This is a genomic window from Aerococcus viridans (assembly GCF_001543285.1).
In the GTDB taxonomy this organism is placed as follows: Bacteria; Bacillota; Bacilli; order Lactobacillales; family Aerococcaceae; genus Aerococcus; species Aerococcus viridans.
On the sequence record NZ_CP014164.1, the window covers coordinates 865,072 to 980,414 of the forward strand.

Here is a 115,343-nt window from a genome sequence, read left to right on the forward strand (position 1 = left end):
TTGTGCCTAAAGATTTGATGATCAACCAACGAGATCGGTCATTCTTCAAGGTGCAAGCGAATCAAATTGCAGACTTAGTAGCTATTGTGGCTAAGCGGGCTGTTGACAAGGGCTACCAAAAACGAGACGTTCAAGTCTTGGCGCCGCTCTATAAAGGACAGGCCGGGATCAATCATATCAATGAGCGTTTGCAGGCTGTTTTAAACCCCAACGACGACGGTAAAAGACGGGAGTTAGTCTATTTTGAACAAACCTTTAGGGTTGGGGATAAGGTCTTGCAGCTGAAAAACCAAGCCGAGAAAAACGTTTTCAATGGCGACTTAGGGGAAATCGTGGCTATCTTTTTTGCTAAGGAAACAACTAATAAAGTAGACCAAATTGTGGTGCAATTTGATGAGGTTGAGGTGACTTATGAACGTAATGACTTCAATGAAATTACCTTAGCTTACTGTACGTCAATTCATAAGTCGCAGGGGTCGGAATTTCCAATTGTGATAGTGCCTTTAGTGCCGCAACACCACCGGATGCTGAAGCGAAATTTATTATATACGGGGATTACGCGGGCCAAGCAGTCCTTGATTATGTGCGGTGAACCCCAGGCCTTTCAAACGGCCATTCAAAATGTGGATGCTAGCCGGCAAACCCAGCTGAAAGACTTTTTAATGGAAGCTGTGGATATTGATGAACGGATGGCCACGGCGGTTGCAGCGGAAATAGAGGACAAAGAGGAAAATGATGTTGACAGCAAAGAATCTAAGAGTGAAAATTCGACGGTAACTAGCAGTCAAATCGAATCCAATAAAGACGGTGAAGAAAACCAAGCAGAAAATGAGTCAACTACTATCGGTAGCGATACAGAAGCGAGTGATGAAGCTGGCTCAGCAGTGGCAGATTTCAAACTCACTGCCGAATTGGTTTTGACGAATGCCATTGACCCTATGATAGGAATGGATGGATTGAAGCCGGAAGATTTTTAATTGATTTACCGGCTTGAAAACTTGACAAATTAGGCATTATGTCAGTATAATCTGGAATGTGAAAAGACTGTAAAGTCTACAAGTGGAAAGAACCATATTTTATGAACCTTAGCGAGGATGATTAGGTGCAAGCATCCAACCATAAAATGCTCTCTTTCTAAACATTTAGTCGAAAGGCTACGCGCTAGCGTTATCCAGCAACTAGAGAGGTAATGTAAACATAGCATTGCAAATGAGGTGGTACCGCGCAAAGTCGTCCTCAATTTGCAAAGCTATGTTTTTTTATTTTGAGGAGGACAACTATGAAACAATTAACATCAGCAGAAATTCGCCAAAAGTGGCTAGATTTTTGGCAATCTAAAGGCCATAGTGTGGAGCCAAGTGCTTCATTAGTGCCAGTTCAAGATCCGTCATTATTATGGATTAACTCAGGGGTTGCAACCTTGAAGAAATACTTTGATGGCTCTGTTGTACCTGAAAACCCACGTATCACCAACTCACAAAAATCAATTCGTACCAACGATATTGAAAATGTTGGTGTGACAGCGCGTCACCATACCTTATTTGAAATGTTAGGGAACTTCTCTATCGGAGACTACTTCAAAGCTGAAGTGATTCCTTGGGCTTGGGAATTCTTAACTGACGAGAAATGGTTGGGATTAGATCCTGAGAAACTATATATGACTTACTACCCAGAGGATACTGAAACAGTTGAATTATGGCGTAAGGCGACTGGTTTATCTGATAACCATTATGTGCCAGTGGAAGATAACTTCTGGGATTTAGGTGCTGGTCCATGTGGTCCGGACACAGAAATTTTCTATGACCGCGGGGTTAAATACCAAGATTTAGAAGATTCTGACCCAGAAATGTACCCAGGCGGGGAAAATGAGCGTTACTTGGAAATCTGGAATATCGTTTTTTCTCAGTTTAACCATATGCCAAACGGCGAATATGTGCCTTTAAAACATAAGAATATTGATACGGGTATGGGGCTAGAGCGTATGACTTCTGTCATCCAAGATGCGCCAACCAACTTTGAAACAGACCTATTCTTACCGATTATTAAAGAAATTGAAACATTGGGGACAGCTGTAAAATATGGTGATAAACCTGAGACCGATGTTTCTTATAAGGTAATTGCTGACCACGTTCGTGCAGTAACTTTTGCCATTAGTGACCGTGCTTTACCTTCAAATGAAGGCCGTGGCTATATCTTACGTCGTTTAATCCGTCGTGCAATCATGCATGCACGACGTTTAGGTATTAAAGATAACTTCTTAACGAAATTGGTACCTGTTGTTGCGGACATTATGGCTGACTTCTATCCAGAAGTGAAAGCAGACCAAAACTTTATCCAGGATGTAATTAAAACAGAAGAAGATCGTTTTAACGAAACCATCAATGAAGGGGAAGCGATTATTCAAGAAGTGATTTCAACGCTTGAAGCAGAACATAATAAAGTGATGTCTGGTGCGCAAGCCTTTAAATTATATGATACTTACGGCTTCCCATTAGAATTAACGCAAGAATACTTAGAAGAAGTGGGTATTGATGTTGATTTATCTGGCTTTGAAGAAGCGATGAAAGCACAAAGAGAACGTGCGCGTGCTGCGCGTAAGGATTCAACAGGTATGGCTGTGCAGTCTGAAGTGTTGAGTGAAATTGATGTGACATCATCTTATGTTGGTTACGACCAATTAGTCGTAGAAACACGTATAAATACCATTGTGTTAGGAGACGCATTAGTGTCGGCAGCAGAAGCTGGGGACGAGGTATACTTAGTTGCTGAGCAGACACCATTTTACGCTGAAATGGGTGGTCAAATTGCGGATACAGGTGACGTCCTAGATGAAGATGGCCAATTAATTGGACATGTCGTAAATGTTGTTCGTGCGCCAAATGGTCAACACTTACATGAAGTAAAATTAGCAGCAGCAATCGTATTGGACCAAACTGTGCAATTAGTGGTTGACCGCCGTCGTCACCACTCAATCGAGAAAAACCATACGGCAACCCATTTGTTACATCAAGCATTGAAAGATGTTTTAGGGGACCATGCTAACCAAGCGGGGTCATTGGTAACTGCTGACCACTTACGTTTCGACTTCTCGCACTTTGGGCAAGTAACAGACGAAGAATTGGCTGAAATGGAAGCGAAAGTAAATGAAGCAATCGCTGAAGCTTTCCCAGTTGTGACAACAGTGACTTCTATTGATGAAGCTAGAGCTGCTGGTGCACAAGCCTTGTTTGGTGAAAAATATGGTAGTGAAGTGCGTATGGTAGATATTAACCACTGGTCAATTGAACTTTGTGGGGGTACACACGTTGGTAATACTGCTGAAATCGGTCTATTCAAGATCACTTCAGAATCTGGTATCGGTGCTGGTGTTCGTCGTATTGAAGCTGTAACCTCATTAGCTGCTATCCAAGAATACAAGATTCAAGAAAATATCTTGAAACAAATCGCTGCAAATCTTAAAGCTGGTAAATTCTTAAATATTGTTTCACGTTTACAACAATTTAGAGAAGAACATAAGGAAACTTTACAGCAATTAAATGCTTTACGTGATAAAATGAATGCGCAAGCTGCAGGACAAATTTTTGACCATGTTGAAACGGTTGGTGCTTACACTGTAATCGCTGAACACGTACCAAATCGTTCGATGGATGATCTACGTAAGATTGCGGATGAGTGGAAACAAAAAGGCTCTTCTGATATTCTTGTGCTAGCAACTTCAGTGGATGATAAAGCAAATCTATTAATCGCTGTTGGTCAAGATGCTGTTAAAGCGGGTGTTAAAGCAGGCGACCTAATCAAACAAGTCGCACCAAAAATTGGTGGTGGCGGTGGTGGTCGTCCAGATATGGCCCAAGCCGGCGGTAAAAAACCAGCTGGAATTGAAGAAGCACTTGCATTTGCGAAAGAAATTATTGGCAAATAATGACGATTTCTTGTTAAAATACGGATAATTAGGTAAACTATAGATAATATTTGGAGGTGTTCTGATGAGTAATAAAGATGAAACAGTCCTATTCAATTTCGGGGAAAACAACGAAAAGGATGTCAAAGAGACATTAGAAATCGTATATGATTCTCTTAAAGAAAAAGGTTACAACCCAGTAAATCAAATCGTTGGTTATTTATTATCTGGTGATCCAGCTTATATTCCACGTCATAACGAAGCGCGTAATATTATCCGTTATCATGACCGCGATGAAATTCTTGAAGAATTAATCGTGAATTACATGAAACAATCTGGTCGCGAGTAATGCGATACATGGGATTAGATGTGGGGTCTAAAACAGTCGGCGTGGCTGTTTCTGATCCATTCGGTTGGACGGCCCAAGGGGTGGAGATTATTCCAATCGATGAAGAATTAGAAGAATTCGGTTTGGACCGACTTGGCGAGTTGATTGCTGAGTATAAGGTAGAAGCGTTAGTTCTTGGTTTACCCAAGAATATGAACAATTCTATCGGCCCACGCGCTGAAGCATCACAAAAATACGGACAACTTGTGATAGACCGGTTTGATTTACCAGTCTTTTATCAGGATGAGCGTTTAACAACTGTTCAAGCAGAACGGATGTTAATTGCCAACGATGTAAGTCGTAAGAAACGCAAAAAGGTCATCGATAAGTTAGCTGCAGTACTCATTTTACAAAATTATTTAGATGCCCACCCATCGTAATGGTGTATAATAGATTTTTACTTAGATTTTAAATTTAAAGGAGATTAACACATGACTGAACATCACGACCACGAGCATGATCATTTACATGACCACGATCACGAACATGACCACGCAGACCATGAACATATTACAATCGTAGACGAAGAAGGTAACGAGCAATTATTCGAAATTCTATTTACATTCGATTCAGAAGATTTCGGTAAATCATATGTTCTCGTCTACCCAGCAGGCGTATCTGACGAAGAGGGCGTAGAATTACAAGCTTTCTCTTACGTTGAAAGTGAAGACGGCTTTGAAGGTCAATTAAATCCTATTGAAACTGAAGAAGAATGGGATATGGTAGAAGAAGTATTAGCGACTTTTATCGAAGACGAAGATATGCAGTAAGCATTGAGCTGCGAAAAGGTTGTACAGACTCGGTGTATTTTAGTAAGAGGCGGAAGAGTTTGACTTTTTGGAACAGACGTCTAAACGCATAGACATACGGGTGTCTGTGCTTAAGAAAAGCCCGATATGATGACTATTGTTAGTTATAGACAGAGGGAGTGTGATATTTATGTCACACTCTCTTTTCTTATTTATAAAGGTCAAATATTAATTATTACAGTTTTTTTACGTTTGTTTGTATTTATCTAACATTTATATAGAAAAATTACCCTTTCATGTATAATGAGAGTAATGATTTTACTAGAAGAGGAGTCGCTATATGTCTAAGAAAGCACGCGAAGATTTTTACAAAAAGCAAAAAGATCTTGATCGTAAAGCAGAATCTATTGCTTCGAAAATAGCTAAATGGTTTTTAGTGGTTGCAGCAGCACTTATTGTGGTTGTTGGTTTATCCCTGTCGTTTATGATTTTTACAGGAGGTATCGGCAGTTCGAACGAAACAGTCGAGGTTACCATACCAGAAGGGTCGACAACAGCTGATATTGCAAGCATTTTGGATGATGAAGGCATTATCTTTAACGATTTCCTTTTTACAACTTATTTACGATTCTTTGGAGATGACGCGATTGAAGCGGGTACTTACACCTTACACAAGAATCTAGGCTATACAGATGCTAATAACGAGCTACAACAAGGGGCTACAGCTCAAGTTGACTCAGTGGCAATTCCAGAAGGTTCATCGCTAGAGGCCATTTCGCAAATTATTGCAGACGCACTTGGCATTGAACAAGAAGACGCTTTAGCACAAATGACGGATGACGCTTTATTCGATGAATTATTGGCCACATACCCAGAATTATTGACTGATGTATCGGAAAATGACGACGTGCGCTACAAGTTGGAAGGGTACTTATACCCAGCAACTTATGAATTGTCATCCACTGCAACGGTTGCAGACATCGTGACTATGATGGTTGGGGAAATGGAAAATGTTCGTCAAACCCACACCGCTGAAATTGAAGCGTCTGGTTTCACTTTCCACGAATTCTTAACATTAGCTTCATTGGTTGAAGCAGAAGCATCTTCACTAGAAGACCGTGAATTGATTGCTGGTGTATTCATCAACCGTTTAGAAATCGATATGCCAATCCAATCAGATGTTTCAGTTTTATATGCGAACAATACGCACTTAGCTTATGTAACCAACGAGGATGCAGCAGTGGATTCACCGTATAACTTGTACATCAATACTGGTTTTGGACCGGGACCATTTAATAACCCTGGTATCGAAGCTATCGAAGCTTCTATGAATCCAACAGAATCTGACTACCTATACTTTGTGGCTGATTTAACAACCGGTGAAGTATATTATTCAGAAACATATGAAGAGCATGATGCTTTAGTTGAACAATATGTATCTGAAGAGAATGCTGACTTATAATCAGAAGGGTCTAATGCGATTAAAAAAATAAAATAGCTTGAATTTACTTGCAATTGAGAACATTTTTCTCTATATTTAATAGCAGTGAATTCGAGCTTATTTTTAATATCAGGAAGGTGTGTTTTGAATGCGTAAGCCAATCATCATTGGTGTAACAGGGGGTACTGGTTCTGGTAAGACTACTGTAACCCGTAAAATTATTGAAGAATTTGGAGATGTAAGTTTAGCTTATATTCCACAAGATGCTTATTATAAAGATCAAAGTCACTTAACAATGGATGAACGTGTGTTAACTAACTACGACCACCCATTTGCATTTGACAATGACTTACTTAGCGAGCATATTAGACAATTATTGGATGGACAAGCTGTCCAAATGCCGGTTTATGATTTTACTCAACACAATCGTGCAGAAGAAACGATTCGTGTAGAACCAAAAGAAGTTATTATTATTGAAGGTATCTTAATCTTCTCTGATAAAGAGCTTCGTGATTTGATGGATATTAAAGTCTTTGTAGATACAGATGACGACATTCGTATCATCCGTCGTATTAAACGTGATATGGCTGAACGTGGTCGTTCATTAGATTCAATTATCGACATGTACACATCAATTGTTAAACCGATGCATGAGCAATTTATTGAACCTACGAAAAAATTCGCGGATATTATCATCCCTGAAGGTGGGTCAAATAATGTTGCAATCGATTTGATGACGACAAAAATCCGTTCAATCATTCCAAATGATTTAAAAATTGATTAATTAGAATTTTATTAGACGATATCAGATAAAGTGTATTGCAAAATTTCTAGTTCCATGATATTGTGGGTCTATTCACTTTTGATAAGTTGAAATTACTATTGTTGTTAGGAGTAAAAGTATGGCAGAAGAAGTATATCCAATGACCCAAGAAGGTCTTGAGAAAATTCAACAAGATTTAGACGAGTTAAAAATTGTAAAACGTAAAGAAATCGTAGAACGAATCAAAATCGCACGTTCATACGGAGATTTATCAGAAAACTCTGAATATGAGGCGGCTAAGGATGAACAAGCTTTCGTTGAAGGGCAAATTCAAAAATTAGAAAAAATGGTTCGTTACGCTAAAATTATCGATCCAAATGAAATCGATGAAGGTATCGTTTCTTTAGGTCGTAAAGTAACTTTTATTGAGTTACCAGATGGCGACGAAGAAGTTTACTCAATTGTTGGTCGTGCAGAAGCAGATCCATTAGATGGTAAAATTTCTAATGAATCACCGATTGCACAAGCATTAATTGGTAAAGGTGTGAATGATGAAGTAACGATCGAAACACCTGGCGGCGACATGGTTGTTAAAATCACAAGCGTTGACGCAATCTAATTCAAGCAAATTTCAAGACATATTTCTACCATTCGCGTGGTGGGGGTATGTCTTTTTTGCTGTAATGGCAATCTTTAAGGCTTAGGTCCAATGTAAAAGTCATTCAGTTCTCATAAAATGGACATATATAGTAAGATGTGGAAGTGGTATGATTAGAGTATATAATTAGGATGGAGGGCATTATGAGAAATCTTTGGATGATTTTAGCTTGTTTTGCCGGGTTGATTGTTTTTACCGGCTTATTAATTAAGCCAGAAAATTTGATTGCCATTGTTGTGGGTTACGGGTTATTAGCTGTGAGTAACCGGGTAAAATTAAAAATGACAGCAGATAAGAAAAACCAAAGTTGGTTAAACTTGATTCTTGTTGCCATAGGGTGTTTTCTGATTTTTATTGGGGTTGTAACTTTGCCATATATCTCAAGTATTTTATTGGCTATGATGATTGTTGGCTTGATCTACTATGCGATTGTGAGAGACAAGTCGGAAGATGACCATCATGACTTAACCTTACGACAAACAAAAATTGTAGATGCTGAAGATGGTGCATTTAAGGATCAAGAAAAGGAAGCCTTCTTAGAATTTGACCATTTATTTAATAATGGTCCTTACAAGGAAGAAGTATATGCCTGGGAAGATGTGGAGATGTACCATCTCTATGCCAATACCTTTATTGATTTCGGGTCAACGATTGTGCCAATAGGGACCAATGTGGTCGTGATTAATCAATTGGTTGGGCAAACCAAACTTGTGGTGCCTGAAGGGGTGGGTCTTGAACTACACGCCAATGGTTTTCGGACCGAAGTAAATTGGAATGGGGAAAAAGTGGCCCTAAACAATGAGCGTAAAACCTTTGAAAGTGCGTCTTATCAGCAAAGTAACCGGAAAATTTACCTACAAATTTCTCAAGGTTGGGGAACAGTTGAGGTGGTCTTCTTATGAGAGGACGGCGGTTTTTAACAATATTTATCGTTTTATGGTTGTCCCTTTTGACATTAGCGATTGGGGCTTATTTATTCCTTATAGTTGTACCAAATACCTTAAATATCGATCGGTCTTATCTTGAATTAGCACGGTTGGCTCTGCCCTTTGTTTATCTATTAGTCTTTAATATAGTGATTTCATTGGTTGCAAGCTTTGTCTTGTATTTCTTTCTATACAAGGATGAGCATAAATTAACGGCTAAGCTGACTGCCTTGGCTGCTAGAAAATATGATTCACCCATCTTTCAAGAAGAAGGTGCGGGCATCTATACGGATGAACAAGTGAATGCACAAATCGAGCGGTTGAGGGTCATGTTTCAGAATATGGAAATGGCTTTACAAGCCAAAACGGTGGCGGATGAAGCGAACTCAGAGATGAACAGAAACCAACTAGTCAAAGAGGAACGGCAACGGATTGCGCGTGAATTGCATGATTCAGTCAGCCAGCAATTGTTTGCCATGACCATGATTTTGTCAGCTATCCAAGAGCAGGCGGACAATATGGACCCTGTAAACCGGCAATTGATCGGTAAGGTGGCGGATATGGTGGACCAGGCTCAAGCTGAAATGCGTTCCTTACTACTCCATCTACGGCCAATTTCCTTGACCAATCAAAGCCTTGCTGAGGGAATTCAACAACTCTTTAGGGAGCTTGAAACCAAGGTTAAAATCAACTTTGAAGCCACTGTGACGGACGTTCAATTGCTGCCCGAAGTGGAGAACCACCTATTCCGAATCGTCCAGGAATTATTATCCAATTCCCTGCGACATGCTAAGGCACAAATTATCGAATGCCATCTGTATGAGAAAGACCGAAATATTTATCTGCGATTTTCAGATGATGGCGTGGGTTTTGATACCGACAAGGAATTACTGCAGAACAGTGGGTACGGATTGAAAAATATCCAAGAGCGCGTGGCCCAGCTAGGTGGTTCGACCAACATTATTTCCTTTGAAAACCAGGGTACATTGATCCAAATCGTAATACCAAGAAAAATGGAGGGCATGTATGATTAAAGTATTGTTAGTAGATGACCATGAAATGGTCAGATTAGGCGTTTCTACCTACCTATCTACCCAATCAGACCTAGAGATAGTAGGGGAAGCTAAGGACGGATTAGAGGGCAAGAAAATGGCTTTATCACTGCAACCAGATATTATCTTAATGGATTTAGTCATGGATAATATGGACGGGATCCAAGCTACGCAAGAAATCTTAGCTGACTGGCCAAAAGCCAATATTTTAATTGTCACTTCTTTTATCGATGATGAAAAGGTATATCCCGCCATGCAAGCTGGGGCTAAGGGCTACATTTTAAAAACATCTTCAGCTAACGAAATTGCGTCAGCAATTCGCCGGACCTATGCAGGGGAGTCAGTCATTGCACCAACAGTCAATGAAAAGCTGATTGCCCATGAAGTAGAAGCTAACCGCCATCACCTACATGATGATTTAACTACTCGTGAACGAGAAGTCTTGCAGTTGATTGCTGCTGGTAAATCCAACCAGGAAATTGCCGATGAATTATTTATCACCTTAAAAACGGTAAAAACTCATGTATCGAATATATTATCTAAATTAGGGGTTGAAGACCGGACACAAGCAACGATTTATGCCTTCCAAAATCAATTAGTTAAATAGTCGTTTTATTGCGGGTCTCCGACTTTTGGTGTGGATGAGAAATCATTCAAACCTTTTTTGTATAAAAACACAAAAAGACATATGAATATTTCCTATGCTAAAATTTAAGCGTGTAAACCAAAATTAGAAAGGAAATTCATATGTCTCACAACGATAATATCAGACTTTTACTAAACATTAAAGATACTAACATCACATTTAACGAAGAAAATTGGATTCAAGAGCGTAATATTAAAGGAATAGATGTAAAAGTTTTTACTGGCACGTTAACCTACAAGCCCAAGGCTTGCCCTAAATGTGGTTGTGTAAATGACCATTCTATCGTTAAAGATGGGTTTATGACGTCCAGGATCACGTGGTTACGCCAATCCAATACACCAACCTATCTAGAGCTTAAGAAGCAACGCTTCTGGTGTCATGAATGCGATGAGCGCTTCATTGCTCATACCAGTGAAGTTGCACGTAATTGTCATATCGCTAAACAAGTGAAGCAATCTGTTTTAGTTGAGGCTGCAGATACGATTTCAAACAAGGATCTCGCTCGTAGGCACTGTATCTCAGATAATACTAGTAGACGAATTATTAATCGCTTTATGGATGACTATTTTCGTCGCAATCGCACAAAACTAGCGAAACACATGTGCTTCGATGAGGTCAAATCTACAAAACAAGCTGACAATCAAATGAGTTTTATTTTTAGTAATGAGGATACCCATGAAGTTCTTGGTATACTGCCTACTCGACAACTATACAAATTAAGAGAATACTTCCGCCAATTTAGTTTAAAAGAGCGCTCTGCAGTTGAAACCATTGTTGTTGATATGAATGCGCCTTATATGACTTTGGTTAGAGAAATGTTTCCAAATGCCAAAGTAATTATTGATCGTTTTCATATCATTCAATTGATTTCACGTTCTTTAAACAAAACGAGAGTTCAAGTAATGAATACTTTCAATACAAATAGAAATCATGGTGAAGATAAAAAAGAGTATCGCAAGCTGAAAAGTTTTTGGAAGCTTATCCTAAAGGATTTCAACGAAGTGGATTTTATAAATTATAGAAAACAACGTTTATTTAAAGGGAAAATGGTTTGTGATATGGATATTCTTGATCATCTACTTTCTTTAGATGAGGATTTAACGGAAAATTACTGGGTATATCAAGCTTTACTAGAGGCTTCTAAAGAAAATAATATCGAAATGTTTCATGGGACTATTACTGCAGAACGTCACCAAAATATCAGTAAATATATGAAAACCTCACTGAACACATTATTGAAGAATATAGCGTTTATCGCAAACACCTTCCATTACAAGACTAGATCAAACGCTAGTCTAGAAGGAAAAAATAATCGTATCAAGGTCATAAAACGTGTATCCTATGGATATCGTAATTTTTTCAATTTCAGAAATAGAGTGATGATTAGTTTCATTTTAAAACCGGGCAAGCCCGCTTCCCTTAATTAAATAAACATGATACATCCCGCTCGCTATGTTCAAAGAAAAAAACTGCAAGTGTACGTCCTTAGCCGTGAAAAAGCATGATATCGAGACCTTGGCTCGATATCAAGGCAGAGAGACCTTGGCTCTCGCCGGTGCCACGGCTCTTAAGGAACGTACACAGCAGTTCAAAGGACAAAAAAGATAGTTCTTCTTTTATCAAATCTCATTTAAAATAAAATAAAAAAGAAACTCAAATCCATATAAAATGAATTTAAGTTTCTTGCTTAAATTAAGCTATCCACATTAAATGTCGAAGAGCCTTTATTGCAAAAGGAAAAACCTGCGATGCAAGCTAGTTCAGCTTTACATCGCAGGTTTATTTTGTTTATTAGTAATCGGTATGATTAGACGGGCATGACGACTGCCATAATCATTGGATTACGTTTTGTACGTTTATACAAGAATGGTTGTAGGGCATTTTGCATAGCGTCACGTAAGATTTTTTCGTTTACTTTCTTACCTGAATTTAGATGACCGATAACAGTGGTACGGATTACTTTTTGTGCATCTTGGATTAAACCAACAGATTCACGCATGTAAATGAAACCACGAGAAACGATATCAGGACCAGCGAGTAATTCATTCTTAGTAAAGTCAACAGATACAACTGCTAGGACTAAACCATCTTCAGAAAGGTTATGACGGTCTCGTAAAACAATGTTACCAATATCCCCAATACCTTTACCATCTACGTAGACCGCTTCACCAGGGAAGCTACCTGCGCGACGAGCAGAGTCTTGTGTTAAGGCCAAGACTTCACCGTTTTGCATGATGAAGATATTTTCGTGTGGAATACCAACTAATTCAGCTTGTTCAGCCTGAATAGATAGCATACGGTATTCACCGTGGACTGGCATAAAGTACTTCGGTTTCATTAATGACAGCATTAGTTTTTGCTCTTGCTGACCACCGTGCCCTGAAGTATGGACATTGTTGACCTTACCGTGGATAACTTCCGCACCTGCAGCAAGTAATTGGTTAATTACATGGTTTACAGATAGGGTGTTACCTGGAATTGGGCTAGATGAGAAGATCACAGTATCATCAGGTTGGATTGAGATTTGACGGTGGGTACCGTTTGCAATCCGAGATAGGGCAGCCATTGGCTCGCCTTGAGAACCTGTACACATGATTAAGATTTCGTTTGCTGGGTATTGGTTGATTTCGTTACTTTGGATGAAGGCATCTTCACCCACGTTGAAATAGCCGAGTTCGATAGCGTTTCGAATGGCTGCTTCCATAGATCGACCAAAGACAGCTATTTTTCTACCTTGGGCTACAGCCACATCGATGGCTTGTGATAAACGGGAAATATTTGAAGCGAAAGATGCGAAGATAATTCGACCTTCAATATTTGACATGATATCCGCTAATGATTCACCAACGACACGTTCTGATTGGGTAAAACCTGGAATCTCGGCGTTTGTTGAGTCACCAAGTAACAATAGAACGCCTTCTTCACCGATTTTTGCCATTTTATGGATATCAGCAGGTTTACCTACTGGGGTAAAGTCGAACTTGTAGTCACCGGTAAATACCACATTTCCTGGTGGGGTCTTTACAACAATCCCCATTGCGTCAGGTATAGAGTGGGTAGTACGGTAGAAAGAAACGGATGTCTTTCTAAACTTGATGACTGAATCTTCATCAATAATATGTAATTCTGCATCACGTAATAATCCGTGTTCTTCTAATTTATTCTTGATTAGAGCCATGGCCAATTTGCCAGCATAAATCGGAATGTTAATTTGTTTCAGTAAGAAAGGAATCCCCCCAATATGGTCTTCGTGACCGTGGGTGATGAATAAACCTTTCACTTTTTGTTCGTTTTGAATTAGGTATTGGTAGTTAGCGATAACGTAATCAATACCTAACAAATCGTCTTCTGGGAATTTAACCCCAGCGTCTAATAATAAAATTTCGTCTTGAAATTGGACTCCATAAGAGTTTTTACCGATTTCGTCTAATCCCCCGAAAGCGAAAACGCCAACTTCATTATTTTTTATATCAACTTTCATTAATTAGAAAGCTCCACAACTTTAAAGTCTGGATTTTGTTGTTCGTATTCTAAATGCGCACCTTCAAGTGGTTGGATAAACTCGACTAGATAGGGGGTTTCATTCTCTAGGTGGGCACGAACCTCACGTTTAGTTTCAGCTTGGACATACATAGTGTGTGTTGATTCACGACGTGGTACTTCAGTCAATGAATCTTGATAAGTTACTTTAAAAATCATTTTTTGCTCCTTTTATAAATTTATTAAAAATGTGATCTTACTCGCTAACACTATTCTACCATATTTCATTATCTTTGCGCACATTTTTGGAAATTTGTTGATTTGATATGCTTTCATAAATTGATTTTCAGATTATATGCTAAAATATCTTTGAATGAAGTTAAAGGAGCGATCAAATGCAAGTAGCGATTAAGAGTGCAAAATATGCAGTGGCCACTTTTATTGCCATATTTTTAGCCCAGTGGTTAGGCCTAGATTATGCGGTATCAGCAGGTGTTATTGCCATCCTATCCCTAGCAGAAACCAGTAAGAAAACTATCCAATACATCGGCAACTTGACCTTAACAATGATCTTGAGTTTATTGATTGCCACCGTATTATTTAATCTTTTCGGATATGAAATTTGGGTATTTTCACTTTACCTACTGATTACTTACCCCATTTCTGTCTACCTGAAGAGCGATAATGCTATTGCCCCGTGTGCGGTATTTATTTCCCATTTGTTGCTTGAACAAGCGTCAGATTTTAATTGGTGGGTCAACGAAATGCTTCTACTTGTGATTGGTGTTGGGATTGCAGTAATTGTCAATTTGTATCAGACATCGGCCAGTGGCGAGATGGACAAGTTGAAAGGTCAAATTGAAAGGGAAATGCAGACCATTTTAAACCATTTAGCTGACAAAATGGATACCCTTGACCACCCGGGTCACCTCTTATATGAACATATCGATCAGGCTTACGAGTTGGCGAAACATGGAGAATTTCTGGCATTGAAGGAGGCTGAAAATAATATCACGGGCGACGTGCAAAATTACTATCTAAATTATTTTTCAATGCGGTCTTCCCAATTGATTATTCTCTATGATATCAACAATTCTTTGGATAATATTTATGAATCAACCGATCAGACTTATGACTTGAGTGGCTTTTTCCGTCACGTTAGTCAACAATTATCGGAATCAAATACAGCAGCTAAACTTCGTAATGAATTAAATCAATTAAAAACACGGTTTAGACAGCAACCCTTACCGCAAACTCGAAATGAATTTGAAACCCGGTCTATGCTCTTTGATATCTTATTAGACTGCGAGAAATTCTTGAATCTGAAATATGAGTTTTATAAATCTGGGCAGCGTTTAAAATATCTCCAAAGCAAATAAAAGATACCAAGCAAAGGCGAGTAGCAGGACTACTAAACTATGCTTGGTATCTTATTTTTTATATTAAAAGCATTTCATTCCTATACATATAATAAGACGGCGAAGTACATCGCGATTGAACCACCGAGTACAAATAAGTGCCAAATGACATGCCAGAATTTCAAGTTATCATGGGCGTAGAAGATAGTGCCGACTGTATAAGTTACCCCGCCGGCGATTAGCCAAGCGATGCCACCAGAACCGATAGCTGTGGCCATTTGCGGGATAGCGATAACACCAAACCAGCCCATTAAAATGTATAAAAGGGTGGAGAATTTCTTCATCTTATCTAGGAAGAGGATTTTACCGACAATCCCAAATAGGGCGATGGCCCATTGTGCAATAAAGATAAACCAGCCAAAGGCACCACCAATAGCGACTAAGGCGAAGGGGGTGTAAGATCCAGCAATTAAAATAAAAATCGATGAATGGTCGATAATTTTTAGGATACCCGCAGCTTTGGTAAATGAAAAGCTGTGGTATAAGGTTGAAGCCAAGTATAGGGCACACATAGAGATGCCGTACACCACGTATGAAAAAATTTCGATACTATTTTGGTTTTCAACACCTTTATGGATTAGGAAAACGGTGGCAACAATTGAAAGGACAAACCCAATGCCATGTGTCACTGAATTCAGGACCTCATTCGTGATATAATAAGCTTTCGTATAAGGTAATTTGATTTTTTCTTGACCACGTGAATTAGCAGACATTATTTTCCTCCTTTAGTAAAATGCGTTTTTTACACATGTAGTATAGCATATTCTATTAGGTGATTATGGAAATTCGATGCAATGAATACTAATTTAAAATTTATCTGATAAAATATATATAAGCAGAAAAACAGTTGAGGTGAGCGGAAATGGCGAGAAAAATGGATTGGTCTCTTGCTGAAGAATTAACCAAGAAGACGCAAGAAGAAATTGAAAAAATCGAAAAAGTACATATTCTAGTAGTAGGTAAAACGGGTGTTGGGAAATCGACTTTAATCAACAATATTTTCCGGGAGAGATTAGCGGAAACGGGGATTGGGCAACCCATCACCAAACATTTGCATAAAATCGAAAAAGAAGGCGTGCCAATGGTCCTTTATGATACAAGAGGGTTGGAGCTGGATGCAGAAACCCAAAACCAAGTGACGAGTGAAATCGACCAAACGCTAGAAGGCATGGCCAAAATGAAACAACATATGCACGTGGCATATTATTGTATCAATGCATCTTCATCGCGGATTGAAGATATGGAGATTCGTTTGATTGAATATTTAGCTAATAAGATGCCGGTTATCTTAGTACTGACTCAATCTATCGGGGATCAAGCCTTGAAATTTGAACAATACCTAGTCAATCAAAATCTATCCGTCCAAGCAATTATTCGGTTAATGGCCCAGGATTATAAGATTACTGACGAATTTACCATTCCTGCCTTCGGTCTAAAAGAGCTTGTTGAAAGAACAATTGGCTTATTGCCACATCAGGTCCACACAGCTTTTAACAATGCCCAACAGATTGATATTGAACGGAAGAGCCGAGCAGCGCGGCGTTGGGCGCGTAGATATACTGTCACTACCTTTGGTGTTGGATTCACCCCCATTCCTTTTTCCGATGCAACCGTCCTAGTGCCCATGCAAATAGGTATGATGGCTCATATTACAGCTATATTTGGCATTTCCATGGACCGAGCGACTGCCTTAGGCATCTTAGGGGCTATTGGTGGAACAGGATCAGCAACCTATTTAGGACGACTAATCGTTTCGAACGTGGTGAAATTTATCCCAGGTATCGGGTCTGTGGCAGGTGGGATGATTTCAGGAACAACTGCCTCAATCATTACCACAGCACTAGCCATGTCCTACATCGAAGTTCTGGCTTTCATCGCCACAGCAGAAGCTAAAGGTGAAGAGGTCAGTCCACGAACAGTCCGTAAATTGATGAAAGATTTATACGGACAAAGGCTGCAACGCGGGCAAAATGACCCCGATTTCCAAGCTGCCATGGCGGAGATCGAAGCGAAAAAGGGTCAAGATGCTGAGGGGACCAAAGGAGAGGGCACTAGCCAAGGCGTTTTTCTAGATGATGAAGTAGAAGAAGGTGGTCAAAAGACGCGTATTAACTGGCCAAAAGGGTCATTTAGAAACCGAAAGCGCTAGTGGTTTTCCTTTATTTTTCGAATACGAAATAAAACTCCTCGTTTTAAAAACTATTGTTCATAGTGGTGATAACTTTGTGGTATAATATAATCATAATGAAATAGTGGGTGAGTATAAGTGGAAAAACAATTAGAATTTGAAAACTGGGTCAAAAGTTTAGACGACGTCAGCATGCCAAGATGGGAAGAAATTACAGATATTCCTTTATACATGGACCAACTCATTGCAGTTGTAACCCAGTATTTAGAACCATTCCAAATTTTTTCTTCGGATAAGAAACCTGTGACACCTTCAATGGTCAATAACTATGTTAAACTAGGATTAATTCCAAAGCCAATCAAGAGACATTACAGTAAACGTCATATCGCGTATTTAATCGTCATTACCTTATTTAAAGAAGTCATTTCAATTCAAGACATCCGTCGTGTATTGATCTTTCTGGCGCAGTCACAAGGCAATTCAAACGCCTACAATCAATTCTGTGCCTTATTAGAAATTACCATCAAACGAAGAGGGCATGTATATTTAAATGTAGCCGTGGATGACGAAATTGAAACAGACTATTCAGATCCAGAGGATTTTGATAAGTATATTATCTATTTGGCTTGCGAAACAATCACTAATTTATTGTTTGCGAAAAAATTTATTTCCTTTGTAGATCAAGATACCACAGAGATAGAAACAGAAGGATAACCCTTATAGTCGGAGGTAGTCAATTGGAAAAAATAGGTTTTATTGTGGACTCTGGTTCAGATGTTCCAAAAGAGTTTGTCGATAAATTTGAAATCGAAGTATTACCTTTAAATGTAGCCTTTAAAGATGGCGATTACTTGGATGGTGTAACCATTCAACCACAAGAAGTATTTGAGCGTATGGCATCGGAAATCCCGAAAACATCCCTACCAAGTGGTGAATTGATTTCTCAAGCCTTTGAAAACTTAATAGAAAAAGGCTGTACGCATATTATCGCCATTACCATTTCATCAAATCTTTCTGGTACGAACAACTCAGTTCGTTTAATTGCGGAAGATTTTCCTCAAGTGGAGTTTTTCCTTTTAGATACGAAAAACATTGGTATCGGTTCAGGTCTATTCATGATCGCTGCAACAAAATACTTCGAAATGAAGAATGATTTTAAAATGATTACCAAGAAATTACAGGATTCAGTTGAAAAAGGTCATGTATTTTTCCATATCCCTAACTTAAAATATCTAATTGCTGGTGGTCGAATTGGCCGGGTGACTGGTGCAGTAGGTACCTTGTTAAATATTCAACAAATTATCACTTGTGATGAAGAGGGAATTTATACAAAAATCGCTAAAATCCGTGCTTCAAAAACCAATAATGAAGCCAAAACAATAAAGAAGATGGTTGATTTAGTGAAGGGAGTTCTTCCTGAAAGCCAAGAATTTTTATTGGCTTCTTGTGGCGGTAATCCGGCTGCTAGAGTGACATCAGCCAAGCTTTTGGAAGGACTTAAAGACGCTTTACCGGAATTTGAAGAAGCCTACGATGTCCAACTGGGATCAGCTTTAGCGGTACATACGGGACCTGAATTAACAGGTTGTGCGATCTTACCTTTGTATAAATAAAATATGAGGGGTCCTATTTTATAGAATAGGATAAGCTAAATAAAAATAACAGGCGGTATGCCAGATGAAATCTTATCTGGCATACCGCCTGTTATTGTGGCTATTTCAATCGTGGCAAATTCAGGGACGCTATTTCCTTCGTGCCCGCAACATGGATATCAGAAGGATCAATCCAATAAGCGCTGTAACGACGAAAAAGAAAATACCCAGCAATTCTGCATAATAGGTTTGTGCTGAGGTAATGATCAATGTGGATGCCAAGATAAGGGCGGATAGAATCACCCCAAAAATAATTCGGTTAATCATTGAGTTAATGTCCCGTATCCGGTCATCCATATTTTCAAAGGTTAGTCTTACATTTAAACGACCGTTATTGATGTTGTCCACTAAATTTTCTATCTTGGTTGGCATTCTTCTAGTGGTATTCAGGGTCCTAAAGGCTTCTCTTGCAACAGCATTCGGGTCCAAGAATTTCTCCCAGGGAATGGTGCCGCTAGACAAGAAGAAAGATTGGAAGATAGCCATAAAATCTAGGTGTGGGTCTAAACTTTGAGCAACACCTTGAACCATGGCTATGGTTTTCTCCAGTAAAATATATTCAGAGGGGAAAGTCAGCCCATGTTTATGACCAAATTTAAGTAGGTCCTGGAAAATATCGTCAATTTCCAAGGCTTCCATCCCTGTAGTTAGGTAGCGGTTGAATAAACTTTCAATGTCCCGGTATAGAACGACCTTGTCGACAGTTTTATTCTGCTTACAGATTTGCAGCAAGACATTGACTAAACCATCGATATCTTTACTGACTAAAGAAGTCAAGATTTCAACCAGTAGCTGTTTTTGGCCGGGGGAAATTTTCCCCATCGCCCCGAAATCGATAAAAACAATCTTCCCGTCTTTAATTATGATATTGCCGGCATGGGGGTCAGCGTGATAAAAGCCATCGTCAAATACCTGATATAAATAGGACAGGACGAACTTGCTAGCTAGATCATTGAGGTCATAGCCTTCTTCTTTTAAGGCAAAATGTCGTCCGATTGAAATACCATCAATATATTCCTGAATCAACACTTGTCTGGTCGACAGACTTAAATAAGGAATCGGGTTCAAAATGGTTGTCCGCTGTCTGTGATTTTCTGCAAACAGCAACATATTATGGGCTTCATTGAGGAAATCAATTTCTTCTAAAATCTGGATCTTAATATCTTTTAAAATTTCTACCGGGTTGATAATGACATCAATAAAAATTGATGGGATGGCTTCAACAACCCGAATAAAAATATTTAAATCGCGAATCAATTGGTCTTCAATTTCAGGTCGCTGAACCTTTACGACGACCTGCTCACCAGATTTCATCTGGGCCAGGTGGACTTGGGCAATTGAGGCTGAAGCCATAGGTTTCTTGTTGACAGTGGCAAAATCATCCTCAATATGCCTGCCCACAGACTCAAAATACTCTTGTTGAATAATGTCATAGGGGATGGGCAGGGTATCTTCTTGTAACTTTTCTAATTCCACTAAATATTCTGTCGACAAGAGGTCACTTCTAGTCGACAGGATTTGCCCAATCTTAATAAAACTAGGGCCTAATTCTTCAAAAGCTTGTCTTAGCGCTCTAGGTCGATCATCTTCTTCATTCTTCTTTATTCGATATCGTATCTCACCGAATCCGTACCTACCTAGTATAGAGACGATTTCACGGAAACGACTACTCTCTCTTTGCATGCTATCACCGTCAATTCAAAGCAATTACTATCAAAAAACTGTATATGGCAGATGAGGCTGGGGCATTTTTGCCCCAGCCTCATCTTATCGCTATAAGATCTAAAAATTATTGAATGTCGTCTTCTGTGGCATCTTCATCCGCAGATTCAGTGTTTGTCCCTTTTAACGTTTGGACTTCTTGGGTTAAGTTTTCGACTTGTGTTTGTAGGGCTAATATGCGTTCAGACAAGGTTTGGTCTAAAGGATCTGACGTGTTTGAACCTTCCGCATGGCCCTTCGCGACCCTTTGAATATCTTCACTTAATGACTTACCTTCAGCTACGGAAATTTGACCTTTTTCAATGAGGCTTTTTAGCACTTCATCGGCTTTCTCATAAGTTAATCGTGTGCCACCAACTGCTGCTAGAAATAAATTTTTAATCGGATTCATGTAGAAACACTCCTTTTTTCTGCTTTAGGTTCATGTGCTTAGATAGGCTAGATATGTGAAATTTTGTCATTTACTACTACTTATATAGTATAAGAAAGTCACTTATTGTTCAATAAAACGATAAATAAAATTTTCTTCTTCGGGAGAAAAGTCGACTTCAAAATCGTAACCATTGAAGAACCAGTCATCATTTTTCGTAATGTAGTATTGGACACCGTCAATTGTTTCGTCAATTAAGAGGGCACCATCTGGCGATTCTACGGATAAGCCAACTGAAAATCCTTCATGGACAGCTGTTTTACCGTAAACGCGGCTATGAAATCCGACTTGGCTTCCCGAGGACAATCCCATCTCATTTTTGAAGTATGCTTGTGCTGCTGGTGTAATCGTTAGTTTCATCTATAGCCGCCTCCATTAAACTTGAAACTTGTTATTTTTATTATAACGTATTGTTTCTTGAAAGCAATTTTTTGGTGTTTTTAAGGGGATATCAGGAATTTCTTCAAATGATTTAAAGATTAACTGAGGAATCGTTGGATACCACTTGCGAATATGATAAAATGTTCATGCAAGCCAAAGGGAGGATTATCAACATGCAAGCTATCGTAAAATTTGATCAAGTGACCTTTCAACCAGGCGACACAGCCCTCTTAAAAGACATTTCTTTTTCTATATATGCAAATGAAATGATCCGTGTCGAAGGACCGTCTGGAAGCGGAAAAAGTACCTTGCTGCGTTTAATTGCAGCCCTTATTCCGAGAAATTCAGGTGAAATTAACTACTTAGACCAACCACTAGAAGAAGTAGCTTATCAAACATACCGGCAAAATATTTCATATGTGGCCCAAAATCCACTATTATTCGGCGAAACCATCCGTGATAATTTTGAATTGGTTTATGAAGTCCACGATAAAGACTTTGATGAAAATCTTATATTGTCTTATATGAAGGCCTTCGGTTTAAGCCATATTGCACTCGACAAATCGATTCATAAAATTTCTGGCGGGGAAAAACAGCGGATTGGTTTAATCAGACACCTGCTTTTTCCACCTAAAGTCCTCTTATTAGATGAAATTACTTCATCATTAGATGAGGACAATCGCGAATTGGTATGGCAGATTTTACTGGACTATAAAGAAAAACATGGGGTCACCATCCTATGGATTAGCCATATTCAAGATGGGTCTCTCCAACCAAACCGGGTCTTCCATATTGCCAACCAAGAAATGATAATTGAGGAGCGTGATCTAAATGACTAATGCATTAACAACAGCCCCAACAACTTTAGCTTTTTCATTTATTCTAGTGATTATCGCGGTCTTGATCTCTTATAAAGAAAAATTGGGGCTTGAAAAGGATATTTTATGGGCAATGCTTCGAATGGTCGTTCAATTGGTCATCATCGGTTACGTGCTAACATACATTTTCAAGATCGATTCAATTATCGTAACGGCCATCATTATGATTTTTATGATTGTAAACGCGGCTTATAATGCAGCAAAACGAGCCAATAAGATTCCCAATACCTTCAAAATTTCTTTAATTTCTATTATTGGTGGGGTAGTGACGTCAATCCTCGTTTTAGTGGCTTCAGGCTCTATTCAATTCGTGCCAGCGCAAATCATCCCAATCACAGGGATGTTAGTGGGAAATGCCATGTCAGTTATCGGATTAGCTTTCAGAAATTTGAATAACGAATTCGCCAAATCACAACAAGAAGTCAATGAACAGTTGGCCCTAGGTGCGTCTATTAAATTAGCTTCTACAGGTATTGTCAGAGAAGCGATTAGAGGGGCAATGCAACCTACTATTGATACAGCGAGAACTGTCGGTTTGGTCTTGTTGCCAGGTATGATGACTGGGATGATGCTAGCAGGTGCGGTACCCTTGAGTGCAATTATGTATCAGATTTTGATTTATTTTATGATGATTGCGACTTCTGCAATCACATCCATGATCGCCGTATACTTAGCTTATAAGCATTTCTACACTAGTTATGGGCAATTACAAATCCCTTCATAAGCGTGTGGGTCAAGGAAGCCTGGTGAAGGCTTTTTTGCTATCTAAAAGTATCAAATATCCGTATAATGAGTAATATGTTATTAAGACGATAGTCCATAGAATGATCAACATTCGACACTATCAAGGAGGTAAAAGAATGGGTTTATTATATCAAGAATCAGTCAAAGTGCGTCACTACCATTGTAATGCATTAGGGGAGATGACACTTCCTGCTATCTTGGATATCATGTTGATTGCATCCAATAATCAAGAAGCGACGATTCCCGAAGCGAAAGAAGGTTTCCGCCAAGAGGGTTGGGCTTGGATCATCACACAAAATCAAATAGACATCAATCGTTTACCACGTTACGACGAGGATATCATTGCAGAAACCGAAGCAACAACTTACAACAAGTTTTTCAGCAAGCGTCATTACGCCTTGAAAACACGTGACGGTCTAGTTTTGGCCCAAGCTGAGACAACATTTGCTTTAATCGATTTAAATCAACGGTCAATAGTCCGCATTCCAGAAATTGTCGCTGAATGGTACCAAGTTGAGAAAGAAGAACGACCAAGTCGCCGTAAACGTTTAAATAAGGAAATCGCGGTTGAATCTAAATTAGACCGGTTTGAAGTGAAATTCTTAGACATTGATTTGAATAATCACGTGAACAATACCATCTATTTACGTTGGATTACCAATTCACTAGGAATGGAATGGTTTGAAAAATATACACCAACAAGCTTTACTGTTGCCTACGAGAAAGAGATGTATTTACACCAAGAAGGGGCCGTTCACTCAGACATTTCAACTGTATCTGAAGATTTAAAATCAGGGGATACATTCAATTCGCAACATGTTATTGATAGTGAGGATAAGGCCCACTGTTTAACAGAAATCACTTGGCAGGTTAAATAACCGGCTAGTTTGGAGTAAGTATGCTAGTAAATAGAGACTATTATATTATTGAACGAATGGAATGGAATGAATACTTAAAAGACTTAAACGAAGAGTTTGAAATCAAGCTGACCAATGAACAATTGGACCGGCTAACATCTTTAAACGATTCCCTATCTTTGAAAGATGCAAACGAAGTATACAAACCTTTAACCCAATTGATTGCCATTTACCGTGAGAATTATAAAAACCTGGAAAGAAAGCGGGCCAATTTCTTCGGCATCACTGGAGAAATCCCGCCCTTTATTATTGGCATTGCCGGTGGGGTAGCCGTTGGTAAAAGTACAACAGCTCGTTTGTTGAAACTATTTTTAGCGCAAGCCTATCCTGATTTAAACGTTGAATTAGTGACTACAGACGGTTTTTTATACCCAAATGCAGTGCTTGAAGAAAAAGAGTTAATGGACCGGAAAGGGTTTCCAGAGTCTTATAACATGGAGGCCTTGGAGACATTCTTAACAGATGTGAAAAGCAATAAAAGTGAAATCTACTATCCAAAATATTCCCACTCCGTTTATGATATTGTAGAGGACGAGGAGAATGTATTGCGTAACCCTCAAATTCTAATAGTTGAAGGGATTAATGTCCTACAAACATCAGAGAATAATACGGTTTATATGAGTGACTTCTGGGATCTGTCCGTCTACGTTGATGCAGATGAAAAGCAAATCGAAGAATGGTTCTACCAACGATTCAACCTTTTAGTTGACCAGGCCGTTAACCACCCGGATGACTTCTACTATCAATTTACCCAAGTGCCCCATGAAAAGGCCATGGAGAGAGCAGAGCATACTTGGAATAATATCAACCTGATTAACTTGCAGGAGTATATCTTACCAACACGCAATAGAGCCAATATTGTCATACATAAAGAAAAAGACCACTATATCAATGAGTTGTGGATCAAGAAATATTAGAAAGAAGGCGGATAGTGAAGAAGAAGTTTAATTGGCGAAGAATCGTCAGTTTGTTATTTGTAGTGATTGTCGGTTATTGAACAATCAATAATTTTGGGACTATCAAAGGAATATTTGATTCAATTATTGCTGTCACCTTGCCCTTCTTGTTAGGTGCAGCGTTGGCCTTTATCCTTAACTTGCCATTGAAGTTTTTCGAAAAACATATGACAAAGTTAGTTGGGAAATACCACACTTGGTTTAGAATTGTTGGTATCTTATTCGGCTACCTGATTATCGCTGGGGTGATTGCCTTTATTATTTTCTTAGTGGTACCTGATTTACAGGAAACTTTAGGCTCATTTATTAGCCAAGTGCCAGCGGAAATCAATTTACTTTATAACAAAATTAATCAATATATTTCAGATAATCCGCAAATACTAGAAACAGTTAACCAATTGGATGTGGACACTAATCAATTAAGAGACCAATTATTCTCAATCGTCCAATCCTTTACATCAGGTATTTTGGATACCACATTTAGTCTTGCTGGGAACCTTGTGAACGGCATCTTTAATGCATTTATAGCCATTATCTTTGGTACGTCAATCCTATTTAAAAAGGAAACCTTAACCAGACAATTTAAAAAGATTATTTACGGTACTATGCCTAAGCACTGGGCCAACTTTACCGTCAACTTAGGCACCGAAGCCAATCAAACCTTTGGCCAATATGTGTCTGGACAGGTAACTGAAGCCGTTATTTTATTGGTACTCGTCTTTATCGGAATGACCATTTTCAACTTCCCGTTCACCTTATCGATCTCGGTCCTAACTGGTGCAATGGCCTTGGTCCCTATCTACGGGGCCATCATGGGTGGGGTTGTCGGCTTCTTCCTAATCGCTGTTGTTGATGTTGTCCAAGCTATTTGGTTTATCATTTTCATTATTGTAGTCCAGCAAGTGGAAGGGAATATCATATACCCACGAGTTGTCGGTGGGTCAGTCGGTCTACCAGTCATTTGGGTTTTATTCTCAGTAACCGTTTCAGGTGCCATCTTCGGCCTAGCCGGAATGTTACTATCAGTGCCGATTTTTGCCCTATGCTACAAACTGGCATCCGCAACCATCAATTACAGTTTAGACCAAGACAATATCAAAGTAACCACAGAAACCAATAATCTTAAATAGGATCAAGTGAATAGTGATTCTTGTAAAAGGGCGGTAACAGCACTGTTATCACCCTTTTTTACTACCTGTAGGCAATTCTTTTCCCAAATCTGTCTTAGAAAAGGTCATATCAAAATGATTTTCTTGTACACAAAAATAGTGCTGATGGAAATGATTGTGTATTTTCCACCAACACTATTTTATTTTGCACGATGATATGCATATCGTTTATTAAGAATACCCCAGTGAAACATCCATTGGTGTTTCTTCTGAGAATTGACTGTTGTATAAATCAGCGTAGAAGCCGCCTGAAGCCATTAATTCATCATGGGTACCATGTTCAGTGATATTCCCTTGTTGCATAACGAGAATCAAGTCAGCGTCACGAATCGTTGATAAACGGTGGGCAATTACGAAGCTGGTTCTGCCCTCCATAATCTTATTCATAGCCTCTTGAATCAGTTTTTCAAGACGGGTATCTACTGATGATGTCGCTTCGTCCAAAATTAAGATATCTGGGTCCGCAATCACTGCACGAGCGATGGTCATCAATTGCTTTTGCCCTAATGAAATATTGTTAGCTTCTTCATTGATTTCCATTTCATAACCGCCAGGTAGGGTGTTGATGAAATGGTCAACGTTGGCAACTTCTGCCGCTTCTTGAACTTCATAATCATTGGCGTCCAATTTACCAAAGCGAATATTTTCTAGGACTGTATCTGTGTATAACCAAGCATCTTGTAATACCATACCAAAGTGCTTGCGTAAGTCTCCGCGTGTCATTGATTTAGTAGGTACACCATCAATTTTAATCGCACCAGCATCTACATCATAGAAACGCATCAATAAGTTGATTAAAGTCGTTTTACCCGCACCGGTAGGGCCAACAATGGCCACTGTTTGACCAGGCTCAACTTTGAATGAGATATCTTGCATCAACGGTTTCTCTGGGTCGTAACCGAAGCGTACGTGGTCGAATTCAACAGCACCAGTCACTTTCGCTGGTAGGTGGCCGGTAACTTCTTCTTGGATCTCGTTTTCCTCGTCTAAGAAGTCGAAGACACGGTGGGCTGCAGCTAGGGCTGATTGTAAGACACCAGATAATTGAGTCAACATTTGAATCGGTTGGGTAATTTGCATCACGTATTGGACTAAGGCCTGTAGATTACCAACTGTCAACTTGCCAGCAAGGGTATATAAACCACCGGCAATCGCAGTGGCCACGTAACCCAAGTTACTTACCGTATTCAGTAGTGGCATCATTAGAGACGATAGGAAGCTAGCTTTAAAGCCGTAATCCCGCAATTGTTGGTTTCGGCGTTCGAATTCTGCCACCGATTCCTCTTGACGACTGTAGACCTTAATTTCGGTGAAACCTGACAATTGTTCTTGGGTATAACCAAATAAGTTCCCCAAGGCATTCGCTTGATTTTGGAAGGCTGATTGTGATTGGTTAATAATCAGCTTAGCAAAAAGGAATGACAATGGAATTGTGGTCACAATAATTAAGGCTAGGTGCCATTGGATAATGAACATGGAAATAACCGCAAAGGAAATCCCAAGAATCGCATTCACGAACTGAATAAAGGACTGTTGCAAAGCGTTGGTAATTGAATCAATATCATTGGTCATCCGTGATAAGACATCGCCCGTTGGATGGCTGTCAAAATAAGAAACAGGCATGTTGTTGGCTTTCTTAGCCACATCGTTACGAAGGTCGTAAATAGCATTTTGTACCACGTTTGTTAGCCAATACTGACCTAAGTATTGACCTGACCAGAAGAAGCAGCCACGGATAAAGTAAAGTAGGGCAATGTAACCAACGTATTCATAGTTGATACCTGCACCAGGTACTTGGTTCATCAAATCTACTACATTACTGGTTAACTCAGTGATAGCTAAACCAAGTACGATAGGTTCTAAAACACCGGCAATATTCATCCACACAGTGGCAAACATGGCCAAGAAGAATTGACCTTTATAGGGTTTAATGTATTGCCATAGGTTGCCTAAGATTTCCTTAGTTGGAATTTCTCGTTTTTCAATTTCTGTATTAGCCACGATTTAATTCCTCCTCACTTAATTGAGATGATGCAATTTCATAGTAAAGTTCAGATGTTTTAAGTAGTTCTTTATGGGTACCGCGCGCTGCCACTTCACCTTCATCTAGAACGATAATCTGGTCAGCATGGATAATAGAACTTACACGTTGGGCAACGATGATAGTTGTTGCATTTTTTGTTTCGTCTTTTAAGGCTTGGCGAACAGCAGCATCGGTCTTGTAGTCTAGTGCTGAAAACGAGTCATCGAAGATGTAAATTTCTCGGTCCGCAATAATTGAACGAGCAATAGACAACCTTTGTTTTTGTCCACCGGATAGGTTGGCCCCACCTTCATCTAAATGGGTCGCGTATTTGGTTTCTAAACGGTTGATAAATTCAGAAGCCTGAGCAACGTTAGTCGCTCGGTCAAAATCCATATCATCCGCATTGAATTTACCGTAACGTAAGTTTTCCGCGATATCCCCAGTAAATAGTAGGGCTTTTTGTGGTGTATACCCAATTTTTGACCGTAAAGCATTTAATTCATAGTTTCGAACGTCAATCCCGTCAATTAAAATCTGACCCTTACTCACGTCGTAGAAACGAGGAATTAGCTTAACAATAGTTGATTTACCAGATCCAGTTGACCCAATAAAAGCCACTGTTTCACCGGGATTTGTTTTAAAGGAAATGTTCCGAAGAACGGGCTTAGAGGCATCTGGGTACGCGAAGTCAACGTCACGGAATTCTAGGGTACCAAATTCATCAGATTCAGTAATAGCCACTTGTGGATCAGGTGAAGCAACTGTAATTGGCATATCCATCACTTCTTGTAATCGACCAGCTGAAACCGCCGCACGTGGGTACATCATAAAAATGTTGGCAAACATTAATAATGAGAATAATGCGTGGAAAACGTATTCGATGAAGGCAACCATGATACCGACTTGCATAGAACCAGTCTCAATCAAGCCAGCCCCAAACCAAAGGATCGCAATAATCACGGTATTCAATAATAGAGAGAATAAGGCCGGTGTAACTGCGATAGTTTTGAATAATTTACCAGAAAGTTTCTTGTAAGATTGGTTAACGTCTTTAAACCGGCCTTCTTGGAAGTGCTCATTATTGAAGGCACGGATTACACGTAAACCAGTAATATTTTCCCGTAGAATCCGGTTGATATTATCTAAACTTGCCTGTTGTTTTTCAGAAATCGGCAAAGTGTATTTGGCAATAAAAATCACAGATAAGATGATAATAATAGAAACAGGAATCACATATATGCCTAATGCCGGTGAAATGGAGAAAATCATGATGATCGAGAAAACTAACATCATAGGGGATACTAGACCTTGTTTTAAAGTCATCTCCATAAATTGTAAAATCACAAATGCATCGGTTGAAATACGGGTCGTTAAAGATGCCACACCCAACTCTTGAAACTCATGGTGAGATAGGTTTTGCATTTTTTTGTAGGCGTCGTTTCGGATGTTCATGACCATGTCATTGACGATATTAGAAACGGTATAAGCGGTGATCGTCCGTGAAATGAGGGATAGTACCACTAATCCCATCATTATCCATGTATAGCGCCATAATAAAGGGATATTCTGGGTAATAATGGCATTATCAATCATTTGCGCTAATAGGGTAGGTAAGCCGATCATTACTGCTGCCGTTCCAATGGTAGCAATGAATGTGATCAGCAATTTACCAGGGTATTTTTTAACGTATTTCCAGATAAAATTCAAATGTTCTCCTTCTTAAACTTATTTTGCCTAGTAGTCATTGAAAAATATAAAGAATAAATTATCGCCAAAGTGAATAAAAGGCAGACCGAAATCGGTCTGCTTTTATCAGTTTGTGTTTTAACAACACTATTTATTCAGCGTATAATTTTTGGATGCGGTCTTGCACATCTTTATTGTCTAAAAATTCTTCGTAAGTAGTATCCATACGGTCAACCACACCATTTGGTGTTACATGGATGATACGGTTAGCGATTGTTTGGATAAACTCACGGTCATGAGAAGTAAATAAGACGACTTCTTTAAATTTGATTAAGCCCTCATTCAGACTAGAAATAGATTCCAAGTCCAAGTGATTTGTTGGGTCATCCATTACCAATACATTGGCTTTGGATAACATCATCTTAGATAACATACAACGAACACGTTCCCCACCCGATAATACATCTAGGTTTTTGTTTACTTCGTCACCAGAGAATAACATACGACCTAAGAATGAACGTAAGAATGTGTTATCTTCTTCCTCTGGACCATTGGCGAATTGACGTAACCAATCAAGGATACTTTGTTGGCTGTTTTCAAATTCATCTGAGTTATCTCGTGCCAGGTAAGTTTGACTTGTAGTGACACCCCATTTGTATGAACCTGAGTCTGGTTCCATATTCCCTGTGATGATTTCCATTAAAGCAGTAGTTGAGATATCGTTACGAGATACAAAAGCGACTTTATCTTTTGGACGGATAATGAATGATACATTATCTAATACTTTCACGCCATCAATTGTTTTAGAAAGGTTTTCTACTGTTAGTACATCATTACCAATTTCACGTTCTGGCTCGAATCCAACAAATGGATATTTACGGCTTGAAGGACGGATGTCATCCAATTCGATTTTCTCCAATGTTTTCTTACGAGAAGTCGCTTGTTTTGATTTAGATGCGTTGGCAGAGAAGCGGGCGATAAAGTCTTGTAACTCTTTCACTTTCTCTTCTTTTTTCGCATTTGCATCAGCTTGTAATTTAGCAGCTAATTCTGAAGATTGTTTCCAGAAGTCGTAGTTACCAACGTAAAGTTGAATTTTACCGTAGTCTACGTCACAGATGTGGGTACATACCTTGTTTAGGAAGTAACGGTCATGGGAAACAACTAATACAGTGTTCGGGAAGTTGATGATATATTCAGCTAACCATTCGATGGTGTCTGAATCCAAACCGTTTGTCGGCTCATCTAGTAGTAAGACGTCAGGTTCACCGAATAGTGCTTGTGCAAGTAAGACTTTTACTTTTTCTTGCTCAGCTAATTCGCTCATTGTTTGGTAGTGCATGCCTTCGCCAATACCTAAACCACGTAATAATTGTGATGCTTCATTTTCAGCATCCCAACCGTTCATTTCAGCAAATTCAGCTTCTAATTCACCAGCGCGAATCCCGTCTTCTTCAGAGAAGTCAGCTTTAGCGTATAGGGCATCTTTTTCTTCACGAACTGTGTAAAGACGTTTGTTACCCATGATAACAGTGTCTAAAACTGTGTATTGTTCAAAACCAAAGTGATTTTGACTTAAAACTGATAGGCGTTCGTCATCACCCATGGATACGTTACCAGTTGTTGGGCTTAATTCGCCAGATAATACTTTTAAGAAGGTAGATTTACCCGCTCCGTTGGCTCCGATAATGCCGTAGCAGTTCTCAGGTGTGAATTTTAAGTTTACTTCATCATACAATTTACGACTTGCAAATTGTACACTTACATTATTTACAGTTAACATCTTGATCCTCTTTCTTCCATAAGATTCGAGGCGTAAAACGCCTGACCATACTCATGGTACATGATTAGCACCCTTGAATCAAATACATTTAATCCAAAGGTGCTATTTTTATTGCGACCGATTATTAAAATCCGTCACTATTTTTTATTTAGTCTATTTTGCAAACGTTCAAACCAAGTCATTTTACTGCGCGGGGCAGATGTTCTGGCTTGTTCGCCTTCGTTTAAAGCCTTTTGCATGAAGATTTTTTGTGAGTCTACTGGCGCTAAATCATTTTGTACATATTGGTAGGTACAGTCAGGTAATTTGTAACGCGCTTTGGTATTATCTTCTAAGTATACTTTCAAGATTTCCATGATTTCTTCATGAATATGTTCATCTAAAATAGGGAACTCGATTTCTACACGGCGGATCATGTTACGGGTCATCATATCAGCAGATGATAAGAATAATTTCTCATCACCATTATTGTTGAACCAGTAGATACGGCTATGTTCTAAGAAACGGCCAATAATTGAAATGACATTGATATTTTCTGATACGCCAGGAATACCCGGTACCAGACAGCAAATACCACGGATAATCAGATCTACTTTTACCCCAGCTTGGCTAGCTTCGTATAGTTTTCTGATAACATCTTTTGAGGTTAATGAGTTCATTTTGGCAATAATATGACCATTACCATTCGCTCTGTGGGCTTGAATTTCATCCTCGATATCTTCAATGTAGTTATCACGAATCGCAAAAGGTGATACGTGTAGGTAGTGGTAGTCGGGTTGGTTAGAGTAACCACTTAGGTAGTTGAAGAAGTCTGTTGCATCTTCCGCGATCCCTTCGTTAGTTGTGATAATTCCCATATCAGTATAGAAACGGGCAGTCTTATCATTGTAGTTACCCGTTCCAAGATGGACGTAACGGTGAACGCGACCATTCTTTTGTTTCACAACCATGGCAATTTTAGAGTGGGTTTTAAGGTGGGTTTTACCATAGATTACATGGCAGCCAGCTTCTTCTAATATTTTTGCCCATTGGACATTGTTTTCTTCATCGAAACGTGCTTTCAATTCCACTAAAACGGTTACTTGTTTACCACGTTCAGCAGCTGTTTTTAGGGCTGAAATAATTGGTGAATTCGCCGATACCCGGTATAAAGTTTGCTTAATCGCAAGGGTCTGAGGGTCATTGGCTGCATCTTGGATAAATTCGACTACTGGTTTGAAAGAATCATAAGGGTGGTGTAGGAAGATATCACGTTTTTCAGCTAATTTGAATAAATTCGTGGTTTGTAATTCGCTCGGGTAAACCGGTTTAAATGGTTCATAGCGTAAGTTAGGGAAGTAATTTTCCAAGACATCGATGGCATCCCCAAGGCCAGTTAGGTCTAGTGGACCGTTTACAAAGTAAAGGTCACGTTCTAATAGACCCAATTCTTCTAGCAGGTATTCAAGGTCTGCATGGATATATTCTTGATCATAATTTTCTTCTTGTTGAATTTCGATACGAACGGCCATACCGTTACGTCGTTGTACTAAGTAGTCTTCAATGACTGTTAATAAATCTTCTGCGCCATCTTCTTGAATGTCTAGATCGGCATTACGGGTCACACGGAACAAGAAGCTAGATTCGATAGTATAACCAGTAAATAAGGTTTCAATAAAGTTTGTCACAATATCCTCTAGATTAATGAAGTAATAGTGACCATTTTCTTCGTAATGGAAGTAACGGTTCGCCAACTGTGGAATTGGGACAATAGCTACCTGCTGTTCGCCTTCACGGCTTAAGTTCACAAAAATATGAATTAATTTGTTGTTTAAACTTGGAAAAGGACGATAAGCATCAATACCAAGTGGTGTAAGCGTTGGGTAAATCTCATTGAAGAAGAATGTTTTCATTTTCTCTTGGCGACGCGTAGGCGCTTCGTTGAAACGGATAAAGTGGATATTGTGTTTTGCCACTTCTTTCTTCAATTCTTGGTATAGGGCATATTGATATTCGTTATTTTCATGGTTTTTATCTGCAATGGCGATGAGTTGCTGTTCAGCAGTCCATTGTTTCTTAGAATCTAATTCATTGACATTTAGATGGTATTGATCTTGTAGGCCAGCTACACGAACCATCATAAATTCATCTAAATTTGACGTCCCAATACTTAGAAAGTTTAATCGCTCTAATAAAGGGTTTCTGTCATCGGCAGCTTCTTGTAATACACGGTAGTTAAAATTTAACCAAGAGACTTCTCGGTTTTCATAGTAATCAGGATTATCAAGATCGTATTTGATTTGTTCAGTCATTTTTGTATTCTCCTTTTCATTAAGCTACGGAGAGACTAGTAACTGTTATAAAATGGCCCGATATGAATTTGCATGTATAAACTCTAGGGTAATGTCTTTGCCGATTGCACGTTCTACATGTTTCTTTTGGTCCTCAGAACGGTAAACTTCGGATAATAATTCTCCTTGGTAGAAGACACGTAGAATCAGGCTATTACCTTTCATCACAGTATCCATACTTTTCACAATATTGTTATGAGAATCATTTAGACATTCAGCAAACTTGATCAGTCCTCCAATGTGTTGAAGGGTTTCCACTGGTTTATCGTCTAGCATTTCTCCATAGGTTGTTAAATATTGGCCAAATAAAGTTTTATTTTTATATGAAGCTAAAATAGAAAGGGCTAATCTTTCAGGGTGCGAGAATCCATTTAAGTTAGAGTTAGAAAGTAAATAGAAGGTATGTTGCGATGCATTTCCTGGTTCAATCATTTCCCCAAGATTGTACAAATATGCCCCATAATTCAATAACTCTAATTCATGGTCATTCAATTTCAAATAGCCATCCTCACTTAAGGCCGTGTATAACTGGCGAGCAATCACCATTCGTTGCGCTGAATCAGGCATTGAAAATTGGTAAATACTAGATAATCGTTCAACTGTTTGTTGGGCCACTCGATGGATGTCGAAGGCAGAACGGTATTTTTCCTCTAAATATTCATACACAATCCCCTCACGCAATCCTTCTTGTGAGAACTTAAATACTGGTGAATCAACGGTTTGAATTAGTTCTTGGAAAACGATTGTCGCTGGCACGATAATATCTGCTCGGTTAGATGACAAACCTTCTAGCTTGAGCATCTCTTTCATTGACAAGCCGACAAAAGTATCAAAGACTTGGTCAATTTGCTTAGGTTTCATTGTATATCCATGTAAACCAGCCATACCGTAATTTGACTGCATTTGGTGGACACGGGCAACGTTACGCGCAGAACCACCAATGGCAAAAATCGGTAAGTTTAAGTTTTCAAAGAAGGGTTGTTCAGAAAAGGCTTGGCGGACAAATTTACGTGTTTCCTTGATGCTTTTAGCATCATTGAAGTCTTTCCCGTTAAAGAATTTCTCTTGTAATGATACGGCCCCAAATGGGAAAGAGAAGGCTTCAACCAATTCTTTGTTTTTGAAAACAGTAATCTCTGTTGAGCCACCACCGATATCGATGGATACACCGTCAGAATCACTCATAGAGTGAACGACTGCAGAGAATCCGTAGTAAGCTTCCATTTCTTCTGGTACTATTTCAATGGTGACACCAGTTTTTTTCTTCACTTGATTGACGATGTCATCTTTATTTTTTGATTGTCGGATGGCTGCAGTTGCTTTTGGCAAGATGCGGTCAGCTTTTAATATAGCCGCTTCTTTGGCAAAGGCGCCAATAATCCGGGCTAGGATATCAATACCATCCTGTGACATTTCGTGATCATCATTAATATATTGGAAAATCCGTGCAGGAATTTTGATGTTTTGAATTTCTCGCATGGCTAAATTATCTTCGACTTGAAAGACAACAAGGCGAATAGAGTTTGAACCTATATCAATTAAACCAATTCGTTCTTTCATAATTATTGTGTCCTTTCGTTTCTCATGTGCTTCAGTAACAACTAATATGAAATTTATCTTAAGCTTAGTATAACGCAATTTAGGAAAATCCGAAATAATATTTCCCGATAAGTAAAAGACTATTTTTGCCTGAAAATTTATGGGGATTTCTAGAAAAAAGAGGCCCGTGACCTAAAAGCCACAAGCCCCATACTTGCTATTTAACGATAGCCATAATATCGGGCTACGAACGTCAAACTCTTCCGACATTTGCCACAATCATCCAATTCCCTGACAGTATTGGTCGGTTTTTGGTTCCTCGCGTTGAGTATAAACGACTGTTGTAGCACCTCTTTTGAACGATAAATGAACTGGTTTACCACCGGTTGCTTCATATACTTGTGAGATTACTTAGTAAGTGGCATCTGATGCCATTTACTAAGTATAAAATAGCCTTTTCGACTGGGTGACCAGGCCGATCAAGCAGGGGGTTTTGATCAAAGTCACTTTCATAAGCTACTTCCTATAAAGTCTAGCGGTTGGGTGAGTAGTGACTATATAGTGATTTTATAGCCGCTATATTTTAGTTGTGCTCAGCCATTTTCAGTGACTGGTAAATGGCATTCGCCACGCCACCGTCGTAATTGCTAGTTGTTTCATATTTAGCGTATGTTTTTACTTCCGGTTCCGCATTGGCCATTGCGAACGAATAGCCAGCAGCTTTTAACATAGACACGTCATTGAAATTATCCCCAACTGCCACGACATTATCAATGTTGTAACCATGGTCTTGACAGTATTTTTCAACAGCCTTACCCTTAGTCCCATCAGCATGGTTGATTTCAATATTGTACTTAAATGATGAGGTGATATGGGTATCAGGGTATTGTTCCCCGATTTCTGTAGCCATTGGTTTAATGGTGTTTTCTGGATCAGCATCCACGAAAGTAATCTTTATAATGGCTTGACCTTCATCAGTGATCAAAGTTCTTAAATCATCACGATAATCGATAGTTGTTACCTCGTTCGATTGGGTTGCACGCGTTCTCGCTTCTTCTAATGACATTTCCGGATTCATCTCGTGAATCAGTTCCGTAATTGCAAGAATACGTTGCTCTAACGAAGATGAGTAGACATTTTTACTGGTCATGGCCTCCATATAAAAGCCCGCCTCATAGCCTTTATTCAGGATATCAAGGGCAGTTTGGTCATCGATATCCACTTCGTATTCTACTTTTCCATTTCTGTCAAAAAGGATTGAGCCGTTCAAGCCGATAATCGGACAACGGATACCCGCTTCATCCAATTTAACTTTAGCTTCGGTAAAATTACGGCCAGTACATACAACAAATGGAATCCCTTTATTATACGTATGCATAATCGCATCAATATTTGCTTGTGGAATATCCATATGCTCGTCCAATAAGGTGCCATCCATATCTGAAACAATCAATTCAATCATTTGTAAGCTCCTATCTAAATTAAGTTAAATTCAGTTTACCACGGTCAATTTAAATTCACTAGTCAAATGATGAATGTAAAAACAGATATCAGTCCAATCTAATCAGGGGTTTGACTAGGCAGTGAATTACAAAAGACCTCATCCATGTTATAATAAAAGATGGACTATAAAGTAGAGAGGAGCGAAAAGCATGACACGATTAGGGAAGATGCCAAGTGACTGGGCCAAAGAATTAGCGCCAGTATTAGAGTCTGAGAATTTTAAACAATTCGAAGATTTTATCATACAAGCATATAAAAAAGGCCCGGTTTACCCAGACCAAAATCATATCTATGCAGCTTTTGAGCATACGCCATTTGACCAAGTGAAAGTAGTCATCTTAGGACAAGATCCCTACCATCAACCAGGTCAAGCGCACGGATTGAGTTTTTCAGTCAACAAAGGTGTGAAGATTCCACCTTCATTACGAAATATCTATAAAGAACTGCGGTCAGATCTAGATATCCAACCTGCTAGTCATGGTGATTTAAGACAGTGGGCTGATCAAGGTGTCCTATTATTGAACGCGGTCTTAACAGTGCCAGATTCAAGTGCTAATGCCCATAAAGGTAAAGGTTGGGAAGTTTTAACCGATGCGGCTATCAGTGCCTTAAATCAAGCGCGTGAACCCATTGTCTTTATTTTATGGGGCAATTCAGCAAAGGCCAAAGCTACCTTAATAGATGAAAATAAACATTACATTCTAAGTTCAGCGCACCCGAGTCCCTTATCCGCCACACGTGGCTTTTTCGGGACTAAGCCATTTTCCAAGGCAAATGAATTGCTTGAAAAATCAGGACGGACACCAATTGATTGGCAAGTGTCAGAATAGATGGTTAATGGGTTTCTGGATGGTGGATACATTGACCGGGCGCACAATTACAAGTAACATGGTCAACGTAAGTGGCTTGGTCTAGGGCATTGAGGATATTATTCTTCATCTTATCGTCTAATACAGAGGCTTGAATAAGTGCAGAAATTACCTTGTCAGCATCGGTATTGCACCAACCATTTAATAGGGTCTGTGCTTGGTTTTCTAAGGCAGTGTCTTCATCGATTGCCGGACGGTAAATAAATGATTTACCGTTTTTAGTCGTTTCTAGCCAGTTCTTTTTAGTTAGGCGACCAATTAAGGTCTTAATCGTTGCGGCTTTCCAATCTTTTTTGTCCTCTAACGAAGCGATAATGGTGCGGGAATTCGTTTCTTTTTGCGCCCATACGACCCGCATGACTTCCCACTCAGCAGCGGAAACATCTTGGAAATCTTGTCTTTTTTCTTGGATAATATTGCTTGTCATCGCTGACTCCTTTCAGTAGTAGATATCAGATGGTTGAATCAATTTAAGTTTACATTTGTAGATGGTTAAACGCAAGTGAAATGGATTTTCTGTAGTTAATTTATAATAATAGATTTGCAAAAAATAGACTTAAAACATTTTTTGTATAAATCATCTCATAATTTAAAATAAAATTTTCAAGCAAAAGATTTATTTGTGGGCAAAAAAGGCCCGAATAATTATTTATGCTTCAGATGAATTGCCTTAATTGTTGGCTTAGACTGATGATTGTATTTTATAATAACGTCTGGCTATCTGGATTGATATATTTTTTCCTGAAACAATACCGGTCTTAAATAGTTGAAATTACAGAATGAACAATATATAGTTATGTGTAACATAAATACACCACTACATGTAGTGGTGTCGTTTTTTTGAACAGGAGGAATGTGATGTGAAAATTGTGTACATGTCTCTTACCGGACAGACACACAAGTTTGTAAATAAACTTGAAATGGATAGCCTGAGAATTACAATGGATAATGCTTTTCAAGAAATTAACGAACCCTATATCGTGATTGCTCCAACTTATGATATTGAAGTAACCGAAATACTAAATGATTTTATTGAAACTGGCCAAAATCTAACGTATTTAAAAGGCGTTTGTGGTTCAGGGAATCTAAATTTCAATGAACTTTATTGTTTTACTGCAAAAGATCTAGCAGAAGCGTATAATGTACCTTTGCTGTTAACTTTTGAATTCCAGGGAAATGTAAACGACGTTACAATTATGAAAGAAAAGGTGAATGAAATTGGACCAACCTAAAGCAGTAGTACAAGAAAAAGAAATTACATATTTCAAGCTGAATAACGAAGTTAACCGTCCACTAGACGGAAAAATTCAAATTGAGAAGGATAAAGAAGCGGTACGGGCCTACTTTTTAGAGCACGTTAACCCAAATACCGTATTCTTCTATACTTTAGATGAAAAAATCGACTACTTAGTTGAACATGACTACTTAGAAGAAGGCTTCTTGAATTTATACGACCGTGAATTTGTGAAACGTTTAATGCAGGAAACGTATGACTTCAAATTCCGTTTCAAATCATTCATGAGCGCCTACAAATTCTATACACAATACGCACTAAAAACAAACGATGGTAAACGTTATTTAGAGCGTTACGAAGACCGTATCGTGTTTACTGCTCTGTATTTAGCAAATGGTGACGAGCAAGTAGCGAGCGATTTACGTGATGAAATGATCAACCAACGATACCAACCAGCGACACCTACCTTCCTAAATGCGGGTCGTAAACGTCGTGGAGAATTGGTTTCTTGTTTCTTAATCCAAGCAACAGATGACATGAACTCAATTGGTCGTACAATCAACTCAGCACTTCAACTATCTCGTTTAGGTGGTGGGGTTGGGGTTAACCTAACAAACATTCGTGCAGCCGGCGACCCAATTAAGAAAATTGAGAATGCTTCTTCAGGTATCATTCCAGTCATGAAATTACTAGAAGATTCATTCTCTTACTCTAACCAATTGGGGCAACGTAACGGTGCAGGTGCAGTTTACCTTAGCGTCTTCCATCCAGATGTTGTATCATTCTTATCTGCGAAAAAAGAAAACGCTGATGAAAAAATCCGTGTGAAGACTTTATCACTAGGTCTAGTTGTACCCGATAAATTCTATGAATTAGCAGAAAAAGACGAAATGATGTACTTATTCAGTCCTTATGATGTTGAACGTATTTATGGTAAACCTTATGCCTATGTCAACATTACAGAAGAGTATGATAACTTGGTAAACAACCCAGAAATCAAGAAATCAAAGATCCGTGCGCGTGATTTAGAAGACGATATCTCTAAATTACAACAAGAATCTGGTTATCCTTACATCATCAATATCGATACTGTAAATGACCAAAACCCAATTGATGGGACAATTGTCATGAGTAACTTGTGTTCAGAAATTTTACAAGTACAACGTCCTTCAATTATCAACAACGACCAGACATTTGAAGAATTAGGTACAGATATTTCATGTAACTTGGGTTCAACAAATATCAATAACTTAATGCATTCACCAGACTTTGGTAAATCAGTTGATACAATGGTTCGCGGTTTAACATATGTAACAGATGCATCAGCTATTGACGTAGTACCTTCAATTAAAAAAGGTAATGATTTAGCGCATACTATCGGTTTAGGAGCAATGGGACTACATACTTATTTTGCCTTAAATGAAATGCACTATGGTTCACCAGAATCGATTGAATTTACAGACAAATACTTCTTACTATTAAACTACTATACTTTAGTAGCATCTAATAGAATCGCTAAAGAACGTGGTGTCACTTTCGAAAACTTCGAAAACTCAACTTATGCGACAGGTGAATATTTTGACAAATACATCAATGAAGAAACAACGTTTGAATTTGAAAGAGTTGCAGCGCAATTTGAAGGTATTCACATCCCAACTCAAGAAGACTGGAAAGCCTTACGCGCTGCCGTTCAAGAGCATGGTTTATACCACCAAAACCGTTTAGCAGTTGCGCCTACTGGTTCAATTTCTTACGTAAATGAAACAAGCTCAAGTTTACATCCAATCATCCAATTGATTGAAGAACGTCAAGAAAAGAAAACTGGTAAGACTTACTATCCAGCACCATTCTTAAGCAATAAGACGCTACCTTATTACCAATCTGCCTACGATATCGACAACCGTCGTATTATCGATATTTATGCAGCTGCTCAACAGCATATTGATCAAGGTATGAGTTTAACCTTATTCATGCGTTCAGATATTCCTGCAGGTTTATACCCTTGGAAAGAAGGGCGTACAAGCAAAATGACGACACGTGATTTAAACATCTTGCGTCGTTACGCATGGAAACGTGGCATCAAATCCATTTACTACGTACGTACATTCACAGACAATAACGAAGAAGTTGGCGCAAATTACTGTGAAAGCTGTACTGTTTAATCGATTGCACTTGGAATAAGGAAGGAACACACATGACGAATTTTAATGAAAATCCTTATATTGCTATTAACTGGAATGATATTGAGGATATGATTGACAAGTTGACTTGGGAAAAGTTAACAGAACAATTTTGGTTAGATACACGTATCCCATTATCAAATGATTTAGATACATGGCGTACATTATCAGCTAGAGAACAAGACATGATTGGAAAAGTATTTGGTGGTTTAACACTACTAGATACTTTGCAATCTGAAGATGGTATGGAATCACTTAAAGCATCTATCCGTACCCAACATGAAGAAGCGGTTTACAATAACATCCAATTCATGGAAAGTGTACATGCTAAATCGTATTCATCTATTTTCTCAACTTTAAACACACCTAAAGAAATTGATAAAATTTTTGCCTGGACACGGGAAAATGAATTTATCCAATACAAAGCGAACCGTATTAACGGTATTTACCAAAACGGTACTGATTTACAAAGAAAAGTGGCTTCGGTATTCCTAGAATCATTTTTATTCTACTCAGGATTCTATGCACCACTATGGTACTTAGGAAACGGTAAATTGCCAAACGTCGCTGAAATTATTAAATTGATTTTACGTGACGAAAGTGTCCACGGTACTTACATTGGTTATAAATTCCAAATTGCTTTCAATCAATTATCGAAAGAAGAGCAAGAAGACATGCAAAACTGGGCCTTCAGCTTATTGTTTGAATTATATGAAAACGAAGCGAAATACAGCGAGTACATCTATGATGACTTAGGCTGGACTGAAGATGTGAAAATCTTTCTACGTTACAATGCCAATAAAGCATTACAAAACTTAGGATTTGATCCATTGTTCCCGGATACAGCGGATGATGTAGACCCTATCGTTATGAACGGTATTTCTACCGGTACTTCAAACCATGACTTCTTCTCACAAGTAGGTAATGGTTACTTACTAGGGCAAGTTGAAGCCATGTCAGACGAAGACTACGAAAAATGGACCTAAAATAAAATATTGGCTACATGAAAATCGCGCCTGTCGAAAATGACAGGCGCGATTTTTGCATGTTTTTTTGTATATACTTAATCATGAATGGTTTTTAGTTGTTTCTTAAACCAATTATTGATTATTTGGTAAACGGGTCTAGTATTGCCGTACATTAAACATTCATGACCGCGATTTTCAAACATCATAATTGTGACATCATCAAAACCAGAACGGGTGAATTCTTTAGCCAGTTTGTGGGTTTCTTTACCACCATTAATTAGTGGATCGTTACGACCAGCAATAATGGCAATTGGTAAGTCCTTCCGGATGTTTCGGGTCCAGCTGGGTAAAGTTGCCTTATGGGCAATTTTTACCAACTCTGCAAAACCGTTATTGGTGAAAACAAAGCCAACTAGCGGCCAATCCCTATCTTCACCATTTTTAGGCGGATACCAATATTCTGGAAAAGCATTGGCAACAGCAGGGTCATCAGTTAGGCCCGTACCGAATAGTTTTTGATGGATATAGTAATTGTAGGCATCTGGATGCAAGGTATTTAAAATAGGTGCTAAGGCTGCACCTGTCGCGAAAATAGGGCTATGGGTGTTCGTCCCACTCAATAATACGCCGTCTACTTCCTCACTATATTGACCAAGATATAAACGGGTTATATATGCCCCCATTGAATGACCTAACACGTAATAGGGTAAGTCGGGATAATGTTTCTTGGTTGCTTGAACAACTCGATGTAAATCTTCAACCATGACTTTAGCAGCATCCGTTGTGCCAAAATAGCCTAAACGGTTGTGTTCTTTAGCTTGTCCTCCATGGCCAATATGGTCATGGGCGATGACTAAAAAGTTTTGGTCCACAAATGACTCAGCTACTTTTTTATAGCGACCACCAAATTCTGACATCCCATGGACAATATGGATAATGGCTTTTGGATGATCGGCGTTTTGCCAAGCGTAAACAGGGATATAAGGGCGGTCAGGTGAAGCGGATGGAATAGTTACAGTGTTATAGTAGTCTAATGCAAACATAATTTCCCCTCTTTTTTTTCGATTAAGTCTATTATAGTGTCTTCTATGTTAAAGCACAATTAATAGGGATATATAATTTATGGAATAGAAAAGGCCTGCGACAAAACGTCACAGGCCTTTTAAAATATTGTTATATCATAGACTCAGTTGGTAATTCCGGTCCTAAGCAGCTTCGTCTGCTTCCTCGTCCTCAACATCCCCGTCGTCGCCAGTGTCTGCTGGTCTAGAAGATGATGAAGCACTTGGTTCAGTAGTAGGTGATGAAACACTTGAAGATTCCACTTCACTCGAAGGTATTTCAGCTTCAGAACTTTCACTCACACTAGACTCAGAAGACTCACTTTCAGAGGAGATTGATTCTTCGCTCGATTCTGCAGCTGATGAAGAACTTGAGCTTGACGATGAAGAAATTGAACTAGAAATAGAACTTGAGCTGCTTGATGATGCACGGCTAGAAGATGATGAAGATGATTGTACAATCGCATTTCCAGATGCTAACCATGCTTGGTAATCTGAATACAAGTCATCGTTAGCCAAACCAGTTAAGATTTGTGATGATGGTGTCGCGTTTGTAGGGAATTCATCTGGTATTGCATCTTTGACTAATTTCACTTCATGTACTGAATCAGGCTGTACCCAATCCGCATTTTCTGAAGTAGTGGATAAGTATCCCATAATTGCTTGGTATAGGTAACTTACAATGTGTCTATCTGACCCATCAATATAGCCAACTTCATCGGTAGAGAATGGGTTATCATAACCAGTCCAAATGGATAGGGCGTAATCAGTCGTATAACCTGACATCCAAGTATCGGGTACCGCACTTGAATCAACGCCGAGTTTAGCAGCCTCTTCTTTGGTATAGTTTGTCGTACCTGACTTACCAGCTTCCGCTAATCCAGGAGCATGGTAATTAGTAGATAAACCATATGAAGTATCCGTAAAGTTATCTTTCAACATGTCCGTTACCATATAAGCAGTTGAATCTTCCATGGCTTGGGTGCTTGTTGAATCAATCGTGACTTCTTCACCATCGAAAGTTGTAAAGTAATCAACCGCACGTGGTTGGTTGTATTCACCGTAATTCCCCAGTGTCGCAAAAGCTGCACTTAGTTGTAACGGGGTGATTTCACCACCAATAGCGTTTGATTCAAGAACACCATCCCCATCGTTTAACACAATCCCCATACCTTGTAGGAATTCATCTACTTGTTCAGTACCTACTTCTTGCAACAGTTTTAAGGCTGGAATATTACGAGAACCGATTAAAGCTTGCCGAAGTGTAATAGTTCCTTGATACAAGTTATCCCAGTTATTAATCTCTGTCCCATCTGAATAAGTATACTCTTCATCTTTAATAGAAGATTCGGTAGAGTAGTTTAGATATTCTATAGCAGTTGCATAGTCCGCAAATGGTTTAATAGAAGAACCAACACTTCGTTCTAACTGCGTTGCCCGGTTATAAGACAATTGTCCTTCTTGGTTGCGTCCGCCGTATAGGGCTAGGATATTACCCGTTTTTGTATCCACTAATGACGCTGCAGCTTGCATGTTGTCATTTGTGAAGTAATAACCATCTTCATCCTCGATTGTATTGTAGATTTCGGTCATGGCATCCATATCTAAATGCGTATAGATTTGTAATCCATCTGAATACATATCATACCCTGCTTCTTCCACTTCATCAGCAACCACTTGAATATAAGAGTCTAACATAATCGCAGTCTCAGATTGTTCAGTAGACTCAGTGTCAATATCTTGTAAACCATCTTCAATTGGTGTGGCTACTGCCTCGTCGTATTCCTCTTGCGTGATTTTTTCATTTTCCAACATCTCTGCAAGTACTAAGTTTCTTCTTTCTTCAGCAGCGTCAGGATCTGAATATGGATCGTAAGCGTTAGGTGCTTGCGGCATACCAGCTAATAGGGCAGTTTGGGCTATTGACAGCTCACTTAAGGATTTACCATAGTAAACTTCAGCAGCAGTCCCCATACCGTAAACACCGTTGGCCATGTAGACCTTATTAATATAAAACTCAAAGATTTCTTGTTTTGTGTAGTCTTGTTCTAATTGAATCGCTAGCCAAATCTCTTGGACTTTACGTTTATAAGTTTGGTCTTCCTCCTTAGTTGAAAAAGAGGTAAGCTTCACTAATTGTTGGGTTAGCGTTGAACCACCTTGAGTAATGCCACCAGCTTTTAGGTTGGCTAAGAAAGACCCAGCAATACGAATCGGGTCAAACCCGTTATGCTCCATAAAGCGTCGGTCCTCAATCGAGGTGACGGCGTCAAAGGTTGTTTGTGAAATATCACTTTCGTCAACGATTATTCGATCGTTTTGACTAGTTTCATAGACAATGTTACCTTCATTGTCATATATACTAGATGCGATGGTACCGTACAAATCTTCTTCGGTGAGTGTAGGACTATCAGAAATCCAGGAATAGGCAACGATTGAAAGGGCTACCCCAACTACTACACCGACGCCAACAATACCAAGTAAGATCTTTTTCCAAAGGGCCATGCCAGAGCGGTTAGACTTACCTCGCTTACCTTGAATTTTTTTAGACGACTTGCGATTATTTTGGCTTCGTCGTCTTGAGTTTTGATCTTGACTCATGCATATCACTCCTAGTATGTTTATTTAATTTTGATAATTGGCTGCAATCATTTCATCCACAGCTGCTAAATAGTCAATTCGGGGCTGATACCCCATGTTTGCTTGGACACCTTTAGATTGAATTCTCTTTAAAGGGATCGCAGTAATGTCATTGGCTAAAAAGGCAGTCCAGTCTTCCAGTAGCGCCCTTATAGGGTATACATAGGCTTCATCACGTTCCTTAAATAGAAAAAGGATAAAACAAATCCCACCATGATTAGCACAATTTGTCATATGATCTATTTGATGTTGATGAATATTATGAAGCGGGAACTTAGTTTTAAGGTTGGTTTGTTTAGCCTCAAAATCTAGATAGTGTCCATTATAGATACCATTATAATCTGTTGTGGAAGCTGTACGATAGTAGGCTTCAGTTATCACAGCGCGACTTCTTTTTGGATAGTCGACTGAAACAACTTGGATTGGTGTCGGCTTTTTGTGAATAATAGCTTTGTCACGCAATAAATACCACTGGTTGGTTTGATTAATCATTTCCTCCAGTTTCATACCGCGCTTGGCAAAGTTTGATTTCCCTCTAGAAGAAGCGGATAGTGAACGATTCGTCTTAGATTGGTAGACTTTACCGTTTGGATACCTCATGATGACCTCCTTCAGAATATGGCTCAAAAAATTGACACCATATTGAGTCTATTTTATCCTATTTTGAACTTATACCATAGTTTTAACACGGATTTTAATATAAAAACAAGAATTATCCTCTCTTATAGTATAACATTAATGGCATTTTGGCTCATTAACTAGACAATTCGCCAGTTTTAGTGTAGTATTTTATGATGTTAAGATTATGCATAAAAGCGTAATCGATTAGTAAATATAACTAGAGTTAGGGGAATTTAAATGTCAGTAAATTATGAACAAACATCAACAAACGAAGGTATTTTACATTTTACCGTAGCAAAAGAAGATGCAGCGAAAGCTAAGAAACAAGCTTTTAACCGTATTAAAAAGGATGTATCTATCCCAGGTTTCCGTAAAGGGAAAGTAAACTATCAAATGTTTGTAAAAATGTTTGGTGAGCAATCTTTAATTGAAGATGCTGTAAATATCGTTTTACCAGAAGCTTATACAAAAGCTGTTGAAGAATCAGGTTTAGAAGTTGTTACACAACCTCGCTTCGATATTAAATCTGCTGAGCCAAATGCTGACTGGGAATTAATTGCATATGTTGCGACTAAACCAGAAGTTAAATTGGGTCAATACAAAAACCTAACTGTTGCTAAACAAGAAGTTGAAGTAACTGAAGAAGAAATCAACGACCGTTTATCTGCAGCACAAGCTAACTTAAGCGAATTAGCTTTAAAAGAAGGCGCTGCTGAAACTGGTGACACTGTTGTTATTGACTACGAAGGCTTCCAAGATGGTGAAGCATTCGCAGGTGGTAAAGGTGAAAACCATTCATTAGAATTAGGTTCTGATTCATTCATCCCTGGTTTTGAAGACCAATTAGTTGGTGTTAAAGAAGGCGACGAAGTAGAAGTTAACCTTACTTTCCCTGAAGATTACCATGCAGATGAATTAGCTGGTAAAGATGCTACATTCAAAGTTAAAGTACACGAAGTGAAAACTAAAGAAGTACCAGAATTAGATGACGAATTTGCTAAAGACGTTGACGAAGAAGTTGAAACTTTAGACGAATTAAAAGAAAAATACCGTAAAGAATTAACGGATCAAAAAGAAGCTGCAGCTAAAGAAGCTCGCGAAGAAGAAGCTTTACGTTTAGCAGTAGAAAATGCTGAAATTACTGACTTACCACACGAAATGGTACATGAAGAAGTTCACCGTCAAATGGACCACTACTTAAACGAAATGCAACGTTCAGGTATCTCTAAAGAAATGTACTTCCAATTAACAGGTACAACTGAGGCAGACTTACACACTCAATTCGAACAAGATGCTGACACTCGCGTGAAAACTAACTTGATTCTTGAGCAAATCGTTGAAGATGAAAACATCACTGCTGAAGTTGAAGATGTAGAAAAAGAAATCGCTACATTAGCTGAAACTTACGGCATGACTGTTGAAGAAGTTAAAAACGTTGTAACAGAAGATATGTTGAAAAATGATATTGCATTGAAAAAAGCAATGGCATTAATCACTGATACTATTGAAGAAGCGTAAGCTTTATAATAGTTTTCAAAATGTAAGGCTCTTCGACATTTAATGTGGATAGCTTAATTTAAGGGCTCTTCGACATTTAATGTGGATAGCTTAATTTAAGCAAGAAACTTAAATTCATTTTATATGGATTTGAGTTTCTTTTTTATTTTATTTTAAATGAGATTTGATAAAAGAAGAACTATCTTTTTTGTCCTTTGAACTGCTGTGTACGTTCCTTAAGAGCCGTGGCACCGGCGAGAGCCAAGGTCTCTCTGCCTTGATATCGAGCCAAGGTCTCGATATCATGCTTTTTCACGGCTAAGGACGTACACTTGCAGTTTTTTTTCTTTGAACATAGCGAGCGGGATGTATCATGTTTATTTAATTAAGGGAAGCGGGCTTGCCCGGTTTTAAAATGAAACTAATCATCACCCTATTTCTGAAATTGAAAAAATTACGATATCCATAGGATACACGTTTTATGACTTTGATACGATTATTTTTTCCTTCTAGACTAGCGTTTGATCTAGTCTTGTAATGGAAGGTGTTTGCGATAAACGCTATATTCTTCAATAATGTGTTCAGTGAGGTTTGCATATATTTACTGATATTTTGGTGACGTTCTGCAGTAATAGTCTCATGAAACATTTCGATATTATTTTCTTTAGAAGCCTCTAGTAAAGCTTGACATACCCAGTAATTTTCCGTTAAATCTTCATCTAAAGAAAGTAGATGATCAAGAATATCCATATCACAAACCATTTTCCCTTTAAATAAACGTTGTTTTCTATAATTTATAAAATCAACTTCGTTGAAATCCTTTAGGATAAGCTTCCAAAAACTTTTCAGCTTGCGATACTCTTTTTTATCTTCACCATTATTTCTATTTGTATTGAAAGTATTCATTACTTGAACTCTCGTTTTGTTTAAAGAACGTGAAATCAATTGAATGATATGAAAACGATCAATAATTACTTTGGCGTTTGGAAACATTTCTCTAACCAAAGTCATATAAGGCGCATTCATACCAACAACAATGGTTTCAACAGCAGAGCGCACTTTTAAACTAAATTGGCGGAAGTATTCTCTTAATTTGTATAGTTGTCGAGTGGGCAGTATACCAAGAACTTCATGAGTATCCTCATTACTAAAAATAAAACTCATTTGATTGTCAGCTTGTTTTGTAGATTTGATCTCATCGAAGCACATGTTTTTCGCTAGTTTTGTGCGATTGCGACGAAAATAGTCATCCATAAAGCGATTAATAATTCGTCTACTAGTATTATCTGAGATACAGTGCCTACGAGCGAGATCCTTGTTTGAAATCGTATCTACAGCCTCAACTAAAACAGATTGCTTCACTTGTTTAGCGATATGACAATTACGTGCAACCTCACTGGTATGAGCAATGAAGCGCTCATCGCATTCATGACACCAGAAGCGTTGCTTCTTAAGCTCTAGATAGGTTGGTGTATTGGATTGGCGTAACCACGTGATCCTGGACGTCATAAACCCATCTTTAACGATAGAATGGTCATTTACACACCCACATTTAGGGCAAGCCTTGGGCTTGTAGGTTAACGTGCCAGTAAAAAATTTTACATTTATTCCTTTAATATTACGCTCTTGAATCCAATTTTCTTCGTTAAATGTGATGTTAGTATCTTTAATGTTTTAGTAAAAGTCTGATATTATCGTTCTGAGACATATGAATTTCCTTTCTAATTTTGGTTTAGACGCTTAAATTTTAGCATAGGAAATATTCATATGTCTTTTTGTGTTTTTATACAAAATAGGTTTGAATGATTTCTCATCCACACCAAAAGTCGGAGACCCAAATGTAAAGCCAAGGGGGTGACTCCTTGGCTTTTTCTTAAGCAAAAGAATTATATAATGACCACAAAAAAACCGAGCCTAGCTCGGTTTTTAGTATTGAAATAACTATTAAAATGCTTTTACGATTGTGTCTAGGAAATGTTTGTTATAGCCTTCAGCGTCAACGCCTAAAGCAACAAATACATTCGGTTCTTCCTTGCGGTTTAAGGCAACTTGATCTTGGACTAGACGACCTTCTTGTTCGCCATATAAACTCTTGATGCGGAATGTTTCACCCGTTACCCAGTCACTCTTAAGGGCAACAGAAACTGCTAGTGGATCGTGTAGGGCACAACCTGTTAGGTCTTCGTATGAATTTGCGTAAGCCTTAAAGTAATAAGTCACAATCTCGTGGAATACTTTGGCCGCTTCAGACATTTCTAACCAAGGGGCGATATCAGTATCTGTGATTAGGGTACGTAAAGTCACATCTAAACCAATGACTTTAATTGGTAAACCAGAATCAAAGACGATATTATTCGCTTCTGAGTCCTTCCAGAAGTTAGCTTCAGCAAATGGGCTTACGTTACCAGGAACTGTTAAAGCACCACCCATAGAAACAATCCCTTTGATTTTTTGCATAGCAGGTAGGTCTTTTTGAATGGCTAAGGCTGCATTCGTTAAAGGACCTGTTGTCACTAAGACTAATTCTTCACCGTATTTGTTGGCAGACTCAATAATGAAGTCAATAGCGTCTTGGTCAGAAATATTGTTACCAGCAGGTAATTCGACATTTCCTAGACCATTTAAGCCATGGAAGATACCAGATGCTTTTTCTTGGATATAATCTTCATTTGCCCCAATTTTGTGGGAAGCCCCACGGAAAACGGGGATGTCTTCGCGGTCTAATAATTTTAATACTGCTGAGGCATTGTGCACACATTTTTCTACCTCAGCATTTCCAAATACAGATGTAATACCGATTACTTCTGCGTCTTCTTCACCCAGGGCAAGTGCAATAGCCATTGCATCATCAATACCAGTATCAAAATCTAAGATTAGTTTCATATTTAAACCCCCTATAAAGTTAGATATTTCAATATCATATCCTATTTAAAGTATAAGACATTGTCTTTCAAATTGATAGAAGAAAGACAATGCCTTAGACAAGTTTATTTAAATTTACTATTGAGTTGGGTTTCTAAATTAGAAGAAGAAGCCAACAATTGTTGATGAAATCATAGATACCAATACCGAAGCAATGATTAAACGCCACGTATTGTTTGCGACAACTTTTGCTTGTTTAGCTGACATAATTTTTATAGAAGCAATAATCATGCCGACAGTTGCGATATTTGAAAATGAGATAACATAAGTTGACATCATTGCCATTGTTTTATCACTAACTTGTCCTGCAACCGCTTGAACCTCTCCTAAGGCCACAAATTCATTGGTTAATAATTTAGAAGCCATGATTGAGCCAGCACTTACGATGTCCGCGCTTGGAACCCCCATAATGTATGCAAGTGGAGAAAAAACATAGCCTAAAATAGTAAAGAAATCAATACCAAATACCAAGGTAGCTAATGAGTTAAGGAATGTAATTAAAGCTGTAAAACCAATCAGAGAACCAGCAATTGCTAGGGCAATTTGGAAACCACTAGAAATATAGTCACTTAACACAGAGAAGAAGTTCTCATCATCAATACCTTCGTTTTCTTTAGCCTCTTCAATAGGGTTGAAATCTACTTGATATGTTTGTGGATTATAGGGTGTCATCAGGGAAACAATAATAAACGCAGCGAAAACATTCAATAGAATAGCAACCACTACAAACTTACCGTCAACCATTTGCATATAAGAAGCAATCGTTGTAGCAGATACACAAGATAGCCCCATTAACACAAATGTAAAAATTTGTTCAGGTGAAAATTTATCAATATAACGTTTAAGTGTAATTAAACCATTCGATTGACCAAGCATAGCCATGATGATAGCAATGTATGATTCATTTTCTCCCATACCAGTAATTTTATTAAGGATTTTACCGATATATTTAGCGATAAAAGGTAAAACGTTAATGTATTGAAGGATACCAATTAATCCAGAAATAAAAACAATTGGCATTAAAACATTTAGGAAGAAAATCCCGTAGCTTGTAGCGCCTTCCCCAAAGACAAATTCAGTACCACCATTTGCTTGTAAGATTAACCAGTTGAATAATCCTGATACACCCTCCAAAATGGCAATCCCAAAGCTTGTTCTTAAACCGATGAAGGCTAAGACAAACATAATTACTAATAAAATCCCTACTTGCTTAATACGGGCGTTCTTACGGTCTTTACTAATTAATAAAGCAATAAGTCCGATGACAATTAGACCGATGATTCCGCGAATAATACTCATAGTTATCTCCTTTTCTTATTCATATTCAAATTTTTGCACCGCTGATCATTATAAAATATTGCCAAGTAAAATACTAGTTAATTTTAATAGTATTTCCGAACAATAAATCGGTTACAATTTTAATCAATACATCCATTATACGATAAAAGTATAGAAAGCTGTAGAATGAAGACTTTTAAATTGACTTGAAGTCAACAATTTGGCACAATAAGGTGATGTAAAAGAGAAAGGAGAACGGATAGCATGTATAATGATGATGAACAAACAACGATTCACTGTTCTTTTTGTGGAAAATCACAAGATGAGGTAGACAAAATCATCGCTGGACCTGGCGTGTATATTTGTAATGAATGTGTAGCACTATGTCAAGAAATCATTGATGAAGAAGTCGACCAAGAACGACAAGAATCTTATACAATGGTTGAACCACCAAAACCAACTGAAATTCGTTCCATCTTAGATGATTATGTTATTGGTCAAGATCAAGCTAAAAAAACTTTATCAGTAGCAGTATATAACCACTACAAACGTATTTCCTCTAATAACGAAACAAATGATGATGGAGTATCTCTACAAAAGAGTAATATCCTACTAATGGGCCCAACAGGTTCAGGTAAAACATACTTAGCTCAAACTTTAGCACGTATTCTTGATGTGCCATTTGCGATTGCAGATGCAACGACACTAACGGAAGCGGGTTATGTGGGGGAAGATGTTGAAAACATTCTAGTTAAATTGATGCAATCAGCAGATTTTGACGTAGAACGTGCCCAAAAAGGGATTATCTATGTGGATGAAATTGATAAGATTGCCCGTAAATCAGAAAACGTATCAATTACCCGTGATGTTTCTGGTGAAGGTGTGCAACAAGCCTTACTGAAAATTTTAGAGGGAACTGAAGCGAATATCCCACCACAAGGTGGTCGTAAACATCCACATCAAGAATTAATTCAAGTGGATACAACAAATATTCTCTTTATCGTAGGTGGTGCCTTCGATGGTATCGAACCAATTATTAAAGAACGTCTTGGTGAAAAAGTCATTGGTTTTGGTAATTCTTCAAACAACCATATCTTGAATGACAACGATGCTATTATGCAACAAGCCATTCCACAAGACTTACAAACTTTCGGGTTGATTCCTGAATTTATTGGACGTTTACCGATTATGGCGAACTTGAACAAGCTAACAAAAGATGATTTAGTTCATATTCTAACGCAACCTAAAAATGCCTTAGTGAAACAGTATCAACAATTATTGAAGATGGATAATGTGGAATTAATCTTTACAGATGAAGCTTTAGAAGCCATCGCACAAAAAGCTTTAGACCGTAAGACAGGGGCTCGTGGGTTACGCTCGATTATTGAAGAAGCTATGTTAGAAATCATGTTTGAAATTCCATCACGAGAAGACGTTTCAAAAGTTATGATTACTGAATCAGTAATTAATGGCGACATCGAACCAGATTTATTTGACTTAGATGGCAAAAAGATCGCTTAATTATTGCCACTAGTAGCAGTGTATTAAATACAATGGGAAAGACTAGAATGAGTCTTTCCTTTTTGCGTCAGAAAGGGGATTTTTCATGGACGTACATAACGTTGAGTTTCTGATATCTGCCGTAAGGCCAGAACAGTATCCAGCACCCATTATTCCGGAAATCGCGCTAGCAGGCCGGTCAAATGTTGGGAAAAGTTCTTTCATCAACACAATGATCAACCGTAAAAAACTGGCTAGAACTTCTAGTAAACCAGGTAAAACACAACAATTAAACTATTATCAAATTGAAGATTTATTTTACTTTGTGGATGTGCCAGGTTACGGTTATGCCAGAGTTAGCAAGACGGAAAAAGCTAAATGGGGCGAGATGTTAGAAACCTATTTTGCGACCCGTGAAAATCTAGCATTGGCCCTATTGATTGTTGACTTCCGTCATAAACCAACAAAAGATGATATTCAAATGAAAGAGTTTATGGATTATCATGGCGTACCTTATTTTGTCATAGCAACAAAAACGGACAAAATTAAGAAGAGTCAATGGAATAAACACTTAAGTGATATTTATAAAACATTAGAATTAGAATCGATCGATCAGATCTTACCTTTCTCTGCCGAAACAAAGGATGGCCGTGATGAAGCTTGGGAAGTTATTCAAGCTGTTTTGGATGGTGAATTTGCAGCTGAAGAATAGGATGCAGAAATTCGTAAAGAATATAGGCATATCCATTGCATTTTGATTTGGTTTCCGCTATATTTATTGTGAGTTTTTGCCGGCAAAAGTAGGTGATCAATTGGCGAATTTTATCCCAGAGGAAATCATTAATGAAGTAAAGAACAATGTAAATATCCTTGATGTAACCAGTCAATTTGTTGACTTACAAAAGAGGGGACGTAACTATTTTGGTTATTGTCCATTTCATGAAGAACGTACGCCTTCGTTCACAGTAAATGAAGAAAAACAGATTTTTCACTGTTTCTCATGTGGTCGGGGGGGTAATGTTTTTCGTTTTATGGAAGAAATTGAAGGTTATTCCTTCCCCCAAGCTGTCCAAAAGGTAGCGGAAGCTGGGAATGTTTCGATATCATTCGATTGGTCAGCTTTAGATGATGGCCAACAAACGACCAATTATTCAAGTGTGCAAAATCGGCTTATCCATATCCATGAAGAATTAAGAAAATTTTACCATTATTTATTGATGAACACGGGAAATGGGCATCAAGGACTAATCTATCTATATGATCGTGGTTTAAGCAAAGAAACACTTGATGCCTACCAAATTGGAATCGCCCCTGAAGATGGGCGCTTAGCTGCACAACATCTGTTAAACAAAGAATTTACCACTGAAGAATTGCAAAATTCTGGTATATTTGTAGGCGACCAAGACCGGTTAAAAGATAGATTTGCTGGTCGTGTGATGTTTCCACTGCGAAACCCGCAAGGGAAGACTGTTGGTTTTTCAGGGCGAATCTTGCCTGGGTCTAACCATTATGAAAACCATCCTGATGCAGCCAAGTACTTGAATAGTCCTGAGACAGAAATATTCGAGAAAAATACTTTCTTGTTTAACTTGGATTTAGCTCAAAATGAAGCCCGAAGAGCCAAAGAGCTCGTTTTATTTGAAGGTTTTATGGACGTCATAGCCTCACACAATGAAGGTGTAGGCAATGGAGTGGCCTCTATGGGCACTAGTTTAACGAGCAACCAAATTAAGGCTATTGAACGAACAAGTAAACAGGTCTTAATTGCCTATGACGGAGATAAACCTGGTCAAAAGGCGACCCTTCGAGCAATTAACTTGATACAGGATCAAAGTAGTCGTTTGAAGCTTAATGTGCTAGCCTTTGAGCAAAACTTAGATCCTGATGAATTTATTCAAAAGTATGGTGGCGAGCGGTATGTCAATTTTGTCTTGAACAAAAGGTTGAGTCCGATTCATTTCATGAGAAATTATTACCGGCAGGAATTTTCTCTTGAGACTGATAACGGCAAAATCCAATTCATTAATGTAATGCTGGAAGCTATTGCTAAAATTCAACGAGCCATCGATCGGGATATCTATGTAGGAGAAATTGCTGAAGATACAGGTGTTTCTAAAGATACCTTATTACAACAGTTAGAGAGCTATAGTCCTAAAAATCAGTCACACCAATCCTACCAAGCTGATGATCACGGCAACCAGCAGTCTTTTCCAGCAAATAACACTCTTCAACTAGGTATTCCTGCTGCAACAAGCAAGAAAAAGTCTCAACTTGAAAAAAGTGAATTGCTATTACTATACCGTTTACTCTATAATAGTGAAACATGGTTACTCATAGCGAATAGGGATTTTCATTTTCAGTCTAGTGAAGTTGAAACGGTCTTTATGTTATTGTCTGACTATCGAGAAAATAATCAAAACATGGACGGTGAGCTTGACCCTGGAGATTTCTTACAAGCCTTGTCAGGTGCAGAAGAACAGCGTCTTGTCGCTGAAGTGATGAATATGGAAGTAGCACCAGATATAGGTGAGGGCGAAGTTGAAGATCTAATTTATAACATCCAGATTAAAGGTAACATCGAACAAAAAATGCAATCTTTAGACGACGAAATTGCTTATGCAAAATCGGTAGACGACTTTGCACAGATTGGCATTTTGATAAAACAAAAAATAGATTTGTTAAAGCAAATAAAAAGTCGTGGTAATTAAACTACTTCAATTTTAATTTATGTAAGGAGCGAATTGAATGGCAAAGAAAAAAGTGGACGGCGTAACACTTAACCAAGCTACAAAACAATTAATTGCTGAGAAAAAAATTCTTGGTACAATTCAATATACTGATTTAAGCGATAAAATCGCACAACCTTTTGCCTTAGATGATAAAGGTATGGATAGCTTGATTGAAAAATTCGAAGATCAAGGTATTGCCGTTGTTGACGAGAATGGCGAACCAACAATGCGTCAAATGGATAAAGAGGCCGACAAAGAAGCTGAAAAAGTGAAGAAAGAGGAAATAGATCCTACTTCTGTAGCTTCTGACGTTAAAATTAACGACCCCGTTAGAATGTACTTGAAAGAGATCGGACGCGTAGAATTATTAACAGCAGACGAAGAGGTTTCTTTAGCACAACGTATTGAGCAAGGTGACCCAGTAGCTAAGCAGGAATTAGCTGAAGCCAACTTACGTTTGGTTGTATCGATTGCTAAACGTTATGTAGGACGCGGAATGTCATTCTTAGATTTAATTCAAGAAGGTAACATGGGTCTAATGAAAGCTGTTGAGAAATTTGACTACCATAAAGGGTTTAAATTCTCTACTTACGCTACTTGGTGGATTCGTCAAGCCATTACGCGTGCAATTGCTGACCAAGCGCGTACTATCCGTATTCCAGTACATATGGTTGAAACGATTAATAAATTAGTACGTATCCAACGTCAATTATTGCAAGATTTAGGACGCGAACCAACTCCAGAAGAAATTGGGGCTGAAATGGATTTACCAACTGAAAAAGTACGTGATATTCTAAAAATTGCGCAAGAGCCAGTATCATTGGAAACACCTATTGGTGAGGAAGATGACTCTCACTTAGGTGATTTTATTGAAGACCACGATGCAACTAGTCCTGATGACTACACTTCTGCAGAATTGTTAAAAGAACAATTAAACGAGGTATTAGATACTTTAACAGACCGTGAAGAAAATGTTTTACGTTTACGTTTCGGTCTAGAAGATGGTCAATCGAAAACATTGGAACAAGTTGGTCAACAATTTGGCGTTACCCGGGAGCGTATTCGTCAAATCGAGGCGAAAGCATTGAGAAAATTACGCCATCCATCTCGTTCAAAACAATTAAAAGACTTTTTAGAATAAGCATGGTTCTATAATAAATAGTGTTGGTGAGATTTCATGTTGAATCTCATTGACACTATTTTTGTGTACGCAAAAAGGACATGATATCCTTAATGCATGTAAACTACGACGAATACAGAAAGAAGGAAAGATCATGTCCCATACATCTATTATAAAACAACTCTGCGGTATTTTCGACAATAATATCGATATTACAATACCAAAATCTATGCATCTGTTGCCACTTGAAAAGTATCATGAAATAAATCATTTCGTTTTACATGGGGTTCTTACGTACAAGCCTAAGGCTTGTATGCACTGTGGTGTAAAGAATACTGGTAATCAAGATATCATCAAACATGGCTTTAAACCAGCTATCATTAGATTACCGAACACAGCTACTAATCCTGTTTTACTTAAATTACAGAAGCAACGCTTTTATTGTAAACACTGTGCACAAACTTTTATCGCTGAAACACCATTAGTTGAAAAATTTTGCTGTATTTCTAAAACCATTAAAAGTCAAATTAGCTCCGAATTGATTGAAACGCAATCTATGCGGTTAATCGCTAAACGTTATCATGTCTCTTCTCCAACAGTGGCCAGAACTTTAATGAAAGCAAGTATGGGACTATCACCTAAGGGAAATTATCTCCCGAATCACCTCGGTGTAGATGAGTTTAAATCGACTAATCGTGTAGCCAATGCAATGAGTGCTGTCCTTGTGGACACGCATAATAGAAGGCTAATTGATATTGTCGTTGATAGAAAACAAGCGTCGCTCATCGATTACTTTTCTTCTTTTACCTGGACTGCCCGAAACAGCGTGAAGACAGTTTCGATTGATTTATATACACCTTATCTAGAGGTCATTCGCACATGTTTCCCTAATGCGAAGATTGTCATTGATCGATTCCATATAGTAAAGCTGTTGAATGAAACAATCAATTCTATTCGTATTAAAGTGATGAATGCTATCAAAACAAGCCGTCCATCGGACTACAAAAAACTCAAAAAACAATGGAAATTGTTGTTAAAGAATGCTGAAGATTTAAATTTCACGGATACACATTATGTTCGTCAATTTGGTGAAGCAATATCAGAACAACGTATTGTTGATTATCTTTTGAGTATCTCACACGAACTTTTAGTTACTTATACCCTGATGAATGAATTAAAATATGCCATTTCAACTCATGATATCAATATTTTTAATGAAATCTTACATGGGACTAAGAACCACACTTTGCCAAGTCGTACGAGAAGAACCATCAAAACATTAGTCAAATTCTTGCCTTATATACACAACGCCTTAAAATATACTGTATCAAATGGTCCTACCGAAGGTATTAACAATAAAATTAAATTAATTAAACGAACAGGTTTTGGATATTCGAACTTCCATCATTTACGTGCAAGAATTTTAGTCCAATTCAAATTAAATTACAAACCATCCAATCCTAAACCATATACATTTGAGGGGATAGCAAGTTAACCCAGGGATAGTGGTATATTTTTGAATAAAGAGAATAAAGAGGACTGAAAGTATACGTCCTTAGCCGTGAACAAGCATGAAATCGAGACTAAGGCTCGATTTCAAAGTAGAGAGACCTTGGCTCTCATTGGTGCCACGGCTTTTAAGGAACGTACACTGAAGGATAAAACACCATTTGTTAGAAATGTTATCTCATTGGTCACTTCCCTTGCCTAAAGGCAAGTAAAAAGCCAAACACATCACAGCGTGCATGGCTTTAACTTTATTGATTTCTTAATTATTATTAAAAACTAAAAAACGTATTCGTGTGCTTTGAAATTATTTACCAACACTATTTGTAAAAGAACCATAAGCATTAACTATTCAAAAAAGCAGCCAATTGGCTGCCTTTTTTTATGGCCGAAATTTCTCAACAATGAATCTTCGTAATTCAACTGCCATTTAACGATGTACTTATCTCTTAACATTCCATATCCTGGAGACCAATCTGTTGCTTTAAAGGGAACGATAACTTTGATCGCGACTTTTCTAAATTAGCGAAGTAAGTTTGGAACTGGTCAAAATCATCTGACATAATAGTGACTGATACATCGTTAAAGTCGGGCTGGTCTTCGCTTGGAAATTCATCTGAGCATAACAATCGTTGGCCATATGTTTCTAGGGTTCCATGCATCAGATAATAGGGAAAGGATTGCGGTAATTGACCGGGATTTTTAGATCTACCATTGAACCATATTCAACTGAGGCTAATATCTTCCCGTCAAACTTTTCTCGATAATAGGTCATTGCGTCTTTTGCTTGTCCACAGAAAAAGAGGTAAGGGATAATGTCTATGATTTCACACCTTTAATTGTGCCTGTGTGCTCTAATTTTAACAAATTCTGCCAATGAGAAGAAAATTTGAACCCTAAATCTTACCGCTTACCAAAAAAGTAAATGACGAAATGAACTAGAATAAGTACAATAAAGACAAATATTGTACCTTTACGTATCTTTAAAATGTTTTTGAAAATGATTTGTTTTTGACTGCTTATATAGAAACAAATGGGTTTTCGCTAAAATCTATTGAGTAAAAATGAGAAAAAAATGATTTAATTTTTATTTTTTGTTTGACCTAGCATTGAACATACCGTAAAGTACGTCAAAGGAAAAAATACTTTACAAACGAAATCACTAGGACTAAAGCCAAGCTTGATATTAAGTGTTAGGCTGTTGGTAACGGTGAGAAAGTGAAAGGGTAAGTATTTTAATTTTAATAAAGCCAATCGGAACCGATGTTTTTAATAAAATCCCGCAGATCTCAGGCATTTTGCTTGAATTTGGGGTGTTTAAAGAAATTGGTGGATTTGGTGTGCAATCGATAGGTCATTAGAAAAGGGGAAAAATTATGCCAAAGAGAACAGATATTAACAAAATTCTAGTTATCGGATCTGGTCCCATTGTTATCGGACAAGCAGCCGAATTTGACTATGCTGGTACTCAAGCTTGTTTTGCATTAAAAGAGGAAGGATACGAAGTTGTCCTAATTAATTCGAATCCAGCGACAATAATGACTGATCGCAAGATGGCTGATAAGATTTATATCGAACCAATTACAGAAGAAATGGTTTCTAAAATTTTATACGAAGAAAAACCAGATGCAATTTTACCATCGCTTGGTGGTCAAACAGGCTTAAACATGGCTTTGACTTTAGATGCTTCAGGTATTTTAGAAGAACTAGATATTGAGTTAATTGGTACCAACCTTAAAGCCATTGACCAAGCAGAAGACCGTGAGTTATTTAAAAACTTGATGACTTCAATCGGCCAACCTGTTCCAGATTCGACAATTGTTCACACTGTTGATGAAGCGGTTGATTTTGCCAATGAAATTGGTTACCCGATTATTGTAAGACCAGCCTTTACCATGGGTGGTTCTGGTGGTGGTATCTGTGAAGACCAAGCATCACTTGAAAAAATCGTTAAAAACGGTTTGATTTTATCGCCAGTAACCCAATGTTTAATTGAGAAATCAATTGCTGGTTACCAAGAAATCGAATACGAAGTCATGAGAGATGGCGCGGGTGTTGCAAAAGTCATCACTTCGATGGAAAACTTCGACCCAGTTGGTGTACATACAGGTGATTCAATTGTGTTTGCCCCTAATCAATCGCTTGATCAAGCACAAAATGACATGCTAGCAGATGTAGCCATTAAAATTATTCAAGCCTTAGAAATTGAAGGTGGCTGTAATGTGCAACTTGCCTTAAAACCGGATACACAAGAATACTACATCATTGAGGTAAACCCTCGTGTGTCTCGTTCATCAGCCCTAGCTTCAAAAGCGACAGGTTTCCCCATTGCCAGAGTGGCAGCTAAAATCGCAGTAGGGTATCGCTTTGACGAATTATACAACCCCTACACTGAAACAACTTTTTCCGAATATGATCCAAAAAATATTACTTATACTGTTGCAAAAGTGCCACGTTGGTCAAGCGACAAGTTCAAAAATGCGGATAGAAGCTTAACGACGCAAATGAAGGCAACTGGTGAGGTGATGTCACTAGGTCAATCGATTGAAGAAGCCTTGTTGAAATCAATCCAATCGCTTGATAACGGCCACCCACACTTATTCGATGTGGATGCAGCTAAAGCGTCAGACGAGAAAATTTTAAAAGAAATTGTCGAAGTGAAAGATGACCGTATCTTCTACTTGGCAGAAGCGATTCGTCGCGGAATGACTGTAGAAGAAGCTGAAGACCATACAAAAATCCGCCCATTATTCCTACAAGCCATTAAACATATCGTGGACATTGAAGCAGCGCTTAAAGATCAGCCACTAGATAAAGATGTGGTGGCAGAAGCGAAATTAAATGGTTTTGATGATGAAACAATTGCACAACTTGCCAAAGTAACCGTGAATGAAGTGAAATCCTTTAGAGATGAACATGCGCTTGTACCTAATTTTCTCCCTGTGACCATCTGGGGTATGGGTGACTATGGTGAAGCAGGCTACTACTTCACTTCTTATGCTGGTGAAAACAAAGTTCATACAGCTACTGATAAAGAATCTGTCTTAGTATTAGGTTCTGGCCCAATCAGAATCGGTCAAGGGATTGAATTTGACTACGCTACCGTTCACTGTGTGAAAGCCTTGCAAAAAGCTGGTTACGAAGCCTTGATTATCAACTCAAACCCTGAAACAGTATCAACTGACTTCTCAATCTCTGACAAGTTATTCTTTGAACCAGTTACTTTTGAAAATGTGATGGCTATTATTGAACGGGAGCAACCAATCGGTGTCATGATTCAATTCGGTGGACAAACTGCCATCAACTTGGCCAATGACTTGAAAGAAGCTGGTATCCAAATTCTTGGGACATCGGTTGAAGACATGAACCGAGCTGAAGATAGAAAATTATTCGAACAAGCGTTAACCCAATTAAATATTGCCCAACCAGAAGGGGATACTGCGCTATCTTTAGAAGAAGCCCTAGCTATCCCAGAAAAAATTGGTGGCTACCCAGTACTTGTTAGACCATCATTTGTCCTAGGTGGTAGAGGGATGGAAGTGGTTTATGACGAAGAAAACTTAACCACTTACATGAATGACGCCTTGGCTGAAAGTCATAAATTAAAACAAGAAGCGCCAATCTTGATTGACCACTACGTTCAAGGGATTGAAGTTGAAGTGGACGCCATTTGCGACGGCACGGATGTCTTTATCCCAGGTATCATGGAACATATCGAAGCAGCGGGTGTCCATTCAGGTGACTCGATGGCTGTTTTCCCGACACAAAGATTATCACAAGCTGTCATCGACCAAATTATCGATGAAACCATCAAAATTGGAAATGGCTTAGGTACAATCGGGATGGTGAATATCCAGTTCATCGTGGAAAATGACAAAGTCTTTATTATCGAAGTGAACCCTAGAGCCAGCCGTACAGTGCCATTCTTATCAAAAGTAACGGATATCGAAATCGCACAAATTGCTACAAACGTGATTATGGGGACTAGCCTACAAGCACAAGGCTTTACTAGCGGAGTATTCGACTATACTGACGACCAAGTCCACGTGAAAGCACCAGTCTTCTCATTCACTAAATTAAATGGTGTTGATCCAGCGGTTAGTCCAGAAATGAAATCAACTGGTGAGGTGATGGGTTCAGGTAAAACATACGCTATTGCCCTACAAAGAGCCTTTGAAGGAGCCAACATTCAAGCAACTGACGAGGGTGCGATTGTCTTCAATTTGTTAAAAACAGATTTAGGGGAAATCGAAGCGGACTTAACCAAGTTGCATCAGGCAGGTTACCCATTAGCAATCTACATCAATGACGCAGATGAAAAGCTTGAATCAGATAACTTTACAGTCTTCTCGAATACAGATGAGTTAAACCAATACATCACTGAAAACGATGTGCAATTAGTGGTGGATACAACAGGTAATGTGCCAGGGTATGAAAACGGGTTGGCGACTAGATTGACTGCCATCAGCCAATTAGCGTCATTGTTTACCCACCTAGATACCTTTAAAGCCTATACGAAAGTTTTAGACGAAAAAGCGGTTGGTGCTAAGGTTTAATGAATTCTATGCAAGACAGTGATCCAAAAAACATATCACTAACTTAAAAAAATCTTATAAAACATTTGACTTTATCATTATTTCCTAATAAAATAACAGTAATATTAAAGATCAAGTATGAAGAGAGTAAGTGGTGATTGGATTCACAGCGAGTTAGGATAGAGTGGAAGCCTAATATGACGACATCACTGAAACGCACTTCATAGATAAATTGGTGAGAGCAAGTAGCCAGTTTCGCTGATGCAGCGTTAACAAAATCGAGTGAATTCAATTGTTTGTCAATTTGAGTTAACTAGAGTGGTACCACGGATAAGCCTCGTCTCTATGTTCTATTTGAACATGGAACGGGGCTTTTTTATATATAAATGAATCGTAGATAAAGAAAGTAAATTGGGGCATATGTCAAGCGAAGTAGTGGTGGTGTGAGACTACTGATATCAACCAATTGAACCGCGCTTTATAGATTTCTTGTTAGGTAAAAAAACTGAACAAGGACGTGGTGTCCACGTTAGGATGAGAGATAGTCATTTTCCAAGGACTTGTATGCAAGAAATTGTGTTCAACGAATTAGGAAAATAACTAAGTAGAGTGGTACCGCGGTTTAACGCCTCTATGTTTGCAAAATGCAGATGTAGGGGTGTTTTTCGATGAATGGAGGAGAAAAGTGATAGAAATTAGTAAGCAAGATATTGAGAAGGCAAATATTTTAATAGACTCATTGGCTTATATTAAGGATTTTCACCAAAAAATTGTGGTGATTAAATATGGCGGTCATGCCATGATTTCTGAGCAAATGCGTCAGCGGGTGATTTCAGATATCGCCTGGCTGTCGTACGTTGGAATGAAGCCGATTATCGTACATGGTGGTGGGCCAGAAATTAACCGGATGCTTGAGCTGCAAGGGGTTGAGCCACAGTTTATTAATGGTTTGCGGGTGACTTCTAGTGACGTCATGCGGACAGTGGAGATGGTATTAACTGGATCGATCTCACCTAATTTAACAACTATGTTGAATGAAGAGGGTGTTTCCTCAGTTTCTGTTTCTGGTAAAGACAATAAAATTATGGAAGCCGTGAAGAAGGATGAGTCGCTAGGTTTAGTTGGCCAGGTAACCAATGTCAACACTGACTACCTACGCCAAATGTTAGATGATAATTTGCTTCCAGTGATTTCACCCATCGCTCATGGCCCCAAAGGAGAAAGCTTGAACATCAATTCGGATGAAGCGGCCGCTGCCATTGCCTCAGCTTTAAATGCTGAAAAAATGATTTATCTAACCGATATTAACGGCATTTATGAAGATCCGGCTGACCCAACAACTTTATGTTCGGTTATGTCCGCTGACCAAATCCAAAAAGCCATTGAAAATGAAATGATTACAGGCGGTATGATCCCTAAAGTGGAAAATTGCCTAGACGCCATCCAATCGGGCGTCCGTTCGTGCCAGATTATCGACGGCACCATTCCCCATGCTATTATCTTAGAGTTATTTACCAAAAATGGCATCGGCACCATGATTACAGCTTAAAAAGGTGGTTTATACATGAACTTACAAAATAAAAACTTTTTAAAATTACTGGATTATACCAGTGAAGAAATTGAATTCCTAATCGACTTCGCCTTGCATTTGAAAAAATTAAAAAAAGCCAATATTCCACACGAATATTTAAAAGGACAAAATATTGCCCTATTATTTGAAAAATCTTCCACTCGGACCCGTGCAGCCTTTACCGTAGCAGTCAACGATCTAGGCGGTCACCCTGAATACCTTGGGGCCAACGACATCCAACTCGGTAAGAAAGAATCTGTTATCGATACTGCAAAAGTCCTTGGCGCCATGTTTGACGGCATCGAATATCGTGGTTTTGACCAGGAAGCAGTCGAATTGTTAGGGGCCCATGCAGGTGTACCAGTTTGGAACGGATTGACCGATACCTGGCATCCAACCCAAATGATCGCGGACTTTATGACTATTAAAGAGATTTTTGGTTGTTTAAAAGGGCACCACTTAGTCTATCTAGGAGATGGTCGTAACAATATGGCCAACTCTTTAATGATTGCAGGTGCCAAGTTGGGCGTTGACATTACCATTGCGACTAGCTCACAATTACAACCTGAACAAGATATTCTTGAAACCGCTCAAGACATCGCCAAAGCAACAAATGCCAAAATCACCGTAACAAATAACCCAGTTCAAGCCGTGAAAACGGCCAACATTATATACACAGATGTCTGGGTCTCAATGGGTGAGGAAGCGTCCTTTGAAGACCGGATCAAGCAATTAATGCCATTTCAAGTCAACAAATCGTTGATAGACCAAGTTGAGACAGCGAATTTCATTTTCCTACATTGCCTACCTGCCTTCCATGACGCAAAAACCACTTACGGCCAGCAAGTCTTAGACCAATACGGCTACCAAGAAATGGAAGTGACAGATGAAGTCTTCCAGGCCGATTACGCCAAACAATTCTTACAAGCAGAAAATCGCTTGCACTCAATTAAAGCCATCATGGCAGCTACAAACGGCAACTTATTCTGGCCAAACAATAATGACAAAGGAGGCGATTAGGTGATTAAAGTAGGGATTATCGGGGCAACTGGCTATACAGGTGAAGAATTAATCCGCTTGTTGGTGACCCGACCAGATATTGAATTAACCACTTTAACTTCGAGAAATGAAGTGGGAACTAAGGTTCAGGACTATTATCCTCATTTCAAGGGCTTAATCGACCAATCCTTCGTGGCTTATGATCCAAACCAAATTTTCGACCAAGTGGATGTCTTATTCTTGTGCTTGCCGCACGGGGTATCCATGGAAATCGCTAAAGCAGCGCAAGCACATGACGTCAAGGTGATTGATTTGGGTGCGGACTTTAGACTTAAGGATAGCCAAGTCTACCAAGAATATTATGGCATTCCACAAACAGAACCTGATTTACTTGAACAAGCGGTTTATGGTTTACCTGAACTTTACGCAGATGACATTCACAAGGCAGATTTAATCGCTAATCCTGGCTGTTTTGTGACCTGCAGTTTGCTCGGCTTATTGCCAGTAATCGACCAAGAGTTCATTCGAACAGATTCAGTAATTATTGATGCCAAAACAGGTGTCTCTGGGGCAGGCCGTTCTGCCAAAGTAGCCAACTTACTGACTGAGTTAGGTAATAACTTTTATGCTTACAATCCTATGGCACACCGCCATATTCCTGAAATTGAGCAGACTTTAAATAATGTCGCCAAAAAACAAGTCACTGTTCAATTCACTCCGCATATGTTGCCAATAGAACGGGGCATTCATGCCACTTTTTACCTGGACTTAACAGCTGACATTACTGAAGACCAAGTTCGTCAAATCTACCAAGATTACTACCAAGATAAATACTTTATTCACATCCTAGGTCAAGACCAATTGCCACAAATTAAGGCGGTACGGGCTAGCAATTTTGCCCATATCCAAGTCAAAGTTGACCAAAGAACCAACCGGTTAGTGATTTTTGCCGTTATAGACAACCTAGTAAAAGGGGCAGCTGGTCAAGCCATCCAAAATATGAACCTAATGTTTGGACTAGACCAAACGACAGGGCTTACCCAAGTCCCAATCTTTCCATAAGCATTAATGAAAGGAGTTCGATTACATGTCACAAAGTCAATTAGCGACCACAATAAGTAATGAAAATGCTGAACCACATCCCTTAGCTAGTCAGGCCATTTCTGGAGGCCTTTGCGCTATTGAAAATGTCTGGGTGTCTGGTGTACATTCTGGTTTCAAACACTGTAATAAAGATTTAGCCCTGATTTATTTTCCAAAAGGGGCCACTGTGGTAGGGGTATTTACAAAAAATGCCATCCAATCGCATCATATCAAATATGATAAAAAACGCTTGAATGAACAGGCCACCTTTAAAGCCATTATGATTAACTCAGGAAATGCCAACACCTTTAACGGACCAAAAGGAGATACCGATGTTCAAATCATGGCTAACACACTAGCTAGCAAGCTAAAGATTCAACCAGATGAAGTCCTGATTTGTTCTACGGGTGTTATTGGTGTACCAATGGACCTGAGTAATTTCGACAACCAAGTGGACACATTAGCCCATAACCTGACGGCCGGTGATTCGATTCAAGCGGCTGAAGCCATTATGACTACGGATACCAAAATTAAACAAGCTGCTATTGCCTTTGAAATCGAAGGGCAGCTCGTTCACCTAGCAGCCATTGCCAAGGGGTCAGGTATGATCCACCCGAATATGGGCACCATGTTGTCGTATTTGGTAACTGATTTGGATCTTGGCCAAGAGACCTTACAGCAATTGCTGAAAGCGTCTGTCAACCAATCTTTCAACAAGATTTCAGTTGATGGGGATACTAGTCCCAACGATACCGTCCTTCTGGCGTCTACCAACAAGGTCTCTGTCAAGCCAACTAAACAGCACATACTCATTTTTCAGGAGAAATTAACGGAAATCTGTCAAATGATGGCTCAGGAAATCGTGGCCGATGGAGAAGGAGCAACAAAATTTGTCACCGTTGCTGTGAAAGGGGCGGCAGATCAAGCAGACGCTGAAGGCATTGCCAAACAGGTAGCGACATCGTCCCTTGTGAAAACAGCTGTTTACGGGCAAGACGCTAACTGGGGCCGGGTACTTTCAGCCATTGGTCAAGCCCAACCTGATTACCTAGATCCAACGAAAATTCAGATCAGTTTTATTTCTGAAAAGGGAGAGATTTTAACCTGCAAGAATGGTCAAGGGCTAGTATTTGATGAAGATTTAGCCTATGAAATCCTATCTGAAACAGACATCACAATTGCTATTGATTTAGGCATCGGTAAGAGCCAGATAGCCGTTTGGACCTGCGATATGACTGAAGATTACATCAAAATTAATGCCGACTACCGGAGTTAGGAGGAGCATATGACGACACAAAATCTCAATACACAAGAATTGATTGCATTAGGACAAGAAGTCACCATGCACACCTTTAACCGTCAAGAAACAGTTTTGGTCAAAGGTCAAGGTCCCTATGTTGAAGATCTTGATGGGAAGATGTACATCGATTTCATTTCTGGTATCGCCTGTAACGTATTAGGGCACGCCGACCAAGGATTCGTCGAATACATTTCTAAGCAGGCAGGCAATTTGATCCATGTGTCTAACCTTTTCTGGAATGAAAATGGGGTAAAACTAGCCGAAAAATTAAGCCAAGCTTCAAATCTGGACAAGACTTTCTTCGCCAATTCTGGGACTGAAGCCAATGAAGCAGCTATTAAACTGGCCCGTAAATGGGGGACTGAAAGCAAGGGACCGGATGCCTTTGAAATTATTTCCATGAACCAATCTTTCCACGGCCGGACCTTAGCAAGCTTAACGGCGACCGGCCAAGAAGACATGCACACCGCCTTTAAACCTTTGCCAGTCGGCTTTAAATATGTGGATTTTAATGACGTTAACGCTTTAAAAAAGGTTGTTAACAAGAATACTTGCGCCATTTTGCTTGAGGTCATCCAAGGAGAGGGTGGGGTCAATGCCATTACGCCTGAATTCATGTCTGCTATCAACACACTGCAAAAACAAGAAAATGTCCTCGTGATTGTAGATGAGATACAAACAGGAATTGGCCGTACTGGAACTATGTTCGCCTTTCAACAAACCGCCTTAAGTCCAGATATCATCACCCTAGCTAAAGGGTTAGGTGGGGGCATACCAATCGGTGCTGTAGTAGCAAAGGACCGGGTGGCCGACCACTTTCAACCAGGAGACCACGGCACTACCTTTGGTGGTAATCCATTAGCTACAGCAGCGGGCAATTATATCTTGTCAGCCATTGACAACCAAGAACTATTGAAAAATGTGAAGGTGATATCTGCTTATATTAAGGATCAAGTGCAATCCTGGCAGTCACCTATAATTGAAGAAGTTCGTGGTCAAGGGTTTTTGATTGGGTTGAAAGTCACTAAGCCAGTAGCCCAAGTGATTGCGGCAGCAGCAGACCAAGGTTTACTAGTGACTTCAGCTAAGGACAACGTCATCCGTTTACTACCCCCATTAAATGTCACAAAAGATGTGGTAGATCAAGCTTTAGCTAAGTTGAAAACGGCTCTTGAGCGTGAATAAGGCTAGTAGATACCTATAAGAATGTCCTTCTAAATGATATCTTATAGGTTGACATACCCTCAATATCCTGGTAAATTGCTTTTATACCATAACAATTTCAAAGAAAGGTCAGGTATCCAGTCCAATGAAGTTATAATCCTACTTTATTTAAAATAGTGAGCGAGAAAAAACACCGATAATAGTGTTGGTTTAACCTCGCCTATTTTGGTAGGATAAAAAACTTTGGACGGATACTATCGACCTTTCTTTTTGTGTGCATTTTTATCATTGAAGAAAGTTTCACGAAACATGTAAGTGGGCCTATATCTAGGGTATACAATAGACCTAGATTGGGTTGGCATCGTCATTTTTCAAGTATCCATGTTCAACATTTGTCCTACTACAGAACAAATTAGTAGGGCAATTTTTGTGCCCAAAATAATAAAGGAGGCACATATATGTTACAAATTAAACACTTAACTATGACGCAAGCTAGCACTGTATTCACCATAATTGACGACTTATCATTTGTGGTAAACCCTGGTGATAAGGTCGCAATTATTGGCGAAGAGGGCAACGGGAAATCGTCGATTCTAAAATATATTGTCGGGGATGAAAGTATTCAATCGTATCTTGAAATTACCGGGCAAATGATCAATCATTTTACCCAGTTGGCTTATTTACCCCAAGCTATGGCAAATGAGGACCTAGCAAAGTCATTGGAAAATTATTTTTTCAGGGGTCGGGATTACGCAGATGTGGATTATCAATTGCTCTATCAACTGGGTAACCGGCTAAACTTTGATGTGGAACGGATTTATGACCAACAGTTAGTGGGAGACCTGTCTGGAGGTGAGCGGATCAAGTTTCAGTTGATTGACTTGCTGATGGATGAGCCAGATCTGTTGGTGATGGATGAACCATCTAATGATCTAGATGTCGAAACCAGTCTCTGGCTTGAAAAGTTTATTCAGCAAAGTGACTTGGCTATGATTTATATCTCCCATGACGAGTTGTTGCTTAAACGAACCGCCACCCATATCCTCCATGTAGAAAGATTGACCAACAAGTCGACTGCCCGGTCAACATTTGTAAAGGCCAGCTACGAAGATTACCTAACCCACCGTGACCAAGAGATGTCCAATCAGGAGAATTTAGCCAACAAGCAGCGGGTAGAAGACCAAAAACGGATGGCGAAGTTTAACCGCGTGCACGATTCAGTAGACCACCAATTGAACAATACCAAGGATTCTACTGCAGGACGACTTCTTGCTAAAAAGATGAAAGCTGTCCAATCTATGGACAAGAGATTTGAACGCGAACGGGCCAAATTTGTGGACCATCCGATTAAAGAAGCGCCCATTCATATTGAATTTTCTAACGTGAACCCTTTATCCAAGAGCCAAGTGGTCGTGCACTTAGACGACGGTCAAGTGACCGTTGATGACCGCACATTAGCCGACAATCTGCAACTAACTGTCAAAGGTCAAGATAAAATCGGCATTATTGGCCCTAATGGTATTGGCAAAACGACTTTCCTTCGTCAACTTTGGTGTGATTTAAAAGATGCTAAAGGCCTCCAAGTGGGCTACATGCCCCAACAATACAGTGAGGAAATTCCTGATGACCAAACCCCTATCGAATTTATGACTACCAGTGGGGACAAGGAAGAAAGAACGCAAATCATGACTTATTTGGGTAGTCTCCGCTTTTTACCTGAAGAAATGGACCAACCAATAGCTTACTTATCCGGTGGGCAAAAGGGAAAACTTATCCTAGCCAGTTTGGACCTTAAAGGATACAATGTCTTACTCTTAGATGAACCGACTAGGAATTTCTCAGCTTCTTCTCAACAAGAAATCCGTACGGTTTTCAATGATTATCCCGGCGCTATCATCACCGTTTCCCACGACCGACAGTTTTTAAAATCAGTGTGTGACACAGTGTATGAATTAAGTTCTGAGGGGTTTCAAATCGTTGACCATGTCAATCAATGGTAAAAAATGAAAATGTAGTGAAAACTTTCATGGCATAATGGAAGGGCAACCGGATGCTGGCTGATATAAAAAAGGCAGGTCCGGTATTTTTTGGAGGGGCCTACATGCGTTTATTTATTTAAAGTCGCCCCTTGAGAAAACCGTGTAATTCATTACATGGATGAATCAAGTTCTAGGGCGACCGTCATTGTATTCCGTTAATTGATTTTCTATATACTTTTTAACAGCTTCTTTAGACATACTGCCTACTGTTGCCATGAAATAACTAGGTGTCCATAAATGGCCACCCCATAACATTGTCTTTGTTTCTGGATAAGCTTTAAACCATAGACGTGCAGATTTCTCTTTAAGTGTCTTGACGATACTACTTGCGGCATGTTTAGGGTTGAACGAAATCAACATATGAATATGGTCAGGCATAACTTGCAGCGATTGGATGACAATATCATGTTCATCACAAATGTGCGTCAACATATCTTGCATGGCGTTTTGCTTTTCAATGGTTGTAAATATTTCCTTACGATACTTTGTTACCCAAACCAAATAGAAATTAAAATTATAGACATTTGTCCTTGTTTTCACAATCATATGTAAACACTTCTTCAACTAAATTATAGTAATTGTTATCGCTATAAACAAGTGTCATACGTATGGTATAATATATCTATAAACGCAAGGGGGTGAAAACATGTATCAAGGAATTGAGTGTAAAATCTATCCTAACGAAAAACAGCGTCAGTTAATTCATATGACCTTTGGTCATACCCGATTCATCTGGAACGAAATGTTGGCCATGTTGAATGCGCGGTACGAAAACAATCCTGACCTTCAAATGCTATCTTATAATGCGTTATCCTCTCTTATTCCACAAATGAAGAAGGAATATCCCTGGTTGCGTGAAGTTGATAGCGTAGCTGTTCAATGTAGTGTTAAACGCTTATCCGAAACTTTTGTTCGTTTTTTAAAGGTTATTCAAAATACCCAAAATTCAAATCAAAGAAGAACACCAGACAGTCGTATTTAAGTACCATACGTGGCAACAACATTCGTTTTAATGATAATCAGCGGTATATCAAATTACCCAAATTAGGTTGGATAAAATGTAAGTCAAGTGTGCTTCATATTGAGAATGAACGCATAAAATCTGTCACCGTTAAATATACACCTAGTGGCGACTACTATATCTCCCTTTTGGTCACAAGCGATAATCAAGCAATGCCCAAAACAGGAAATGTAGTCGGTGTCGATTTAGGTGTAAGTGATTTAGCTATTACGTCTGATGGTCAAAAATATCAAAGTCAGCGACTACATTTGTCTTATAAGAAGCAATTACATTATTGGGAAAAGCGAATGGCCCGTAGACGTTTACAAGCCAAAAAGAACGGTGTAGCTTTAGCGGATGCGAAAAACTACCAGCAAGCCAAACGCCAAGTGGCCCGTATTCATCAACGTATCAAAAACATCCGCAAGGATTACATTCATAAAATCACAACCGATATGGTTAAAAGTTATGACGTTATCGTTCTAGAGGATTTAAAGACGACTAATATGATGAAAAATCATCAATTAGCCCGTTCAATCGCTGGCCAATCCTGGCGGATGTTTAGAACAATCCTAGAGGCAAGGTGCGAAATGTACGATAAGACATTTGTGGCTATTAATCCGTACAAGACATCCCAGAAATGTTCTAATTGCGGGTATGATAGCGGTAAAAAAGCGTTAAATATACGTCATTGGACTTGTATGAAGTGTAATCTGCATCACGATAGAGATATCAACGCAGCTAAAAATATATTAAATATTGGCCTGGAACAGGCCTTAGTTAAATAGCTTAGACCGCTGTTTTGCTTTGAAATAAGTGGAACAAGTCATGAGTGTTCCTAGAAACACGCCATTTTAATGGCGTTGTAGTTCATCAATATAATTATGCCGAATGCAAGAATCGAACTTGTGACCCCCTCATTACGAATGAGATGCTCTACCAACTGAGCTAATTCGGCGAAAAGTATTAAATTTCCTTTTCTAAAACATAAAATATTGTACGCCTAAAATTTTTCCTTGTAAAGTAAAAATTATCTTGTTATTTTACGAGGCAAATCCCTAAAAATACCTGAATCTTTGTTATAATTGTTCTGTATTGAAAACGAGTGGAGAAGATAAATTATGAATGTAAATCACTTATCAGACCGACTAGCATCGGTCGCAACTTTTGTGAAAGATGGCGCGCGGCTGGCAGATATTGGGTCAGACCACGCTTACTTACCAACCAATTTGGCTAGCCAAGATAAAATCACTAGTGCGATTGCTGGTGAAGTTGTGGCGGGTCCTTTCCAGTCTGCTCAACAAGAAATTGCTCGTCAGGAATTAGGACATATGGTTGTGGCGCGACTTGGAGACGGCTTAGCTGTTATTGAACCAGCAGACCAAATTGACACCATTACCATTTGCGGTATGGGCGGCGCTTTGATCGTGGATATTCTAGCCCAAGGGTTAATTGACGGTAAATTAGCGACTAAACCGCGTCTTATTCTGCAACCAAATGTGGCAGAAGATAAGGTGCGCCAATGGTTAAATACTCATTCTTATGAGATCGTTGATGAAGCGATGATTGCTGAAAATGGTAAGTTCTATGAAGTGATTGTGGCGGATTACCGAGACAATCTACAACAAGAATTGACCAGTGACGATATTTTATTTGGCTTATTCAACAAAGAAAAACATGCAGCCATTTTCCAGGAAAAATGGCAATTAGAATTGAAACGGACCAACTATGTATTAGACCAACTTGAACAAGCCAGTAACCGCGATGAAAATAAGATTGCCCGTTACCAAGAATTGAAGGCAGCGATACAAGCACAATTAACTTAAGGAGGCATTGATTTGTCACTCACAATTAGAGATTTTATCCAGCAATTCCAAACTTTTGCACCAGAGTACTATGCCGTTGAAAGGGACCCAACAGGCTTACATTTTGGCCGTCTCGACCAAGAGGTTCAAAAGATTTTGGTGACTTTAGATATTCGCCCTGAAGTGGTTGAAGAGGCTAAGAAAATTGGCGCGGATTTTATTTTTGCCCACCACCCACCCATTTTTAAACCGGTGAAACGCCTAACGGAAGATGATCCGCAACAAGCGATGTATGCAGAAATTATTCGCTCAGGTATTGGGGTATACGCGGCCCATACCAATTTGGATGCTGCGCCAGCTGGGATGAATGACTGGCTTTCTGATTTATACGAGGTTGAAAACGTAGAAGTTTTGCGAGCCCATACGATAGATGAAGTGACAGGACAAGCGATTGGCATTGGACGCATCGGAGATTTAGCTGAACCGATGACTCTTGAAGATTTCGCTGAATTTGTGAAAGTAAAAACGGGCGTCAATGCCTTAAGAATGGTCGTTGCTGATAAAGATAGACCTGTTAAACGGGTGGCTATTCTAGGAGGTGACGGGGGTTCTTACTTCATGGATGCACTGGCTAAGGGTGCGGACACCTTTATCACAGGTGACGTTTACTACCATACCGGCCACGATATGATTGCGGCGGGCTTAAACGTGATCGACCCAGGTCACCATTTTGAAGCAATCGTAAAATCTAAAATGACAGACAAGTTTAAGCAATGGAACGATGAAAATAACTGGCAGGTTGATGTAGTTGCTAGCCAGTTAAATACGGATCCATTTACATTTATATAGGAGGAAATACTAAATGACTTACCAAATTAAAGACCAAGAATTATTAAACCGTTTTGTGACTTATGCAAAAGAGAATACGCGCTCAAACGAGGCGAATGCGGACCAAGTCCCTTCATCACCAAACCAAGTAGCATTTGCTAAGAAATTAGCCAAAGAATTAACGACGTTAGGTTTTTCAGATGTTTTTTACAATGAAAAAGACTCATTCGTTACAGCGACAATTCCTGCAACAGATGACAGCAAAGAATACCCGACAATCGGTTTCTTTGCCCACGTAGATACGGCAGATTTTAACGCTGAAAATGTTCGTCCACAAATCATTGAAAACTATGATTGTGGTGTGATTCCTTTAGGTGATTCTGGTTATGAATTAAATCCTGCTGAGTTTGATTCTTTAAACAAATATGTCGGCCAAACTTTGATTACTACCGATGGAACAACTCTACTCGGTGCAGATGACAAGGCGGGTATTGCTGAAATCGTTACTGCTGGTAAATACTTAATTGACAATCCCTCTATTAAACATGGAGAAGTGAAAGTGGCTTTTGGTCCGGATGAAGAAATAGGTGTTGGCGCTGACCGCTTTGACGTTGAACGTTTTGCGGCTGACTTTGCCTACACTATGGACGGTGGGCCACTAGGTGAATTAGAATTTGAAACTTTCAATGCGGCTTCAGCAGTGGTTGAAGTAGCAGGTAAAAACATTCACCCGGGTTCAGCGAAGGATTTAATGATCAATGCCTTACAAGTGGCTATCGATATCCATAACCAATTACCAGAAAACGAACGTCCTGAAAATACAGAAGGACGCGAAGGTTTCTTCCACTTAATGGGTATGGAAGGGAATGTAGAAGCTGCTAAAGCGACTTACATTATTCGTGACCATGACCGTCAACAATTTGAAAACCGCAAGGCATTAATCCAGGATGCTGCAGGTAAATTAAATGCATTTTATGGTAGTGAAATTGCCACAGTGACCTTAAATGATCAATATTACAACATGGGTGCAATTATTGAAAAAGATATGCGTCCTGTGACCCTTGCTGAAAATGCCTTTGCTGCTGTAGATATCAAACCAGATATTATTGCAGTTCGTGGTGGAACCGATGGGTCTAAATTGACATACATGGGACTACCAACACCAAACTTATTTGCAGGTGGGGAAAACATGCATGGTCGTTTTGAATATGTCAGCCTAGAAACGATGGTTAAGGCAACGGAAGTTATTCTGGCCATCATCGAGGGCGCTGGCAACTATGACAATCTATAAAATACTGTTTTTTTAAATATATGAAGGTAAAAATATTTACCGCAAATAAAGAAGTTGACGTCTATTAGACGTCAACTTCTCCTTTTATATATTTAGCAATTAAAAACATTTGCTTTTACAAAAGGAGTGCTTATGAATTTACAGTTTATTTTAAAGACCCCGACACAAAATAACCTAAAATCTGTATATGAAGACATTGATGCTTATCTAAGAGCAGATGTCGAAAATCAAGTCTTTATTATCACTGACGACAATATGAAATTTGATTTAGAGATGTCTGTTTTACGTCAAATGAAGGCAGTTCAATTGAATGCTGGCCACACAAATGACAATAAATATGCTGGAATGATGCGATTACAAGTGCAGTCCTTCAAACGGTTGGCTTGGTATTTATTGCAGAAACAAGATAGTCAATCAGTTGGGGATGTTTCAGATATTGGGAATATCATGGTTATCGGTCGCGTTTTAGCAGATATGAAGGATGACTTATTGGTATACCGGGGTGAATACGACCAGATTGGATTTGTGGAAGCCTTGGCTGACTTGTTTAAAGAGTTAGTGAACGGTCAAATTACTAGTGACGTCTTTTTAAATTCATTATCTAGCTATGAATCTAGTGACCAGCCCTTGGTTCAAAATCAAGTCAAGAAAATGAAAGAATTGGCTGCAATTTACGGAGAGTATGAAAAGTATTTAGCAGGCTTAACAATGGCTGACCAAAATGTTTTTGCCCAATTGAGACAGGTAATTTCAGACCAAGATTTATCTAAAACAAGAATTATCATTACGGGCTTTGATTATTTTAATGCCCAAGAGTTGGAGACGATTGTTGCCTTCCTTGAAAATTGTCCACAAGTGCAAATTGTGCTGAATTTAGATCAACCTTATGACTTTAGGACGCCGGACTGGTATGAGTTATTTACGGTAACAGGGAAAACTTACAATCAATTGATGCAATTCGTTAGAAAGCAAGAGATTCCATTTGCTAATCCTATAGTAGCTGAATCGAATAATAGTTATGCAGATGGTTTTAAAGTTTTAGATCATTATCTAAGAACGGACAACCGTATTGAAAGTGGCCAAGTTGCGCAAACTGATCCTGCTAAAACGGCAGTCAATCAGGTCATGGAAATTTGGGAAGTACCATCTACTCATATGGAGGCTGACCAAGTAGCCAATGAAATTTATCGATTAGTGTCAGATCCAAATACCGATTACCGCTACAAGGATATCCAAATCCTATCTAGAGATGAGGATACCTATCAACACGCCTTACAGGCAGCTCTTGACGCCAATGAAATTCCTTATTTCGCTAATTTCCAAGAAGACATGGCCCTCCATCCGCTTTACCGGCTGATGATGAGCTTATACCGGGTTTACCAAGGTAATTGGCGGTATCAAGATGTCTTTGATTTACTGCGTAGTGAATTATTAACCCCCGTTGATTTGGATGTCTTGGCCGATTGGAATGGCCCAACTTTTGATTCAGTAGGGGCGGTATCGGATGAATTGTCAGCTTCCAAAAAGGGGCAAATTCAATTCCGGGATGCCATCGATTTGACAGAGAATGTTGTTTTACGAAATGGTTACGAAGGACAATTTTGGTGGTCTAAAGACCGGATTTGGTCCTATATTTTAGTAGGGGAAGACGGCGAAAAAATAGGGACAAAGCGTGATATTGCGATTGAAGCAACAGCTAACCAGGTAAAAGCTTTTGTTGTTGGGGCCTTGTCGCCATTATTTGACAATTGGAAAAAGGATCAAACGACAGAAGCGGCTATTACATATTTCTACCAATTCCTAACCAATAATGGGATTCCAACCAATTTGATGAATTGGCGAGACAGCTATTTAGAGGCTGGGCAATTACAAGAAGCGAGACAGCACGAACAGGCTTGGCAAACCTTTATCCATATGTTGGATGACTATGTCCTCTTATTTGGTGAGGAAGCATTTGACCTAGAATACTTCTTTAAGATTTTAGATTTGGCTTTTCAAAATGCAAGCTATGCCACGGTGCCACCAACAATGGACGCTGTTACAATTGGCTCTTTTGATGAAAATAAGGTTGATGCAAAGAAAATCACTTTCCTTTTAGGTATGTCCAAATATGCCTTGCCAGTGGTCTATGAAGAGAAATCTCTTTTAACCAACGAGGACCGGCAACTAGTGGTCAGTCAATTAGATGACTTACAAGCCTTAAAACAATCGGCAGATAGTAAGAATAACAATGAAGCCTATAAAGCTTATTTGGCATTCCTATCTGCCACAGATCATTTATATATTTCCTATCCCTTGAATAACGGCGATGCGGATACTGAAGGCTTGTCGCCAATGATCGGCCGTATTGCAGAGGCTTTTGATATTCAAACCAAATATCTACGGCAACCATCTGACCATGCAGCTGAAAAAACCTTGTTAAAACTGGGTAATGGTCACACACAAGTCCGTTATTTACTGAAAGCCATGGCCCAAGATGCCCACGGCCAACAACGTTTAAGCCAGATATGGCGCCCTGTATATGACCAGGTAGTATCCAATCAATCTGTTGCTGGTTTCTTTAAATGGTTGCAGTCTAGTTTGACCTACCATAATACGGTACTGCCACTTACACCAGAATTGTCCCGGTCCCTATACGGGGATATTTTGGCCGTATCTGTGTCCCAGCTTGAACTCTATAATCGAGATCCCTTCTCTTATTATTTGAAATATGGGTTGAAATTAAAAGAGCGACCTAGCTTCCAATTAGATTCCTTGCAAACAGGGAATTATTTCCATGAAATGCTGGACCATTTTTTCAAGGAAGTAAATCAAAAAGATTTTGATTTGGCGAATCTTTCTGATGGCGAGGTCAAGGGAATTTTAGGGGAAGTGACGGATAAGTTAAATGATCCAGATGTCTATCCTGAGTACACGATTTTTAAGGTTAACCACCGCAATAGTTACTTGCAGGAATCGATGAAAGAGACCATTCAGTTGCTGATTGAGAATATAATCAAGCAACGGCAAGCGGTTAATGTAGAAACTATCGAAACGGAACAACGATTTGGCTACACCCAAAATGAGGACGAGGAAGAAGAGACCATCACGCATTTCACTTTAGCAAACGGGCAAGAAGTTCGTTTGCGCGGTAAAATCGACCGGATTGATGCGGTATCACAGGTTGAAAGTGGCCTGAAACAAAACTTCATCCAAGTGGTGGATTATAAGTCATCGGCGCATGATGTGAAATTTGACCAGATTTATGTGGGGTCCCAATTGCAACTTTACACTTATTTGAAGGTGGCTTTAGACCAGTTAAATCAAGATGGTCAAACTGCCTTGCCACTAGGTGCTTTCTACCAACGGATTTTCCAACCTCAAGTGAAAATTAAAAAACAAACAGATTTAACTGACAAAAATATTGCGGATCAAATTTTGGCCGACTTGAAACTGTCGGGTTATGTACGGGCTGACTATGATCTATTAGAAGATATTCATAGCGAAGGACTTGAACCAGGTGGGAAGTCGAGCGTTTATGCGGTGAGCCGGAACAAAGGTGGCGATTTCGCTAAATATGCTAAGGTCTTAACCCAGGATGAGTTGAATAAGTTGTTAGCCTTTGTTGAAGAGAAGATTGTGGCTACAGCAGAACAAATTGTGTCTGGCCATATTGCTTTAAATCCGCTTGATGATGATCCCTATGTTCCGTCCATGACTGAGCCTTACCGGTCTGTATCTATGTTTGATGCAACGGACTATACCAATAAATATCGACCAAATCCGTCTATGAATCAGGATGAATTTTTCAAAGCCTTAATGACAGATGCCCATGTAGATGAAAGTGTAGCAGAGGAGGACCAGACAGACGATGAAGAATAGACAAAAGCAAACCACTATTCCATTGCAAACAGAAGCTAATGCCCGTTATACAGCCGACCAATGGGCAGCGATACATTTAGAAGGGGATAACCTGCTCGTTTCAGCCTCTGCTGGTTCTGGTAAAACGAGTGTCCTTGTCCAACGCATTTTGCAGAAGGTACGACGCGGCTATGGGGTGGATGAGTTATTGGTTGTAACGTTTACCGAAAAAGCGGCTAGTGAAATGAAAGAGCGGTTGGAAGTAGCCTTACAAGAAATGATCAATGAAGAATCTGACGCTGACAGCCGTCAGCACTACCTGCAACAAATCGCCAAATTGCCACAAGCCAATATTTCAACCATTGATGCCTTTTGTAAGCAAGTCATCCAACGTTATTATTTCCTAATTGATTTAGACCCAGTTTACCGATTGTTAACCGATGAAACTGAAAATATGATGCATTTTGAAAATGTTTGGGAGTCCTTGAAAGAGGACTTATTAGCAGAAGGCAATCCAGAATATTTACGTATGGCAAATTACTTTGCTTCCGACCGTAAAGATGACAAGATTGACCGGTTGATTTTTGACCTATACAACAAGTCTCGGGTCCATACCCATCCAAACGACTGGTTAGATGGGTTAGTAGCTAAATATCCGGATGCGGATACCCCCTACGGTGAGTCTGCTTTTTATCAAGAATATGTGGTCCCTACTTTAATAGATGAAATTGAATCTCTTGAAAATACTATTCGTTTGTATATCGAAGACCTGCCGGTTGCTGAAGCGGTTGGTTTTGAAAAAATGGCCACTTCTATGAAAGAAAAGTTAGCTTACTTAGACCAATTGAAGACGAATGTGAGGGCCTCTTATAAGGATGCTTACCAACAAATTATTGCAACATCTTTCCCAGCTTTAGTTTCAATGAGTAAGAAGGACTTTGAAGATGGTAACGACGCGCAAATTGATTTACGAACTCAGTTAGGAAAACGACACAATAAAACAATTAAGGACGTATTCGACAAGGATATCATGCCTTACTTTACTTTTGACGAGCAATATCAAGGCCTCTTTATTCAAGAGGCTAAAAAACTTGGGCAAGCTATTATAAATGTGGAGAAGGTCTTTACTGAACGAATGACAGCCCATAAATTTGACCAAAGAATCTTAGATTTCTCAGATATTGAACTTTTCACCTATCAAATTTTAAGTAAGCAGTTAGCGGACACAGAAGCTGGCGACGGCGAAAGTATGAGTGGAAACGTCAATACTATGAATGAGGCTAAGGCTTACTATCGGGATAAGTTCACTGAAGTCATGGTGGATGAGTATCAGGATGTCAACGCCTTACAGGAAGCCATTCTACAAGCTGTATCAGGGAATCCGGAACATCCAAATATGTTCATGGTGGGGGATGTGAAGCAGTCGATTTACCGTTTCCGCTTTGCTGAACCAGGTTTATTTATCCATAAATTCAACCAATTCGCGGATGGTAATGGAGGGCAAAGGATTGTCTTAGCGGAAAACTTCCGGTCAAGAGCAGATGTCCTTGATTTTACCAACTTTATCTTCCGCCAAGTCATGGATCCACAAGTGGGGCAGATTGCTTATGATGAGGATGCAGCCCTTAAATTGGGCTTTACCGCCTATCCAGAAACCGACCGAATGCAGACTGAAATCCTCCTTTACGAAGAGGAAGATGGCGGTAAATCTAGCGATTACGACCAGGAAGGTTTAGATGGTCTAGAAGGCGACGTCTCAAATGGGACGAAAATGCAAGCAGAATTGATTGCCCAATCCATTTTGGACAAGGTTAACAACCAGCACATGATTTATGATAAAAGGCTACAGGTGAATAGACCCATCACCTTTAATGACATAGTAATTCTTGTAGCAACTAGACGTCACCATTCGGAATTAGAGGATGTTTTTGCTCAATATAAAATTCCTTTGATGTTGGATGATTCGGCGAACTATTTCCAGCGTACAGAAATCCGTGTCATGTTGAATGTCTTAAAATTTATCAATAATCCTTACCAAGATATCCCACTGGCGGCTATTTTGCGGTCACCAATTATTGGCTTAAATGAACAAGACCTAGCGAAAATCCGGATTGCCAACAAACAGGCCACCTACTATGACGCCATGAAAACTTATATGGCAATGGATGAAGGGCAAGATGAAAGAGTAGCTGAAAAATTGCGGACTTTGAATGATTGGCACTTAGCGTGGCGAGACATCGCCCGCGACAAACCGTTGGCGACTTTAATCTGGCAAATTTATACAGATACGGGCTTCCTCGATTATGTTGGTGGGATGCCAAATGGGGAGATCCGGCAAAATAACTTACATGGGTTTTATAAATTGGCGTCTGACTATGAAGCGTCAGCCTTTAAGGGGATTTTCCAATTTATCCGCTTTGTTGAGAAAATTCAAGAGAAAGACAACGACCTGCAAGCACCCAAACACGGGGACGAAGCGCGATCTGCGGTCCATGTCTATACTATTCATCATTCAAAAGGTTTAGAGTTTCCGCTCGTTTACGTGTATAACATTTCTAAGCGTTTTAACACTCAAGATCTAAGGAATCCGGTGATTTATAATGACGCTATCGGTATCGGGGTGAAATTGTCTGATAGAACACGCCACATCACTTATCCAAATATGTTTGAAATGATGGCTAAACGCTTTGAAAAGAAAGACATGTTGGCTGAAGAAATGCGGAAATTATACGTGGCCTTAACTCGAGCGGAACAGCAATTGGTATTAGTGGGTATGGTAAAAAACTTCGATACCACGATTGGCAAGTGGAAAGGGCTTTTGATGAAAGACGAGCAACTATCGCCCTCAGGCCGGATTAAAGCCAACAATCTACTTGATTGGATTGGCCCAGCGCTGATGCGCCACCACGATTTTGACAAGGTCAACCATTCAGTCCATATTCCAGACTATCTAGCCAACACCAAGACTAATTTCCGGGTTGCAGTCGTTTCTAGCGAAGATGCACTTGCGGGTCGCAATAAGTGGGTACAGAAAGTCGATGAATCCAACCAAGTTGACCAAGCAGAACTTTTAGCGGCCATTTTTTCAGATGACAAAATGGCTACCGATGATCAAGATAATAAACAAGTCATTCAGCTACCAGATGCCGACTTCGATTATGCTTATCAATCGGCGACCAAGACAACATCCTTCCAATCAGTATCAGAATTGAAACGGATGCTTCAAGATCCAAGTGACCAGGACTTGCAACCTTGGTCAGTTAACAATCAAAATAAATTGACTAAGACCTTCCGTTATATAGAAGAAGACTATGACCAACCGAGTTTCTTGGCCAGAGAACAAGCTGTCACACCAACAGCTATTGGGTCAGCGGCCCATTTGTTAATGCAGAAGGTGAACTTAAGGGCTAAACCAAGTGAAGCGACCTTTAAAGCCCTCTTTGATGACCTATGCCAAGTAGGCATTTTAAGCCAACAACTTTGGCCCCATATTCAAGTGGATAAACTAGTAGCCTTCTTCGATACGGCAGTGGGGCAATTGATTTTGAAACAAGTTGACCACGTATATAGAGAAGAAACATTCTCTCTGATGGTTGCTGGATCAGAAATCTTTACGGATATGGCAACAGATGATGACTTATTGGTCCACGGGACAATTGACGGTTTTATTTTATTTCAGGACGAAATCTTCCTGTATGACTTTAAAACTGACCGGATTGCTTATCTAAATGAAAGCCAGCAAGAACAAACCTTGATTGACCGTTACCAAGGTCAAATGGCTCTATATGCCCAGGCACTTGAAACCATTTGGGGACGGCCGGTTACACAGAAAATGATTATATCTTTAGACGTATCAAAAACTTTTTTTATCTAAAAACACTTGCAAAAGTAATACAGAAGGTGGTATACTATCTCTTGTATTAGTTTTGCATGCGGGTGTAGTTTAGTGGTAAAACCATAGCCTTCCAAGCTATCGTCGCGAGTTCGATTCTCGTCACCCGCTTATAATAAAACAATGAACGCTGGTGGGATCTCAAAAGCCAGTGAAGGGAAGTGGGGCTTAGGTCTCACTTTTTTTTGCTAAAATTTCAGTAGAGAAATTGAGGAAATAAGTCTAAAAATCAGTATAATCAATTCAGATAGATATCAAAATATCACCATTTTACAAGAATAGAAAGCGAGCGGTTGACTAACTATGGCAAAATTTTATGCAGTGAAAAAAGGAAAAACACCAGGAATCTACAAGACCTGGCCTGACTGTCAGAAACAAGTTAAAGGCTTTTCGGGTGCAGTCTATAAGTCATTTACTAGCCTAGAAGAGGCAGAAGCCTTTATGGGTAATGGGGCACAACCGGTGTCTAAAACGAGTCAAGGGGAAGAAATCCGCTGGTTAACAAAAGACGGTAAAAACGGCCAGGTTGATGCTGATACCATGTCCGTTTATGTAGACGGTTCTTTCGATAAAAAATCTGGTTATTTTGGCTACGGGGGTGTAGTCTTATTTCAGGATACGATCAAAACTTACAAGGGTGGTCGTAACACGGAAGGATTAGCTAAAATGCGGAATGTAGCCGGTGAAATCATCGCGGCGATGCATGCGGTTAAGATTGCGAAAAAATCAGGTGCTAAAAATGTCGTGATTTATCATGATTATATGGGGATCGCTGAGTGGGCCCTAAAATCTTGGCAGGCCAAAAATGATTATACCAAGGAATATCAGGACTATATGCAAGACCAAGCCAAGGATCTAGCTATCGGATTTGTGAAAGTCGCAGCCCACACAGGTAACCAATATAATGAGGACGCTGACCAATTAGCTAAAGACGGGATTCGCCAAGCCAAATCAGCCAATAAATAAGCTAGAATAATGGTAAAATATATTTAAATAATATCAGCCGAGTGGCTCAGGAGGATTTATGTTACTGAATTATCTATTAATTGCAATTTTAGTTGGTATTGACCAAATCGTGAAGTATTGGACAGTGGCCAATTTTGCTGTCAATGAAGGGCAAGATTTCATACCAGGCATTCTTTCCTTCTTTTATATCCAAAATGATGGCGCTGCTTGGGGAATTTTCTCAGGGCAAATGTGGCTATTTTATATCATTACTGTTGCTGTTGTGGCAGTCCTCGTCTATATGCTCCACAAGGAAGCTAAAGGCGCGCCGCTACTGGCTATAGGCCTTTCCTTTATGATTGCAGGAGCCTTGGGTAACTTTATCGACCGCCTGCATTTAAAATACGTGATCGACACGTTTCGATTAGAATTTATGGATTTTCCAATATTTAATGTAGCGGATGTTTGGTTAACCATTGGTGTCATTATGATGATTGTCTACATGATTATTACACCTGAAGACCAATTGGAAAAAAGAACCGCTAACAAGTGAGGAGTGTCATTTTGACAGAAGAAAAGACAGTATTTAATTATACTTATACGGGTGAGGACGGCTTGCGTTTAGACCAATTCGTCACTAATCAATTTACAGACGAAAGCCGGACTACAATCAAAAAATGGATCAAGGACAAATTGGTCACAGTAAACGGCAAGGTGGCTAAAGCGTCACAATCCTTGGTTAATGGAGATTTAATCGGAGTTGAGAAACCGGCGCCTGCTGAAGCGGAAGAATTTAAACCAGTAGCCGAAAAGATGGCTTTAGATATCGTATTTGAAGATGACGACATTTTGGTGGTAAATAAACCGGCAAACCTAGTCGTGCATCCTTCCGTGAATCACCCAACTAATACCTTAGTGAATGGTTTGTTATACCATGTACAGGAAAATGGGTCGCAACTAGCAGTTGGTCGCGAGTCTTTTAGACCAGGTATCGTCCATCGATTAGACAAGGACACCACCGGATTACTAGTGGTCGCTAAATCACAAGCAGCCCTTGAAAATCTAACTAAACAAGTGGCCAACCACCAAATGACACGAATCTACGCTGGTTTAGTCTACGGTGAAATCTTTGAAGCGGGCGGGACCATTGATGCACCAATCCGCCGTCATGAAAAAGACCGGTTGAAATTTGAAACCAACGAAGCCGGTCGTCACGCAGTTACGCATTTCACGGTAAAACACCGGTACGTAGGGTATACCTTGGTCAACTTCCAATTGGAAACAGGTAGAACCCATCAAATTCGTGTTCATGCTAACTTTATCAACCACCCAATCGTGGATGATCCCTTGTATGCAAGACAATATAAGGAGCGGTTCTTCAGTGATAATGGCCAATTATTACATGCCCACCGCTTAGAATTAGAACATCCAGTCACAGGTGAACACATGGTCTTTGATGCGCCAATTCCTGATCATTTCCAGGAGGTATTACATCAGTTGACATTTAAGGGTGTATAATTAATGAAAAGCTTTGCAAAAGGGGAGATACTTTAGTAAAATTTTATCTTGTAATCGTATGAGAGGAGTGTATAGACTATGCTAAGTACAGGAGCTTGGATTTTAATCGTAATTATCGCAGCTATTTTAGGTGCTGTTGGGGGATTCTTTATCGCCCGTAAATATATGGTGAACTATTTTGAAGAAAATCCACCAATTTCTGATGACATGATTCGTTCAATGATGATGTCAATGGGTCAAAAACCTTCAGAAAAACGTGTGCGTCAAATCACACAATCTATGAAGAAATCGAACAAAAAATCTAAATGATGAGATTAAAGCGCCACCAAGCGCTTAATATCAACAATAGCCTCCGTAGCTAATAAGGCATACGGAGGCTGTTTCGTTGTCTAATCAAATTTTTTATCTATATGCGGGTATTAATTTTCGCAATTGGTCAATATTTGTTAGATAATAGGTGAGAATTTATTTAGGAGGGAAGAAATGTTTTCAATTTTTAAAAAATTGGGTTGGTTTTTTAAATTGCGGTGGAAGAGCTATGCCTTTGGGATAACGGCATTGGTTACCTGTGCGATTCTATCAGCTATGACCCCTAGAATTGTAGGGAATATGGTTGACCAGTTGTCAGCAGGCTCTTTAACTGGGCAATTATTAATCACTCAAACAGGCCTTATTTTAATATTGGCTATTATTATGTATGTACTTCGCTACGGTTGGCGGACAATTATTTTTGGAAATTCGACTTTACTAGAATCAATTATGCGTAATCGTTTGTTTAGTCATTTCACAAAAATGGACGCTACCTTTTACCATAAATATCGGACGGGTGACTTGATGGCCCATGCCACAAATGACTTAGCGGCCTTGCGTTTTGTTGCTGGTGGGGGGATTCTGACCTTAACGGATTCTATCTCCATTTCAGTCGTGACCTTGTTCTCTATGTTTGTCTTAATCGACTGGCAATTAACCCTAGTGACTATTCTGCCATTCCCATTTCTAATTGTGGTGGCCCGTGTTCTAGGTCGAATCATTAACAAGCGGTTCCGTAAATCGCTTGAAGCCTTTTCAAGTTTAAATGACGAAGTCCAAGAAAATGTTTCTGGGATGAAAGTCATCAAAACGTTCGGTGAAGAAGAATACTACTACCAAGACTTCGTTGAAAAAACAGACCAGGTTGTCGAAATGAACCGTAAAGTTTACCAAGCAGATGCGGCTTACACGCCAATGATTGAGATTATCACTAGTTTAACTTATGTATTGACCATCTTCTTTGGGACTTACTTTATCCAAAACGGTCGGATAACAGTCGGTGACTTGATTGCCTACATTTCTTACTTGTCTATGATGGCTTGGCCGTTAATTGCGGTCGGTCAACTAGTCAATACGCTTGAGCGTGGTAACGCATCGTGGGACCGGGTGTCTGAATTATTGAACGAACAGCCGGCTATCGTTGAAGCTGATCAAGCTATTACAACGCCGATTCAAGGGGATATCCATTTTGACGTTCAGAAATTTGCCTACCCAGATGATGGCCGGACGAAATTATCGGATACGCGTTTTCACCTGAAAGAGGGCAATATGCTTGGTGTAGTTGGTCGTACTGGGTCTAGCAAAACGACAATCTTCAAGTTGTTGATGCGTGATTATGACCAATACGAAGGTCAAATTACCTATGACGGCAAAGATATCAAAGATTTCAGTCTACATACACTATCTTCAGCAATCGGATATGTACCGCAAACGAATTTCCTGTTTTCAAATACGATTTTAGAAAACATTCGTTTTGGGAATCCAAACCTATCTGAAGAAGAAGTCATTCACTATGCCAAAGTAGCGGATATCCACGAAGACATCATGAAATTCCCTGAAGGCTACCAAACGGAAGTCGGGGAACGTGGGGTGTCTTTATCAGGAGGGCAAAAACAACGGATTGCTATCGCTCGTGCCTTAGCGGTTGACCCAGAATACTTAATCATGGATGACTCGCTTTCAGCGGTAGACGCGCAAACAGAAGAAAATATCTTGACCAATTTACGGCAAGAACGTGCCAATAAAACAACGATTATTGCAGCTCAACGTCTGTCTTCAGTGATGCATGCAGAAGAAATCATTGTCATGGACAAAGGGACGATTATTGAACGTGGTAAACATAGTAAATTAGTCCTTGAAGACGGATGGTATGCCCATACTTATAACCAACAACAATTACAAAGAAAAATTAGCGAAGGTGGTGATTCTGATGGAGAAATCTAGTCAAACAAAGTTTTCACTAGCTGACCAAGTGCGGATCTTCAAAGGAATTATCGGCTTTGGTAAACCGTATTGGCTACCCTTTGCCTTGTCCTTTGTGGCAACAGCAATCGTTGCAGCCATTTCAGCTTATCTACCCATTATCATCCAACGGTATTTGGATGAAGTGTTGGGGACCAATTCAGCAACCCTACAAGTGACGATACAGGTCGCAGCCTTTTATTTTGGCTTAACCCTATTAAAAGTAGCCGTTTATTATTTTAGAGACTTTACCTTCAAATTGACGGCAGAAAAAACAGTAGCCAATATGCGAAATACTGTCTACCAAAAAGTAGTGCACTTAGGTATGCGGTACTTTGACCAAACACCGAACGGGTCAGTGGTTTCACGAGTGACTAACGATACCGAAACAATCAAAGAATTTTGGCAAGTATTCCTGTCATTCTTCGACGGTTTACTGAATATTGTGGCTATTACTTATGCCATGTTTACCCTAGATGCTGGCTTGGCCCTTGTCTTTATGGCCTTTGTACCTGTAATGTTTATTTTGATTTATATCTACCAACGTCAATCGACTTATATTTATGGCCGGATGCGAGTAGCGCTATCTACTTTGAACGCGAAATTAAGCGAGTCTATTTCTGGGATGAATATCATTCAAAACTATGGTCAACAAAAACGTATAATGCAAGAATTCGATGATGTTAACCAAACTTATGTAAGAGCGCGTGTAGGCATGTTCAAAATGAATGCCTTATTATTACAGCCAGCAATCAACTTACTTGAAGCCATCGCCCTGGTCCTTGTCTTGTTTATTTTTGGTTTCCAAGACTTGCAAGGGGTAGCCATAAATGTCGGGGTCGTTTACGCCTTTACTTCATACGCGAAATCCTTCTTCCAACCGATGGGTCAAATGATGGACTCCCTATCAATATTCCAAGATGGGATGGTATCTGGATCGCGAGTATTGGCCTTGCTAGACAATCCGGAAATGGCGCCAGTTTCTAATCCAGGAGCAGCTGGTAAAGTGTCTGAAGGGCATATTCAAATCAAGGACTTGTCATTTTCATATGACGAGAAAAAACAAGTCTTACATAATATCAATATCGATATTAAACCGGGACAAACAGTGGCCTTTGTTGGTCAAACCGGTTCAGGCAAATCGTCGATTATCAATGTCTTGATGCGGTTCTATGAATTCAATCAAGGGGACATTTTAATTGACGGCCAATCTATTAAAGATATCCCGCTAAAGCAACTGAGAGAAGATATCGGCTTAGTCTTACAAGATTCTTTCATGTTCTACGGGGATATCGCTGAAAATATCCGTCTGCACGGAGACTATTCTGATGATATGGTCAAAGCTGCAGCCCAATTCGTCAAAGCTGATGACTTTATTGAATCATTAGATGACGGCTATCACGCCAAAGTAATTGAAGGCGGGGCTGCATTCTCGACAGGGCAAAAACAATTGTTATCATTTGCCCGGTCAATCTTACGAGAACCTAAAATCTTGGTATTAGACGAAGCGACAGCCAATATCGATACCGAAACAGAGCAGAAAATCCAATCTGGTTTAGCTAATATGCGAATAGGTCGGACAACCATTATCATCGCCCATCGTTTATCAACAATTAAAGATGCAGACCAAATTATTGTCCTTAAAAATGGCCACATCATCGAGCACGGAAACCATGACGACTTGATTGCACAAGGTGGCACATATTATAATATGTATCAGTTGCAGACCTATTCGGATGCACATCAAGATATAGATGAAGGGGAAACCGATGATTTATAATATTTTACTGACTTTAATATCCTGGTTTATCCAGTTAATTAATGGTCCAACCAAGATTGATATTGATGAGGCCTTCGATCCAGAAGCCAATTACCTAGTAGTTGGCCCTCACCGTTCAATCCTTGATCCAATCTTTATTGCCATGGCATTACGTCCTAAGCAAATAGCCTTTATGGCGAAGAAAGAATTATTAGCCAATAAATTTTTAGCCTGGTTCTTCACAACCATCAACATCATTCCAGTTGACCGTGAAAATCCTAGCGCTTCAACCATTAAACAAGCCGTTCGAACCATCAAAGAAGGCGAGAAATATGTTGGGCTTTTCCCAACTGGCTCTCGTTATTCAGATGAAATCAAAGACGGTGCCGTTTCAATGGCTAAGATGGGCAAGGCAGAAATTTTGCCTGTTACCTACCAAGGCCCAATTGGTATTCGTGATTTATTCACTTGGAAAACAACCAACCGTGCCAAAGTGCGTGTAGGTAAACCAATCCAATTACCGGATGTTAAACGATTAAGCGATGAAGACAACAAGGCAATCAATCAAGCCATAAAAGATGCTTTCATCGAAAATGACCGTATTCTAGATCCAAATTATACTTACGATCTAGCCGGTGTAGTCGCTAAACGCGAAGCTAAAGAAGCTAAGAAATAAGTTTAGCGGTCAAGGGATGCGTTCTACATAGGCAGGAAGATTTCTAAGAAAGGATGATAAGATGACAAGAGCCACATTTTGGAAACAAGTTTTCTTGCACACCATTCAAAACATTAAATTGTATGTGGGGGCAGAAGCCAAATTATTACTCTTAACCGTCATCATTTATGGTGTAGGCTTTTGGGTCTTAGACATTCACTTGGCCTGGTTAATGGCTATTGGGATTAGTCTAGTAGCCTTACTACCAGTCATTGGTGCAGGGGTTGTCTTTATTCCATGGATATTGATTGAGTGGTTGCAGGGGGATACCCAAGTAGGTTGGTGGCTATTTGCTATTTACCTGGGTGTTGAATTATTGACCGAAATCTTGCAGCCATTACTCATCGGTAAAGATTTAAAATTACCTTTTTGGTTGCCGATAGTCGTAACATTAATGTGTACTGTCGCCTTTAACTTATTTGGGGTCATGGTCGCGGGGATAGTCATTCCGTTGATATCAGCCTATTTTCAAGTAAAAGAAATCGAACGCGCTGAAATCTATGACAACAATTAATTAAAACGAGAGATCTGTATAAAAGCAGGTCTCTTTTTTATTTGTAAAGGGCGTTCAGCAACATGTGAGAATCTTCCTATCATGCCTTAGCGGAGAAAAAAGAATGAATAGTCAGACACGAAATTAAAGCATAGCTAATTCCGTGCCTAATGCCTCGAAGATAATGATAGGAAAAAGCATAGCAGAACGCTTATTCACTAACTATAATAATACTTCTCGCCTTATACCCTGACTCACATCCTGTGGCTTAGCATATGAATTTCTTAAGAAGTTTGATATAATAAATTAATTAATGAGCGACAGATTCAGAATTTTGGGGTGTATGATATGAAGTGGAGTATTCCAAGTAAGATAATCGAGCAAGGACGCGCTTTGGTAAAGGAAAATCGGGTGCTTAAAGTAGTACCAGATGAAGAAAATACTGTTTGGCGTGCAGAAGTACTCGATGATGACACGTATACCGTGATCTTAGATGGAACTGCTAAAGAAGAAGATGTGTGTCAGTGTCAGGTCTTTCAAAAGAAAGGCTACTGTGAGCATACAGTTGCAGTAGAACTGTTCTTAAGAGAAATGGGCATGACGCGTGTTCACCAATTTAATGAGGAATTGAAACGTTATCCAGAAGTAGATGATGAAGTGGAACTACAAGTGAATGAAGTCATTGAAGGTTATTTAAGCCACCGTCAAGTAACCAGTCCTGTGAAACGTTTACCGCGGTCTAGTAGAGTAAAAGTGACTTTAGAAGTTCAATTCGACGAAGTGAGACCTTATATCATTTCCTATGAGGATATTGCCTACTTGCGTATTCGCGTGGGTGTCAACAACTTGTATTATGTAACAGATATGGATAAATTCTTCCAAGCTGTTGTCCAAAATACCTTATACATTCTACCTAATCGGGACCGTGAGGAAATTTGGTTGTCACCGGCAACCCTTGGTCAAGACACTTATGACCTAATGGTCGAACTAGCGAATGCCTACCAATTGCGTAATAAGTGGTTGCTACTAGTGATGAATACACCAGAAAATAAAAAGAACACCCAACGTTTCTATTTGATGAGTGAGGAATTAAATCGCTTGAAGGACCTTTATCTTGCAGATAACCGGATTTCAATCCGCTTTAAACTTGATGGTAATGCTATTAAACCAACATTCTCTAAGGAAAAAGCTTTGGTATTTAGCTTGCAAACAGACAATGATTTATATCAATTAACTTGGGATCAATCAGTCAATTGGCTGGCGCAATATGGTTTACTGATTCAAGATGAAACATTATATGAAACCACTCAAGACAGCAATTTCTATGATGACTTGCGATTTTTACAGGGCTTCTTTGCAGAAAACGAATATCAGATTTCCTTGCCAGCTGAAGAAATGATTTATTTTATCAGCTTATTCGGTGGGACTTTGATGGCGTATAGCGAAATTGATCAATTAGAAGAATTGTTTGACTTATATCAAGAAGACTTGCAAGTTCATGTAACCTTGGATGTTGAGGGATCTGATTTATATGTCACCCCTGAATACCAATACGGGAAATACTTAGTTTCTGATGACGCGGAAAACCAAGTTCTACCAGATGATGATGTGGTTTTAGTCCGTGACTTCTCTGGTGAAGTGACGGTTGAAAATACCTTAAAAGCTTTAGGCTTTAGTTCGCAGAAGGGGGCCTTTGTCCAACATTTCGATAACTTGACCGACGTTATGACCAATATTGAAAATTTCGGTCGTTTATTCATTGACCAATGGGACATTAAATATGGTAAATTCCTGCGCAATGTCTATGACAACAAAGTCAATGCAACTGTGAAAATGACACCAAGTGACGGAAGTCGATTCTTGTCAGTAGATTTTGAATTATCTGACGTTGAACCAGTTGAAGTGGACCGTATTTTAAACGCCATTATGGAAAATGAAGCATATATTCGTTTACGTGATGGTCGGATTATAGACGTGCAAAATACCATGGATGACGAACAGAAGCGTATGCTTCAACAAATTTCTGCCGCCAATAACGACTGGCAGAACGGTGACGTGGTCCCTATTTTCCAAACCTTACGATTCCAAACATTGGTGGACGGAAATGAGGTATTTGAAGAATTCTACGATGATATTGTACGGGCTAAAGAAAAAGACTACACGCCGTCAGCTAACCTGAAAGCAACCTTATCTGACTATCAAGAAACGTCAGTGAAATGGTTTAGAGGACTAGCTAAATACCAATTGGGTGGCTTATTAGCGGATGAGATGGGTCTAGGGAAAACTGTTCAAACGATTTCCTTTGTGCTTGACTATATCGAAAACAACCCACATGAAAAGTCATTGGTCTTGGCGCCAGCATCTGTTCTATATAACTGGGCCCATGAGTTTAAGCGGTTTACACCAACCTTAAATGTGGCCGTGGTAGATGGGACGATTGACGAACGGGAAGCGATTCGCCACGACGATACCATTGATGTTTGGTTGACTTCATACCAATCATATCGAAATGACCAAGAAGCCTACCAGAAAGTGAATTTGGACATTTTAGTCTTAGATGAAGCCCAAGCTATCAAAAATGACAACACGATTCTATATAGATCAGTCAAGAAACAAGTAGCGGCTATGCGGATTGGTTTATCGGGTACACCAATGGAGAATAATTTGAATGAATTCTGGGCTTTGATGCAGATTATTGTGCCTGGGTTATTGCCGAATAAGCACGAATTCCAAAAACTGTCAGTAGGGGAAGTAGCTCGTATTGCCAGTCCATTCGTTCTACGTCGTACCAAAAATGACGTAGCCCTACAGTTACCAACAAAAACTGTTACCGATAGATTCAGCATGTTGGACCCTGAGCAGAAGAATATTTACCTAGCTTACCTGAAGAAAATTCAAGACCAGTTAAATAATGATTCATCGAATGCAGGGCAAACGCATATGGAATTATTGGCGGGTATTACACGCTTACGTCAAATTTGTTGCCACCCACGCCTTGTGAAAAATGACTATACGGGTCAATCTGGTAAGTTTGAATACTTCAAGATTATGTTGAAACGTGCCATCCAATCAGGTCGTAAAGTACTGGTATTCTCTCAATTTACGAGCATGTTAGACGTGATGTCTGAGTACCTTGCTGAAGAGGGTATTGACTACTACATGATGACTGGTCAAACCAATAAAAAAATCCGTCAAGAACAAGTAGACGAATTCAATACCGGCGATAAATCAGTCTTCTTGATATCATTACGTGCTGGTGGGGTAGGGATCAACTTGACTGGTGCAGATACCATCTTCTTATATGATTTATGGTGGAACCCAGCGGTGGAGGAGCAAGCTATTGGCCGTGCCCACCGGATTGGTCAGAAGAATGATGTTGAAGTGGTTCGCTTTATTACCGAAGGGACAATTGAGCAACGTATTGCTGAACTTCAAGAAGAGAAGCGCTACCTATTCGAACAATTATTTGATGACGGTGACCAAGCGGGCAGTCAAAATCTAAGCTTGGACGATCTGAAATTTATCCTTGGTGTCAGCCAAGCCTTATAAGTATAAATACCAACCATGACTGTTTCGCCCTTTTTCAAATAATGGCTTGAAAAGGGGGGTGGATTATGGTAATATATTCGAGTGTCAAATGACACATATTTCACACCTTATGGATGGAATCGCGTGGTGCTAGTATTTGCTAGTGGCGAGTCTTTGAAATAGGGGCGGAAAAATAAAAACCAAATGGAGGAATTTAACATGCCAGTTATTAGCATGAAACAATTATTAGAAGCTGGTGTTCACTTTGGACATCAAACACGTCGTTGGAACCCTAAAATGGATAAATACATCTTTACTGAGCGTAATGGTATTTACATCATTGACTTACAAAAAACTGTTAAGTTAGTAGACCAAGCTTACAACGCTATGCGTGATTTAGTAGGTAACGATGGTATCGCGTTATTCGTGGGTACTAAAAAACAAGCACAAGATTCAATCGCTGACGAAGCGACTCGTGCAGGTCAATACTACGTAAATCACCGTTGGTTAGGTGGTACTTTAACTAACTGGGAAACTATCCAAAAACGTATCAAACACTTAAAAAACATTAAAGAAATGGAAGTAGACGGTACTTTTGACGTTCTTCCTAAAAAAGAAGTTGTTGGCTTATTGAAAGAAAAAGAACGTCTAGAAAAATTCTTAGGCGGTATCGAAGATATGCCACGTATTCCAGATGTTATGTTTGTTGTTGACCCTCGTAAAGAAAAAATTGCGATCCAAGAAGCACACAAATTAAACATCCCTGTTATCGCCATGGTTGATACTAACTGTGATCCAGATGAAGTAGATTACGTAATCCCTTCAAACGATGACGCTATCCGCGCTATCAAATTGATCACTGGTGGTATGGCTGAAGCAATTCTTGAAGCTAAACAAGGCGCTCAAGAAGAAGCTGAACAAGATGTAACTGTTGAAGACTTCAAAGGTGACGAAGTTTTAGACGAGGTTGCTGAGTAAGCTTTGCTATAGTTGAAGATTACTTCAATTAGTAGTAAAATATAAACAGTAGATGGCTATCTGATTAAGTTTGTCTAAGCTATATTCGGCTTTCCTTCTTAGTTAAGATAGCCTTTTTTTAAAGAATGCATGCAATTAGGAGGAAAATTTTAAATGGCAATTACTGCAAAACAAGTTAAAGAATTACGCGACCGCACTGGTGTAGGTATGATGGATGCTAAGAAAGCCTTAGTTGAAGTTGACGGAGATATGGACAAAGCTATCGACTTCCTACGTGAAAAAGGTATCGCTAAAGCTGCTAAGAAAGCTGACCGTGTTGCTGCTGAAGGTTTAACTAAAGCTGTAGCTAAAGGAAACGACGCTGTAATTGTAGAAGTTAACTCTGAAACTGACTTCGTTGCACGTAACGATCAATTCGTTGAATTACTAGAAACTGTTGCATTAGCTATCTTAGAGCAAAAACCTGCTACTGTAGAAGCTGCTTTAACTGATGTAACTGTTGAAGGTAAAGACTTAGATACATACATTAAAGAAAAAGCTGCTGTAATCGGAGAAAAAATCTCATTACGTCGCTTTGAAACTTTAACAAAAACAGATGACCAAGAATTTGGTCTATACTCTCACCAAGGTGGACGTATTTCTGTTCTTACATTAATTGACGGAAACAACCCTGAATTTGCTAGCATGGTATCTATGCACATCGGTGGTATGAAACCTCAATTCTTAAACGAAGAATCTGTACCTGCTGAAGTTTACGAACACGAAAAAGCAGTTCTTACAGAACAATCATTAAACGAAGGTAAACCAAAAGAAATCGTTGAAAAAATGATTACTGGTCGTTTACGTAAATTCTTCGCAGAAATCTGCTTAGTTGATCAAAAATACTTATTAGACGACAGCAAAACTGTTGCAGAAGTTGCAAAAGAAAACAATGCTGAAATCAAAGGTTTCTTCCGTTTTGAAGTCGGCGAAGGTATTGAAAAACGCCAAGACGATTTCGCTAGCGAAGTTGCTGCTCAAATGGGTAAATAATTTAACAACATCCCGATATACACTTTTTGAATTTGCTTAAAATAGAGAAGTAATGAAGAGGGAATTTAAAATAGGTTGGGAAAGGTTTCTTTCTCAACCTTTTTAGTAAGGAGAATAGAATGACAGAACCTAAATACAAACGCGTAGTCTTGAAACTTTCAGGTGAGGCTTTATCAGGTAACAACGGTTTCGGTATTGATCCAGAAACCATGAAGGGTATTGCTAAAGAAATCAAAGAAGTTCACCGTTTAGGCGTACAAATCTCAATCGTCGTAGGTGGCGGTAACATTTGGCGTGGTAAAACTGGGGAAGAAATGGGTATGGAACGTGCACAAGCCGACTACATGGGTATGCTAGCAACGATCATGAATGCCCTAGGTTTACAAGATGTTTTAGAAAACATTGGGGTGCCAACTCGCGTACAAACTTCTATTGACATGCGTCAAATCGCGGAACCATATATCCGCCGCCGTGCTGAGCGTCACTTAGAAAAAGGACGTGTTGTTATTTTTGCTGGGGGTACTGGTAATCCTTACTTCTCAACAGATACAACAGCCTCTCTACGTGCTGCTGAAATTGAAGCAGATGTGATTTTAATGGCTAAAAACGGGGTAGATGGTGTATATTCTGACGATCCTCGTAAGAACGATGCTGCTGTTAAATACGATAAATTATCACATTTAGAAGTCATCAGCAACAACCTACAAGTAATGGACACTACAGCTTCATCATTAAGCATGGACAACAATATTCCTTTAGTTGTATTCAATCTAAATGAAGAAGGCAATATCCGCCGTGTTATCCTTGGTGAAGAAATTGGGACAACAATAGAAGGGTAAAGGAGAAATTTCAATGGCTATTGATAATTTACTAAAAGAAACTAAAGACCGTATGGTGAAATCTGAAGAGGCATTTACACGTACGCTAGCGCGCATCCGTGCAGGTGTAGCAAACGCTTCTTTATTAGACGGCATTACTGTTGAATACTACGGTGTGCCAACTGACTTACGTCAATTGGCAACAATCACTATTCCAGAGCCTCGTATGTTACAAATCTCTCCATACGATAAAAGTTCTTTAAATGATATCGAACGTGCTTTACAACAATCTGACTTAGGTATTCCACCTACAAACGATGGTTCAGTAATTCGTTTGATTATCCCAGCTTTAACACAAGAACGTCGTAAAGAGTTAAGTAAAACAGTTGGTAAAGACTTGGAAGATGCTAAAATAGCTATCCGCAACATCCGTCGTGACGCGATTGATGAAACGAAAAAAGCTGAAAAAGCAAAAGAAATCACTGAAGATGACGTACGTTCATACGAAAGTGATATCCAAGATTTAACAAACGCTGCAATTAAAAACGTTGAGAAAATCGCCTCTGATAAAGAAGACGAAATCATGAACGTTTAATCTAGCATCTGTTCAGATAATCATACAAAGAAAGCCAGCAGGCCTCATTTTGAGATGACCTGCTGGCTTTTATTTGCCGTATGCTTTGAGGATGGTTGTCATTTTCCAAATCTCAATGGTATTGAACTTGTCTCACTACTAACAAATTTATGGACTAGGTCAAGAGATAAAGAACTGTTGAGCTAGGGGATAAGTATAGGTTTTTCTCCAAATTTTTGATACAATTGTCTAGAATTACAAATGGAGGTTCAATATGGTGACAGAAGTAAACTATAATCCAGCATTACCTATACCAAATCACATCGCAGTGATTATGGACGGAAACGGTAGATGGGCACAGGCTCGTGGATTAAAACGAACAGACGGACATTCAGAGGGATTAAAAGCCCTAAAACGTGTGGTCATTGCAGCACATAAAATGGGCGTGAAGGTACTGACAGCATATGCCTTCTCAACTGAAAATTGGAAGCGACCAATTACGGAAGTAAATTATTTAATGGGCTTACCCAAAGTATTAAACGATGAAATCTTACCTGATTTAATCGACAACAATGTACAAGTTCGCATGAGTGGGAACTTCGATAAAGTACCACTAGGGACAAAGAAATATATTCAAAATGCCATGGATCGTACTAAAGACAACACTGGTTTAATTTTGAATATTGCCTTTAACTATGGCTCACGTGATGAAATCACCAAAGCCGTTCAAAATATTGCCACATCAGTAGCAAATGGCGACTTGAAAGTGAAAGATATTTCTGAAGACACCATTTCAGACAATTTATATACAGCTCAATTAGGTGAATATGCTGACCCAGACTTATTGATTCGTTCAAGTGGGGAAGTTCGTTTATCGAATTACCTATTGTGGCAGTTGGCCTATAGTGAAATGGTGTTTACTGACACGAAATGGCCAGACTTTGATGAAGCTATTATGCAGGAGTGTGTTGGCGAATTTCAACGTAGAAACCGTCGATTCGGAGCGATAGATACCAAATAGAAAGAGGGGTTCTCATGACACAAAGAGTTATCAGCGCTGTTGTTGCTCTTGCCATTTTTATCCCACTTTTATTTATAGGTGGTCGTCCTTTCGACTTGATGGTAGCGATTATAGCAATAGTTGCTTACTATGAAATTTTACAAATGGCAAAAATTCCATTCCCCTCATGGCGGGGGATTATCGGTTTAATCACCATGATGTTACAACTACTGCCGTCTTATTATCTAGCACTACTGCCACAAGAAATCGACTATATGACGCTTTACTTCGCTGGTTTAGCCATGTTATTGATTATAATGGTCTTCAAACCAGAGGATATTAACTTTGAACAAGTAGGAGTCATTAGTTTAGCGGCCTTATACGTTGGCCGTGGTTTTCACTTATTAATTGAGACGAGATTAATGGGGCTCTTGCCGGTTATTTACGTTTTAATCATTATTTGGGGGAACGATACCTTTGCCTATTTAGTCGGTCGCCAAATTGGCCGAACTCCCTTAGCGCCAAAAGTATCACCTAATAAAACCATTGAAGGATCATTAGGCGGCATCATAGGGGCCTTTATATGTTCAAGTATTGTCCTTTATTTTAACAACATCTTTGGCATATCAATCATGGATAATTTGATTTTAGCCCTGATTTTAGGCTTTTTAGGACAGATGGGCGACTTAGTAGAATCATCCTTAAAACGGACTTACGAAGTCAAAGATTCAGGTAATATTATGCCCGGTCATGGCGGTTTCCTTGACCGTTTTGACAGTCTATTAATGGTATTACCCATGTTTTATTTCTTGATTCCATTCCTTGGAGCTTAGCAAGTATCCTAGCTAATCATATAGCTATAAATTTAGTAAGGAGCACATTATGACGACTATTATCGCATTTATATTTATATTTTCAGTTATCGTGATTGTCCATGAATTTGGGCACTATTATTTTGCCAAGAAAGCGGGCATCTTAGTCCGCGAATTCTCTATCGGTATGGGACCGAAAATTTTTCATTTCGAAGCTGAAGAAACGACATACACGCTACGCATGTTGCCAATCGGCGGTTACGTCCGTATGGCTGGGTTAGAAGAAATGTCAGACACCCTAACTAAGGGCATGCAAGTCGTCATTGAACAAGGTGAAGACGGCATTGTAGACACTATTTCGTTGGAAAATGAGGGCCAAAATTTTGCTGGCTTACCGCTAGAAGTATGGGCAGCCGACTTAGAAGAAGACATGTTCATCGAAGGTATTCCTTACGGTAGCGAAGAGAAAGTCCGTTACCAAGTGTCAAAAACAGCAAACATCGTTGAATCTGACGGAACAATCGTGAAAGTCGCGCCAATAGAACGTCAATTCCAATCTGCCAACATCTGGCAACGACTAATCGTTAATCTCGCTGGACCAATGAACAACTTTATCCTAGGTGTTCTAGCTTTCATACTACTAGCCTTCATGCAAGGCGGTGTTTGGTCAAACGAAGCTGAAATCGGTGCTGTTCAAGAAGATTCTGCAGCTCAAGCAGCAGGACTAGAGGCGGGTGACCAAATCTTGTCAATCGACGATCAACCGGTCGAATCATTTGACGATATGCAAGCTATTGTCCAATCAAACCCAGACCAATCACTTACTTTTACCATCAACCGTGATGGTAAAGAACAAGAAGTTCCGGTGACACCACAAGCAACAGAGACCGAATCAGGTGAAACAATTGGGTTAATTGGGGCACAAAGAGCGCAAGATACGTCATTTATGGCTAAAATTACTTTTGGTTTTACTAGCGCGTGGACCATGATTACAGGTATTTTCTCTATTATTGGAGGTATGTTTAAAACTGGATTTGATATCAACAACTTTGGTGGACCGGTTTACATGTACCAAACTACCTCTCAAGTCGTGTCCTTTGGGATGACAGGGGTCATTTCTTGGTTAGCTTCCTTGAGTATTAACCTAGGAATTGTCAATTTACTACCGGTACCAGCTTTAGATGGTGGTAAAATAGTCTTGAACCTGGTCGAATTAGTACGAGGTAAACCACTACAAGCTAAAACAGAAGGCATGATCAATATCGTCGGTGCAGTGCTTGTCATTGTTTTAATGATTGCAGTTACCTGGAATGATATTATGCGCATGTTTGGCTAATTAATCTATTGCATCAAACCAATTAAAAACAGTAAGTCAGAAGGCCATAGCGATGGCCTTTTGTTATTAAACAGGAAAGGAAATAAGTCAATGTCAGAATCAAAAGAAGCCCTATTTCAGGCCTTATTAGGACAAATTCATTGGACCGATGAAAACACGGCTATCCAAAATGGTTGGTTAGAAAATGTCGTGGTCCATACCAAATCACGGTTGTGGCAGTTTAAAATTGGCTTGCCAACACGTATAGATGCCGCCACTTTTTTAACCTTTGAAGAACACTTGAAAAAGGGATTCGACCATGTTGGGGCAGTGGACTTTTCAATTGAGGTTGCTGACCAAAGCCAACCAGCAAATCAAGCTGTCCTAGACTACTGGCCTATCATAGTGAACCGATCTGGTATTTCAAACGGAATTGCCAAAGCCACTTTCCAAGGGCAATTACCCTCATTTGAAAACAACCGCTACTATATACGCGTGGACAACCAACCATTAAGACAACTCATTCAAGAAAACTATCTTGAAGTTATCAAACAAAATTACCAAATGGTTGGATTTCCTAAGGTGCCTCTTGAAATTATTATTGATGAAGAAACAGCCAAAGACCGGCGTGATGTCTTTGTAGAAAGGGCCAATGAACTAGCTGAACAACAACAAGAAATGGCCAAAAAAGCAGCTGAAAAACAAAAAGAAATAGCTGCTGCCGGCAATAACGGTCAAGCAATCAAAGTGGATAAAATTCAATTAGGGAAACATATCCCCGTTGACGACAAGTTAAGAGCCATGAATACCTACGTTGAAGAACAACGTTTTGTATCTATGGAAGGGGTTGTTTTCGATGTTGAAGTTAAAATATTAAAAACTGGCCGTCGTATATTAAATGCCAAAATTTCGGATTATACATCAGCTTTCTTAATTCAAATGTTCTCTAGAACGGAGGAAGATATCGCAATTTTTGATGCCATACGCAAAGGCATGTGGTTGCGGGTCCGCGGTGATTTGCAAATGGATGACCGTTTCGCCCGTGACTTGGTTTTAAACGTTCGTGACTTAGAAGAAATTTCTAAGGCCAAACGACAAGATAATGCCGATAAAAAACGGGTGGAATTACATGTCCACACCAATATGTCGATGTTGGATGCAACGAATTCAATTTCAGATTTCACCAACCAAGCCAAAGATTGGGGCCATACTGCTATTGCGGTCACTGACCATGCAACCCTCCAAGCTTACCCAGAGGCTTCAGGCGCTGCTAAATCTACTGGTTTGAAAATGATTTACGGTGTTGAAGCGAATATCGTGGATGATGGCGTCCCCATCGCTTATAACCCTGACCACATTGAATTAAAAGAAGCGACTTACGTCGTATTTGACGTGGAGACCACGGGATTATCCGCGATTTACGACAATATTATTGAATTAGCGGCCGTTAAAATGCAGAACGGTAATGTAATTGATACTTTTGAAGAATTTATTAATCCGGGGCGACCACTTTCAGCTACTATTATTGATTTAACAGGGATTACCGATGCCATGTTAGCCAATACCCGTACCGAAAAAGAGGTTATTTCGGACTTTAGAGAGTGGGTGGGGGATGCAATTTTCGTTGCCCATAATGCCAGCTTTGATATGGGCTTTATCGATACAGCATACAACCGTCATGGCTTTGAAAAATCACATAATGCCGTGATCGACACACTTGAAATGTCAAGGTTCTTGCATCCAAATTTAAAATCGCATCGTTTGAATACTTTGGCCAAACGCTACAATGTTGCCTTGGAACAACATCACCGGGCCGTGTATGATGCGGAAACCACAGGTGCCTTAGCCTGGATTTTCATCAAAGAAGCAGCCGCCGACCATGAAATTTTCTATCACGACGAATTAAACAAAGATGTTGGTAAGGGGGACGCCTACAAGCAAGGTCGACCATTCCATGCCGTTTTGCTAGCTAAAAACCAAACAGGGTTAAAAGACCTCTTTAAATTGGTGTCCGCGTCTAATATCGACTATTACTACCGTGTGCCACGAATTCCGCGGTCACTCTTATCCAGTCATCGAGAGAACTTATTAGTTGGTTCAGCTTGTGCTGGTGGGGAAGTATTTGAGGCCTTAATGCAAAAAGGGAAGGTTGAAGCTGAGAAAAAAGCTGCCTTCTATGACTACCTAGAGTTGCAACCTAAGGGCGTGTACAAACCTTTAATCTTAGATGAATTGATTCAAGACGAAGCGACGCTTGAAAAAATCATGAAAGATATGCTTGAAATTGGGGAATCGGTCAACAAACCTGTTGTTGCAACAGGAGATGTCCATTACCTAAATGAAGAGGATAAATTGTACCGGGAAATTTTAATTAATTCGATCAAATCTAACCGGACCAAAAACTTTCCAGAAGCCCATTTCCGCTCAACTGAAGAAATGTTGCAAGAATTTGCCTTCCTAGGTGAGGAAACGGCATACCAAATTGTCGTTGAAAATTCCAATGCCATTGCAGACAGCATTGAGTTTGTGGAACCTTTGAAAGACAAATTGTATACACCAACTATTGAAGGGGCCGAACAAGAACTGACAGATATGTCATTTGAAAAAGCCCATGAAATCTACGGAAAAGAACTACCAGAAATCGTTGAAGCCCGCTTAGATAAAGAATTGAAATCCATTATTTCTAATGGGTTCTCCGTTATCTATCTGATTTCGCAAAAACTGGTGAAGAAATCCAATGACGACGGCTATATCGTAGGTTCCCGTGGGTCAGTTGGTTCCTCATTTGTAGCGACCATGTCAGGGATTACCGAAGTAAACCCGTTGGCGCCGCATTATGTGTGCCCGAATTGCCATTACAGTCATTTCTTTACGGATGGCTCAGTTGGTTCAGGATTCGACTTACCGGATAAACCCTGTCCTGAATGTGGGACAAATCTAGATAAAGACGGGCAAGATATTCCATTTGAAACCTTCCTAGGATTTAAAGGGGACAAGGTGCCCGATATCGATTTGAACTTCTCCGGTGAATACCAAGCGCGTGCCCATGCCTATACCAAAGTCCTTTTCGGTGACGACCACGTTTTCCGGGCCGGAACAATTGGTACGGTAGCAGATAAAACAGCCTTCGGATACGTATTAGGTTACGACCAAGACAAAAATTTAAACTTGCGTAAGACAGAGAAGGAATTCTTAGCCAAGGGTGCAACAGGAGTGAAACGGACGACTGGACAGCATCCAGGGGGGATTATCGTTATCCCAGAAAATATGGATGTATATGACTTTACACCTATCCAATTCCCGGCTGATGACGTGGAATCGGAATGGAAGACGACCCACTTCGATTTCCATTCCATCCATGATAATGTCTTGAAATTAGATATCCTTGGGCACGATGACCCGACCATGATTCGTAAATTACAGGATTTATCCGGCATTGATCCAACCGAAATTCCAATCGATGATCCAGAAGTATATGAATTATTCAATGGGACAGAAGTTTTAGGTGTTACCAAAGAACAAATCTATTCCAACACTGGTACGTTAGGGATACCCGAGTTTGGGACCCGGTTCACTAGACAAATGCTTGAAGCAACCAAACCATCAACCTTCGCCGAACTACTGCAGATCTCCGGTTTATCGCATGGTACGGACGTTTGGTTAGGCAATGCCGAAGTACTTGTCCGGGAAAAAGGGCTACCGCTAAGTGAAGTTATCGGTTGTCGTGACGATATCATGGTTTACTTAATCCATCGTGGCCTACCTGAATCAGATGCCTTTCAAATAATGGAAAAGGTCCGTAAAGGTAAGGGATTGTCAGAAGAACACAAGGCCATCATGCGGGAATACGACGTGCCGGAATGGTATATGGATTCATGTGAAAAAATCAAATACATGTTCCCGAAAGCCCATGCCGCTGCCTATGTATTGAATGCTATGCGGGTAGCTTGGTTTAAAGTGAAACATCCAATTTGGTACTACTGTGCCTACTTATCAGTACGAGCGAGTGACTTTGACCTTGTATCCATGTCGAACGGTAAAGAATCGACTAAGGCCAAAATTAACGAAATCAATGCCAAAGGAATGGAAGCTTCTACTAAAGAGAAACAATTATTAACAGTTCTTGAGATTGTAAACGAGATGTGGGAACGTGGCTTTACCTTAAAAATGGTCGATATCAATAAATCTCATGCAACTGAATTTATTATTGAAGATGACAATACTTTGATTGCGCCTTTTAGAGCCATTGACGGTTTAGGTACAAACGTGGCCAAATCCATTGTTGCAGCACGTGAGGAATCACCATTTCTATCAAAAGAAGACCTACAAACCCGCGGTAAAGTGTCTAAATCATTGATTGAATACATGACGGAAAACCATGTATTAGATGGTTTACCAGACCAAAACCAATTATCACTATTTGATTTTTAAAACGCAAAGCAGGACTGCCAATCTATTTGCCGGGCAGTCCTGCTTTTTTTTTTTTGAGCGTTATTTTTGATGTGATTACCTTATTATGTTAACATAATATTGTGTGCATCATTTTTAAGTAAATCCGTTCGCTTAACCGCAATACTCGCAACAAATCATACGCCAGTGTTATGGTTATTTGTTGCTTTTTACCATGTATATTCATTATTTAAAAGGAGGAATTCTATGCAGCAATTGCTAGATAAGCTTAAAGAAGTGATATCTTCGGTCTTACCTATCGTCATCCTTGTATTCGCCCTAGCATTTACCCTGGTTGATGTGCCAGGAGATATGATGGCGAGATTCGCAATTGGTTCAATCCTATTAACACTAGGACTGACCATTTTCCTATTCGGGGTAGATATTGGTATGACGCCAATTGGGAATTATTTAGGTGATTCGATTATTCGATCAAGTTCCCATTTAATCGTACTATTATTATCATTCTTTATAGGGTTTTCGATTACCGTAGCCGAACCAGCCCTATTAATTTTGAGCCAGCAAATTTCTGATGTAACGGGTGGCGTTTTAGGGTCACAAACCATTGTTGTCGTTGTATCAATAGGTGTGGGGGTTATGATCGCCCTTGCTGTTTATCGGGTAATGAAAGATGTCGCCTTGAAGTGGTTCTTCCTAGCCGTTTATGCGGTCATTACTTTATTATCAATTTTCGTAGATTCTACCTTCCAAGCTATGTCATTTGATGCCCCAGGTGCAACGACTGGTGTCTTAACAACACCATTCGTATTGGCCTTAGGTACGAGTGTTTCCGCTAAAAAAGGTGGTAAAGGGGCTGAAGATGATTCCTTTGGTTTAGTAGGTGCCATGTCAACAGGACCAATCTTAGCCGTGATGATGATGTCACTAGTTCAAAGTTCATCTTTCCAAAATTCTGATGAGGCTTACCAATATACTGAAGGGATTATCCGTCCATTCATCGCAAATATTGGTCATACTGTTCAAGAATCAGTAGTTTCACTTATTCCAATTTTAATCCTATTCGCAATTGTGATTTATTTTTATAGAAGAATCAATAAAGGTGAATTACGCCGTATTGCTGTTGGGGTTGTCTATGTCTTGATTGGTTTAACCTTCTTCTTAATCGGGGTTAACCAAGGGTTTATGGATATGGGTCGTTACTTAGCGACTGAATTAGCCACTAACCATGAACCCTTAGTTCTATGGATTGGTCTTGTGATGGGGCTAGTTGTTGTATTAGCTGAACCAGCTGTACACATACTTGGAGACCAAGTTGAAGACGTAACGGGTGGACATATCCCTAATAAGTTGTTATTATTCTCCTTGTCGATTGGTGTAGGTTTAGCTGTAATGATGTCAATGCTTCGTATTATGGTACCAGGCGTTGAATTGTGGCACTTCCTATTGCCAGGATTTGGTTTATCAATCTTATTAAGCTTTTACGTACCCAACCTGTTTACAGGTATCGCCTTCGATGCTGGTGGGGTAGCATCTGGTCCGATGACAGCGACATTTATCTTGCCCTTTGCTCAAGGTGTAGCCGATACGTTACCGCAAGCAGATGTATTAGTAGATGGTTTCGGTATCATCGCAATGGTGGCAATGACCCCAGTGTTGATGGTTCAAATCCTAGGTTTAATCTATAAATTACGCGTTAAAAACAATAAAGCAATTGGTGAATAAGGGGGTTAATTGATGACTGTAGAATCAGTGGCGTTTTTTGCTATTGTAAACCATGGTATTGGGCAAAAAGTACTTAAAACTGCCAAAGAGCATGGAACCGGTGGTGGCACCTTAGTCCTTTGTGATGGCACCATTCCAAATAAATTCCTTAACTTAATGGGACTTGATGAATCTAAGAAAGAATTGATGATTACATTAGCTCCTAAGGAATTTGAAAGTGACATTCACAAAAAAATCACTGAGAAAATGAAATTAGACAAGAAAGGCTTGGGTATCCTGTTCTCAGCAGATACATCAAGCGTTTGTGGTAGTCGTTTATTGAATCGGGCATTTGAAGAAAAAGGTGAAAATATGAGTGAGTATCAACTATTAGTATCAATTGTCGACCGCGATTCAGGGGATGATGTTGTTGCAGCTGCCCGTAAAGAAGGCGCTAAAGGTGCAACCATTCTTCACGGTCGTGGAACAGGGACAACTGAAATCTCTAAACTATTCAATATTGAAATTCAACCAGAAAAAGAAATCGTTCTGTTAGTAGTTGAAGCTGAAAAAGTCCATCCAGTATCTGAAAGTATTCGTACCGCAATGGACTTAGATCAACCAGGTAGCGGTGTTGTCTTTTCAATTCCAGTTAACCAAGTTACAGGTTTGGTTCAGAACTTGTAAAAATCGCTTGATAGCAACAATTATTGCGAATCAAGCTCCCATATGTTATACTGTCTAAGTAGAAAGAAGACAGTGGTGGAGTGAGCGGTGACGCTCACTTTTTTCATGGTAATAAGGTAAAAATAAGAAAAGCGAGGGGAAATATGGCTAAAGTAACAGACCAAATGCAAGAAATCGTTCAACCAATTATTGAAGACTTAGGCTTTATATTGTTTGATATCGAATTCGTTAAAGAAGGGAAATCTTGGTTCCTAAGAATTTACGTGGATAAACCAGGTGGTGGCATCGCAATAGAGGATTGTGTCACAGTTAGTGAACATATTTCTGAAGCTGTTGATCAATTAGAAACAGACCCAATCCCACAAGCTTATTACCTTGAAGTATCTTCTCCAGGTGCAGAACGTCCATTGAAGAATGATGACGATGTGCAAGCTGCAATCGGTGAATGGGTATTCTTGTCATTCTATCAAGCCATTGATGGTCAAAAAAATATTCAAGGCCGTCTACTTTCAGTATCAGATGATGCATATGAAGTTGAAACAAAAGACAAAACACGTAAAGTGGCAGTCACTGTAGAAAAATCAAATGTATCGTTAATCAGATTGGCCATTGAATTTTAAAATTTATCATTTTTGAAAGAGGGAATTTAGATGAGTAAAGAAATGTTAAGAGCCTTCGAAGCGCTTGAAGATGAAAAGGGCATTTCAAAAGAAGTCATTTTGGAAGCTTTAGAAGCTGCTTTAGTATCAGCTTACAAACGTAACTACCAACAAGCGCAAAATGTCGAAGTAAACTTTGACGTAAAAAAAGGTAGTATAGAGGTATACGCAGTGAAAGAAGTTGTTGATCTAGTGATGGACTCACAACTTGAAGTATCGCTTGAAGATGCTCATCACTTAAACAGTGCATATGAAATTGGCGACAAGATCAAATTTGAAGTAACACCAAAAGACTTTGGTCGTATTGCTGCACAAACTGCAAAACAAGTGATCATGCAACGAGTTCGTGAAGCTGAACGTTCAATTATTTACAACGAATACATTGATTATGAGGATGATATTTTAACTGGTATAGTCGAACGCCAAGACCGTCGTTATGTATACGTTAGCTTAGGTAAAATCGAAGCCGTTATCCCACCAGAAGGTCAAATTCCTAATGAAACCTTCCAACCACACGAGCGTGTACAAGTTTATGTAGAACGTGTTGAAAATACGACTAAAGGGCCACAAGTCTATGTCTCTCGTAGCCACCCAAGTCTATTGAAACGTCTATTTGAACAAGAAGTACCTGAGATTTTCGACGGTACTGTTGAAATTAAAGCCATCGCCCGTGAAGCTGGTGATCGTTCTAAAGTAGCGGTTGTATCAAACGACGCGAATATCGATGCAGTAGGTACTTGTGTTGGACCTCGTGGTTCACGTGTACAACGTATTGTAGACGAATTGAAAGGTGAAAATATGGATATCGTTCAATGGTCAGACGACATGGCAACTTTTATTTCAAATGCCTTAAACCCAGCTGATGTATTATCTGTACACTTTGTACCAGGTGAAACGTCTTGTGTGGTTGTCGTACCAGAAAACCACTTGTCTTTAGCTATTGGTAAACGTGGCCAAAATGCGCGTTTAGCGGCTAAATTAACAAACCACAAGATTGATATCAAATCTGAAGCTGACTTTGAAGCGTATATACAAACAGAAGAGTATGCAGAACGTTTTGCTGAAAAAGTATTAGTCGACGAAGACGTTGATCCAATTTTAGCTGGAGATATTGAATCTGCTGAAGAATATGAAGTAGTTACAGAAGGATCAACTTCAATTGATGAAGAAGATTTATTAGCCATGGATGACCTTGAAGAAGGTAATGTTGGTCCAGAAGCAATTGAAGATCAAATTGATGATGTTGAAGGCGAAGACAACGATATTATTGATGATGAAGCATTAATTGGTGAAGAAGATTTAGACCAACAAGAGCGTTTAAACCAAGAAGGCTAAGATTAGGTGGGATTAAACATGAAACAACGAAAAATTCCTATGCGAAAATGTGTTGTGACAAATGAAATGTTTCCTAAAAAAGAATTAATTAGAATTGTTCGTAATCCTGAAGGTGTCGTTGAAATTGACCCGACAGGTAAGAAAAATGGGCGCGGTGCATATGTATCCCTTGATCCTGAAGTTGTACAAAAGGCTTGGGACAAACACATGCTAGATAGACACTTAAATGTATCCATTCCGGATGATTTTTATAGTGAATTGAAAGCTTATGTTGCCCATCAAAAAGCCAGAAAAGAGCTTTTTGAAAATGAACAATAATAAGTTGAATTTGTTAGGTTTGGCGCAAGCAGCGAGTAAACTCGTTTCAGGTACTGAAACTGTCATGAAAACTATTCAGCAAGAGACGGCTGTTTTAGTGATCATGGCTACTGATGTCAGTGAACAAACAAAAAAGAACATAGAGAATAAATGTGCTTTTTATGAAGTGGAATATGTTCAGATGTTTACAACTGAAGAAATTTCAATTGCTTTAGGTAAAAAGAGGTCGATAGTCGCCCTCTTAGACCGCGGGTTTGTGAAAAGCTTTAAAAAATAATTTAGATTTTTACGTATATTTTTACATCAAATAGGAGAGTAAAAAGTATGAGAGATTAGTAGAATAAGGAAGGTGATGACATGTCAAAAAAACGTGTCTACGAAGTTGCTAAGGAAATTGGCATATCAAGTAAAGAGTTATTGAATGTTGCAGAAAAAGCAGGTTTTGAATATTCAAGCCATATGGCATCAATGACTGATGACGAAGTAAACAAGCTAAAAAGTAGCTTTGCAAATAAAACAGTAGGTAAGGAAGACAATAACGATCAGCCAGCGAAAGCAGCTGAAAGTCAACCAACTAAGAAAGCTGAAAATAAACCTGCAGAAAAAGGCCCTAATAAACCAGCACCTGCTAAAGCAAATGCTAAGCAAGATCAGCACCAAAACAAGTCTCAAAATCGCAATAACCCAGCAAAAGAGAATAAGAATATGAATAATCAAAAAAATAATTTTAAAAACAACACTAATAATAAAAATGGCGGATTTAAAGGTAAAGGCAAAAAAGGGAAAAAAGGTCGTTTTAACAATGACCAAAACCGCCCTCAAGGCAACCCAGTACCACCAAGAAAGAATAAGCCACTTCCAGAAAAAGTGGCATATACTGAAGGTATGACTGTTGCGGATATCGCTAAAAAAATTCATCGTGAGCCAGCGGAGATTATCAAAAAATTATTCTTGATGGGTGTACCAGCTACACAAAACCAAGCATTAGATAAAGATGCTATCGAGTTAATTCTAGAAGAATATGGTGTAAAGGCTGAAGAGAAAGTTATTGTTGACCAAGCAGACTTTGAACATTACTTTGAAGAAGCTAAGAATGCAGATGAGGAAGACTTAGAAACTCGTCCAGCGGTTGTAACCATCATGGGGCACGTTGACCATGGTAAAACAACTTTACTTGACTACTTACGTAACGCTCAAGTTGTTGACGGCGAAGCGGGTGGTATCACACAACATATTGGTGCCTACCAAGTACGTGAAAATGACCGTTTAATCACTTTCCTAGATACACCAGGACATGCGGCCTTCACGACGATGCGTGCGCGTGGTGCTGATGTAACGGATATCGTAATACTTGTAGTAGCAGCTGATGATGGTGTAATGCCACAAACCGTTGAGGCGATTAACCATGCCAAAGCAGCGGGTGTACCGATAATCGTTGCAGTAAATAAAATCGATAAACCAACAGCTAATCCTGACCGTGTAATGCAAGAGTTAACTGAATATGGCCTAATTTCTGAAGAGTGGGGTGGGGACACAATCTTCGTAAACATCTCAGCTAAATTCGGTCAAAATGTAAGTGACTTACTAGAAATGATTTTATTAGTTGCAGATGTAGAGGAATATAAAGCTGTACCAAACCGTTTAGCTTTAGGTTCTGTAATCGAAGCGCGTCTTGACCCATCTAAAGGTGCTATTGCGACATTATTAGTCCAAGAAGGTACATTACGTGTTGGGGATCCAATCGTTGTTGGTGATACACATGGACGTGTCCGTGTTATGACTAACGATACTGGTCGTCGTATCAAGCAAGCTGGCCCATCAACACCAGTTGAAATCACTGGTTTACAAGAATCGCCACAAGCTGGTGACCGCTTTGTAGCCTTTGATGACGAAAAAACAGCCCGTGCCGTCGGTGAAGAACGTGCGAGCCGTGCCTTACAAGAACGTCGTCAAGCAAACCATGCTGTAACCTTAGACAACTTATTCGAAACGCTACAAGAAGGCGAATTGAAATCTGTTAATGTCATTATCAAAGGGGACGTTCAAGGTTCTGTTGAAGCCTTAGCTGGAAGCTTGAAGAAAATCGAAGTTGAAGGTGTTAAAGTAAACATCGTTCACCAAGCTGTTGGTGCGATTAACGAGAGTGATATTACTTTAGGTCAAGCGTCACAAGCCTTAATCATTGGTTTCAACGTGCGTCCTACACCACAAGCTAAATTACAAGCAGATGCTGATGAAGTAGAAGTACGTCTATACAACATTATCTACGATGCAATTAATGACGTAGAATCAGCGATGACGGGTATGTTAGACCCTGAATTCGTTGAAGAAGTAACCGGTACTGTACAAGTTCGTGAAACTTACAATGTATCTAAAGTAGGTACAATTGTTGGTGGTTACGTATTAGATGGTACAATCTACCGTAACTCACAAGTTCGTATCATCCGTGATTCAATTGTCATCTATGATGGTCAATTAGGTTCGTTACGTCGCTTTAAAGATGATGTGAAAGAAGTATCTCGTGGATTCGAACTAGGTCTTACAATTGAAAACTACAACGATATTAAAGTAGATGACGAAATTGAAGCATACCGTATGGTAGAAGTGAAGAAAAAATAGAGGTGATGCACAATGGCAAAATATAGAGCTGAGCGTGTAAGTCAAGAGATCCTTCGCGACGTCAATGATATCTTGAGAAAGACCGTCAAAGACCCCCGCGTTGAAGGTGTTACAATTACTGATGTAGAAGTTACTGGAGATTTACAACAAGCAACTATTTTCTACACTACATTGAGTGAATTAGCCAGTGAACGTGAAAAAGCGCAAAAAGGTTTGGAAAAATCTAGTGGTTTAATTCGTTCTGAAATTGGTAAACGCCTAAATATCTATAAAACACCGGAAATATTCTTTGAACGCGACCGTTCAATTGAATATGGTAACCATATCGACCAATTGCTAGCACAATTAAATAAAAAAGATGATTTTGATAGCATGTCTGATGCTGAATCAGATAAGCTAGTTGATTAATATGTAGAAAGGCCCCAAGAGTTACAGCAAGCATGCTGTAATACTTGGGGCCTTTTTTTATTGTTTGTGAGGTTAATTTTTATATTGAATCTTCAAAGCATGGAAGGAAAATGCTGATATAACGACCTTTAGCGTGGCAAAATATACTTTTTTTTCAAAAATAATTTGTTACATACAATGTCATAAATATAACTTATTAAAATATGCAAGAATACTTGAAAGTGCTATGAATGTTGTTAGACTGGGAATGCGGCGAATTGTAATAATTGAGACGTAAATATTAAAAATTACAATACATTTCAGTCCATTTAAAGCCCCTTAACGAATGGGTTTATAGGGTTTCTTTTTGAATCCACAACGTGTAGTATATTGCATGTAGTCGAAACAGTGGCTAAATAAACAGCTAAGCAATAGCTAAACATACAAGGAGTTTTACTTAACATGAAATTTAACAAAACGATTTTAGGAACAACATTTGCATTGTCAGCATTATTTGCGACAGCAGGATTTAACACTGAAGAAGCCAAAGCAGCGGAATGGACAGCGCGTAGCGTTGAAGAAGTTTCAGCTGATATGGAAGCAATTGATGAATCAACATCTGAATATACTGTCGTGTACGGGGACACTTTATCAGTGATCGCTAACGCAGCTGGAGTAGATGTGAATACATTAGTTCAAATCAACGAAATTGAAAATGCTGATTTAATCTTC

Annotated in this window: 90 protein-coding genes, 2 tRNA genes, 1 pseudogene and 1 other annotated feature (2 of these 94 only partly in view); of the genes and pseudogenes, 72 read left to right on the forward strand and 21 right to left on the reverse strand. The window is 39.3% G+C overall.

Translation table 11 applies throughout. The features are described 5' to 3' along the window. The 12 genes from recD2 to AWM76_RS04310 form a co-directional block, all read left to right on the forward strand. Nucleotides 1–977 carry the end of an SF1B family DNA helicase RecD2 gene (gene recD2 / locus AWM76_RS04255; RefSeq protein ID WP_003140960.1) on the forward strand. It extends 1,597 nt beyond the left edge of the window, so only the last 977 of its 2,574 coding nucleotides appear in the window; its start codon lies off the left edge, out of view; the stop codon is at nt 975–977. Between the two features lie 302 nt (nt 978–1,279). Next, on the forward strand, nt 1,280–3,922 hold the full coding sequence (alaS, locus tag AWM76_RS04260; protein WP_003140962.1) for an alanine--tRNA ligase: 2,643 nt from the start codon (nt 1,280–1,282) through the stop codon (nt 3,920–3,922). Nucleotides 3,923–3,986: 64 nt separating this feature from the next. After that, entirely contained in the window at nt 3,987–4,250 is a 264-nt protein-coding gene (locus AWM76_RS04265; protein WP_003140964.1) for an IreB family regulatory phosphoprotein, read from the forward strand. Beyond that, nucleotides 4,250–4,669 (forward strand): Holliday junction resolvase RuvX, encoded by a 420-nt coding sequence (ruvX, locus tag AWM76_RS04270; RefSeq protein ID WP_003140966.1) that lies wholly within the window; start codon nt 4,250–4,252, stop codon nt 4,667–4,669. Before AWM76_RS04265 ends, ruvX begins: the two co-directional genes overlap by 1 nt. 51 nt (nt 4,670–4,720) lie before the next feature. Further along, nucleotides 4,721–5,059 carry a DUF1292 domain-containing protein gene (locus AWM76_RS04275; RefSeq protein ID WP_003140967.1) on the forward strand — a complete coding sequence of 113 codons (339 nt, stop codon included), beginning with the start codon at nt 4,721–4,723 and terminating at the stop codon, nt 5,057–5,059. A 319-nt stretch (nt 5,060–5,378) separates the two neighbouring features. Beyond that, entirely contained in the window at nt 5,379–6,500 is a 1,122-nt protein-coding gene (gene mltG / locus AWM76_RS04280; protein ID WP_003140970.1) for an endolytic transglycosylase MltG, read from the forward strand. Nucleotides 6,501–6,627: 127 nt separating this feature from the next. Beyond that, entirely contained in the window at nt 6,628–7,263 is a 636-nt protein-coding gene (gene udk / locus AWM76_RS04285; protein WP_003140972.1) for a uridine kinase, read from the forward strand. A gap of 118 nt (nt 7,264–7,381) precedes the next feature. After that, nucleotides 7,382–7,861, forward strand: coding sequence for a transcription elongation factor GreA (gene greA / locus AWM76_RS04290; RefSeq protein ID WP_003140974.1), 480 nt, complete (start codon nt 7,382–7,384; stop codon nt 7,859–7,861). Between the two features lie 182 nt (nt 7,862–8,043). Then, nucleotides 8,044–8,802, forward strand: a complete 759-nt coding sequence (gene liaF / locus AWM76_RS04295; RefSeq protein ID WP_106427261.1) for a cell wall-active antibiotics response protein LiaF — start codon at nt 8,044–8,046, stop codon at nt 8,800–8,802. Further along, nucleotides 8,799–9,860, forward strand: coding sequence for a sensor histidine kinase (locus tag AWM76_RS04300; RefSeq protein WP_003140978.1), 1,062 nt, complete (start codon nt 8,799–8,801; stop codon nt 9,858–9,860). Before liaF ends, AWM76_RS04300 begins: the two co-directional genes overlap by 4 nt. Then, nucleotides 9,853–10,485 (forward strand): response regulator, encoded by a 633-nt coding sequence (locus AWM76_RS04305; RefSeq protein WP_003140979.1) that lies wholly within the window; start codon nt 9,853–9,855, stop codon nt 10,483–10,485. Before AWM76_RS04300 ends, AWM76_RS04305 begins: the two co-directional genes overlap by 8 nt. Before the next feature lie 140 nt (nt 10,486–10,625). After that, nucleotides 10,626–11,951: an ISL3 family transposase gene (locus AWM76_RS04310; protein WP_060779344.1), complete on the forward strand. Its 1,326-nt coding sequence runs from the start codon at nt 10,626–10,628 to the stop codon at nt 11,949–11,951. 380 nt (nt 11,952–12,331) lie between these two features. On the opposite strand, the gene rnjA is transcribed toward AWM76_RS04310, so the two are convergent. Beyond that, complete coding sequence (gene rnjA / locus AWM76_RS04315; protein ID WP_003142521.1) at nt 12,332–14,005, reverse strand: ribonuclease J1; 1,674 nt, start codon at nt 14,003–14,005, stop codon at nt 12,332–12,334. Further along, nucleotides 14,005–14,223, reverse strand: a complete 219-nt coding sequence (locus AWM76_RS04320) for a DNA-directed RNA polymerase subunit epsilon (RefSeq protein ID WP_003142522.1) — start codon at nt 14,221–14,223, stop codon at nt 14,005–14,007. The genes rnjA and AWM76_RS04320 overlap by 1 nt, the downstream gene beginning before the upstream one ends. 176 nt (nt 14,224–14,399) lie before the next feature. Between AWM76_RS04320 and AWM76_RS04325 the strand changes: the two genes are divergently transcribed. Continuing rightward, complete coding sequence (locus AWM76_RS04325; protein ID WP_003142523.1) at nt 14,400–15,383, forward strand: aromatic acid exporter family protein; 984 nt, start codon at nt 14,400–14,402, stop codon at nt 15,381–15,383. Nucleotides 15,384–15,463: 80 nt separating this feature from the next. On the opposite strand, the gene trhA is transcribed toward AWM76_RS04325, so the two are convergent. Next, a complete protein-coding gene (gene trhA, locus AWM76_RS04330) occupies nt 15,464–16,135 on the reverse strand; it encodes a PAQR family membrane homeostasis protein TrhA (protein ID WP_003142524.1) in 672 nt (223 codons plus the stop codon). Between the two features lie 149 nt (nt 16,136–16,284). On the opposite strand from trhA, the gene AWM76_RS04335 reads away from it, so the two are divergent. The 3 genes from AWM76_RS04335 (at nt 16,285) to AWM76_RS04345 (ending at nt 19,163) form a co-directional block, all read left to right on the forward strand. Next, complete coding sequence (locus AWM76_RS04335) at nt 16,285–17,571, forward strand: GTPase (RefSeq protein ID WP_003142525.1); 1,287 nt, start codon at nt 16,285–16,287, stop codon at nt 17,569–17,571. Nucleotides 17,572–17,688: 117 nt separating this feature from the next. Then, on the forward strand, nt 17,689–18,264 hold the full coding sequence (locus AWM76_RS04340; protein WP_003142526.1) for a DUF1836 domain-containing protein: 576 nt from the start codon (nt 17,689–17,691) through the stop codon (nt 18,262–18,264). Nucleotides 18,265–18,287: 23 nt separating this feature from the next. After that, a complete protein-coding gene (locus tag AWM76_RS04345; RefSeq protein WP_003142527.1) occupies nt 18,288–19,163 on the forward strand; it encodes a DegV family protein in 876 nt (291 codons plus the stop codon). A 129-nt stretch (nt 19,164–19,292) separates the two neighbouring features. Here the strand turns inward: AWM76_RS04345 and AWM76_RS04350 are convergent, their stop codons facing one another. The 3 genes from AWM76_RS04350 to AWM76_RS04360 form a co-directional block, all read right to left on the reverse strand. Continuing rightward, nucleotides 19,293–20,885, reverse strand: a complete 1,593-nt coding sequence (locus AWM76_RS04350) for an ABC1 kinase family protein (RefSeq protein WP_003142528.1) — start codon at nt 20,883–20,885, stop codon at nt 19,293–19,295. Nucleotides 20,886–20,991: 106 nt separating this feature from the next. After that, entirely contained in the window at nt 20,992–21,315 is a 324-nt protein-coding gene (locus AWM76_RS04355) for a hypothetical protein (RefSeq protein WP_003142529.1), read from the reverse strand. A 102-nt stretch (nt 21,316–21,417) separates the two neighbouring features. Beyond that, nucleotides 21,418–21,714: a HesB/YadR/YfhF family protein gene (locus tag AWM76_RS04360; RefSeq protein ID WP_003142530.1), complete on the reverse strand. Its 297-nt coding sequence runs from the start codon at nt 21,712–21,714 to the stop codon at nt 21,418–21,420. Between the two features lie 194 nt (nt 21,715–21,908). Between AWM76_RS04360 and AWM76_RS04365 the strand changes: the two genes are divergently transcribed. The 5 genes from AWM76_RS04365 (at nt 21,909) to AWM76_RS04385 (ending at nt 26,360) form a co-directional block, all read left to right on the forward strand. Continuing rightward, nucleotides 21,909–22,574 carry an ABC transporter ATP-binding protein gene (locus AWM76_RS04365; RefSeq protein ID WP_039935597.1) on the forward strand — a complete coding sequence of 222 codons (666 nt, stop codon included), beginning with the start codon at nt 21,909–21,911 and terminating at the stop codon, nt 22,572–22,574. Next, nucleotides 22,567–23,337 carry an ABC transporter permease gene (locus AWM76_RS04370; protein WP_003142532.1) on the forward strand — a complete coding sequence of 257 codons (771 nt, stop codon included), beginning with the start codon at nt 22,567–22,569 and terminating at the stop codon, nt 23,335–23,337. The genes AWM76_RS04365 and AWM76_RS04370 overlap by 8 nt, the downstream gene beginning before the upstream one ends. Before the next feature lie 136 nt (nt 23,338–23,473). Then, nucleotides 23,474–24,235, forward strand: coding sequence for an acyl-[acyl-carrier-protein] thioesterase (locus AWM76_RS04375; RefSeq protein ID WP_039935599.1), 762 nt, complete (start codon nt 23,474–23,476; stop codon nt 24,233–24,235). A 20-nt stretch (nt 24,236–24,255) separates the two neighbouring features. Further along, a complete protein-coding gene (gene coaA, locus AWM76_RS04380; RefSeq protein ID WP_003142534.1) occupies nt 24,256–25,191 on the forward strand; it encodes a type I pantothenate kinase in 936 nt (311 codons plus the stop codon). Between the two features lie 125 nt (nt 25,192–25,316). Then, nucleotides 25,317–26,360 carry an AI-2E family transporter gene (locus AWM76_RS04385; protein WP_081453832.1) on the forward strand — a complete coding sequence of 348 codons (1,044 nt, stop codon included), beginning with the start codon at nt 25,317–25,319 and terminating at the stop codon, nt 26,358–26,360. A gap of 210 nt (nt 26,361–26,570) precedes the next feature. Here AWM76_RS04385 and AWM76_RS04390 read toward each other — a convergent pair whose 3' ends face one another. The 6 genes and pseudogenes from AWM76_RS04390 to AWM76_RS04415 all read right to left on the reverse strand — a co-directional run bounded on the left by AWM76_RS04390 (nt 26,571) and on the right by AWM76_RS04415 (nt 37,225). Continuing rightward, nucleotides 26,571–28,400 carry an ABC transporter ATP-binding protein gene (locus AWM76_RS04390; protein WP_003142536.1) on the reverse strand — a complete coding sequence of 610 codons (1,830 nt, stop codon included), beginning with the start codon at nt 28,398–28,400 and terminating at the stop codon, nt 26,571–26,573. Next, the gene (locus AWM76_RS04395; protein WP_003142537.1) at nt 28,393–30,132 is read right to left on the reverse strand and encodes an ABC transporter ATP-binding protein; all 1,740 of its coding nucleotides are present in this window, start codon (nt 30,130–30,132) and stop codon (nt 28,393–28,395) included. The genes AWM76_RS04390 and AWM76_RS04395 overlap by 8 nt, the downstream gene beginning before the upstream one ends. 130 nt (nt 30,133–30,262) lie before the next feature. Beyond that, on the reverse strand, nt 30,263–31,894 hold the full coding sequence (locus AWM76_RS04400; protein ID WP_003142538.1) for an ABC-F family ATP-binding cassette domain-containing protein: 1,632 nt from the start codon (nt 31,892–31,894) through the stop codon (nt 30,263–30,265). A gap of 137 nt (nt 31,895–32,031) precedes the next feature. Next, nucleotides 32,032–34,188 (reverse strand): annotated as a pseudogene (locus AWM76_RS04405) (RNA degradosome polyphosphate kinase); the annotation flags it as partial. Nucleotides 34,189–34,230: 42 nt separating this feature from the next. Further along, nucleotides 34,231–35,784: a Ppx/GppA family phosphatase gene (locus tag AWM76_RS04410; protein ID WP_039935603.1), complete on the reverse strand. Its 1,554-nt coding sequence runs from the start codon at nt 35,782–35,784 to the stop codon at nt 34,231–34,233. 562 nt (nt 35,785–36,346) lie between these two features. Then, complete coding sequence (locus tag AWM76_RS04415) at nt 36,347–37,225, reverse strand: Cof-type HAD-IIB family hydrolase (RefSeq protein ID WP_003142541.1); 879 nt, start codon at nt 37,223–37,225, stop codon at nt 36,347–36,349. Between the two features lie 190 nt (nt 37,226–37,415). On the opposite strand from AWM76_RS04415, the gene AWM76_RS04420 reads away from it, so the two are divergent. After that, nucleotides 37,416–38,096, forward strand: coding sequence for a uracil-DNA glycosylase (locus AWM76_RS04420; RefSeq protein WP_003142542.1), 681 nt, complete (start codon nt 37,416–37,418; stop codon nt 38,094–38,096). A gap of 4 nt (nt 38,097–38,100) precedes the next feature. Here AWM76_RS04420 and AWM76_RS04425 read toward each other — a convergent pair whose 3' ends face one another. Next, entirely contained in the window at nt 38,101–38,562 is a 462-nt protein-coding gene (locus AWM76_RS04425) for a CopY/TcrY family copper transport repressor (RefSeq protein ID WP_003142544.1), read from the reverse strand. 433 nt (nt 38,563–38,995) lie between these two features. Between AWM76_RS04425 and nrdI the strand changes: the two genes are divergently transcribed. From nrdI to nrdF, 3 genes are read left to right on the forward strand one after another with little or no spacing between them, the layout of a single operon-like run. Continuing rightward, nucleotides 38,996–39,367, forward strand: a complete 372-nt coding sequence (gene nrdI / locus AWM76_RS04430) for a class Ib ribonucleoside-diphosphate reductase assembly flavoprotein NrdI (RefSeq protein ID WP_003142546.1) — start codon at nt 38,996–38,998, stop codon at nt 39,365–39,367. Next, on the forward strand, nt 39,348–41,531 hold the full coding sequence (nrdE, locus tag AWM76_RS04435) for a class 1b ribonucleoside-diphosphate reductase subunit alpha (RefSeq protein ID WP_003142547.1): 2,184 nt from the start codon (nt 39,348–39,350) through the stop codon (nt 41,529–41,531). Before nrdI ends, nrdE begins: the two co-directional genes overlap by 20 nt. Before the next feature lie 32 nt (nt 41,532–41,563). After that, a complete protein-coding gene (gene nrdF, locus AWM76_RS04440; RefSeq protein ID WP_003142549.1) occupies nt 41,564–42,535 on the forward strand; it encodes a class 1b ribonucleoside-diphosphate reductase subunit beta in 972 nt (323 codons plus the stop codon). 77 nt (nt 42,536–42,612) lie between these two features. Here nrdF and AWM76_RS04445 read toward each other — a convergent pair whose 3' ends face one another. The 3 genes from AWM76_RS04445 to recU all read right to left on the reverse strand — a co-directional run bounded on the left by AWM76_RS04445 (nt 42,613) and on the right by recU (nt 46,818). Further along, a complete protein-coding gene (locus AWM76_RS04445; protein WP_003142550.1) occupies nt 42,613–43,560 on the reverse strand; it encodes an alpha/beta fold hydrolase in 948 nt (315 codons plus the stop codon). Nucleotides 43,561–43,722: 162 nt separating this feature from the next. Beyond that, nucleotides 43,723–46,179: a transglycosylase domain-containing protein gene (locus AWM76_RS04450; RefSeq protein WP_003142551.1), complete on the reverse strand. Its 2,457-nt coding sequence runs from the start codon at nt 46,177–46,179 to the stop codon at nt 43,723–43,725. Between the two features lie 24 nt (nt 46,180–46,203). Then, entirely contained in the window at nt 46,204–46,818 is a 615-nt protein-coding gene (recU, locus tag AWM76_RS04455) for a Holliday junction resolvase RecU (RefSeq protein ID WP_003142552.1), read from the reverse strand. A 258-nt stretch (nt 46,819–47,076) separates the two neighbouring features. Between recU and tig the strand changes: the two genes are divergently transcribed. Next, nucleotides 47,077–48,357 (forward strand): trigger factor, encoded by a 1,281-nt coding sequence (gene tig / locus AWM76_RS04460; RefSeq protein ID WP_003142553.1) that lies wholly within the window; start codon nt 47,077–47,079, stop codon nt 48,355–48,357. 360 nt (nt 48,358–48,717) lie between these two features. Here the strand turns inward: tig and AWM76_RS04465 are convergent, their stop codons facing one another. From AWM76_RS04465 to AWM76_RS04475, 3 genes are all read right to left on the reverse strand, one after another. After that, nucleotides 48,718–50,007: an ISL3 family transposase gene (locus AWM76_RS04465; RefSeq protein ID WP_107127077.1), complete on the reverse strand. Its 1,290-nt coding sequence runs from the start codon at nt 50,005–50,007 to the stop codon at nt 48,718–48,720. 273 nt (nt 50,008–50,280) lie between these two features. Next, nucleotides 50,281–51,219, reverse strand: coding sequence for a nucleoside hydrolase (locus AWM76_RS04470; RefSeq protein ID WP_003142153.1), 939 nt, complete (start codon nt 51,217–51,219; stop codon nt 50,281–50,283). A gap of 138 nt (nt 51,220–51,357) precedes the next feature. Continuing rightward, nucleotides 51,358–52,557, reverse strand: a complete 1,200-nt coding sequence (locus AWM76_RS04475; protein ID WP_003142151.1) for a NupC/NupG family nucleoside CNT transporter — start codon at nt 52,555–52,557, stop codon at nt 51,358–51,360. Nucleotides 52,558–52,800: 243 nt separating this feature from the next. Between AWM76_RS04475 and clpX the strand changes: the two genes are divergently transcribed. The 12 genes from clpX to AWM76_RS04535 all read left to right on the forward strand — a co-directional run bounded on the left by clpX (nt 52,801) and on the right by AWM76_RS04535 (nt 72,042). Next, nucleotides 52,801–54,057 carry an ATP-dependent Clp protease ATP-binding subunit ClpX gene (gene clpX / locus AWM76_RS04480; RefSeq protein ID WP_003142149.1) on the forward strand — a complete coding sequence of 419 codons (1,257 nt, stop codon included), beginning with the start codon at nt 52,801–52,803 and terminating at the stop codon, nt 54,055–54,057. A gap of 85 nt (nt 54,058–54,142) precedes the next feature. Then, nucleotides 54,143–54,748, forward strand: coding sequence for a ribosome biogenesis GTP-binding protein YihA/YsxC (yihA, locus tag AWM76_RS04485; RefSeq protein WP_003142147.1), 606 nt, complete (start codon nt 54,143–54,145; stop codon nt 54,746–54,748). Between the two features lie 100 nt (nt 54,749–54,848). Beyond that, complete coding sequence (gene dnaG, locus AWM76_RS04490; RefSeq protein WP_106427289.1) at nt 54,849–56,744, forward strand: DNA primase; 1,896 nt, start codon at nt 54,849–54,851, stop codon at nt 56,742–56,744. Between the two features lie 37 nt (nt 56,745–56,781). Beyond that, nucleotides 56,782–57,906, forward strand: a complete 1,125-nt coding sequence (rpoD, locus tag AWM76_RS04495) for an RNA polymerase sigma factor RpoD (RefSeq protein ID WP_003142143.1) — start codon at nt 56,782–56,784, stop codon at nt 57,904–57,906. A gap of 133 nt (nt 57,907–58,039) precedes the next feature. After that, nucleotides 58,040–59,380: an ISL3 family transposase gene (locus AWM76_RS04500; protein ID WP_060779331.1), complete on the forward strand. Its 1,341-nt coding sequence runs from the start codon at nt 58,040–58,042 to the stop codon at nt 59,378–59,380. 1,387 nt (nt 59,381–60,767) lie between these two features. After that, nucleotides 60,768–63,947, forward strand: coding sequence for a carbamoyl-phosphate synthase large subunit (gene carB / locus AWM76_RS04505; protein ID WP_003141106.1), 3,180 nt, complete (start codon nt 60,768–60,770; stop codon nt 63,945–63,947). A 105-nt stretch (nt 63,948–64,052) separates the two neighbouring features. Beyond that, nucleotides 64,053–64,274, forward strand: a binding site (T-box leader). Between the two features lie 337 nt (nt 64,275–64,611). Further along, complete coding sequence (argB, locus tag AWM76_RS04510) at nt 64,612–65,475, forward strand: acetylglutamate kinase (RefSeq protein WP_039934664.1); 864 nt, start codon at nt 64,612–64,614, stop codon at nt 65,473–65,475. A gap of 15 nt (nt 65,476–65,490) precedes the next feature. Further along, nucleotides 65,491–66,516: an ornithine carbamoyltransferase gene (gene argF, locus AWM76_RS04515; RefSeq protein ID WP_003141103.1), complete on the forward strand. Its 1,026-nt coding sequence runs from the start codon at nt 65,491–65,493 to the stop codon at nt 66,514–66,516. After that, complete coding sequence (gene argC / locus AWM76_RS04520; RefSeq protein ID WP_003141101.1) at nt 66,517–67,557, forward strand: N-acetyl-gamma-glutamyl-phosphate reductase; 1,041 nt, start codon at nt 66,517–66,519, stop codon at nt 67,555–67,557. 25 nt (nt 67,558–67,582) lie between these two features. After that, on the forward strand, nt 67,583–68,854 hold the full coding sequence (gene argJ, locus AWM76_RS04525) for a bifunctional glutamate N-acetyltransferase/amino-acid acetyltransferase ArgJ (protein WP_003141099.1): 1,272 nt from the start codon (nt 67,583–67,585) through the stop codon (nt 68,852–68,854). A 9-nt stretch (nt 68,855–68,863) separates the two neighbouring features. Beyond that, nucleotides 68,864–70,063, forward strand: a complete 1,200-nt coding sequence (locus AWM76_RS04530; RefSeq protein ID WP_003141097.1) for an aspartate aminotransferase family protein — start codon at nt 68,864–68,866, stop codon at nt 70,061–70,063. A 437-nt stretch (nt 70,064–70,500) separates the two neighbouring features. Then, nucleotides 70,501–72,042, forward strand: a complete 1,542-nt coding sequence (locus AWM76_RS04535) for an ATP-binding cassette domain-containing protein (RefSeq protein WP_003141096.1) — start codon at nt 70,501–70,503, stop codon at nt 72,040–72,042. A 162-nt stretch (nt 72,043–72,204) separates the two neighbouring features. On the opposite strand, the gene tnpA is transcribed toward AWM76_RS04535, so the two are convergent. Then, a complete protein-coding gene (gene tnpA, locus AWM76_RS04540; RefSeq protein WP_060779346.1) occupies nt 72,205–72,627 on the reverse strand; it encodes an IS200/IS605 family transposase in 423 nt (140 codons plus the stop codon). Nucleotides 72,628–72,727: 100 nt separating this feature from the next. Between tnpA and AWM76_RS10950 the strand changes: the two genes are divergently transcribed. Both AWM76_RS10950 and AWM76_RS04545 read left to right on the forward strand, forming a co-directional pair. Further along, nucleotides 72,728–73,063, forward strand: coding sequence for a helix-turn-helix domain-containing protein (locus tag AWM76_RS10950; RefSeq protein WP_235585524.1), 336 nt, complete (start codon nt 72,728–72,730; stop codon nt 73,061–73,063). Next, nucleotides 72,979–73,869, forward strand: a complete 891-nt coding sequence (locus tag AWM76_RS04545) for a transposase (protein WP_235585539.1) — start codon at nt 72,979–72,981, stop codon at nt 73,867–73,869. Before AWM76_RS10950 ends, AWM76_RS04545 begins: the two co-directional genes overlap by 85 nt. A 97-nt stretch (nt 73,870–73,966) precedes the next feature. Here AWM76_RS04545 and AWM76_RS04550 read toward each other — a convergent pair. Then, a tRNA-Thr gene (locus AWM76_RS04550) sits at nt 73,967–74,039 on the reverse strand. 163 nt (nt 74,040–74,202) lie between these two features. On the opposite strand from AWM76_RS04550, the gene AWM76_RS04555 reads away from it, so the two are divergent. The 32 genes from AWM76_RS04555 to AWM76_RS04710 all read left to right on the forward strand — a co-directional run. Beyond that, the gene (locus AWM76_RS04555; RefSeq protein ID WP_003141055.1) at nt 74,203–74,907 is read left to right on the forward strand and encodes a tRNA (adenine(22)-N(1))-methyltransferase; all 705 of its coding nucleotides are present in this window, start codon (nt 74,203–74,205) and stop codon (nt 74,905–74,907) included. A 12-nt stretch (nt 74,908–74,919) separates the two neighbouring features. Further along, complete coding sequence (locus AWM76_RS04560) at nt 74,920–75,735, forward strand: Nif3-like dinuclear metal center hexameric protein (RefSeq protein WP_003141054.1); 816 nt, start codon at nt 74,920–74,922, stop codon at nt 75,733–75,735. Nucleotides 75,736–75,748: 13 nt separating this feature from the next. Continuing rightward, a complete protein-coding gene (pepT, locus tag AWM76_RS04565) occupies nt 75,749–77,005 on the forward strand; it encodes a peptidase T (protein ID WP_003141053.1) in 1,257 nt (418 codons plus the stop codon). Nucleotides 77,006–77,137: 132 nt separating this feature from the next. Continuing rightward, nucleotides 77,138–80,866 (forward strand): PD-(D/E)XK nuclease family protein, encoded by a 3,729-nt coding sequence (locus AWM76_RS04570; RefSeq protein ID WP_003141050.1) that lies wholly within the window; start codon nt 77,138–77,140, stop codon nt 80,864–80,866. Beyond that, complete coding sequence (gene addA / locus AWM76_RS04575; RefSeq protein ID WP_003141049.1) at nt 80,856–84,719, forward strand: helicase-exonuclease AddAB subunit AddA; 3,864 nt, start codon at nt 80,856–80,858, stop codon at nt 84,717–84,719. The genes AWM76_RS04570 and addA overlap by 11 nt, the downstream gene beginning before the upstream one ends. Nucleotides 84,720–84,777: 58 nt before the next feature. Continuing rightward, nucleotides 84,778–84,848 (forward strand) — tRNA-Gly (locus AWM76_RS04580). Between the two features lie 192 nt (nt 84,849–85,040). After that, the gene (locus AWM76_RS04585; protein WP_003141048.1) at nt 85,041–85,703 is read left to right on the forward strand and encodes a ribonuclease H1 domain-containing protein; all 663 of its coding nucleotides are present in this window, start codon (nt 85,041–85,043) and stop codon (nt 85,701–85,703) included. Between the two features lie 58 nt (nt 85,704–85,761). Beyond that, the gene (lspA, locus tag AWM76_RS04590; RefSeq protein ID WP_003141047.1) at nt 85,762–86,235 is read left to right on the forward strand and encodes a signal peptidase II; all 474 of its coding nucleotides are present in this window, start codon (nt 85,762–85,764) and stop codon (nt 86,233–86,235) included. Nucleotides 86,236–86,246: 11 nt separating this feature from the next. Next, the gene (locus AWM76_RS04595; RefSeq protein ID WP_039934639.1) at nt 86,247–87,200 is read left to right on the forward strand and encodes an RluA family pseudouridine synthase; all 954 of its coding nucleotides are present in this window, start codon (nt 86,247–86,249) and stop codon (nt 87,198–87,200) included. 78 nt (nt 87,201–87,278) lie between these two features. Further along, entirely contained in the window at nt 87,279–87,509 is a 231-nt protein-coding gene (locus tag AWM76_RS04600) for a YneF family protein (RefSeq protein ID WP_003141045.1), read from the forward strand. 174 nt (nt 87,510–87,683) lie between these two features. After that, nucleotides 87,684–89,453: an ABC transporter ATP-binding protein gene (locus tag AWM76_RS04605; RefSeq protein ID WP_003141044.1), complete on the forward strand. Its 1,770-nt coding sequence runs from the start codon at nt 87,684–87,686 to the stop codon at nt 89,451–89,453. Next, nucleotides 89,440–91,251 (forward strand): ABC transporter ATP-binding protein, encoded by a 1,812-nt coding sequence (locus AWM76_RS04610; RefSeq protein ID WP_003141043.1) that lies wholly within the window; start codon nt 89,440–89,442, stop codon nt 91,249–91,251. Before AWM76_RS04605 ends, AWM76_RS04610 begins: the two co-directional genes overlap by 14 nt. Then, entirely contained in the window at nt 91,241–91,906 is a 666-nt protein-coding gene (locus AWM76_RS04615) for a lysophospholipid acyltransferase family protein (protein ID WP_039934635.1), read from the forward strand. Before AWM76_RS04610 ends, AWM76_RS04615 begins: the two co-directional genes overlap by 11 nt. Nucleotides 91,907–91,967: 61 nt before the next feature. Beyond that, nucleotides 91,968–92,459 carry an AI-2E family transporter gene (locus AWM76_RS04620; protein ID WP_003141040.1) on the forward strand — a complete coding sequence of 164 codons (492 nt, stop codon included), beginning with the start codon at nt 91,968–91,970 and terminating at the stop codon, nt 92,457–92,459. A gap of 327 nt (nt 92,460–92,786) precedes the next feature. Continuing rightward, entirely contained in the window at nt 92,787–95,987 is a 3,201-nt protein-coding gene (locus AWM76_RS04625; RefSeq protein WP_050774096.1) for an SNF2-related protein, read from the forward strand. Nucleotides 95,988–96,185: 198 nt separating this feature from the next. Continuing rightward, nucleotides 96,186–96,944: a 30S ribosomal protein S2 gene (gene rpsB, locus AWM76_RS04630; RefSeq protein ID WP_039934631.1), complete on the forward strand. Its 759-nt coding sequence runs from the start codon at nt 96,186–96,188 to the stop codon at nt 96,942–96,944. Nucleotides 96,945–97,097: 153 nt separating this feature from the next. Further along, entirely contained in the window at nt 97,098–97,976 is an 879-nt protein-coding gene (gene tsf / locus AWM76_RS04635) for a translation elongation factor Ts (protein ID WP_003141035.1), read from the forward strand. Nucleotides 97,977–98,095: 119 nt separating this feature from the next. Continuing rightward, complete coding sequence (pyrH, locus tag AWM76_RS04640) at nt 98,096–98,815, forward strand: UMP kinase (RefSeq protein WP_003141034.1); 720 nt, start codon at nt 98,096–98,098, stop codon at nt 98,813–98,815. Between the two features lie 13 nt (nt 98,816–98,828). Further along, the gene (gene frr, locus AWM76_RS04645; RefSeq protein ID WP_003141032.1) at nt 98,829–99,389 is read left to right on the forward strand and encodes a ribosome recycling factor; all 561 of its coding nucleotides are present in this window, start codon (nt 98,829–98,831) and stop codon (nt 99,387–99,389) included. A 253-nt stretch (nt 99,390–99,642) separates the two neighbouring features. Continuing rightward, nucleotides 99,643–100,389, forward strand: coding sequence for an isoprenyl transferase (locus tag AWM76_RS04650; RefSeq protein WP_003141030.1), 747 nt, complete (start codon nt 99,643–99,645; stop codon nt 100,387–100,389). Between the two features lie 14 nt (nt 100,390–100,403). Further along, nucleotides 100,404–101,201 carry a phosphatidate cytidylyltransferase gene (locus AWM76_RS04655; protein ID WP_003141028.1) on the forward strand — a complete coding sequence of 266 codons (798 nt, stop codon included), beginning with the start codon at nt 100,404–100,406 and terminating at the stop codon, nt 101,199–101,201. Between the two features lie 49 nt (nt 101,202–101,250). Continuing rightward, nucleotides 101,251–102,516, forward strand: a complete 1,266-nt coding sequence (gene rseP, locus AWM76_RS04660) for an RIP metalloprotease RseP (protein WP_003141026.1) — start codon at nt 101,251–101,253, stop codon at nt 102,514–102,516. A 90-nt stretch (nt 102,517–102,606) separates the two neighbouring features. After that, nucleotides 102,607–106,926, forward strand: coding sequence for a PolC-type DNA polymerase III (locus tag AWM76_RS04665; protein WP_003141024.1), 4,320 nt, complete (start codon nt 102,607–102,609; stop codon nt 106,924–106,926). A gap of 225 nt (nt 106,927–107,151) precedes the next feature. Further along, nucleotides 107,152–108,627 (forward strand): DUF1538 domain-containing protein, encoded by a 1,476-nt coding sequence (locus AWM76_RS04670; RefSeq protein WP_003141022.1) that lies wholly within the window; start codon nt 107,152–107,154, stop codon nt 108,625–108,627. A 12-nt stretch (nt 108,628–108,639) separates the two neighbouring features. Next, nucleotides 108,640–109,293 carry a P-II family nitrogen regulator gene (locus AWM76_RS04675; RefSeq protein WP_003141020.1) on the forward strand — a complete coding sequence of 218 codons (654 nt, stop codon included), beginning with the start codon at nt 108,640–108,642 and terminating at the stop codon, nt 109,291–109,293. A 143-nt stretch (nt 109,294–109,436) separates the two neighbouring features. Next, nucleotides 109,437–109,913: a ribosome maturation factor RimP gene (gene rimP, locus AWM76_RS04680; protein WP_026465958.1), complete on the forward strand. Its 477-nt coding sequence runs from the start codon at nt 109,437–109,439 to the stop codon at nt 109,911–109,913. 30 nt (nt 109,914–109,943) lie between these two features. Beyond that, nucleotides 109,944–111,287 carry a transcription termination factor NusA gene (gene nusA, locus AWM76_RS04685; protein ID WP_003141016.1) on the forward strand — a complete coding sequence of 448 codons (1,344 nt, stop codon included), beginning with the start codon at nt 109,944–109,946 and terminating at the stop codon, nt 111,285–111,287. Between the two features lie 18 nt (nt 111,288–111,305). Then, a complete protein-coding gene (gene rnpM, locus AWM76_RS04690) occupies nt 111,306–111,605 on the forward strand; it encodes an RNase P modulator RnpM (RefSeq protein ID WP_003141014.1) in 300 nt (99 codons plus the stop codon). Further along, a complete protein-coding gene (locus AWM76_RS04695) occupies nt 111,595–111,882 on the forward strand; it encodes a L7Ae/L30e/S12e/Gadd45 family ribosomal protein (RefSeq protein ID WP_003141013.1) in 288 nt (95 codons plus the stop codon). Before rnpM ends, AWM76_RS04695 begins: the two co-directional genes overlap by 11 nt. 80 nt (nt 111,883–111,962) lie before the next feature. Then, complete coding sequence (gene infB, locus AWM76_RS04700; RefSeq protein WP_003141012.1) at nt 111,963–114,224, forward strand: translation initiation factor IF-2; 2,262 nt, start codon at nt 111,963–111,965, stop codon at nt 114,222–114,224. 12 nt (nt 114,225–114,236) lie between these two features. Then, nucleotides 114,237–114,632, forward strand: coding sequence for a 30S ribosome-binding factor RbfA (gene rbfA, locus AWM76_RS04705; protein ID WP_003141011.1), 396 nt, complete (start codon nt 114,237–114,239; stop codon nt 114,630–114,632). A gap of 441 nt (nt 114,633–115,073) precedes the next feature. Then, nucleotides 115,074–115,343 carry the 5' portion of a cell wall hydrolase gene (locus AWM76_RS04710; protein WP_060779347.1) on the forward strand. Its footprint extends 576 nt past the window's final position, so only the first 270 of its 846 coding nucleotides appear in the window; its start codon is at nt 115,074–115,076; its stop codon lies off the right edge, out of view.

What these genes read in the sequence shown, in the direction of transcription:
- alaS (WP_003140962.1), top strand. Translation starts at nt 1,280, where the DNA reads ATGAAACAATTAACATCAGCAGAAATTCGCCAAAAGTGGCTAGATTTT.
- AWM76_RS04265 (WP_003140964.1), top strand. Translation starts at nt 3,987, where the DNA reads ATGAGTAATAAAGATGAAACAGTCCTATTCAATTTCGGGGAAAACAAC.
- ruvX (WP_003140966.1), top strand. Translation starts at nt 4,250, where the DNA reads ATGCGATACATGGGATTAGATGTGGGGTCTAAAACAGTCGGCGTGGCT.
- AWM76_RS04275 (WP_003140967.1), top strand. Translation starts at nt 4,721, where the DNA reads ATGACTGAACATCACGACCACGAGCATGATCATTTACATGACCACGAT.
- mltG (WP_003140970.1), top strand. Translation starts at nt 5,379, where the DNA reads ATGTCTAAGAAAGCACGCGAAGATTTTTACAAAAAGCAAAAAGATCTT.
- udk (WP_003140972.1), top strand. Translation starts at nt 6,628, where the DNA reads ATGCGTAAGCCAATCATCATTGGTGTAACAGGGGGTACTGGTTCTGGT.
- greA (WP_003140974.1), top strand. Translation starts at nt 7,382, where the DNA reads ATGGCAGAAGAAGTATATCCAATGACCCAAGAAGGTCTTGAGAAAATT.
- liaF (WP_106427261.1), top strand. Translation starts at nt 8,044, where the DNA reads ATGAGAAATCTTTGGATGATTTTAGCTTGTTTTGCCGGGTTGATTGTT.
- AWM76_RS04300 (WP_003140978.1), top strand. Translation starts at nt 8,799, where the DNA reads ATGAGAGGACGGCGGTTTTTAACAATATTTATCGTTTTATGGTTGTCC.
- AWM76_RS04305 (WP_003140979.1), top strand. Translation starts at nt 9,853, where the DNA reads ATGATTAAAGTATTGTTAGTAGATGACCATGAAATGGTCAGATTAGGC.
- AWM76_RS04310 (WP_060779344.1), top strand. Translation starts at nt 10,626, where the DNA reads ATGTCTCACAACGATAATATCAGACTTTTACTAAACATTAAAGATACT.
- rnjA (WP_003142521.1), bottom strand. Translation starts at nt 14,005, where the DNA reads ATGAAAGTTGATATAAAAAATAATGAAGTTGGCGTTTTCGCTTTCGGG.
- AWM76_RS04320 (WP_003142522.1), bottom strand. Translation starts at nt 14,223, where the DNA reads ATGATTTTTAAAGTAACTTATCAAGATTCATTGACTGAAGTACCACGT.
- AWM76_RS04325 (WP_003142523.1), top strand. Translation starts at nt 14,400, where the DNA reads ATGCAAGTAGCGATTAAGAGTGCAAAATATGCAGTGGCCACTTTTATT.
- trhA (WP_003142524.1), bottom strand. Translation starts at nt 16,135, where the DNA reads ATGTCTGCTAATTCACGTGGTCAAGAAAAAATCAAATTACCTTATACG.
- AWM76_RS04335 (WP_003142525.1), top strand. Translation starts at nt 16,285, where the DNA reads ATGGCGAGAAAAATGGATTGGTCTCTTGCTGAAGAATTAACCAAGAAG.
- AWM76_RS04350 (WP_003142528.1), bottom strand. Translation starts at nt 20,885, where the DNA reads ATGCAAAGAGAGAGTAGTCGTTTCCGTGAAATCGTCTCTATACTAGGT.
- AWM76_RS04355 (WP_003142529.1), bottom strand. Translation starts at nt 21,315, where the DNA reads ATGAATCCGATTAAAAATTTATTTCTAGCAGCAGTTGGTGGCACACGA.
- AWM76_RS04360 (WP_003142530.1), bottom strand. Translation starts at nt 21,714, where the DNA reads ATGAAACTAACGATTACACCAGCAGCACAAGCATACTTCAAAAATGAG.
- AWM76_RS04365 (WP_039935597.1), top strand. Translation starts at nt 21,909, where the DNA reads ATGCAAGCTATCGTAAAATTTGATCAAGTGACCTTTCAACCAGGCGAC.
- AWM76_RS04370 (WP_003142532.1), top strand. Translation starts at nt 22,567, where the DNA reads ATGACTAATGCATTAACAACAGCCCCAACAACTTTAGCTTTTTCATTT.
- AWM76_RS04375 (WP_039935599.1), top strand. Translation starts at nt 23,474, where the DNA reads ATGGGTTTATTATATCAAGAATCAGTCAAAGTGCGTCACTACCATTGT.
- coaA (WP_003142534.1), top strand. Translation starts at nt 24,256, where the DNA reads ATGCTAGTAAATAGAGACTATTATATTATTGAACGAATGGAATGGAAT.
- AWM76_RS04400 (WP_003142538.1), bottom strand. Translation starts at nt 31,894, where the DNA reads ATGTTAACTGTAAATAATGTAAGTGTACAATTTGCAAGTCGTAAATTG.
- AWM76_RS04410 (WP_039935603.1), bottom strand. Translation starts at nt 35,784, where the DNA reads ATGAAAGAACGAATTGGTTTAATTGATATAGGTTCAAACTCTATTCGC.
- AWM76_RS04415 (WP_003142541.1), bottom strand. Translation starts at nt 37,225, where the DNA reads ATGATTGAATTGATTGTTTCAGATATGGATGGCACCTTATTGGACGAG.
- AWM76_RS04420 (WP_003142542.1), top strand. Translation starts at nt 37,416, where the DNA reads ATGACACGATTAGGGAAGATGCCAAGTGACTGGGCCAAAGAATTAGCG.
- AWM76_RS04425 (WP_003142544.1), bottom strand. Translation starts at nt 38,562, where the DNA reads ATGACAAGCAATATTATCCAAGAAAAAAGACAAGATTTCCAAGATGTT.
- nrdE (WP_003142547.1), top strand. Translation starts at nt 39,348, where the DNA reads ATGAAATTGGACCAACCTAAAGCAGTAGTACAAGAAAAAGAAATTACA.
- nrdF (WP_003142549.1), top strand. Translation starts at nt 41,564, where the DNA reads ATGACGAATTTTAATGAAAATCCTTATATTGCTATTAACTGGAATGAT.
- AWM76_RS04445 (WP_003142550.1), bottom strand. Translation starts at nt 43,560, where the DNA reads ATGTTTGCATTAGACTACTATAACACTGTAACTATTCCATCCGCTTCA.
- AWM76_RS04450 (WP_003142551.1), bottom strand. Translation starts at nt 46,179, where the DNA reads ATGAGTCAAGATCAAAACTCAAGACGACGAAGCCAAAATAATCGCAAG.
- recU (WP_003142552.1), bottom strand. Translation starts at nt 46,818, where the DNA reads ATGAGGTATCCAAACGGTAAAGTCTACCAATCTAAGACGAATCGTTCA.
- tig (WP_003142553.1), top strand. Translation starts at nt 47,077, where the DNA reads ATGTCAGTAAATTATGAACAAACATCAACAAACGAAGGTATTTTACAT.
- AWM76_RS04470 (WP_003142153.1), bottom strand. Translation starts at nt 51,219, where the DNA reads ATGAAACTAATCTTAGATTTTGATACTGGTATTGATGATGCAATGGCT.
- AWM76_RS04475 (WP_003142151.1), bottom strand. Translation starts at nt 52,557, where the DNA reads ATGAGTATTATTCGCGGAATCATCGGTCTAATTGTCATCGGACTTATT.
- clpX (WP_003142149.1), top strand. Translation starts at nt 52,801, where the DNA reads ATGTATAATGATGATGAACAAACAACGATTCACTGTTCTTTTTGTGGA.
- yihA (WP_003142147.1), top strand. Translation starts at nt 54,143, where the DNA reads ATGGACGTACATAACGTTGAGTTTCTGATATCTGCCGTAAGGCCAGAA.
- rpoD (WP_003142143.1), top strand. Translation starts at nt 56,782, where the DNA reads ATGGCAAAGAAAAAAGTGGACGGCGTAACACTTAACCAAGCTACAAAA.
- AWM76_RS04500 (WP_060779331.1), top strand. Translation starts at nt 58,040, where the DNA reads ATGTCCCATACATCTATTATAAAACAACTCTGCGGTATTTTCGACAAT.
- carB (WP_003141106.1), top strand. Translation starts at nt 60,768, where the DNA reads ATGCCAAAGAGAACAGATATTAACAAAATTCTAGTTATCGGATCTGGT.
- argF (WP_003141103.1), top strand. Translation starts at nt 65,491, where the DNA reads ATGAACTTACAAAATAAAAACTTTTTAAAATTACTGGATTATACCAGT.
- argJ (WP_003141099.1), top strand. Translation starts at nt 67,583, where the DNA reads ATGTCACAAAGTCAATTAGCGACCACAATAAGTAATGAAAATGCTGAA.
- AWM76_RS04530 (WP_003141097.1), top strand. Translation starts at nt 68,864, where the DNA reads ATGACGACACAAAATCTCAATACACAAGAATTGATTGCATTAGGACAA.
- AWM76_RS04535 (WP_003141096.1), top strand. Translation starts at nt 70,501, where the DNA reads ATGTTACAAATTAAACACTTAACTATGACGCAAGCTAGCACTGTATTC.
- tnpA (WP_060779346.1), bottom strand. Translation starts at nt 72,627, where the DNA reads ATGATTGTGAAAACAAGGACAAATGTCTATAATTTTAATTTCTATTTG.
- AWM76_RS10950 (WP_235585524.1), top strand. Translation starts at nt 72,728, where the DNA reads ATGTATCAAGGAATTGAGTGTAAAATCTATCCTAACGAAAAACAGCGT.
- AWM76_RS04555 (WP_003141055.1), top strand. Translation starts at nt 74,203, where the DNA reads ATGAATGTAAATCACTTATCAGACCGACTAGCATCGGTCGCAACTTTT.
- pepT (WP_003141053.1), top strand. Translation starts at nt 75,749, where the DNA reads ATGACTTACCAAATTAAAGACCAAGAATTATTAAACCGTTTTGTGACT.
- AWM76_RS04570 (WP_003141050.1), top strand. Translation starts at nt 77,138, where the DNA reads ATGAATTTACAGTTTATTTTAAAGACCCCGACACAAAATAACCTAAAA.
- addA (WP_003141049.1), top strand. Translation starts at nt 80,856, where the DNA reads ATGAAGAATAGACAAAAGCAAACCACTATTCCATTGCAAACAGAAGCT.
- AWM76_RS04585 (WP_003141048.1), top strand. Translation starts at nt 85,041, where the DNA reads ATGGCAAAATTTTATGCAGTGAAAAAAGGAAAAACACCAGGAATCTAC.
- lspA (WP_003141047.1), top strand. Translation starts at nt 85,762, where the DNA reads ATGTTACTGAATTATCTATTAATTGCAATTTTAGTTGGTATTGACCAA.
- AWM76_RS04600 (WP_003141045.1), top strand. Translation starts at nt 87,279, where the DNA reads ATGCTAAGTACAGGAGCTTGGATTTTAATCGTAATTATCGCAGCTATT.
- AWM76_RS04605 (WP_003141044.1), top strand. Translation starts at nt 87,684, where the DNA reads ATGTTTTCAATTTTTAAAAAATTGGGTTGGTTTTTTAAATTGCGGTGG.
- AWM76_RS04610 (WP_003141043.1), top strand. Translation starts at nt 89,440, where the DNA reads ATGGAGAAATCTAGTCAAACAAAGTTTTCACTAGCTGACCAAGTGCGG.
- AWM76_RS04615 (WP_039934635.1), top strand. Translation starts at nt 91,241, where the DNA reads ATGATTTATAATATTTTACTGACTTTAATATCCTGGTTTATCCAGTTA.
- AWM76_RS04620 (WP_003141040.1), top strand. Translation starts at nt 91,968, where the DNA reads ATGACAAGAGCCACATTTTGGAAACAAGTTTTCTTGCACACCATTCAA.
- AWM76_RS04625 (WP_050774096.1), top strand. Translation starts at nt 92,787, where the DNA reads ATGAAGTGGAGTATTCCAAGTAAGATAATCGAGCAAGGACGCGCTTTG.
- rpsB (WP_039934631.1), top strand. Translation starts at nt 96,186, where the DNA reads ATGCCAGTTATTAGCATGAAACAATTATTAGAAGCTGGTGTTCACTTT.
- tsf (WP_003141035.1), top strand. Translation starts at nt 97,098, where the DNA reads ATGGCAATTACTGCAAAACAAGTTAAAGAATTACGCGACCGCACTGGT.
- pyrH (WP_003141034.1), top strand. Translation starts at nt 98,096, where the DNA reads ATGACAGAACCTAAATACAAACGCGTAGTCTTGAAACTTTCAGGTGAG.
- frr (WP_003141032.1), top strand. Translation starts at nt 98,829, where the DNA reads ATGGCTATTGATAATTTACTAAAAGAAACTAAAGACCGTATGGTGAAA.
- AWM76_RS04650 (WP_003141030.1), top strand. Translation starts at nt 99,643, where the DNA reads ATGGTGACAGAAGTAAACTATAATCCAGCATTACCTATACCAAATCAC.
- AWM76_RS04655 (WP_003141028.1), top strand. Translation starts at nt 100,404, where the DNA reads ATGACACAAAGAGTTATCAGCGCTGTTGTTGCTCTTGCCATTTTTATC.
- rseP (WP_003141026.1), top strand. Translation starts at nt 101,251, where the DNA reads ATGACGACTATTATCGCATTTATATTTATATTTTCAGTTATCGTGATT.
- AWM76_RS04665 (WP_003141024.1), top strand. Translation starts at nt 102,607, where the DNA reads ATGTCAGAATCAAAAGAAGCCCTATTTCAGGCCTTATTAGGACAAATT.
- AWM76_RS04670 (WP_003141022.1), top strand. Translation starts at nt 107,152, where the DNA reads ATGCAGCAATTGCTAGATAAGCTTAAAGAAGTGATATCTTCGGTCTTA.
- AWM76_RS04675 (WP_003141020.1), top strand. Translation starts at nt 108,640, where the DNA reads ATGACTGTAGAATCAGTGGCGTTTTTTGCTATTGTAAACCATGGTATT.
- rimP (WP_026465958.1), top strand. Translation starts at nt 109,437, where the DNA reads ATGGCTAAAGTAACAGACCAAATGCAAGAAATCGTTCAACCAATTATT.
- nusA (WP_003141016.1), top strand. Translation starts at nt 109,944, where the DNA reads ATGAGTAAAGAAATGTTAAGAGCCTTCGAAGCGCTTGAAGATGAAAAG.
- rnpM (WP_003141014.1), top strand. Translation starts at nt 111,306, where the DNA reads ATGAAACAACGAAAAATTCCTATGCGAAAATGTGTTGTGACAAATGAA.
- AWM76_RS04695 (WP_003141013.1), top strand. Translation starts at nt 111,595, where the DNA reads ATGAACAATAATAAGTTGAATTTGTTAGGTTTGGCGCAAGCAGCGAGT.
- infB (WP_003141012.1), top strand. Translation starts at nt 111,963, where the DNA reads ATGTCAAAAAAACGTGTCTACGAAGTTGCTAAGGAAATTGGCATATCA.
- rbfA (WP_003141011.1), top strand. Translation starts at nt 114,237, where the DNA reads ATGGCAAAATATAGAGCTGAGCGTGTAAGTCAAGAGATCCTTCGCGAC.